Annotated in this window: 103 protein-coding genes, 1 tRNA gene and 1 pseudogene (1 of these 105 running past the window's edge); 56 read left to right on the top strand and 49 right to left on the bottom strand. The window is 70.4% G+C overall.

What is annotated here, in order from left to right; genetic code table 11:
- The 3 genes from AB0H21_RS16070 to AB0H21_RS16080 all read right to left on the bottom strand — a co-directional run.
- Window positions 1-461, bottom strand: a 461-nt coding sequence (locus AB0H21_RS16070; protein WP_358516838.1) for a MarR family transcriptional regulator, incomplete at its 3' end; no start/stop codon positions are given.
- Window positions 462-684: 223 nt separating this feature from the next.
- Complete coding sequence (locus AB0H21_RS16075; protein ID WP_358516840.1) at window positions 685-933, bottom strand: hypothetical protein; 249 nt, start codon at window positions 931-933, stop codon at window positions 685-687.
- A 76-nt stretch (window positions 934-1,009) separates the two neighbouring features.
- A complete protein-coding gene (locus tag AB0H21_RS16080) occupies window positions 1,010-1,582 on the bottom strand; it encodes a MarR family transcriptional regulator (protein WP_358516842.1) in 573 nt (190 codons plus the stop codon).
- Window positions 1,583-1,710: 128 nt separating this feature from the next.
- Here AB0H21_RS16080 and AB0H21_RS16085 point away from each other — a divergent pair, with 128 nt between their 5' ends.
- Window positions 1,711-2,367 (top strand): NAD(P)H-dependent oxidoreductase, encoded by a 657-nt coding sequence (locus AB0H21_RS16085; RefSeq protein ID WP_358516844.1) that lies wholly within the window; start codon window positions 1,711-1,713, stop codon window positions 2,365-2,367.
- Window positions 2,368-2,472: 105 nt separating this feature from the next.
- On the opposite strand, the gene AB0H21_RS16090 is transcribed toward AB0H21_RS16085, so the two are convergent.
- Entirely contained in the window at window positions 2,473-3,033 is a 561-nt protein-coding gene (locus AB0H21_RS16090) for a hypothetical protein (protein ID WP_358516845.1), read from the bottom strand.
- 761 nt (window positions 3,034-3,794) lie between these two features.
- Between AB0H21_RS16090 and AB0H21_RS16095 the strand changes: the two genes are divergently transcribed.
- Window positions 3,795-4,913: an alpha/beta hydrolase gene (locus AB0H21_RS16095; RefSeq protein WP_358516847.1), complete on the top strand. Its 1,119-nt coding sequence runs from the start codon at window positions 3,795-3,797 to the stop codon at window positions 4,911-4,913.
- 202 nt (window positions 4,914-5,115) lie between these two features.
- Here AB0H21_RS16095 and AB0H21_RS16100 read toward each other — a convergent pair whose 3' ends face one another.
- The 4 genes from AB0H21_RS16100 to AB0H21_RS16115 form a co-directional block, all read right to left on the bottom strand.
- Window positions 5,116-6,033: a hypothetical protein gene (locus tag AB0H21_RS16100; protein WP_358516849.1), complete on the bottom strand. Its 918-nt coding sequence runs from the start codon at window positions 6,031-6,033 to the stop codon at window positions 5,116-5,118.
- Between the two features lie 633 nt (window positions 6,034-6,666).
- Window positions 6,667-6,891: a hypothetical protein gene (locus AB0H21_RS16105; RefSeq protein ID WP_358516851.1), complete on the bottom strand. Its 225-nt coding sequence runs from the start codon at window positions 6,889-6,891 to the stop codon at window positions 6,667-6,669.
- 759 nt (window positions 6,892-7,650) lie between these two features.
- Window positions 7,651-8,994 carry an NADP-specific glutamate dehydrogenase gene (gene gdhA / locus AB0H21_RS16110; protein WP_358516853.1) on the bottom strand — a complete coding sequence of 448 codons (1,344 nt, stop codon included), beginning with the start codon at window positions 8,992-8,994 and terminating at the stop codon, window positions 7,651-7,653.
- Window positions 8,995-9,342: 348 nt separating this feature from the next.
- A complete protein-coding gene (locus AB0H21_RS16115) occupies window positions 9,343-10,035 on the bottom strand; it encodes a zinc-binding dehydrogenase (RefSeq protein WP_358516854.1) in 693 nt (230 codons plus the stop codon).
- A 72-nt stretch (window positions 10,036-10,107) separates the two neighbouring features.
- On the opposite strand from AB0H21_RS16115, the gene AB0H21_RS16120 reads away from it, so the two are divergent.
- Window positions 10,108-10,440 carry a hypothetical protein gene (locus AB0H21_RS16120; RefSeq protein WP_358516856.1) on the top strand — a complete coding sequence of 111 codons (333 nt, stop codon included), beginning with the start codon at window positions 10,108-10,110 and terminating at the stop codon, window positions 10,438-10,440.
- Window positions 10,441-10,820: 380 nt separating this feature from the next.
- On the opposite strand, the gene AB0H21_RS16125 is transcribed toward AB0H21_RS16120, so the two are convergent.
- Both AB0H21_RS16125 and AB0H21_RS16130 read right to left on the bottom strand, forming a co-directional pair.
- On the bottom strand, window positions 10,821-12,215 hold the full coding sequence (locus AB0H21_RS16125; protein WP_358516858.1) for a carotenoid oxygenase family protein: 1,395 nt from the start codon (window positions 12,213-12,215) through the stop codon (window positions 10,821-10,823).
- 220 nt (window positions 12,216-12,435) lie between these two features.
- Window positions 12,436-14,244, bottom strand: coding sequence for a CocE/NonD family hydrolase (locus AB0H21_RS16130; RefSeq protein ID WP_358516860.1), 1,809 nt, complete (start codon window positions 14,242-14,244; stop codon window positions 12,436-12,438).
- Between the two features lie 328 nt (window positions 14,245-14,572).
- Here AB0H21_RS16130 and AB0H21_RS16135 point away from each other — a divergent pair, with 328 nt between their 5' ends.
- Window positions 14,573-15,172, top strand: coding sequence for a helix-turn-helix domain-containing protein (locus AB0H21_RS16135; RefSeq protein WP_358516862.1), 600 nt, complete (start codon window positions 14,573-14,575; stop codon window positions 15,170-15,172).
- Window positions 15,173-15,212: 40 nt separating this feature from the next.
- Here AB0H21_RS16135 and AB0H21_RS16140 read toward each other — a convergent pair whose 3' ends face one another.
- Together AB0H21_RS16140 and AB0H21_RS16145 are read right to left on the bottom strand one after the other, a co-directional pair.
- The gene (locus AB0H21_RS16140) at window positions 15,213-16,934 is read right to left on the bottom strand and encodes an AMP-binding protein (protein WP_358516864.1); all 1,722 of its coding nucleotides are present in this window, start codon (window positions 16,932-16,934) and stop codon (window positions 15,213-15,215) included.
- Window positions 16,935-16,968: 34 nt separating this feature from the next.
- On the bottom strand, window positions 16,969-18,474 hold the full coding sequence (locus AB0H21_RS16145) for an aldehyde dehydrogenase family protein (RefSeq protein WP_358516865.1): 1,506 nt from the start codon (window positions 18,472-18,474) through the stop codon (window positions 16,969-16,971).
- A gap of 223 nt (window positions 18,475-18,697) precedes the next feature.
- Here AB0H21_RS16145 and AB0H21_RS16150 point away from each other — a divergent pair, with 223 nt between their 5' ends.
- The 3 genes from AB0H21_RS16150 to AB0H21_RS16160 all read left to right on the top strand — a co-directional run bounded on the left by AB0H21_RS16150 (window position 18,698) and on the right by AB0H21_RS16160 (window position 21,224).
- Window positions 18,698-20,326: a helix-turn-helix domain-containing protein gene (locus tag AB0H21_RS16150; RefSeq protein ID WP_358516867.1), complete on the top strand. Its 1,629-nt coding sequence runs from the start codon at window positions 18,698-18,700 to the stop codon at window positions 20,324-20,326.
- Window positions 20,327-20,483: 157 nt separating this feature from the next.
- A complete protein-coding gene (locus tag AB0H21_RS16155; RefSeq protein ID WP_358516869.1) occupies window positions 20,484-20,987 on the top strand; it encodes a Scr1 family TA system antitoxin-like transcriptional regulator in 504 nt (167 codons plus the stop codon).
- A 27-nt stretch (window positions 20,988-21,014) separates the two neighbouring features.
- A complete protein-coding gene (locus AB0H21_RS16160) occupies window positions 21,015-21,224 on the top strand; it encodes a DUF397 domain-containing protein (RefSeq protein ID WP_358516871.1) in 210 nt (69 codons plus the stop codon).
- Between the two features lie 73 nt (window positions 21,225-21,297).
- Here the strand turns inward: AB0H21_RS16160 and AB0H21_RS16165 are convergent, their stop codons facing one another.
- Window positions 21,298-21,846 (bottom strand): YciI family protein, encoded by a 549-nt coding sequence (locus AB0H21_RS16165; protein ID WP_358516873.1) that lies wholly within the window; start codon window positions 21,844-21,846, stop codon window positions 21,298-21,300.
- Between the two features lie 677 nt (window positions 21,847-22,523).
- On the opposite strand from AB0H21_RS16165, the gene AB0H21_RS16170 reads away from it, so the two are divergent.
- The 15 genes from AB0H21_RS16170 (at window position 22,524) to AB0H21_RS16240 (ending at window position 34,240) form a co-directional block, all read left to right on the top strand.
- Window positions 22,524-22,691 (top strand): hypothetical protein, encoded by a 168-nt coding sequence (locus AB0H21_RS16170; protein ID WP_358516875.1) that lies wholly within the window; start codon window positions 22,524-22,526, stop codon window positions 22,689-22,691.
- Window positions 22,692-23,718: 1,027 nt separating this feature from the next.
- A complete protein-coding gene (locus AB0H21_RS16175) occupies window positions 23,719-24,204 on the top strand; it encodes a hypothetical protein (RefSeq protein WP_358516877.1) in 486 nt (161 codons plus the stop codon).
- A gap of 472 nt (window positions 24,205-24,676) precedes the next feature.
- Window positions 24,677-25,477, top strand: coding sequence for a helix-turn-helix transcriptional regulator (locus AB0H21_RS16180; RefSeq protein ID WP_358516879.1), 801 nt, complete (start codon window positions 24,677-24,679; stop codon window positions 25,475-25,477).
- 105 nt (window positions 25,478-25,582) lie between these two features.
- Entirely contained in the window at window positions 25,583-26,023 is a 441-nt protein-coding gene (locus AB0H21_RS16185) for an ATP-binding protein (RefSeq protein ID WP_358516881.1), read from the top strand.
- A complete protein-coding gene (locus AB0H21_RS16190) occupies window positions 26,016-26,294 on the top strand; it encodes a hypothetical protein (protein ID WP_358516883.1) in 279 nt (92 codons plus the stop codon). Before AB0H21_RS16185 ends, AB0H21_RS16190 begins: the two co-directional genes overlap by 8 nt.
- 171 nt (window positions 26,295-26,465) lie before the next feature.
- Window positions 26,466-27,305: a sigma-70 family RNA polymerase sigma factor gene (locus AB0H21_RS16195; protein WP_358516884.1), complete on the top strand. Its 840-nt coding sequence runs from the start codon at window positions 26,466-26,468 to the stop codon at window positions 27,303-27,305.
- Between the two features lies 1 nt (window position 27,306).
- The gene (locus AB0H21_RS16200; protein ID WP_358516886.1) at window positions 27,307-28,137 is read left to right on the top strand and encodes an integrase; all 831 of its coding nucleotides are present in this window, start codon (window positions 27,307-27,309) and stop codon (window positions 28,135-28,137) included.
- A gap of 135 nt (window positions 28,138-28,272) precedes the next feature.
- Window positions 28,273-28,695: a plasmid replication, integration and excision activator gene (locus tag AB0H21_RS16205; protein ID WP_358516888.1), complete on the top strand. Its 423-nt coding sequence runs from the start codon at window positions 28,273-28,275 to the stop codon at window positions 28,693-28,695.
- Window positions 28,695-28,985: a hypothetical protein gene (locus AB0H21_RS16210; RefSeq protein ID WP_358516890.1), complete on the top strand. Its 291-nt coding sequence runs from the start codon at window positions 28,695-28,697 to the stop codon at window positions 28,983-28,985. The genes AB0H21_RS16205 and AB0H21_RS16210 overlap by 1 nt, the downstream gene beginning before the upstream one ends.
- Entirely contained in the window at window positions 28,982-29,302 is a 321-nt protein-coding gene (locus AB0H21_RS16215; protein ID WP_358516892.1) for a hypothetical protein, read from the top strand. The genes AB0H21_RS16210 and AB0H21_RS16215 overlap by 4 nt, the downstream gene beginning before the upstream one ends.
- A gap of 96 nt (window positions 29,303-29,398) precedes the next feature.
- Window positions 29,399-30,814 (top strand): FtsK/SpoIIIE domain-containing protein, encoded by a 1,416-nt coding sequence (locus AB0H21_RS16220; protein WP_358516893.1) that lies wholly within the window; start codon window positions 29,399-29,401, stop codon window positions 30,812-30,814.
- A gap of 6 nt (window positions 30,815-30,820) precedes the next feature.
- Entirely contained in the window at window positions 30,821-30,979 is a 159-nt protein-coding gene (locus AB0H21_RS16225; RefSeq protein WP_358516895.1) for a hypothetical protein, read from the top strand.
- A gap of 44 nt (window positions 30,980-31,023) precedes the next feature.
- Window positions 31,024-32,667 (top strand): replication initiator, encoded by a 1,644-nt coding sequence (locus AB0H21_RS16230; RefSeq protein WP_358517308.1) that lies wholly within the window; start codon window positions 31,024-31,026, stop codon window positions 32,665-32,667.
- Window positions 32,664-32,855, top strand: a complete 192-nt coding sequence (locus AB0H21_RS16235) for an excisionase (protein ID WP_358516897.1) — start codon at window positions 32,664-32,666, stop codon at window positions 32,853-32,855. Before AB0H21_RS16230 ends, AB0H21_RS16235 begins: the two co-directional genes overlap by 4 nt.
- Window positions 32,852-34,240: a site-specific integrase gene (locus AB0H21_RS16240; RefSeq protein ID WP_358516899.1), complete on the top strand. Its 1,389-nt coding sequence runs from the start codon at window positions 32,852-32,854 to the stop codon at window positions 34,238-34,240. Before AB0H21_RS16235 ends, AB0H21_RS16240 begins: the two co-directional genes overlap by 4 nt.
- A 241-nt stretch (window positions 34,241-34,481) precedes the next feature.
- Here the strand turns inward: AB0H21_RS16240 and AB0H21_RS16245 are convergent.
- Window positions 34,482-34,563, bottom strand: a tRNA-Tyr gene (locus AB0H21_RS16245).
- 284 nt (window positions 34,564-34,847) lie between these two features.
- On the opposite strand from AB0H21_RS16245, the gene AB0H21_RS16250 reads away from it, so the two are divergent.
- The 3 genes from AB0H21_RS16250 to AB0H21_RS16260 all read left to right on the top strand — a co-directional run bounded on the left by AB0H21_RS16250 (window position 34,848) and on the right by AB0H21_RS16260 (window position 37,720).
- Window positions 34,848-35,336 carry a YajQ family cyclic di-GMP-binding protein gene (locus tag AB0H21_RS16250; RefSeq protein ID WP_358516901.1) on the top strand — a complete coding sequence of 163 codons (489 nt, stop codon included), beginning with the start codon at window positions 34,848-34,850 and terminating at the stop codon, window positions 35,334-35,336.
- Between the two features lie 505 nt (window positions 35,337-35,841).
- Window positions 35,842-36,957 (top strand): hypothetical protein, encoded by a 1,116-nt coding sequence (locus AB0H21_RS16255; RefSeq protein ID WP_358516903.1) that lies wholly within the window; start codon window positions 35,842-35,844, stop codon window positions 36,955-36,957.
- Window positions 36,958-37,144: 187 nt separating this feature from the next.
- Complete coding sequence (locus AB0H21_RS16260) at window positions 37,145-37,720, top strand: pyridoxamine 5'-phosphate oxidase family protein (protein ID WP_358516905.1); 576 nt, start codon at window positions 37,145-37,147, stop codon at window positions 37,718-37,720.
- A gap of 318 nt (window positions 37,721-38,038) precedes the next feature.
- Here AB0H21_RS16260 and htpX read toward each other — a convergent pair whose 3' ends face one another.
- From htpX to AB0H21_RS16295, 7 genes and pseudogenes are all read right to left on the bottom strand, one after another.
- Window positions 38,039-38,890, bottom strand: coding sequence for a zinc metalloprotease HtpX (gene htpX / locus AB0H21_RS16265; RefSeq protein ID WP_358516906.1), 852 nt, complete (start codon window positions 38,888-38,890; stop codon window positions 38,039-38,041).
- 83 nt (window positions 38,891-38,973) lie between these two features.
- A complete protein-coding gene (locus AB0H21_RS16270) occupies window positions 38,974-40,752 on the bottom strand; it encodes a proton-conducting transporter membrane subunit (RefSeq protein ID WP_358516908.1) in 1,779 nt (592 codons plus the stop codon).
- The gene (locus AB0H21_RS16275; RefSeq protein WP_358516910.1) at window positions 40,749-42,404 is read right to left on the bottom strand and encodes an NADH-quinone oxidoreductase subunit M; all 1,656 of its coding nucleotides are present in this window, start codon (window positions 42,402-42,404) and stop codon (window positions 40,749-40,751) included. The genes AB0H21_RS16270 and AB0H21_RS16275 overlap by 4 nt, the downstream gene beginning before the upstream one ends.
- Window positions 42,405-42,588: 184 nt before the next feature.
- Window positions 42,589-44,541, bottom strand: a complete 1,953-nt coding sequence (locus AB0H21_RS16280; RefSeq protein ID WP_358516912.1) for an NADH-quinone oxidoreductase subunit L — start codon at window positions 44,539-44,541, stop codon at window positions 42,589-42,591.
- A gap of 128 nt (window positions 44,542-44,669) precedes the next feature.
- A pseudogene (gene nuoK / locus AB0H21_RS16285) lies at window positions 44,670-44,966 on the bottom strand (NADH-quinone oxidoreductase subunit NuoK); the annotation flags it as partial.
- A 1-nt stretch (window position 44,967) separates the two neighbouring features.
- Complete coding sequence (locus AB0H21_RS16290; RefSeq protein WP_358516914.1) at window positions 44,968-45,501, bottom strand: NADH-quinone oxidoreductase subunit J; 534 nt, start codon at window positions 45,499-45,501, stop codon at window positions 44,968-44,970.
- Window positions 45,498-46,298: a 4Fe-4S binding protein gene (locus tag AB0H21_RS16295; protein ID WP_358516916.1), complete on the bottom strand. Its 801-nt coding sequence runs from the start codon at window positions 46,296-46,298 to the stop codon at window positions 45,498-45,500. Before AB0H21_RS16295 ends, AB0H21_RS16290 begins: the two co-directional genes overlap by 4 nt.
- Before the next feature lie 185 nt (window positions 46,299-46,483).
- On the opposite strand from AB0H21_RS16295, the gene AB0H21_RS16300 reads away from it, so the two are divergent.
- The 3 genes from AB0H21_RS16300 to AB0H21_RS16310 all read left to right on the top strand — a co-directional run bounded on the left by AB0H21_RS16300 (window position 46,484) and on the right by AB0H21_RS16310 (window position 50,215).
- On the top strand, window positions 46,484-47,614 hold the full coding sequence (locus AB0H21_RS16300) for a hypothetical protein (protein WP_358516917.1): 1,131 nt from the start codon (window positions 46,484-46,486) through the stop codon (window positions 47,612-47,614).
- Window positions 47,615-47,707: 93 nt separating this feature from the next.
- The gene (locus AB0H21_RS16305) at window positions 47,708-49,306 is read left to right on the top strand and encodes a serine/threonine-protein kinase (protein WP_358516919.1); all 1,599 of its coding nucleotides are present in this window, start codon (window positions 47,708-47,710) and stop codon (window positions 49,304-49,306) included.
- 165 nt (window positions 49,307-49,471) lie between these two features.
- On the top strand, window positions 49,472-50,215 hold the full coding sequence (locus AB0H21_RS16310) for an SDR family oxidoreductase (RefSeq protein WP_358516921.1): 744 nt from the start codon (window positions 49,472-49,474) through the stop codon (window positions 50,213-50,215).
- Between the two features lie 3 nt (window positions 50,216-50,218).
- On the opposite strand, the gene nuoH is transcribed toward AB0H21_RS16310, so the two are convergent.
- From nuoH to ndhC, 4 genes are all read right to left on the bottom strand, one after another.
- Window positions 50,219-51,172, bottom strand: coding sequence for an NADH-quinone oxidoreductase subunit NuoH (nuoH, locus tag AB0H21_RS16315; protein ID WP_358516922.1), 954 nt, complete (start codon window positions 51,170-51,172; stop codon window positions 50,219-50,221).
- Window positions 51,165-51,791 (bottom strand): NADH-quinone oxidoreductase subunit C, encoded by a 627-nt coding sequence (locus AB0H21_RS16320; protein ID WP_358516924.1) that lies wholly within the window; start codon window positions 51,789-51,791, stop codon window positions 51,165-51,167. The genes nuoH and AB0H21_RS16320 overlap by 8 nt, the downstream gene beginning before the upstream one ends.
- Entirely contained in the window at window positions 51,788-52,252 is a 465-nt protein-coding gene (locus AB0H21_RS16325) for an NADH-quinone oxidoreductase subunit B family protein (RefSeq protein WP_358517310.1), read from the bottom strand. Before AB0H21_RS16325 ends, AB0H21_RS16320 begins: the two co-directional genes overlap by 4 nt.
- A 162-nt stretch (window positions 52,253-52,414) precedes the next feature.
- A complete protein-coding gene (gene ndhC / locus AB0H21_RS16330; protein ID WP_358516926.1) occupies window positions 52,415-52,786 on the bottom strand; it encodes an NADH-quinone oxidoreductase subunit A in 372 nt (123 codons plus the stop codon).
- A gap of 353 nt (window positions 52,787-53,139) precedes the next feature.
- Between ndhC and AB0H21_RS16335 the strand changes: the two genes are divergently transcribed.
- From AB0H21_RS16335 to AB0H21_RS16360, 6 genes are all read left to right on the top strand, one after another.
- Window positions 53,140-54,636 (top strand): polysaccharide deacetylase family protein, encoded by a 1,497-nt coding sequence (locus AB0H21_RS16335; RefSeq protein WP_358516928.1) that lies wholly within the window; start codon window positions 53,140-53,142, stop codon window positions 54,634-54,636.
- Between the two features lie 129 nt (window positions 54,637-54,765).
- Window positions 54,766-54,942 carry a putative leader peptide gene (locus AB0H21_RS16340; protein WP_358516930.1) on the top strand — a complete coding sequence of 59 codons (177 nt, stop codon included), beginning with the start codon at window positions 54,766-54,768 and terminating at the stop codon, window positions 54,940-54,942.
- Window positions 54,943-55,160: 218 nt separating this feature from the next.
- Window positions 55,161-57,014: a 2-oxoacid:acceptor oxidoreductase subunit alpha gene (locus AB0H21_RS16345; protein ID WP_358516932.1), complete on the top strand. Its 1,854-nt coding sequence runs from the start codon at window positions 55,161-55,163 to the stop codon at window positions 57,012-57,014.
- The gene (locus tag AB0H21_RS16350) at window positions 57,007-58,080 is read left to right on the top strand and encodes a 2-oxoacid:ferredoxin oxidoreductase subunit beta (RefSeq protein WP_358516933.1); all 1,074 of its coding nucleotides are present in this window, start codon (window positions 57,007-57,009) and stop codon (window positions 58,078-58,080) included. The genes AB0H21_RS16345 and AB0H21_RS16350 overlap by 8 nt, the downstream gene beginning before the upstream one ends.
- Before the next feature lie 105 nt (window positions 58,081-58,185).
- Window positions 58,186-58,629 (top strand): Rrf2 family transcriptional regulator, encoded by a 444-nt coding sequence (locus AB0H21_RS16355; protein WP_358516935.1) that lies wholly within the window; start codon window positions 58,186-58,188, stop codon window positions 58,627-58,629.
- 71 nt (window positions 58,630-58,700) lie between these two features.
- Window positions 58,701-59,948 (top strand): globin domain-containing protein, encoded by a 1,248-nt coding sequence (locus AB0H21_RS16360; protein ID WP_358516936.1) that lies wholly within the window; start codon window positions 58,701-58,703, stop codon window positions 59,946-59,948.
- Window positions 59,949-60,029: 81 nt separating this feature from the next.
- Here AB0H21_RS16360 and AB0H21_RS16365 read toward each other — a convergent pair whose 3' ends face one another.
- Both AB0H21_RS16365 and rfbC read right to left on the bottom strand, forming a co-directional pair.
- Window positions 60,030-61,856: a DUF4082 domain-containing protein gene (locus AB0H21_RS16365; protein WP_358516938.1), complete on the bottom strand. Its 1,827-nt coding sequence runs from the start codon at window positions 61,854-61,856 to the stop codon at window positions 60,030-60,032.
- 339 nt (window positions 61,857-62,195) lie between these two features.
- Window positions 62,196-62,807, bottom strand: a complete 612-nt coding sequence (gene rfbC / locus AB0H21_RS16370; RefSeq protein WP_358516940.1) for a dTDP-4-dehydrorhamnose 3,5-epimerase — start codon at window positions 62,805-62,807, stop codon at window positions 62,196-62,198.
- 207 nt (window positions 62,808-63,014) lie between these two features.
- Between rfbC and AB0H21_RS16375 the strand changes: the two genes are divergently transcribed.
- The 10 genes from AB0H21_RS16375 (at window position 63,015) to AB0H21_RS16420 (ending at window position 76,771) form a co-directional block, all read left to right on the top strand.
- Window positions 63,015-63,674: a hypothetical protein gene (locus AB0H21_RS16375; RefSeq protein WP_358516941.1), complete on the top strand. Its 660-nt coding sequence runs from the start codon at window positions 63,015-63,017 to the stop codon at window positions 63,672-63,674.
- Between the two features lie 309 nt (window positions 63,675-63,983).
- Window positions 63,984-67,871, top strand: a complete 3,888-nt coding sequence (locus tag AB0H21_RS16380; protein WP_358516943.1) for a DUF4082 domain-containing protein — start codon at window positions 63,984-63,986, stop codon at window positions 67,869-67,871.
- An 82-nt stretch (window positions 67,872-67,953) separates the two neighbouring features.
- On the top strand, window positions 67,954-68,991 hold the full coding sequence (locus AB0H21_RS16385; protein ID WP_358516945.1) for a Gfo/Idh/MocA family oxidoreductase: 1,038 nt from the start codon (window positions 67,954-67,956) through the stop codon (window positions 68,989-68,991).
- Complete coding sequence (locus tag AB0H21_RS16390; RefSeq protein ID WP_358516947.1) at window positions 68,988-69,956, top strand: NAD-dependent epimerase/dehydratase family protein; 969 nt, start codon at window positions 68,988-68,990, stop codon at window positions 69,954-69,956. The genes AB0H21_RS16385 and AB0H21_RS16390 overlap by 4 nt, the downstream gene beginning before the upstream one ends.
- Window positions 69,953-71,107, top strand: coding sequence for a glycosyltransferase (locus AB0H21_RS16395; protein ID WP_358516949.1), 1,155 nt, complete (start codon window positions 69,953-69,955; stop codon window positions 71,105-71,107). Before AB0H21_RS16390 ends, AB0H21_RS16395 begins: the two co-directional genes overlap by 4 nt.
- Window positions 71,104-72,225, top strand: coding sequence for a DegT/DnrJ/EryC1/StrS family aminotransferase (locus AB0H21_RS16400; protein ID WP_358516951.1), 1,122 nt, complete (start codon window positions 71,104-71,106; stop codon window positions 72,223-72,225). Before AB0H21_RS16395 ends, AB0H21_RS16400 begins: the two co-directional genes overlap by 4 nt.
- Before the next feature lie 2 nt (window positions 72,226-72,227).
- Complete coding sequence (locus AB0H21_RS16405) at window positions 72,228-73,439, top strand: glycosyltransferase (RefSeq protein WP_358516953.1); 1,212 nt, start codon at window positions 72,228-72,230, stop codon at window positions 73,437-73,439.
- Entirely contained in the window at window positions 73,436-74,908 is a 1,473-nt protein-coding gene (locus AB0H21_RS16410) for an oligosaccharide flippase family protein (RefSeq protein ID WP_358516954.1), read from the top strand. The genes AB0H21_RS16405 and AB0H21_RS16410 overlap by 4 nt, the downstream gene beginning before the upstream one ends.
- Window positions 74,909-75,005: 97 nt before the next feature.
- Window positions 75,006-75,677 (top strand): acetyltransferase, encoded by a 672-nt coding sequence (locus tag AB0H21_RS16415; RefSeq protein ID WP_358516956.1) that lies wholly within the window; start codon window positions 75,006-75,008, stop codon window positions 75,675-75,677.
- On the top strand, window positions 75,674-76,771 hold the full coding sequence (locus tag AB0H21_RS16420) for a DegT/DnrJ/EryC1/StrS family aminotransferase (protein WP_358516958.1): 1,098 nt from the start codon (window positions 75,674-75,676) through the stop codon (window positions 76,769-76,771). Before AB0H21_RS16415 ends, AB0H21_RS16420 begins: the two co-directional genes overlap by 4 nt.
- 96 nt (window positions 76,772-76,867) lie before the next feature.
- Here AB0H21_RS16420 and AB0H21_RS16425 read toward each other — a convergent pair whose 3' ends face one another.
- The 6 genes from AB0H21_RS16425 to AB0H21_RS16450 form a co-directional block, all read right to left on the bottom strand.
- Entirely contained in the window at window positions 76,868-77,242 is a 375-nt protein-coding gene (locus AB0H21_RS16425) for a hypothetical protein (RefSeq protein ID WP_358516960.1), read from the bottom strand.
- A 183-nt stretch (window positions 77,243-77,425) separates the two neighbouring features.
- Complete coding sequence (katG, locus tag AB0H21_RS16430) at window positions 77,426-79,657, bottom strand: catalase/peroxidase HPI (protein WP_358516962.1); 2,232 nt, start codon at window positions 79,655-79,657, stop codon at window positions 77,426-77,428.
- 29 nt (window positions 79,658-79,686) lie between these two features.
- Complete coding sequence (locus AB0H21_RS16435; RefSeq protein WP_358516964.1) at window positions 79,687-80,124, bottom strand: Fur family transcriptional regulator; 438 nt, start codon at window positions 80,122-80,124, stop codon at window positions 79,687-79,689.
- A gap of 191 nt (window positions 80,125-80,315) precedes the next feature.
- Complete coding sequence (locus AB0H21_RS16440; RefSeq protein ID WP_358516966.1) at window positions 80,316-80,876, bottom strand: isochorismatase family protein; 561 nt, start codon at window positions 80,874-80,876, stop codon at window positions 80,316-80,318.
- A gap of 167 nt (window positions 80,877-81,043) precedes the next feature.
- Entirely contained in the window at window positions 81,044-82,390 is a 1,347-nt protein-coding gene (locus AB0H21_RS16445; RefSeq protein ID WP_358516968.1) for an O-antigen ligase family protein, read from the bottom strand.
- Entirely contained in the window at window positions 82,387-83,577 is a 1,191-nt protein-coding gene (locus AB0H21_RS16450) for a hypothetical protein (RefSeq protein WP_358516970.1), read from the bottom strand. The genes AB0H21_RS16445 and AB0H21_RS16450 overlap by 4 nt, the downstream gene beginning before the upstream one ends.
- 178 nt (window positions 83,578-83,755) lie before the next feature.
- On the opposite strand from AB0H21_RS16450, the gene AB0H21_RS16455 reads away from it, so the two are divergent.
- Window positions 83,756-84,427 (top strand): hypothetical protein, encoded by a 672-nt coding sequence (locus AB0H21_RS16455; protein WP_358516972.1) that lies wholly within the window; start codon window positions 83,756-83,758, stop codon window positions 84,425-84,427.
- Window positions 84,428-84,503: 76 nt separating this feature from the next.
- Window positions 84,504-85,493, top strand: coding sequence for a hypothetical protein (locus tag AB0H21_RS16460; protein ID WP_358516973.1), 990 nt, complete (start codon window positions 84,504-84,506; stop codon window positions 85,491-85,493).
- A 158-nt stretch (window positions 85,494-85,651) separates the two neighbouring features.
- Here the strand turns inward: AB0H21_RS16460 and AB0H21_RS16465 are convergent, their stop codons facing one another.
- Both AB0H21_RS16465 and AB0H21_RS16470 read right to left on the bottom strand, forming a co-directional pair.
- Window positions 85,652-86,668 (bottom strand): hypothetical protein, encoded by a 1,017-nt coding sequence (locus AB0H21_RS16465; protein WP_358516975.1) that lies wholly within the window; start codon window positions 86,666-86,668, stop codon window positions 85,652-85,654.
- Window positions 86,665-87,306 carry an acyltransferase gene (locus AB0H21_RS16470; protein WP_358516977.1) on the bottom strand — a complete coding sequence of 214 codons (642 nt, stop codon included), beginning with the start codon at window positions 87,304-87,306 and terminating at the stop codon, window positions 86,665-86,667. The genes AB0H21_RS16465 and AB0H21_RS16470 overlap by 4 nt, the downstream gene beginning before the upstream one ends.
- A gap of 35 nt (window positions 87,307-87,341) precedes the next feature.
- Here AB0H21_RS16470 and AB0H21_RS16475 point away from each other — a divergent pair, with 35 nt between their 5' ends.
- Entirely contained in the window at window positions 87,342-88,184 is an 843-nt protein-coding gene (locus AB0H21_RS16475) for a glycosyltransferase (RefSeq protein WP_358516979.1), read from the top strand.
- A 4-nt stretch (window positions 88,185-88,188) separates the two neighbouring features.
- On the opposite strand, the gene AB0H21_RS16480 is transcribed toward AB0H21_RS16475, so the two are convergent.
- The 8 genes from AB0H21_RS16480 to AB0H21_RS16515 are packed head-to-tail and all read right to left on the bottom strand — an operon-like array spanning window position 88,189 to window position 96,780.
- Window positions 88,189-88,956: a WecB/TagA/CpsF family glycosyltransferase gene (locus tag AB0H21_RS16480; RefSeq protein WP_358516981.1), complete on the bottom strand. Its 768-nt coding sequence runs from the start codon at window positions 88,954-88,956 to the stop codon at window positions 88,189-88,191.
- A complete protein-coding gene (locus AB0H21_RS16485) occupies window positions 88,953-90,131 on the bottom strand; it encodes a hypothetical protein (protein ID WP_358516982.1) in 1,179 nt (392 codons plus the stop codon). Before AB0H21_RS16485 ends, AB0H21_RS16480 begins: the two co-directional genes overlap by 4 nt.
- Window positions 90,132-90,188: 57 nt before the next feature.
- Window positions 90,189-91,133, bottom strand: a complete 945-nt coding sequence (locus AB0H21_RS16490) for a glycosyltransferase family 2 protein (RefSeq protein ID WP_358516984.1) — start codon at window positions 91,131-91,133, stop codon at window positions 90,189-90,191.
- Window positions 91,130-92,446, bottom strand: a complete 1,317-nt coding sequence (locus AB0H21_RS16495; protein ID WP_358516986.1) for an MFS transporter — start codon at window positions 92,444-92,446, stop codon at window positions 91,130-91,132. Before AB0H21_RS16495 ends, AB0H21_RS16490 begins: the two co-directional genes overlap by 4 nt.
- The gene (gene rfbD / locus AB0H21_RS16500) at window positions 92,392-93,288 is read right to left on the bottom strand and encodes a dTDP-4-dehydrorhamnose reductase (protein ID WP_358516987.1); all 897 of its coding nucleotides are present in this window, start codon (window positions 93,286-93,288) and stop codon (window positions 92,392-92,394) included. Before rfbD ends, AB0H21_RS16495 begins: the two co-directional genes overlap by 55 nt.
- Window positions 93,285-94,253: a dTDP-glucose 4,6-dehydratase gene (rfbB, locus tag AB0H21_RS16505; RefSeq protein WP_358516989.1), complete on the bottom strand. Its 969-nt coding sequence runs from the start codon at window positions 94,251-94,253 to the stop codon at window positions 93,285-93,287. The genes rfbD and rfbB overlap by 4 nt, the downstream gene beginning before the upstream one ends.
- Window positions 94,250-95,317, bottom strand: a complete 1,068-nt coding sequence (locus AB0H21_RS16510; protein ID WP_358516991.1) for a glucose-1-phosphate thymidylyltransferase — start codon at window positions 95,315-95,317, stop codon at window positions 94,250-94,252. The genes rfbB and AB0H21_RS16510 overlap by 4 nt, the downstream gene beginning before the upstream one ends.
- A complete protein-coding gene (locus AB0H21_RS16515; RefSeq protein WP_358516993.1) occupies window positions 95,317-96,780 on the bottom strand; it encodes a sugar transferase in 1,464 nt (487 codons plus the stop codon). The genes AB0H21_RS16510 and AB0H21_RS16515 overlap by 1 nt, the downstream gene beginning before the upstream one ends.
- Before the next feature lie 240 nt (window positions 96,781-97,020).
- Here AB0H21_RS16515 and AB0H21_RS16520 point away from each other — a divergent pair, with 240 nt between their 5' ends.
- Window positions 97,021-97,773, top strand: coding sequence for a crotonase/enoyl-CoA hydratase family protein (locus tag AB0H21_RS16520; protein WP_358516994.1), 753 nt, complete (start codon window positions 97,021-97,023; stop codon window positions 97,771-97,773).
- A 27-nt stretch (window positions 97,774-97,800) separates the two neighbouring features.
- On the opposite strand, the gene AB0H21_RS16525 is transcribed toward AB0H21_RS16520, so the two are convergent.
- Genes AB0H21_RS16525 through AB0H21_RS16535 form a run of 3 tightly spaced genes read right to left on the bottom strand, consistent with a single transcriptional unit; the run spans window position 97,801 to window position 99,834 of the window.
- A complete protein-coding gene (locus AB0H21_RS16525; RefSeq protein WP_358516996.1) occupies window positions 97,801-98,214 on the bottom strand; it encodes a hypothetical protein in 414 nt (137 codons plus the stop codon).
- 46 nt (window positions 98,215-98,260) lie between these two features.
- Window positions 98,261-98,878 (bottom strand): GntR family transcriptional regulator, encoded by a 618-nt coding sequence (locus AB0H21_RS16530; protein WP_358516998.1) that lies wholly within the window; start codon window positions 98,876-98,878, stop codon window positions 98,261-98,263.
- Window positions 98,875-99,834, bottom strand: a complete 960-nt coding sequence (locus AB0H21_RS16535; protein WP_358516999.1) for an EamA family transporter — start codon at window positions 99,832-99,834, stop codon at window positions 98,875-98,877. Before AB0H21_RS16535 ends, AB0H21_RS16530 begins: the two co-directional genes overlap by 4 nt.
- 167 nt (window positions 99,835-100,001) lie before the next feature.
- Here AB0H21_RS16535 and AB0H21_RS16540 point away from each other — a divergent pair, with 167 nt between their 5' ends.
- Window positions 100,002-102,299: a nitrate- and nitrite sensing domain-containing protein gene (locus tag AB0H21_RS16540; RefSeq protein WP_358517000.1), complete on the top strand. Its 2,298-nt coding sequence runs from the start codon at window positions 100,002-100,004 to the stop codon at window positions 102,297-102,299.
- Window positions 102,296-102,667 (top strand): DUF742 domain-containing protein, encoded by a 372-nt coding sequence (locus tag AB0H21_RS16545; RefSeq protein WP_358517002.1) that lies wholly within the window; start codon window positions 102,296-102,298, stop codon window positions 102,665-102,667. Before AB0H21_RS16540 ends, AB0H21_RS16545 begins: the two co-directional genes overlap by 4 nt.
- Before the next feature lie 86 nt (window positions 102,668-102,753).
- On the opposite strand, the gene AB0H21_RS16550 is transcribed toward AB0H21_RS16545, so the two are convergent.
- Complete coding sequence (locus tag AB0H21_RS16550) at window positions 102,754-103,620, bottom strand: chitosanase (RefSeq protein WP_358517004.1); 867 nt, start codon at window positions 103,618-103,620, stop codon at window positions 102,754-102,756.
- A gap of 415 nt (window positions 103,621-104,035) precedes the next feature.
- Between AB0H21_RS16550 and AB0H21_RS16555 the strand changes: the two genes are divergently transcribed.
- From AB0H21_RS16555 to AB0H21_RS16565, 3 genes are read left to right on the top strand one after another with little or no spacing between them, the layout of a single operon-like run.
- The gene (locus tag AB0H21_RS16555) at window positions 104,036-104,248 is read left to right on the top strand and encodes a DUF5999 family protein (protein ID WP_358517005.1); all 213 of its coding nucleotides are present in this window, start codon (window positions 104,036-104,038) and stop codon (window positions 104,246-104,248) included.
- A 14-nt stretch (window positions 104,249-104,262) separates the two neighbouring features.
- Window positions 104,263-104,763 carry an ATP-binding protein gene (locus AB0H21_RS16560; RefSeq protein ID WP_358517006.1) on the top strand — a complete coding sequence of 167 codons (501 nt, stop codon included), beginning with the start codon at window positions 104,263-104,265 and terminating at the stop codon, window positions 104,761-104,763.
- A gap of 42 nt (window positions 104,764-104,805) precedes the next feature.
- Window positions 104,806-104,970, top strand: a complete 165-nt coding sequence (locus AB0H21_RS16565; RefSeq protein WP_358517008.1) for a hypothetical protein — start codon at window positions 104,806-104,808, stop codon at window positions 104,968-104,970.
- Between the two features lie 156 nt (window positions 104,971-105,126).
- On the opposite strand, the gene AB0H21_RS16570 is transcribed toward AB0H21_RS16565, so the two are convergent.
- Window positions 105,127-107,541, bottom strand: a complete 2,415-nt coding sequence (locus AB0H21_RS16570; RefSeq protein WP_358517009.1) for a LuxR C-terminal-related transcriptional regulator — start codon at window positions 107,539-107,541, stop codon at window positions 105,127-105,129.
- Between the two features lie 180 nt (window positions 107,542-107,721).
- Between AB0H21_RS16570 and AB0H21_RS16575 the strand changes: the two genes are divergently transcribed.
- Window positions 107,722-108,705 carry an SDR family oxidoreductase gene (locus tag AB0H21_RS16575; protein ID WP_358517010.1) on the top strand — a complete coding sequence of 328 codons (984 nt, stop codon included), beginning with the start codon at window positions 107,722-107,724 and terminating at the stop codon, window positions 108,703-108,705.
- A 78-nt stretch (window positions 108,706-108,783) separates the two neighbouring features.
- Here AB0H21_RS16575 and AB0H21_RS16580 read toward each other — a convergent pair whose 3' ends face one another.
- Window positions 108,784-109,821 carry a YafY family protein gene (locus AB0H21_RS16580; protein WP_358517012.1) on the bottom strand — a complete coding sequence of 346 codons (1,038 nt, stop codon included), beginning with the start codon at window positions 109,819-109,821 and terminating at the stop codon, window positions 108,784-108,786.
- Window positions 109,822-110,606: 785 nt separating this feature from the next.
- Between AB0H21_RS16580 and AB0H21_RS16585 the strand changes: the two genes are divergently transcribed.
- A complete protein-coding gene (locus AB0H21_RS16585) occupies window positions 110,607-111,992 on the top strand; it encodes a diaminobutyrate--2-oxoglutarate transaminase family protein (RefSeq protein ID WP_358517014.1) in 1,386 nt (461 codons plus the stop codon).
- 45 nt (window positions 111,993-112,037) lie between these two features.
- A protein-coding gene (locus AB0H21_RS16590) for a Pls/PosA family non-ribosomal peptide synthetase (RefSeq protein ID WP_358517015.1) crosses the window boundary here: on the top strand, window positions 112,038-115,343 show its 5' portion. Its footprint extends 765 nt past the window's final position; the window shows 3,306 of its 4,071 coding nt (coding positions 1-3,306); its start codon is at window positions 112,038-112,040; the stop codon falls past the right edge of the window.

A 115,343-nucleotide genomic window follows, 5' to 3' on the forward strand; every position in this document is an offset into this window, starting at 1 on the left:
TGGGCCGTGCGGGGGAGCCGCGTGGCACGCGCCCGGTGCGCGTCGAAGCTTGAGCGAAGACGGCCGATCAGGACGGAGAGCTCGGCGACCTCGTCGTCGGTCCAGTCCTCCAGGGTCGCGGCGAGCAGGCGGCGGACGCGGGCGAGGTTGTCCTTGGCCACGCGCGTGCCGTCCGGCGTGAGCCGCACGTACCAGGAGCGCCCGTCGTGGGGGTTCGGGACGCGTTCGATCCAGCCGCGGTCCCTGAGGTCCGCGACATGCCTGCTCATCACTGACAGGTCGACCTCGAACAGGCCGGCGAGGTCGCCGATGCGCTGTTCGCCGCATCGATGCAGCGTCGCGAGCAGCGCGAGTCCGGCGTGGGGGCCGGTGAACGGCAGGTCACGCTTGATCGCCTTGATCACCGCGCCCATGTCGCTCAGGCGGGCGAGCAGTTCGCCGCAGCCCTCTTCTGACGCCATGACCGCCTCCATCTAGTTGCCTTAGGCAAATATATATCATTGCCCTAGGCAACCTTCAGAGGGGTATGTCTATTCCTGTCCGATCCGTCCTCTAGGGGTCGGCGGCGGGAAACCCACGTGACACGGGCGTCGAGCGGGTCGCATGGACGCTCGACGCGACCTGAACGGACGCCGCGCACCACGACCGCGTCCCTACCGCACCGGATCGAGCGACCGGCGCTCGTCACGTCCGGGTGCGGATGAAGGTCACCCGGCGCTCGCCGAAGTCGGGCCGGGCGGCGTACCCGGCGTCCAGCCAAACCGCCTGCGTGTGGCCAGGATCGCTGCTCCACCAGGCGCGCCGGGTGAACGCGCTGGGTGGCAGGTCGTTGCCGATGATCACGGCGGCCTCCGCGAAGGTCATCCCGATCCGATCGTCTCCGACCCTTTCCAGATGCCGGGCCAGGCGCTCGTACTGCGCTCGGGTGACCATGCGGCCAGTGTGCGCGGCGACGCCGGAGCTTGTCGCCACACCACCTGAACTGTCCTGATCTGGCCTCGGACGCGCGTTACGAACCGACGCGGCGCAGCTCGGCGGCGTCCTGCGCGTCGATCTCCTCGACGACCTGGCACGCGTTGAGCGTCGGGTCCAGTTGGTCGGCGTGCGCGGCGGCCCGTTGCAGCAGGTCACGGAACGCGCCGACGTCGACCCCGAGGCCAGAGAGGACGTGGTCCTCGACCCGGCACAGCTCGGCGCTTCGTTCCTCCCAGAGGGCCCGGCCGCGGTCGGTGGCGACCACGCGGCGGCTGCGCCGGTCAAGCGGATCGGGCCGGCGCTGGACCAGACCGGCGGCCTCCAGGTCGTCCAGCAGGTAGGTGAGCACCGTGCGGTCGATGCCGAGCTGGGTGGCCATCACGCCCTGATTGCCCGCGAGCTCCTGGACGGCCGACGCGAGCACCTGGTAACCCCGGGGACCTCCGGGAATGCCGTTGAAGACCTCCCCGGCGGCGCGTCGGTACGTACGCAGCAGCACGCCCAGCGCCCAGCCGAGATCGCCTTTCAGCGCGTCGGCCGAGGGACGCGGAGATGCCGAAGCGGCGCTCTGCTCCGGCACGGACGGCGATTTCGGCGAGGGGCCCACTCGTACACGGTACCCGCCCGACCTCTTGATCGGCTACCCAACTATTCTTACCCACAACTCGTCTGCTTGACATACGTTCTGCGTTGAATAACATCTGCTGCGCAGAGCAAACCGAGAGAGGCAATGCGATGATCTTGTTTCGTCTTGACGCCAGCATCCGCGAAGGCATGTCCGTCAGCCGGAAGGTGGCCGACACCGCCCAGGCGGCTTGGCAGAGCGCCCAGCCCGACGGCCAGGTGATCCACCGGGACCTCTTCCAGACCCCGGTCCCGGCCGACGCCTGGGCACTCGCGGTCTCAGCGGGCGCGGTCCCCGAGGAACAGCGCACCGACGCCCAGCGCCGCGCGGTCGCGCTCGCGGCCGAGATCGCCGACGAGGTGGCCGCGGCCGACGCCTACCTGCTGGCCGTCCCCCTGTACAACTACGGCGTCTCCCAGCACGTGAAGACCTGGATGGACCTGCTGCTCACCGACCCCCGCTTCGCCCCGGGAACCGAACCGCTCGCGGCCGGACGCCACGCCGCGCTGGTGATCACGCGCGGCGGCGGCTACGGCGAGGGGACGCCCCGCTTCGGCTGGGACCACGCCACGCCGTGGTACCGGCGGATGTTCGGCGACGTCATGGGCATGGAGCTGCACGTCAGCGAGGTCGAGCTGACCCTGGCCGAGGTGTACGAGTCCATGGCGCCGCTCCGGCCCCTCGCCGCGGAGTCGCTGCGCACCGGGCACGAGTCGGCCGACAAGAACGGCCGTGTCATCGCCGAACGCGCTCTCAACGCCGTCTGACGTCCGGGATCGGGAGAACGGCCGAGGCCCTGACCGCCCGGCCGGCCGCCCGCAAGGCTCACGAACGCCTGTTTCGCCCCATTCGCCTTATGCGCCTATTTGGCCTTACTTGGCCTGGACGCCCTTGGCGATGGGCTCCAGGTCGTCGGCCGCGAGCTCGGAGACGGTCACCCGGACGAGCACCCCCTTCTTGGCCAGCCACAGCATGTCCGTGCCGTCCTGGGAGACGACCGGATCGCCGTCCTTCCGTGGCTCCACGGGGGACTTCATGATGTTCAGCGCGAGGATGTCCTGGGAGTTGTTCACCTTGCGCGGGTGGAAGACGGACACCGTCACCGTCCGGCTGCCCTCCTTGTCCTGCCAGCGAAGCGCCTTGCCCTTCAGGTCTCCGGCCTTCGCCGCCACGGCCTTCCCCTGGCCGACGATGTACTCCGGCAGGTAGCGCACCTCCACCCCGTCGACCGTGGCGAGGGCCTTCTCTGCGGCTACAGGGGTGGTGTCGGCGTCAAGGAAGGCGGGCCGGGACGAGATGGCGTACGCCGAGGCCACCGCGATCACCACGACCAGGGTCGTGAGCAGCACGATCAGCTTGGTGCGGCTCCTGCCGCGCCGAACCGTGACCGGGGCGGTGTCCTCCGACATCACAAAGGGCTCGATCCGCGACATCCCCGTCCTCCCTCGCAAGTGGATCAACCCTAACCAAACCCCGGCCGCTGCGGCAGTTACATCTCACACTCCAAACGTCCCGTCCGCGCGCGGCGAGATCACGGCCGGATAGCCGGTGGACGATCCGAAGATCCTCGGGCCCGCTGCGCGAGGCCGGACCTCGCCTGCGTTCCTTCCGGACGCACGTTCTCGGCGATCCCACGACGATTCCCGCGCTCGACCCGCTGATTCCGTCGATCGTCCGGGCCGTCGCCCAGCGTCCGACGAACTCAACGAGCGCGGCGACGCGGAACTCACCGCCCTGCTCCGGCCGTACGTGGACCCGCTCTCGATCTGGGGCGACCGCCGAAGCGGCGCCCTCCTGCTCCCCGAGCCGCGCCCGGACCACCGCCGCCCGGCGTAGCCGGACATCATGGCGCATCTCCCACCCGCAGTCGCCCGCGTCCCCCTGGGGCACATCCAGACGAATACCGCCACCCCAGGATCCGTGGGCGCCCCCACCACGCCCACCCCAACGACCAAACCCGCCACCCCAGCGGTCAACGGCAACGTGATAACCCCCTCGTTATCGTTAGCCCCACCAGGCACTCGACATTTTGGAACGGTCTTTCTGGACGGCCGTATCGAGCCATCCCTGAATACCGTCCCGCGCCGTGCGGGCCCAAAGTCCGGGCGGCAGGTGTCGGCCATGCGGAAAACGGGGGTCCCGCATGCGAGGAGCCGGATCGTTTCGTCATTCCCGATATCTGAAGGGAGTCGACATGCAGCTCGACCGAGGGCCCGATTTCGTCACCACAGGAAAACGAGGACCGATGCCGCGCACCGCGAAGTGGGCATGGAAGGTCCTCACCGCCGCCGTCGCCATCGTCGTCCTGTCGTTCGGCACGGCCGCCGGCGCCGGAGCGGGCACTGCGAGCAAGCCAGGACCCGGCGCCCCGTTATCGGCACAGACGTCGGCACAAACGTCGGCACAGTCATCGGCGCAGGCGAAGTGGCTCGCCGGCGCCACCTTCCGCCACGGCTTCGTCCCGGTCGACGGCGGCATCCTGCACTACGTGCGCGGTGGGTCCGGGCCGCTGCTCGTGCTGCTGCACGGCTGGCCGCAGACCTGGTGGGAGTGGCACAAGGTCATGCCCGCCCTCGCCCGCACGCACACGGTGATCGCGTTCGACCTACCGGGGCTGGGCGACTCCACCGTGCCGCCCGGCGGCTTCGACGCGGCGACCACCGCGCGCCGCATCCGCCAGGGCGTCCAGCGCCTCGGCTTCCAGAACCAGAAGGTGAAGATCCTCGCCCATGACGACGGCGCCCTGGTCGCCTACCCCTACGCCCGCGACTACCCCTCCGAGGTGAGCCGGCTCGCCGTCCTGGAGCTCCCGCTCAACGGCTACGGCCTGGAGGACGCCTACAGGCTGAGCTGGCACTTCCTCTTCAACGCCGCGCCGAAGCCCCTCGCCGAGCGCATCATCAGCACCCAGGACGACGTCCAGACCTACCTGGGCAGCCTCTTCAACGGAGCCCAGCACCCCGACGCGATCGACCAGGCGGAGTACTTCCGCGCCTACTCCCGGCCGGCCACCCGCAGCGCCGCGTACGAGTACTACCGCGCGTTCGCCGCGAACGCCGCCAATAACCAGGCCAACGCCTCCAAGAAGCTGACCATGCCGGTCCTGGCGATGGGCTCGCAGTACGTTTTCGGCCCCGTGGTGGCCGCGTCCTTCCGCCAGGTCGCCAACGACGTCCGCCAGGTCGTGGCCCCGGACGCCGGCCACTGGATCCCTGAAGAGAACCCCGCCTTCCTGATCAACTGCGCGAACCTCTTCTTCGGCCCCTCGACCGGAACCCCCTCCTCACCCGACCTCGCGGGCTGCGCCCCGTAGACCCGTCGTCGAAATCCACACGCGAAAGGCCCGACGCCGACCGCGACGGGCCTTTCCGCGAAACCCCGCACCGGGATCCTCCACTGCGGGCAGACCATCGCTCTCCAAGCCACCGGCTGGAGAAATTCCGCCACAGCACGTCCACCCCGGTCTCCTGCGAGCAGTCGACGCCGGCCGGGGACACCGAGCCAGAACAGTCGGCTCAGAGCAGCCAGTCGAGCAGGCCGCCGTTCCGGGTCTGCGTCGGGCTCGGAGCCGGCGGAGGCGCCTCTGTGGTCGGCGGCGGTGTCGGGGACGGCTTCGGGTCGTCCTCGGGCTGCGGGTTCTGGTGCCGCTCGGGGCGGCCGCTGGGTCTCGGCGCCGGCTCGGGCGACTGGGCGCGGGTACGCGTCGGTGTCGGCCGGGACGTGGGCTGGTGGGTCTTCCGTGCCTCGGACACCGTCGGCGCGGGTGCGGGCGTCCCGGTGGGCGGCGCCGTCGTCTCGTCAGGCCTCGCGCTGGGCTCGGTGGCCGGGTCGCCGCCGCTGGGGGCCGCCGTCGGGCCCTCAGTCAGCGCCGGGTCCTGCCGCCCTGCCGGGGCACAGTCACTGGAGGGAGAGCACGCCGCCTCCTGCTTGGACCCCACCGAGGACGACACGATCCAGCCGCCCGCGACCGCGAGCACGACGACCGCGACCATGGCGAGGACGAGCCGCTTGTTCCGGCCGCCCTTCTCCTCCTCCGCGTCACTCTCGGAGGTCCACCCCAGGTCGATGTAACCCCGGTCCCCTTCCCGATCGGGGTCCCAGTTCTCACCGTCCGTCGGCGGCGCGTCGCCCCCGGCCCGCTCGTCGTCGTGCGACGCCTCACGCCCCTCAGGGCGGTAGAGATACTCGTAGACTTCGGGGATTTCCGAGTCCTCGGCCTCTTCGTGGTGGTCCTCGGCACGCTCGCGGTCCCGGGGGGCGGGCTCCGGCGAGTCGTCGCTCTGGGCGTGATCGGGTTCGTGTCCGGGCGTCCACCCGTCGGACAGCACGTCGCCGACCGGGCGCTCCGATTCGCTGTTCCGCTGGATGCCTGAGGGATCGACCTGCTTGAGAGGATCTTCGTCGCGGGAACTCGGGTGGCCGTCGCGGTCCATGCCGAACCTCTCTGCTCAGATTTCTGGCCGCACAACTTCTTAGCAGTTCCGACAGCGAGCTGTCGGGAAACTCCACATCTCCCCCGAAAACACAATCTTCCCACTGGTCCCGCCTGTCACAGACCCATGCGTGATGGCGAAGCGACAACGATTGGGCGGCGAACCTGAGACTCCGCTGGGCCCCCGCCATGAGCGCGAGGCCTGCCGCGACCGACGAGGCACGCCCATCGTCCCGGCCTTTGAACTGGGAAAACTTTTGCTCCCGTCAGAGTCGGCCAGAGACCCCGGCAGCGCTACCCGCGACGGCGCAGCATCGTCACGACAAGCCAGACGATGACGGGCAGGAGAACCAGCGGCACCGGTTGCCGCCGCACGCCCTCCTGAACCCGATTCTCGGCAAGGTTGCAGGTATTCGACTCAAGTGGCTCCTCGGCCGCGAGTAGCAACCAGGCCAATTCTTCGGCAGGACATCACTGAAAGCGAATTCCCGATCTTCAAAGGCCGGCTTTCCGTACCCCTCAATACTCCTCAACAATCCTCAATCCGATGCGCTCCTCCATGCGCGGGGCAGCCCGCGACGCGGTGCGTCGCGGGCTGCCGTTGCCCGTCGGGGCTAGTCGCCGATGCGGCCGCTCAGGACTCGCCCTCGCAATACTGCTTATCCCACCTTGCGGTTCTGTAGTCGTAGCAGTAATAGCAACCGTCGTCTCTCCACTTGCACAGGTTGGGGTTGGGCTGGGCGTGCCGGGCCGAAGCACAGGCGCTCGGACCCGAGGCCTGCGCGGCGCCTGTGACGGTTCCGGCGACCACGAGCGTGGACGCCGCCAGCGCGATGGCGAAGAGCAAACGCTTGAGCATCAGAGATCACTCCCTGAGGTGAGGACCGGACCCGGATTGACGGGGATGACGAACGCCGGTTCCGAGTCTCGGGATACGCCGATGCGGCGCCGAACATCACCCAGACTAATCGCACCACCAGACGAAATCTCCCACCCAGACGCAAAACATTACTTCAGGCACATACCCCCATAAATACGATCATCCCCACCCACTGGAAAAACGAGGCGTTGCACCGAACCAGCCACTGCGAGCCCGCGCGCGTCCAATTCGTCCCGTCGACGCAAGCCGGGACGGCGCTTCCCCACCGATATCAATGTGACGCCATGGGGACGAAAAATGACAGGCAATAAAGTTCGGACACCGACGCCGGAATCTCCATCAGCTCAAATGGCGCGAACGGCGCCCTGCCCACCGATTCGCTCCATGAAATCGCTGTTTCAGCAGTCATCCCGGCTCAGCGGGCGACGAAGGGGTGGCCGGGAAGATCTCCGGCCACCCTGCAGCACGTAGAGGCCAGGTGGGCCGCCGATCTCCTGCGTGCGCAGCATCGAGGTGAACCCCCGGCGGCCCAGCAGCAAGTCCCCGCACTCCCACGCCGAGCGGTGAGCGTGTACCGTGCGGGCCGAATGCACCGACCGCATGCTGATCTACAGCGAACGGCACCTGCGCTCGGTGCCGGCCGGGTACGCCGATCACTACAACGGGCATCGGCCTACCTGGCGGTGACCGCCGAGAAGGCGGGAAGCCCCGCGACGGCCGGTCGCCTTGATGCCCGACTCAGATCAAACCCAGGGCCAGCATCGCATCGGCGACCCGCCGGAAGCCGCCGATGTTCGCGCCGGCCACGTAGTCGCCCGGCATGCCGTACTCGTCGGCGGTTTGCAGGCAACGGGCGTGGATGTCCTGCATGATCTCCCGCAGCCGTTGCTCGGAGAACTCGAACGTCCACGAATCACGGCTGGCGTTCTGCTGCATCTCCAGCGCGCTGGTCGCCACGCCGCCCGCGTTGGCCGCCTTGCCCGGTCCGAACGCGACGCCGGCCTCCAGGAACACCTTGATGCCCTCCGGCGTGGTCGGCATGTTGGCCCCTTCGCCGACCGCGATGCAGCCGTTGTCCACCAAGAAGGCGGCGTCACGGCCGGTGATCTCGTTCTGCGTGGCGGACGGCATCGCCACCTCGCAGGGCACCTCCCACACGTTGCGACCCGGCACGAAGGTGACGTGCTCGCCGCGACGTTCCGCGTACGCCTGCAGCCTGCCGCGCTCGACCTGCTTGACCTGCTTGAGCAGATCCAGGTCGATGCCCTTCTCGTCGAGCACGTAGCCGGAGGAGTCGGAGCAGGCCACGACCACGCCGCCGAGCTGCTTGACCTTCTCGATGGTGTAGATCGCCACGTTGCCGGAGCCGGACACCACGACCCGCTTGCCGTCGAACGACGTGTCCCGCGCCTTCAGCATCTCCTCGACGAAGAACGTGCACCCGTAACCGGTGGCCTCGGTGCGCACCTGGGCGCCGCCGTACACGAGTCCCTTGCCGGTGATCACCCCGGACTCGTAGCGGTTCGTGATGCGCTTGTACTGGCCGAACAGGTAGCCGACCTCCCGCCCGCCGACGCCGATGTCGCCGGCCGGCACGTCGGTGTACTCGCCGATGTGCCGGTACAGCTCGGTCATGAAGCTCTGGCTGAAGCTCATCACCTCGCGGTCAGAGCGGCCCTTCGGGTCGAAGTCCGATCCGCCCTTGCCGCCGCCGATCGGCAGGCCCGTCAGGCCGTTCTTGAAAATCTGCTCGAAGCCCAGGAACTTGACGATCCCGAGGTAGACCGACGGGTGAAAGCGCAGCCCGCCCTTGTACGGCCCCAGCGCGCTGTTGAACTCCACCCGGAAGCCGCGGTTGATCTGCACCTCGCCTCGGTCGTCGATCCACGGCACCCGAAAGATGATCTGCCGCTCGGGCTCGCAGATACGCTCAATGATCTTCGACTCGGCGTACTCGGGATGCTTGCCTAGAACAGGGCCGATGCTCACCAGCACCTCACGCACCGCCTGGTGGAACTCGATTTCCCCAGGGTTCCGGCGGAGGACATTGTCGTAGATCGACGACAGTTTCTCATGCAACACATAAGCTCCAAGGTCACTGATACAAGCCTCCTCACTTTACGGGTCGCCCCGTTGTGAACAGGATGTGCCCTCCCAATTTCTTCGGCGCGGTGCTGGAGGCCTTCCGCGGCGCTGGCCCGCGTTCCGCGTAATTCAGCGGGCTAGAGATGCGAATCTGGGCTTTGAGCTGGACTGACACGGCCGGCTCGCACGCCCTGCCGGGCGTGCGGCGTGGGCGCCGGTCCCGGCCGGCGGCGGGAACGCGGGCCGCCCGCCGTACGCAGCGCCCGCCGCTCCAAACCTCACCCGCCGACCGAGGACGCGCCGCCGCCCAACCGCTCTAGTCACGGCCAAGTGCAGAAGTCATTGCTACCGGTCCTCGTCGGGCGTGATGATCAGTTTGCCGCGCTTGGCCGTCCCGTTTTGTTCAAGTTCGGTAAGCGCTGGGATGGCTTGCGAGAGCGGAACGCTGCGGGCGATCGGCAGCCGCAGCGTTCCCCGGCCGGCCGCTCGCGCGACCTCTTCGAGGTCTGCGGTGATCGGGCGGGCGATCAGGACCTGGAACGGCCCGGGCAAGGCGGTTCTTGCGAAGTTCGCAGGGGTGGGGTGGATGCCGATGATGCGGCCGCCCGGCTTGAGCATCGTCCGCGCGGATTTGACCGGGAGGGTGTCGGCGGCGGCGACGACGAGGTCGAACCGCCCCGCGAGCGGTGCGGGGTCGAAGTCGAATTCGACGATCGGGTCGATGCCGAGCTCGCGTGCTTCGGACTTGGAGGTATCGCGGCAGCTGCCGGCGACCGTGGCGCCATGGTCCAGGGCGATCTGGACGGCGCAGCGGCCGACCCCGCCGAGGCAGCTGTGAACGAACACGGCCTGGCCCGGCTTCAGCTTCCCCTTCGTGATCAGGGCCTGCTGGGCGGTGATCCCGACCGTCGGGAGCGCGGCGGCATCCTCGAAAGACAGGCCCGCGGGCTTGCGCACGACGAGCATTGGCGACGACTTCGGCCAGATCGCGCGACAAGCGCTCGACGAGATGCAAGCAGTGATGACATCGGATGTCATCGGCGTGCTAGAGTGATGACATCCAATGACGTCACCCTGGAGGCATCGAGTGGCAACGCCAAGGCGCGTCCCATGACGACCGAATCGCTGCCGGGCCCGCCGCCTCAGGTCGCGATCATTGGCGCGGGGCTGGACACGGCATCGCCCAGGTTTTCCTGCTCGCCGGATCGGCGGTCCGGGTGTGGGATCCCGATGAGAAGGTGCTGGCAGGCGTCCCGGCGCGGATCGACGAACACCGAGCAGCAGGCCCCGGGCCTCGTCCGTGAACTGTGCGAGCAGGGCGAATTCGGCGCGAAGAGCGGACGCGGCATCTTCCCGTGGCCGGGCCGGACACGAGACGACGTCGAGGCCCGTCTGCTGGCGCACCTCCTTGAACAGGCCAGGCGGCCTGCGACCGGATCATGAGCGGCGAGCTCCGCACCTCTAGCCGAAGCCGGGGGCGCTCCTAGGCGGCGAACAGTGCGGCCCGCGCCGCGTCCATCCTGGCGACCGGGCGCCGGCGGTAATGGCCGTGGGCTGCCTGGCTTACCGCCGGCATCGGTCACGCAGACCTGTCCGCCGTCATCGGCATCCCTGACGCCGAGCGCGGCGAGGAGGTCTGCGCCGTCGTGTCCGCGACCTCTGCCGGCGAGAATCATCGACCAATACGGGCGTGGTTTCACGGCCCGTGGCGGCGTGGGTCGGGGAGTTCTGGTGGTCTTGCGGGCGTGCTCGCCAGATCCGAGGTCTGTGCAGCGGGCTCGGATCTGGCGAGCGGGTGCCAGATGATCTCCCAGGTGAGGAGATCAGTCAGCGATCCAACTGCCGTGGAAGCCGAATGGCACGCGGGTGGGGAGATGTATCGTCGCGACCGGGTTGGCGAGGTCCTGGGCGTGCCGGATGACCACGTCGCAGCGTTCGGTGGTGGCGTCGTGGACGTAGGCCATGAGCCAGCCGTCGTCTTCCGCGGAACTTCCGGCAGAAGGGACGAAGACGGTCTCCATTGTCAGCATGCCGTGTCCGTAGTCGACGCGCTCGCTCGTTCCGCGCTTGACGTCGTACTTGAGCAGCCCGGTGAAGCCCTTCGGCACGTCGTCGGAGGTGACCGTGTATGAGTACCGGTAGTCCTGTCCGGTCACGCGGTCGTCGTACCGGGGGAATTCCTGCGCGTGGTCGTCAAGCAGCTGTTCGGTTACCTTGCCGGTGGCCGGATCGGCCGTCCACCGGTAGAGGCGGGCCTCATCCTCGAACGCCGAGAGGCTGTTGGTGTAGTACATCGATTCGTAGCGCACCACATCCATGACGACGGTGCCGTCCGCGGCGTCGTAGGCGTTGCCGGTGTGGAACACGAAAGGCGTGCCGGGCAGCTCGCACCAGACGACGTCTTCCGCGGTGCCCTCCCGCGGTAGCAAGCCGACGCGGCAGCCGTGGTCGGGAGTCCACCGGAGCGGCAGCGGGTCGCCGCTCATCGCGGCCAGCTGCGAGAACGTCACTGGCATATCGAGGATGACCGCGTATTTCTGGGTCAGGCACATGTCGTGCACCATTACGTGCCCCGGCAGCGGAACGTCAACGATGCGGCGCACCCGGCCCTCGGTCGTGACGACCTGGTATTGAACCTTTTCCTGCGAGGGCGTGTAGGTGATGGCGTGTGTCTCCCCGGTCAAGGGATCAACGCGCGGGTGCGCGGTGAACGCGTCGCCCATCGTCCCGCCGAAATCGGACCGTGCCTCCGTCATGAGGTCATACGACAAAAGCATCGGAAGGCAGCCGGCCTCGGTGAGCGCGTAGGTGCCCTTGCCGATTTTCAGCACGTGCGTGTTGTTGGCGGCGTCGTACCCCCGCGTCGGCCCGGGCGGCGCCGGCTCGCCCAGCGCCATCTGCACGTCCGTGCCCCGGACAAAGCGATTGCGGTACCATTCGGCCTTGCCGTCCCGCAGGCGGACGCCGTGCAGCATCCCCGCTCCGGTGAGCCAGTTGTGGTTCACGGGATCGTCGACAGGGGCGATCGGATTAGGTCCTACGCGTATCAGACGACCCGACAGCTCAGCCGGGATTTTCCCGTCGACTGAGAGATCATACGCCGTGACTTCCTCGAGGACCGGCGCGTAGTTCCCCGAGAGGTAGAGGCTGCCGTCCCGCGAGAGGTAGAGGCTGTCGTCCCGCCTTGGCTCGGTGGCCTCTGCGTTGTCCAGCGTCATGGGAACTCCTTCGTACTGCTAGTCTCGCGATTTCGCGGGACGCTGTTCTGTTCCAGTGTGGTATCTGTAATGCCGCACAGGTGTTCAAATCCTGGACGCCGGCAGTTCAGTGGCAAGCACCGCTGCGGTGCGCACTGCCGACGATTCAGGACCGGCGCGGCGTGCCTCGGGCGTCGCCGGGCCATCTGCCCGGCGATGCCGGCAAGATGGCGACCCCGGTCTAGCCGTAGGGCCAGAAGTAGGGCGACTCGGGGTCGCTGACAGGTACGACGTTAACCGAGATGCGTGAGGGTGTGCCGCCGCCATCGAGCACCGTCTGGTGTGCGACGGCGACGTCATCCGCTGTGCCGAATTCGGGCACCGCACGGGTGTTGAGGTTGCGGGAGTACTTCGGGAAGCTGCTGCTGGTCACGTGGACACGGATCTGGTGCCCGGGTAGGAACGTGTGCGCTACCGGGTCCATCTCGATCTCGAGCTCGACTGGCTCGCCCGGCGTCAGCCAGGAGTCGTTACGGCCGTCCCGGTACCGGCAGCGAACTATTCCCTCGGAAACGTTCGCCGCGAACCCGTCGGGCTCGACATCGACCAGCCGGACCAGGAAGTCGGTGTCCTCGGCGCTGCTGGAGACCCACACGTTGGCCTTGGGTGACCCGGCGACTCGGACGGCCTCTTCCAAGACCGGGGAGGTGTAAAGAAGGATGTCGTCACGGCCTTCGATTCGGCGCTGGTCGTGTACGCCGTCGTTCGCCATGGAGTCGTCGTATCGCGCGAGGCTCAGCCCGGCGCCGGTCAGCTCGATGGTCACGCCTCCGACGGTCTGGACCGGGTCGGACGGGTCGTAGGTGTAGGTGCGGCTGCCCGAGCCGGCGGGACGGTCGAATGTGAGCGCGGCGCCACTTTGGGTGGAGTCCTCGCTGCTGAGGAACAGCTCGCGGGTGGCACCGGCCGGCGGCCACGCGGGGGTCGTGGTCCACTGATTCTCGCCGGACATGAAGTAATAGACCTTTGACGATCCGGGGGCCGGCTGTTCGGGCACGCCCTTCAACCACCGGTCGAACCACGCTAGCGCGACCGCCTGCCATGCCTTGCCTCCCGGCGCGTGCTGGTGCTGGCGCACGCCGTACGGCAGCTGATATCCGCCGTAGTGACCCCAGGGACCGATGATGAGTTCGTGACCTAGGTCCGAGTTGGAGAGCGCCCTGATCATGCTCCCGGCGAACACATCGAAGACTCCGGTAAAGGCCTTCACCGGAACCTTGATGAGAGAGGGATCCTTGCCCGGCGTACCCTCGTCCTTCTTCCAGTAGGGGTCGGTTGGTTCTGCCGTGAAGGCGTTCCACAGACCGGCGTCGAGCCGTTGGTCCTTCAGGAGCTCGAAGTCGGCGAATAGCGGAAGCGTCATCAGGTCCCGCTGAGTCATGGACATGAACTTGGCGTGCTTCGCGGCCAGTTCAGTCCTTTCGGCCTCATCGATGTCCAGGCGTTGCAGCTTGTGCGGCGCGATGACACCGGCGACGAAGTCCGGAAGGAAGTACAGCTCAGAGGGCACGCCGCCACGCTTGGTCCAGCTCTCCACGTCCGCCCCACCGACGGCGATCCACGCCGTGACCAGCGACGGAGCACCTGACGCAACGGCTTGGAATGCCGTCATTCCAAGGGCGGAGTTCCCGAGGACGCCGACCTTGCCGTTCGACCAGTCCTGCTTCGCGGCCCACTCGATCGAGTCGTAGCCGTCCTCCCGCTCCTGGTAGAAGTACTCCCAGTCGCCCTCGGAGCTGAAACAGCCGCGACAGTCCTGGATGACGAAGACGTAGCCGGAACGTGCGTACGCCAGCGGGCCCGCGTCGTAGTAGTCGGAGGTGACGCCAAGGCCCATGAGCGGCTGGCCGGTCTTGCCGTAGATCGTTCGGGAAAGGATGACAGGGTGCCGCTCGCCGTCGTCGGGTCGGTACACGTCGGCGTAGGTCCGAGTTCCGTCGCGGAGCACGATTTCGACGTCGTGCTCGATGATGATGTTGCTCAGTGTCATTGCTTGCTCACCTTTGTTGGGCCCAGTGTCTGCTGGGCGAGCCGGTACTCGCCGCCGCACGCTTCGGCTACTGCGGGGCCGAACAGGGCGGCCGGCGTGTAGGCGCCGGGTCGGCCTTCGCCTGCCGGCAGGCGGCGGGCCGCCTCTGCGGGTACCGCGCCGGTGAACGCGGTCGCCTCGCCGACCCGCAGCCGGCCCTCGGCGGCGGTGCCGTCAGGCCATCAGCTCCGCTCTCCGAGTGACGACATTGTGTGTCATCACGTTACAGGATGACGGCATGATGTGTCATCACTTCATGCCACGCGATGCCGTCACCTACCATGGCCGCATGAGCAGATGGCAGCCTGACGCGCGCGAGCGGCTGGAGCGCGCCGCCCTCGAGCTGTTCGCCGAGCAGGGGTTCGCGGCGACCACGGTGCCGCAGATAGCCGGGCGGGCCGGCCTGACCACCCGCACCTTCTTCCGGCACTTCGCGGACAAGCGCGAGGTGCTGTTCGGCAGCGACGAGATGTTCCTGCAGGCCGCCGTGCTCATCGCCGAGGCGCCGCCCGACGCCGACCCGGCGGCGCTGATCACCGGCGCCCTGACCGCCTTCGCCGCGACGCACCTGGAGGGAAGGCGGGCCGAGATCCGCCGGCGGCAGGAGATCATCCGGTCCGACGAGGGCCTGCGCGAGCGGAACCTGCGCAAGCGCGACGCCGTCAGCGACGCCGTCCGGGACGCCCTGACCAGGCGCGGGCTCCCGGCCGTCACCGCCGCCATGCTCGCCGGGACCAGCGCCACCCTGTTCTCCGTCGCACTGCAGGAATGGCTCGACTCCGACGACGACCGCACGCTGGCCGGCATCATGCTGGACGGGATGCAGGCGCTGCGCACCGCGCTCGGCTCTGTTCCCGCTCCGGCCCCGGCTGCCACGCAGCGGCCGTAACTCCGTCACGCCGTGGTAGAAGGTGCGCTCTGTCGGCGGCTCAGGATCGGCGCGGCGACGGTTCGGACAGCAAGGGGAAGTCCTCCCATCGCCACTCGCCGGTCGGCCGCCCGCCGTCTTCTCGATCTCCCGGATCACGGTGGCGCAGGTCGACGCGGCGGATCTTTCCGGAGATGGTCTTCGGAAGGTCGAGGAACTCCAGCCGGCGTACCCGCAGGTAGCCGGGAAGACGGTCCGCGGCGAACTTGAGGATGCTCTCGGCCAGCTCGGCCGACGGCTCCTGGCCAGGCGCCAGGGCAATGTACGCCTTCGGGACGGTGAGCCGGATGGGGTCCGGCGCGGGCACGACCGCCGCCTCGGCCACCGCCGGGTGCTCGATGAGGACCGACTCGAGCTCGAACGGGCTGACCTTGTAGTCCGAGGACTTGAAGACATCGTCAGTGCGCCCGATGAAGGTGATGTAGCCGTCCGCGTCGCGGCTCGCGAGGTCCCCGGTGTGGAAGAAGCCGCCCTGCTTGGCCTCCGCGTCCATGGCCGGGTCGTCGTAACGCGTCATGAGCGGCAGCGGCTTGCCGTGTCGCAGGTCGAGGCAGAGTTCGCCCTCGTCGTCTCGCACTTCGCCGCTCACCGGGTCGACCAGCACGACGGGAACTCCTGGCAGAGGCCGGCCCATGGATCCTGCCTTCACCGGCTGGCCGGGCGTGTTGGCGACCGCGGCGGTCATCTCGGTCTGCCCGAAGCCGTCCCGGATCGTCAGGCCCCAGGCATCCTGGATCCGGGCGACGACCTCGGGATTGAGCGGCTCGCCGGCGGCGACGAGCTCCCGCAGCCGGCCGGGCCCGCCCGGGAGATCGGTCGTGATGAGCATGCGCCAGACCGTCGGAGGGGCGCAAAATGTCGTGATCCGCTGCTCATGGAGCCGGGACAGGAGCACCTTGGGATCAAAGCGCGCGTAGTCGAGCACGACGATCGTGGCCTCGGCCAGCCAGGGCGCGAAGAAACTCGACCAGGCATGCTTGGCCCATCCCGGCGAGGAAACGTTGAGATGAACGTCGCCGGGCCGCAGCCCGATCCAGTACATCGTGAGGAGGTGCCCGACGGGGTAGGAGACCTGGGTGTGCGCCACCATCTTGGGCCGGCTGGTAGTGCCCGAGGTGAAGTAGAGCAGCAGCCGGTCCTCCGGCGCAGTGCCCGGATGCCCGATCGGGGCGTCCCCGGCGGGGCGGTCGCGCCGGAACGGGACCCAGCCCGTGACCGGCTCACCGACCACGATCCGCGTGAAGTCGCCGGGAAGGCCGGCGAACTTGGCGGCGTCGGCGGTGCCGCAGATCACCGCGCGGACCTCGCCGCGCTGAATCCGGTCGACCAGGTCGGCGGGCCCGACGGCGGTCGTGACCGGCATCACCACCGCGCCGAGCCGGATCACGCCGAGCATCGACTCCCAGAGTTCGACCTGGTTGCCGAGCATCACCAGCACCGTGTCGCCCGGGCCGATCCCGAGAGAACGCAGATGGCTGGTGACTCCCAGCGAGCGCTCACGGAGCTCGGCGAAGCTGTAGGACTCGCTGCCGCCATCCTCGTGCACGACCACGAGCGCAGGCGAATGATTGCCGTCCGCGATCGAGTCGAACCAGTCGAACGCCCAGTTGAACTGGCCCTCGATCTGCGGCCAGGCGAAATCCCTGGTGGCTGCGGCCCAGTTATCGGCCCGGGCGAGCAGGCTGTCCCTGGCCGCTCGGAGGGCCTCGGTGTTGGTGGGCATCGCGCTCCCTTCAAAGGTCGTCGGCGGACTGGATCTACAGGAGGATGTTCACGGCCTTGACCTGGGTGAACTCCTCGATGGCGGCCGCCCCCAGTTCCCGGCCCCACCCCGACTGCTTGTAGCCGCCGAAAGGGATCGCGCAGTCGAAGGCGTTGTGGCAGTTGATCCAGACGGTGCCGGCCTTGATCTCAGCCGCCGTGCGGTGTGCCTTGGAGATGTCGCGGGTCCATACGCTGGCAGCCAGGCCGTAGGGAGTGTCGTTCGCGGCCGCTCGCACCCCGTCCTTCGCGCTGAAGGGTGAAGCGACCACCACCGGGCCGAAGATCTCCTCGCGGTAGACGCTGAAGGAGGAGTCGACGTCTACCAGGACGGTCGGCTCCACGAAGAAGCCGCGATCGCCGTGACGGTGCCCGCCGGTGAGCGCCCGCGCGCCGTCTCGCAGGCCCTGGCTGATGTATCCGGTGACGCGTTCGAACTGCTCGGCTGAGACCAGCGGGCCCATCTCGGTTGCCGGGTCGAGGCCGGGACCGAGCCTGGTGGACCTGGCCACCTCCGCGACGCCCTGGGTGAACTCATCGAAGATGCGGTCCTCGACCAGGATCCGGGTTCCCGCCGTGCACGTCTGACCCTGGTTGAACAGGAAGCCCGAAGCCGTCCCGGGAATGGCGGCCTCCAGATCGGCGTCGGCGTAGACGACCTGCGGGCTCTTGCCACCAAGCTCGAGGGTCACCTTCTTGAGGTTGCCCTTCGCCGCGTCAACGATCAGCTTGCCGACCTCCGTCGATCCGGTGAACGCGACCTTGTCGACGTCATCGTGGGCGGCGATCGCCGCGCCCGCATCGCCGTACCCGGTGACGACGTTGAAGACACCGTCGGGCAGGCCGGCCTCGGCGAGAACCTCGGCGAGCAGGAGCGCCGTCAACGGGGTCTGCTCAGCAGGCTTGAAGACGACCGTGTTGCCCGTGGCCAGAGCCACAGGCACCTTGAACCCGGCCATCACCAGCGGGAAGTTCCACGGCACGATGGCCCCGACCACGCCGACCGGCTCGCGCAGGGTGTAGGCATGGAAGTTCGCTCCCGGCGCCCACGGGACCGACGGGGTCACGGTTCTGCCCTCGATCTTGGTCGCCCAGCCGGCGTAATAGAGGAACAGCTCCGCGGTCCAGGTGACGTCGACCGCCTGGGCCACCCCCACCGGCTTGCCGTTGTCGAGAGACTCAAGCTGGGCGAATTCCTCGGCCCGCTCGTAAAGCTTCTCCCCGACCCGGAACAGCAGCCGCTGACGCTGCGCGGGCGTCCACCGGCTCCACTCCCCCTCAAACGCGCCGCGGGCCGCGGCAACCGCGCGATCGACATCGGCAGCGCGCCCCCGGGCGACTGTCGTCAGCACCTCACCCGTCGCGGGGTCAAGGGTGTCGAATTCCTCGCCGCCAACCGCGTCCGTCCACTGCCCCCCGATGAAGAGCCGGCGCGGGCGGCTGATGAAGTCCCGCACTCGCGGCAGGAGGGTCACGTCGGGCGGGGTGATGAGGTCGGTCATGGCGACTCCTCCAGATCGGGCGGCGCCTCACGCACCGCATGAAGGGAGTCTGAGCACCGGTCTCGCCGCGCGATGTTCAGTTGCTGGACGTTCTGCGCACGGCGTTCAGCTTCTGGACACAGCGCCGCAAGAAGGTTGTCATCACCACAGCGCCCCAAATACTATGCGGCAAAGGTCACACCGTCGTGATCTCCGTGAGACCCTTTTCCGCGTAGGGGGCGTCATGAGTAGCGCGGCTCGTTCCCCCAGGCAGGCCATCAAGGCGTCCTGGTACCGCTCCGAACTCGCGGGGCTCGATCCCTCACACGCGCTTGAGACGCTCGCGCCTGACGGAGTGGCGGCCCCGAGCCTCCTGCTGGAAGCCTCCGAGCCCGTGCTCCACGAACTCGGAGCGACCCTCCGGGACACCGGGTACGCCACGCTGCTCGTCGATCGCGAGTGCCGGCTGGTGCACCGCACCTGCGGCCGGAAGGCAACGGCCACCGCCTTCGACGGCGTCGGCGTCGACTTGGGCGCCAGCCTGCTCGAAGCCCATATCGGCACCAACGCGCCCGGAACCGCGCTGGAGACCCACCAGCCTGTGGTCATCAACGGTGCGGAGCACTTCGCCGAAGGGCTAAAAGAGTTCAGCTGCTTCGGGTACCCCATCCGTCATCCCCTAACCCGGCGCGTCGAGGGAGTGCTGGACATCTCCTCCCTATCCAGCGACGCGAACCCCCTGTTGCGCCCCGTGGTCGAACACGCCGTCCGGGACATCGAGCGCCGGCTTCACGAACGCAGTCATGCGACGGACGCGCGGCTCATGGCGGCCTACCAGGAGGCGGCGCTACGCACCAGGTCGGCACTGGTCGCCTTCGGCGACGACATGACCGTCTCCAACCGGGCCGCGGAGGATCTTCTCACCTCCGCCGACATCACGCACCTGCGCCTCCTGACGGAGGAACTGCCGCGTTCGACCAGCGCGCCGATCGAACTGCGACTGGCGTCCGGACAACCAGTCCGGGTGCACGCCACGTTGCTCGGCACCCGGCGCCCGGGGGCTCTGCTCAAAGTCGAGCCGCGAGACGAGCGACGGGTGATCTCGCAGCCGGCCTCGGAAGCACCGGGCCACGCGCGCGACAGGACCACTCTTCTGGTCACCGGCGCGCCGGGCTCGGGCCGTACCACCCGGGCCCGTAGCCTCGCCACGGGCTCCCCCGTCACCGTCCTCAACGCCGCTGAGGCACTCCTCGACGGAGACCAAGACTGGGGCCGCCGGTTTCAGCAGCGCATGTCCTCGCCCGCCGGCACCGTGATCCTGGATGGGATCGAACTGCTCTCAGACGTCCTGGTGGATGTCATCACCCAGCAGATCGAAGGGAAGACCGGCCCCCAGATCGTCATGGTCGCCGGGCCACGGGACCTGCTGCCGGATCGCACGGCGGCCCTGGCCGCGCTCGCGACTCGCTACGAGGAGACGCTGCCTCTGCTCGCCCGCCGCGACGAAATCCTGGGATTCGCGCGCCAGATGCTCGATGAGATCGCACCAGGTATGTTCCTGACCCCCGCCGCGGAAAAGGCGCTAGCCAGTCACAACTGGCCAGGGAACCTCCGCGAACTGCGGGCGGCCCTGGCCTTCGCCGTCGGACAGCGGTGCGTGGGCGCGATCTCCGTGCAGCAACTACCCCCCGGCGTCACGTCCGAACCAGCCACGCCGCCCTCCCGACGCCCGCTGGACCAGGCCGAGCGCCACATCATCCTCCACACCTTGCGCACCTTCGACGGCAACAAGGCACGAACCGCCAAGGAACTTGGCATCTCACGCACCACCCTCTACGCGAAGATGCGCGCCCACCGGATCAGCCAATTCTGAGGCACTCCGGCTTCTCCAAGCCCGTCCGTGGCCGTCCGTACAAAACCGACGGCCCCTCACACCACTCCCAGGCCCCGATTCCCGTCCGCTATGCGTCCATGGACACCGCAATATGACGGTCCACAGCACTACAAGTCCCCGCGCTTCCGGTTCTGTCATGCGGAGGGGGGGTGCGACGGCGCGGTGGCGCACCCCGCTCGCTCGGTTCACATGCGCGACTGTGAGTGGCCGTGAAGGTCGTGGTTTTCGCCCCTCGTGTGCCTGGGCGCATTCTCTGCTCGGGGCGGTGAGGGTAGGGCGACGACGGCGTCCGGTGTGGCGTTCTCGGAGGAAAGCGCCAGCGGGCCCATACCGTATTGCCGGTTCCGTCAGGAGTCAGTGTGACGCCGTAGTCGTCGGCCAGCACGACCACGATCGCAAGCCCCCGGCCGTGTACGGCATCGTCGGCAAGGTCCAGCCGACGGGGCGCCGGCCGGGACCGTGGTCGGTGACCCGGACGCAGCCGGATGTCGTCTTGGTGGAAAGTCTCACAAGTGGCCTATACCTTGAGCAAGAGGTAGATACGCGACGATTCGACCAAGCGTTCGACCATCTTCGCGCCTCGGCACTTCCCATAGCCGACTCCATCTCGTTGATCGAGCGTGTGATCGAGGGTCTATAGATGACGTTACGAGAGCCGGAGGGCAGCATGACCGAACCTGACATCTCGCGTGCCGTTTGGCGCAAGAGCAGTCTGAGTGGCAGTGAGAACAACTGTGTCGAAGTCGCGTTCCTCAACGACGACACCGTGGCAGTCCGCAATTCCAAACGCCCCGAGGCCGGGGTGACGATGTTCTCCCCCAATGAATGGCAAGCCTTCATCGGGGGGGTCAAACAGGGCGAGTTCGACATCGCCTGAGCCTGGATCCACCGCGTGATTTGTCGTGATCTTTGGCGCGAGTTCTGCCACCTCGGCGACGGTCAGGCGCTCATTACCGCCGCCCACCGAACTCCCAGTCGTGGACCTCGATGTCGGCGTACCGGTCCAGAGTCAGGACGGCGCGTGCCGCATCCGGGTCCGGCGCCCGGACCAGCAGCGCCGTACCCAGCCAGGTAGTTTCGTCGTCGGACAGCAGCGGCCCATACGCGATCAGTTCGTCCCGGTCGCGCGACGGGACAAGGTCGGCAGCCTGCCCGGAGCCGAGGCCCAACACCAGATACCGGTTGCCGCCGTCTCGGCCGCCAGGGAAATCCCACATGGTGCGCCCAAGCACGTTGCGCCATCGGCGCAACACCACGTCCCGGTACACACCGGCCTGGTAGTTGGGCTCTTCGAAGACGAACGCACGCGCAGTGGAGAGATCTGGCAGGTCGATGATGTGCACGCTGCCGGTAGCCGTGTCACCGCCGCGGCCGAAGGTCGGGCCACGGGCGATCATCTCCGCCGCGTACCGGTCCATGTAGGACCAGTGCTCTTCCACCAGCTCGTCGCGCAGCGCCGCGGAGTCAGGCCGATCGCGATGATAACAGAAGAACTCCATGCCGAGAGTACCTACCATGGACCTCGGCGACAGCTCCATTCTGGTCCGCACGACATACCTTCCGCGTACTTGATCGTCCCGTCGCCGTCGTCCCACCCGAAGGGGAAGCGGGCCAGGGCCAGGTCTGCCCGGCTTGTCCTGGGGCGATGGCGGCAGAACGATCAGGCTTCCTCCTCAGCCACCCCGGACCTCCGGTTTGGAACCGCGATCATCCCGGAGCCGGAGCGCCCCTCGCCGGAGGCAAATCCTTGGACAGCGGCCCTGTACCCGCCGTAGGCTCCCTGTGCCGTCGCGGGCAAAGGCGAATGGGAAAGTTCGTATTAGCTTGCTAACTCCCTTTGAGGGGATGAGCCGGTTCGAGTCCGGTAGCCCGCGGCGGCTTCTACATGCTTGGCGCGAGCACTTGGCCGTGACTAGAGCGGTTGGGCGGCGGCAGGTCCTCGGTCGGCGGCGGGCGCTGCGTACGGCGGGCGGCCCGCGTTCCCGCCGCCGGCCGGAACCGGCGCCCACGCCGCACGCCCGGCCGGTGCCGGCGGACGCGTGTTCATCGGCCCCCGGCATGGGCTGATGACCGACCGGGCTTACCTCAAGGTCTTCCGCGAGGCCAGAGAGAAAGCTTTCGCGGCCGAGGAAGCCGCCTCACCGCGGATGTGCCCTACGCCCTACGGCACGCGGCCGTGTCCACGTGGCTCAACGCCGGCGTTCCGGCGCCCCAGGTGGCCCAGTGGGCGGGGCACAGCGTGAACGTGCTTCTGCGCGTCTACGCCAAGTGCATCGTGGGCCAGGACGCCACCGCGCGGAAGCTCATCAGCGCGGCCCTGAAGCCACCGCAACCGGCCAACTGACGCCGACGCGCATACGACGCGGACACCCGTAGAGCGCCGTAGACGGCCATGAACAGCCGGACATGACGAGAACAGCCCCTGACCGCGTTCGCGCTGGTCAAGGGCCGTTTCTGCTGGTGTGGCAGGTGCAGGACTTGAACCTGCGTAGGCTGAGCCGACGGTTTTACAGGGCGTGCCAGTTGCCGACCCCTCCACCTCTTCGACCAGCATCTTTGCCTCCGGATACGCCTACGTCCCATGGCTACGTTCCGTACCTGTTCCGGATCTTGCTGAACCTCTTCCATGGATCACACTGGCATTGCCAGAGCGAGGGTCCACCTCGTACACAACCCTATGAGTCGCACACCGCCATGCAATCCGACCTGGTTCAGAGCCGAGGCCATGCGTGATGCTGCAACCTCGGCAACTAATCCTGAGCCTCAATCGTCTCACTCATGTGCGCCCCTTCATCTTGCTCGCTCTAATCGTGGTCATCCTGCGCCGCGTAAGGACGTTACGCATTCTCGCGCCCGATGTCGGCACACGGAGTCAGACTTCCTCTCCCAGTCCCAAAAATGACGAGCCCGCCAATAACCCCTCACTTCCCCCTAAGCCTCGAACACATATTTCACGTCGCACAATTCTCGGAATTGTTATGACAATCCTTGCTGCCGCAACTGGCATAGGTAGCTGGATGGCATTCGAGAATGCCACAAGCTTAGCCCCTCTAACGGCACCCCGAGGGAAGGTCACCTTGATAGTGCCAAATATGGGTCTGCGTAATATTCGCATCAATTATCACGTTACCCCAGAGGCGTCCACGCGACCTGCCGACAATAACTTGAGAGCCGTCAGTATCACTATAACGGCAGACCCGTCATCCCCCACGGCCAGGCAATGCGTTCCCTATGTCTTAGCTCTTGAGGATGACGCCACATTAGCCCACCTGCGCGTAACACAATCGGGCCGCCGGACTGCCGAAAAGTGGCGTGCCCCCAGTGCTTCACGATTCGGCGCCGAGCAGATCATCCGAGCAGAGATGTGCTCCATGTACGACATTGCCAAGCATAACTACTTCCTAGGCTACGTAGAGGCCACGACTACAGCCCAGAAGGGACCGCGCGAGAATTCGCGCCAAGAGCTCTACTGGGCGCCAGACGTTGCGGCCAACATGAGCCTCTGGAAGCTACGCGAATTTGAATCACGAACCGTAGAGGACTTCGCAAACAACTACTGGCTCGGCTGGACCGTTGCGACTCGCGAAGGTGTCGTTGTGCCTGACTGTGTCACTGAAATCTCTCCACTACCGGCTAACAAGCGAACAGAAGGTACCGAGCCCAGCGCCAACGGTCCCGGGCTCCGCTGGGAGGCATGCGGGGCTGGACAAAAGACTGCTCTGCTGACTGATACCCAACGTGAACAAGAAGCTAATCGTTCACTATTCATAGCTGGCGCACTGATTGGCGCGTCTGTTTCGCTACTCCTGTTCGCTGCACAAATTTTTGTGGACAGCGCGTCTCATCGCGAAAACTGAGATCGAACAGCTCTCTGCTACCGCATCGGGAAAAGAGCAAGAACGTCTTCGAGATCCCGATTCTCGCTCAATTTGTTACGAGCCAAGCTTCGGAAGTCCGGTGGGCCGGGACTGAGGTACGAAGTCCCGGACCTTCGATCGCCCCCGACCCTGTGTGATGGCCAGCCAAAGCATGGCGATCGTCGTGCTGTATCTGTGCGGCGGCGGCGCGTGCCTGGTCGGCGGGTGAGGCTTGGTACGGCGGGTGCTCGGTGCGGTGGGCGGCCCGCGTTCCCGCCGCCGGCCGGGACCGGCGCCCACGCCGCACGCCCGGCCGGGCGGAGCGGGCGGCGGGCCGTGCGGCGGCGCGGAGCGCTGCCGCCTTGATTCCTAAAAGCACAATTCGGCAAGATCCGCGCTGAGCGTCGGTGCACGTCGGGTGCGTGGTGGTAGAACGCTCGGTGTGGAGGAACGGCGGGGTCGGCTGCGGGAGTTGGGTGAGCTTGTTCGGCGGTTGCGCAGGGATGCGGGGCTGACGGGTAAGGAGCTGGCCCGGCGTGTGGGGGTGGGGCAGCCGACGATCTCGCGGATTGAGACGGGTGGGCTTCTGCCGACTCCGGAGACGGTTGATCGGCTGTCGGCTGCGTTGGGGTTGAGGCCGGCGGATAGGGTCGAGCTGGATGCGCTGGTTGCTCGTCTGCGCGATGAAGTGTCGCGCCTGCGGGGCGGCCTGGCTGGTCGGGAGTCGGCGGATGCGGCGCGGGTGCGCTCCGCTACCGAGATCGTCTGCTTCTCTTCGGCGATGATCCCTGCCCTGCTGCAGACCGCCGAGTATGCCCGGTTGGCGTTGACGGTGGGGCGGGCGGTGGATGAGGAGGATGCGGCCAAGGCTGCGGCCATCCGCGTGCAGGCACAGGCGGTTCTCTTCGAGGACGGGCGGCGGTTCTCCTTCGTGCTCACTGAGGGGGCGGTGCGGACGTGGCCGGGGTCGCCGTCGTTGATGGTGGCGCAGCTTGACCGGTTGATCCAGGTGTCTACTCTGGAGCACGTGCGGCTGGGTGTGGTGCCCTGGTCGGTGGAAGCGCCGGCATTCCCGTTGCACGGGTTCACGATCTTTGATGGGGCGGTGTCGGTCGCTGAGGTGTTCACGGGTGATGCCGTGGTGACCGATCCGGGGGATGTGGCGGCTCATCGGGAAGTGCTGGATGCCTTCGCGGGGGTGGCGGTGTACGGGGATGCGCTGCGGAGCCTGCTGGCAGATATCGGGACGGACTTCCGTAAGTTGACTGCCTAGCCATAGAAGTCACGCATTTATGCGTCGAATTCCTTGAGAGTTCACAAGCCCTGGTCATACGCTTCCGGCGTGGTCGTATAGCCCCCTAGACGACGGAGCGTATCCATGGCGGCATGGCGCATGTCCCGGTCCTTCCTCGGCACTCCCCCATCGGTCACCGAAGCCCGCCGCTTCGTGACCACCTTCCTGGCCGGGTGGCCGCTCGTCGACACGGCCGAACTGATCGTGAGCGAGCTGGCCACCAACGCCATCCGCCACTCGGCGACCAAGCGGTTCGGCGGCCGGTTCCATGTCGAGATCCAGGCCGAGCGTCACCGTGTCTGGCTGGGCGTCACCGACGAGGGCGGCCCGGACGCCCCCGCCATGCATACACCGGGCGGTGAGGAAGAGGGCGGGCGCGGCCTGCTGCTGGTGGCGACGCTGGCCGATTCCTACGGCGTCCGCGGGGACGAGTACGGCCGGACCGTGTGGGCGACGCTGCTCGTCCCCGTCGCCGGCGCCGCGTCTGCGCCCTTCCGTCCGGGCGCGGGGGAGTCGCGTGGATGAGCCGTGTCTCAGTCCTCATCTGCCGATCCCGCAGACCGGGTGCCAGCGGCTGGTCTGGCTGCCGCCTGGGGACTCCTCGCGGGTGCGCGTCCTGGCCTGGACCTGTGATTGCCGGTCGGTGTTCTTCGAGCTGTGTCACGCGGGCGGTATGGCCTTCATCCGGCGCACCGTGCAAAAGCGCAAGGCTCCCGAGGTCACCGAGACGCATCGGATGGGCGTCGCGGAGGGCCGCCAAGTGTGGCAGGCCATCCTTGTCGGCATGGCCCGGTAGCGGGCATGCGCGATGAGTCCCCGGGGTGTGCCCAACCGGCGGTGGAACATGCGAGCGGTCAGCGCTGCCACGGGTGATCAGGTCAAACAGCAACTGTCCAGGGGAATCGACGACATTTCGTCTAGGGGCCTAGACTCGGTTGAGCACCACCGAGAGGACCCTGCCGTGCCCGTGAGCGAGCTTGAGCGCATCGCCGCCATCGAAGACCCCTTCGTCCTGCTCAGGGCGGCCACCGAGCGACTCAATGCGGCTCAGCAGGAGGTCACCGAACTGGCTCGGCTGCGGCGCCGGGTCATCCAAGAACTGCACGCCCAAGGCATGTCATATGCGCAGATCGCCGAGGCGGCCGGGCTCACCCGGGGCCGGATTCACCAGATCCGCCACACCGGCCCGGCCCCCGAGGGCGCGTTCCTGGGAACAGGCACCCTCACGATCGCCACGCCGCTCAAGCAGGACGCGATCAAAGCGCGCCCGGTTGTCGCGATGGAAGACGTCACGGCAGGCAAGCGCCTGGAAGACCTGGCGCGCGGCTTCGGCCTGGCTGTGGAGCTGGAACACGTCCCGCTGGGCGGGGACATCGATCTCAACCGCCCAAACCTAATTGTCATCTGCGGGCCGCGTCTGTCGCCGGTCATGGGCGCGCTGTATGAGTCCGATCCGGTGCTTGAGTGGGTCAAGGCCGATGACGGGCCGTGGACGCTGCGCGACCGGCGTACCGGGAACACCTTCCGTTCGGGGGAGGACAGCGCTCCAGCCACCAACGTGGATTACGCCTACCTCGGGCGGCTGGGCAGACCCGACGGGCAAGGCAACGTGCTGGTGTTCACCGGCATCCACCCGCAAGGCACTCTCGGTGTGGTCAGCCTGATCGTCGGTGAGATCAACACGCTGTGGGGCCAGGTGTCCGACAAGCGGTTCTCCTCGGTGGTGGGGGTGGAGTACGACCCGGCAACCGGGGAACCGGTGAGAGCAGAATTGGCCAGTCCGCTGTATCGGCATGAGGAGTCCTGACGTGCGCGTCACCTTCGCCACCGAGCCCGCTAAGGCGACACGGCCGAACGAGGACTTCATAGCGGCGACCCCCGATGCCGTGGTGCTCCTCGACGGCGCGGGGACTCCGGTCGGTTCGGAATCCGGCTGCTCGCATGGGGTGGCCTGGTACTCCCGAATGCTGGGGTCGACGCTGCTCGCCTCGATGACCCAAAGCGCCGGCACCCTGGCCGAGATCCTCGCCGAGGGCATCAAGGCCGTGACCTCCATGCATGACTTCACCTGCGATCTGTCCCACGCCGGTTCCCCTTCGGCCACGATCGTCATGCTGCGTCACGCTGGTGAGGTGCTGGAATGGCTCGTGCTGGCCGACTCCGTCCTCGTCTTGGACGTCGAGAAGGCGGAGCCGATGGTGATCTGCGACGACCGCGAGGCGCAGATCGGGGCGCACTACCGCGCCCGCATGGACGCTCTGCCCGGCGGCACCCCTGAGCACGAGCAGGCGCATCGCGAGTATGTCGAAGCGCTGCGGCATCACCGCAACCGTGACGGTGGGTTCTGGGTCGCCTCGGTCGACCCCCTCGCCGCGGAACAAGCCCTGACCGGCAGCGTCCCCGCCGCTCGCATCCAGGCGGCTGCCCTCCTCAGCGATGGAGCATCCCGCCTGATCGACCGATTCCACCTGGCCACCTGGCGACACGGCCTCGACGTCCTCGCCCAGCACGGCCCTGCCGACCTCATCCAGCGCATCAGGGACGCTGAACGGTCCGACCTCGACGGCAGCCGCTGGCCTCGGGGCAAGACGTTCGACGACGCCACGGCCGCGTACGCGCTGGTGAACAGCTCGGGCTGAGGCGGCCGGACCGGCTTGTACACCCCCCTAGACAGAACCGGGTCAGTGCACGTACTCTTCTATGCATAGCCCCCTAGACAGTTCCCTTCTACGGATGAGCCGTAGCTGTCTAGGGGAGTAGACAGGAGAGTGACGATGCCAATCCCCCGCGCGTTCCGGGTCGCCTTCGAGGAGGTGTTCCCCTCCGGCTGTTACATGGTGGGCGAGGTCGAGCAGGTCAAGGACTTCGAGGCGTCGACGCCCGGTAAGCCGGTGTGGGCGCGTGACAAGGACACCGGTGAGTTCGTCTGGCAGGTCACGGTGTTGGACTGTGACCCCGACGCGCGTGACAAGACGCTCAAGGTCAAGGTCACCTCGCCGGTTCAGCCGGTTCCCCCGGCGCCGATGCCGGGGCTGCCGTTCATCCCGGTGGAGTTCGACGGCTTGACCGTCACGCCGTGGCAGAACGGGCAGCGGATCGCCTACTCGGTCCGGGCGCGGGAGATGCGCGCTCCCCGGGCGACGGCCGGTGCCCCCTCGGCCCGGACCGCTGCGGCCGGTAAGCAGGACGCTGCCTGATGGGCAGGCCGGTCAACGGGTCCTGGCAGACCACGACCCTTCACGTGGACGGGCGCGGCCGGTCGGCCTGCTTCGTCTACCCGCACCGTACGCCGGTCTTCGAGGTCGCGGCCGGTAACGCGGTCATGAAGGTCACCTTGCACGCCAACCGGGTGGACGACGCCTCGGTGACCTTCGCTCGTGAGCTGGCCGACCAGGCGCGGGCCTTCGCCGAAGAGGTCGAACGCCTGCACCGGGGCCAGATCCGGCGCGAGTCCCGGCGGCAGACCGATCAGGAGGACGCCGCGTGAACGGCTACACCTACACCACGATCAGCATGCACCCCGGCAACCCCGCCCACGTGGGGGTGAACATCTACCCCGACCAGCACGCGAGCGTGCGTCACTACCCGGTGGGCGATGACGCGCGGGTGTTCATGTCCATCGACTTCGATCACACCAGCGTGAGCATCGGTACCGCCTCCGACACCACGGTCACCGACACGCACGTGAAGTTCGCCCGCGACCTCTTCGAGGCGGCGGCGCGGTTCCTGGCCGACTGCGAGCGCCTGCGCGACCAGCACACCCGGCACGCCACCGACAAGGCGACGCCCGGCAAGGCTGCCTGAGCGGTTACAGGTGGGGCCGCTGGAAGCTGCAACTTCCGGCGGCCCCCGGTTCCTCTCCCCACGAAGTCTCACGTCACGAGAAGAGGCGTTCAGTTTATGCTGCGTAAACTCCCCGGGGACTACACCCGGGACATCGTCTCCACCGTCCCCGACTCACTCGTGTTCCGCCCCACGGTGGTCAACACCCCGGCCATTTTCACGATCTTCGCGATCGTGTTCCGCGCGGTCGCGGGGCTGTTCCGGATGGTGTGGCGTCACCCCCTGGCCTGTCTGGCCGTCGTCGCCCCGCTGGTGCTGTGGGCGGTGTACGGCTGGCGCGTCGCTCTGGCGGCCGTCGTCGCGACCGTCTCGGCGCTGCTTGGGTGGCGGCTGGCCGAACCCGTCTCGTTCTCGGCCTGGGCAGGGCTCCGGCTGCGCGCGTGGTGGCGGTGGATGTGGATCTACCGGCGTCACTGGCAACCGGTCATGGTCGTCTCCGGGCTGGCCAAGCACATCGGCGGACGCGAATACCTTCCTCGACTGCTCAAGGTCACCAGTACGCCGACCGCTGACGTGGCCACGGTGCGCATGCTGTCGGGGCAATCGGCTGCCGACTGGCAGGACCGGGCCGACAACCTCGCCCACGGGTTCGCCGGCCACGAATGCCGCATCGCCTCGGCCAAACCCGGCCGCGTGACCCTGGTCTTCCCCCGGCGCGACATACTCGCCGCGCCGATCCCCGCGCTGCCCATCACCGGGGACATGCAGGTATCGGCGGTCCCGGTGGGGTTGCGTGAGGACGGCTCGCCCTACCTGCTCAAGCTGCACGGCACTCACGTCCTGGTCGCCGGTGCCACCGGCGCGGGTAAGGGGTCGTGGCTGTGGTCGGCAATCCGCGGGTTACTCCCCGCACAGCGCGCCGGGCTGGTGGAGATCTGGGCGCTGGACCCCAAGCTCATGGAGTTGTCGTACGGGCGGGCCCTGTTCGGAGACCGGTACGCCGCCGACCCTCCCGCCTGTGCCGACCTGCTCGAAGCGGCGGTCAAGGTCATGCAGGAGCGCGCGGGACGGTTCGCCGGAGTCCAGCGCAACCACACACCCACCGTCGATGACCCGTTCGTCTTGGTCGTGGTGGATGAGGTGGCGTTCCTGACCGCCTACCAGACCGACCGCAAATGCCGCGAACGCATCACGGCGGCCCTGGCCACCCTCACAACACAGGGCCGCGCCGTGGGCGTCGGTGTCCTGGCCGCCTTGCAGGACCCCCGCAAAGAGATCCTGTCCATTCGCAACCTGTTCCCCGACAAGATCGCGTTACGGCTGGACGAACCCTCACAGGTGGATCTCGTCCTCGGCGACGGGGCCCGCGACCGTGGCGCGTTGGCAGACCAGATCTCGACCAACCCGGCCACCGGGGCCGGCGTCGGGTACGTGCGGCTGGAAGCCTCCCCCGAACCGGTCCGCGTCCGCGCGGCGTACGTCTCCGACGCCGATATCCGGGCCATGGTCGCCGAGTTCGCCCGGGGCCGGTGAGGCGGCATGACTCCGCTGGCCGAATGCCTGACGGGGCTTCGCTGCTCGGCGTGCGGCTGCCTGGATGTGCTGTGGCTCGACCCCATGCGGGGCCTGGTCGAGTGCCGCGCGTGTGGACAGACGGCGCTCACCCTGCCCTGTGGGGACGGCGGTGAGGCCCGGTGACCCACCCCGACGACCGTTCCCTACCCCGGGCCGTGCGCGCGGCGATGCCGCTGGCCCTGGACGTGATCGAAGAGGCATGCAAGGTCAACGGCGTCTGTCTGCGTCCGGTGGTGCTCAAGCGCACCGACACCACCACGGGCAAGGTCGAGTACGTCAACGTCCCGTGCGGCGCCACCCTGGCGGCCAAGTGCGAGCCGTGCGCGAACCGGGCAGTGCAGCTCCGTAAGGCGCAGTGTCGGGAGGGCTGGCATCTGGAGGCCGAACCGGTCGCCGAACGCAGCGAACCGACCGACCGTCAACGCTGGCTCGTCGAAGAACGCGCCGACGTCGAAGCGCTGCGAGACCTGGCCGAACAGGACGGTAAGGACCTGGCCGTCTGGGATGAGGTGGCCACGACCCTGGACGATGAGCTAGCCGAATCCGGGGTCCGAGGTCACGTCCTGCCGGGGGAGGGCAAGCCTCGCCGGTCGCGCTCTACCCGTCGCCGTCAGGACGCACCCGACCTGCCCAAGCGCCAGCGGGAGAACCGCACCGTTGGACGCACCTTCACCGCACCGGACGGGCGCGTATACCGGCCGTCGCTGTTCATCACCCTGACCTGCGACAGCTACGGCAAAGTGCGTCAGGACGGCACACCCGTCGATCCCTCGACGTACGACTACGTGCGGGCGGCGCGGGATGCGATCCACTTTCCCAAGCTGGTGGATCGGTTCGTGCAGAACCTTCGCCGCGTGGCGGGGTATGACGTGCAGTACTTCGCCACCGTGGAGCCGCAGAAGCGGCTGGCGCCGCATCTGCACATGGCCGTGCGGGGCACCATGCCACGTGCTGAGGTCAAGGCCGTGGCGGCGGCGACCTATCACCAGGTGTGGTGGCCGTCGTGTGACGTGGTCCGCTTCGAGGGCGAACACCTGCCGGTCTGGGTCGGCGACGAACACGCCACCGACCGCGGTAACGGGCAGGCCGGCGACTACCTCGACCCTGCGACCGGCGAAGTCCTGCCCACCTGGGAACAGGCCCTCGACCAGCTCGACGCCGACCCGGACGCCGAACCTCTGCACGTGGTGCGCCTGGGTCCTCAGATCGACGTCAAGGGCGTCATGGCGGGCTCTCCGGGGGCGGACCTAGGGCTGTTCTACCTGACCAAGTACCTCACCAAATCACTCACTGACTGCCACGAGCCGACCAGCGATGCCCAGCGGGCGCATGTGGAACGGCTCATGGCGGTCCTGCGCTACGAACCGTGCGCGCCCACCTGCCCGAACTGGCTGCGCTACGGCGTGCAGCCCAAGGGAGCCAAACCGGGGATGCGACCCGGGGCCTGCCGGGGCAAGGCGCACAAGCCCGAACACCTCGGCTACGCCGGTCGTCGGGTGCTGGTCTCGCGCAAGTGGTCCGGCAAGACCCTGTCCGAACACAAACAGGACCGGCGGGCCTGGGTGCTGGAACAACTCGCCGAACTCGGCCTTCCAGCAACCAACGACAGCGACCCCCTCGACCCGCACCGCTACATCTGGCGCCCGGTCACCTCGGCCGATCGCGGCGTCCCCCACCGCGCCAAACGGCTGCTAGACGAACTCGCCAAACGCCACCAATGGCGCGCGGCACTCAAACAGGCACAGGCACGCGCAGACGGACAACCCATCGGAGAACTTTCGGTAACTGAGACAGCGGGGAGGGCGGCGTGAAGGGTCACGACAAGTTGATGACGGTTCCGGAGATCTTGGAGGCACTGGGCGGGGTCTCCGAGCGCACGTTCTACCGGTGGCGGGAGATCGGCAAGGCTCCCCGTGGGCTGCGGCTGCCCAACAACGAGTTGCGGCTGTGGCGTAGTGAGTTCGACTCCTGGCTTGAGACGCTGCGGGAGGCGGCGTGAACACCTCCTACAAGGTCAAGTTCTGGGAGATCCGGCCGAACAAGTCGGCCAAGAGCACGAAACCGATCTCCTACACCGTGCGGTGGACCGTCGCGGGGCGTGAGAAGTCCAAGACCTACGAGAAGTCCGCGCAGGCGAAAAACTGGCTGTCCGACCTGCGGCAGGCGGCCAAGAACGGAGAGGCATTCGATATCGACTCGGGCCTTCCGGTGTCGATGGTGAAGGCCAAGGAAGCCCGTACGGTCTTCGACTTCGTCCGGGCGTACGTCGAGATGAAATGGCCGCACGCGGCCCCCAAAAGCCGGGACAGCATGTCTGACTCGCTGGCGACGGTGCTTCCCATTCTGACCAGGGAAACGCCCGGACGTCCCGACGCAGACACGCTGCGGACGGCCCTTCGCAAGTACGCGCTTCTTCCGGAGTCCAAGCGGCCGGTGCCTCCCCCGGACATGGCGCGGGCCATCCGGTGGCTTGAGACGGCCTCGCTTGGCGTGCCCGACCTGAACGAGACCAAGACCGTACGCGCCGCGCTCGATGCACTCGCACTGCTCCTGGACGGCAAGAAAGCCAGTGCCAACACGGTCAAGCGCAAGCGTGCGGTCCTGCACAACGTTCTTGAGTACGCGGTGGAGCTGGAAGAACTGGCCTCCAACCCACTGCATCGCGTCAAGTGGTCGCCTCCAAAGACGACCGAAACGGTAGACCCTCGGGTGGTGGTGAACCCTCGGCAGGCGCGGGAGCTGCTGACCGCACTGACCTACGTCGGCAAAAGGGGCCATGGCCGGCGCGGGCGTGGTCAGCGGTTGATGGCACTGTTCGCCTGCATGTACTTCGCGGCGCTGCGTCCGGGGGAGGCGGTCAGCCTTCGGCAAGACGACTGCCACCTTCCCCGTACTGGCTGGGGACGGCTCACGCTCGATGTCTCGCGACCCGAGGTCAACACACAGTGGACCGACAGCGGGGACGCTCACGAGCTACGCGGCTTGAAGCATCGCGGCGAAGATGACGTGCGGGTGGTTCCTATCCCGCCTGAGCTGGTGAAGATCCTTCGGCAACACATCGAAGAGTTCGGGGTGGCTGCGGACGGGCGGCTGTTCCAAAGCGAGCGGGGCGGGGTCGTGGCCTCGACGGCCTACACCGAGGTGTGGCAGGAAGCCCGCACGCTGGCGCTCACTCCGGCCCAGGTCGCCTCCCCGCTCGCGCGGCGTCCCTACGACCTTCGGCACGCGGCCGTGTCCCTGTGGCTTAACGGGGGCGTACCGGCTCCCGAGGTGGCGGTACGGGCGGGGCATGGGGTGGATGTGCTCTTGCGTGTCTACGCCAAGTGCGTCGATGGCCAAGAGAAGATCGTGAACAGGCGGATCGAGGAAGCCCTTGCGGCCTGAGACTCGCCACATGCGGCACGAAAGGTCTCGGATGATCCCCGGGGCCTTTCGGCGTTTCCAGGGCGGGCGCCGCTCCGCGCACGCTCCGGATCATGGCGGCTCACCTGGGCAAACGGGCCGTGATCCATTCCGCGCATATTCCGGGAGCAGTGACAAACGGCTGCTTTCGGCTGCGTCTGGCTGCATGGGGCCGGAAACCAGAAGAGGCCCCGGAGGGCCTCTGAGCTGGGGTTTCTGCCGGTGGCAGGTGCAGGACTTGAACCTGCGTAGGCTGAGCCGACGGTTTTACAGACCGCTCCCTTTGACCACTCGGGCAACCTGCCTTGTTGGCCGCTCTCACGGCGACAGGTAGAAGAATAGCGGACTTCCGGGGTGGCTGTGACACCGGTTTGTCCCGGCGGGGCCGCGTCGGACGCTCTGCCCAGGCCTGCCGTGGAGGCTGTGGTGTACGCCGCCGCGTGCGGTGCCGAGCGGGGACGGGCTGCAGGGTTGGGTGGGTGGAATGTTTTGTGGGGCCAGAGGTTGTGCGGGAGGGTGTGGGGTGATCCACACGGGATGGCGCGTGGGTCGCTAGGGTCGGGGGGGACGAGAGAGGACACCTATACCGATGGCCGACAGCAGTTTCGACGTGGTTAGCAAGATCGACCGGCAGGAGGTCGACAACGCGCTGAACCAGACGGTCAAGGAAGTCGGGCACCGCTTCGACTTCAAGGGCACGGGGGCGAGCATCGCGTGGTCCGGAGAGGACATCGCGATCAAGGCCAACAGCGAGGAGCGCGCGAACGCCGTGCTCGACGTGTTCAAGGAAAAGATCATCAAGCGGGGTCTGTCCCTGAAGACACTGGACGCCGGCGAGCCGAAGCTCTCCGGTAAGGAGTACCACCTGGTCGTGGGTCTCAAGGAGGGCATCGACCAGGAGCACGCCAAGAAGCTCTCGAAGATCATCCGGGATGAGGGGCCCAAGGGCGTCAAGGCGCAGATCCAGGGTGACGAGCTCCGGGTCAGCTCCAAGAAGAAGGACGAACTCCAGGACGTCATCGCGCTGCTGAAGGGCAAGGACCTGGACATCGCCCTGCAGTTCACGAATTACCGGTGAGCTGATCTTCGTCTCACGACTGGGGCGGCGGGCGGTTGAAGTTTGCCTGCCGTACCTGTTCTGACCTTGTGTTTCGGGTCTGACACTCCTGAGGGGAGCGTGTCCAGGGCACATTGGTTCGCCGTTGTGCCCTGGGTCAGTACCCCAGCGGTACGGCCCTCTGGGTCAAGTGGTGCTGTGTTGAGTCATTGACGCCTCCGTCCTATACGGACGTTGGTGTCCCTACCGCCCGCCGTCCGGATTGGTGTCCTTACCCGCCCGTCTCCGATCACGGCGAAGGCCGCGTCCAGGCGTCGCGGCACTGTGGGGTTGCCCCCGCGCAGGGCGCTGCCTATCCGGTCCCGCCGCCAGTCGTCGATCATGCCCGGAACCTGCCCGGCGGGCCGATCGCGCGATCGACGCGCCGATATCCAACCGATATCCATTCGTGGCCGGGTTCGGTGGGGGCGAGCGCAACTTTTCTGACGTCCACGGCATCTATTGGTGATGTCGAAAGGATCGCGTCATGAAGTACATGCGCACGTTTGCTCCGGTCGCGGTGGCTGCCCTCGCCGTCACCGCGGCCGCGGGTCCCGCGAAGGCGGACGCGGAGGCGAGAACGGGAGCCGCCTCCGCCTCTACGAGCCTCGCCACGTCCGCGACGAAGACGGCGACCATGGCCGCGACGAGCGCAGCGGGCACTGCCGCCACCGTGAAAGCGGCCGCGGCGGGGGCCGCCGCCCGATACGCCTGGGTCGCCGCCTGCCGCAAGCCCAAGGAGGGGTACGACGTTCCGTGCGGAGACTGGAAGCTGACGCTTCGCGACGGGAAGACGGTCAGGGTCAGGAACGCCCAGGTCTTCCCTCGGGGGGCGGACGGGAAGACGGACAAGGAGATCACCGCCCCGTTCACGATCAGCGGGGACGGGACGCGGCTGCTCTTCTTCCGGAAGTCCGACCGGAAGCTGGTCTACAAGAACGTCAACGGGGGCACGCACGTCCTGCCGGGTGCGGCCGCGCGGCTGCCGAAGGGGCTCGGCATGGGCGACGTCTTCCCGACGTTCTCGCCCAGCGGCGACGCGGTGGCGCTCAACTATTCCGACCAGAACGGGAAGATGCCCTCGCTCATCGTCCGTCTGACGGACGGCCACATCGCGCGCATCCCCGGGGACCTCAGCGTGGCCGGTTTCAGCCCGGACGGCCGGCGTGTCCTGACGTCGCGGTTCACCGAGGACAACACGACCGAGTACACGGTCTACGACACGGACGGGGCCGCGGAGGAGAGCCGTGTGGTGCCGCAGGTGGTGGCGAACAACGCGCCGGTGGCCCTCGCCGACGACGGGGTGACGGTGGGACTGGTCATCGTGGCGCCGGAGAATAAGCCGCGCCTGCGGCTCTACGACCTGTCCACCGATTCGGTCTCTCCCGCCGTCGAACTGCCGCTTCGTTCCCACGATTCCCCGAGCCGGATCGCCTGGGACGACTCCGGCAAGCTGACGCTGTGGCACTTCACCTCGGACAAGAAGTGGACGGTCACGCGGGCGACGACCAGCACGGTCGATCCGTCCACGGGAGCGCTCAGGAAGATCGACAGCTTCAAGGCGCCCGCCAAGGCGTGGAACTGGTGGCTGCCCGGGGACTGACGCGCCGATCGTCAGCACGGCGGGCCCGCGCTGATCTACCGGACGGTACAAGGTCGGGGGGCAAAGTCAGGGGGCGCAAGGTCGGACGGCGCAAGGTCGGACGGCGCGAAGTCGGACGGCGCGAGGGTCAATCGGCGCGAGGGTCGAATCAGCGTGCCGTCCGATAAACTCCGGTTCGGGAGGGCACATGGCAAAGGTCCATGAAACGCTCAACGAACGGCTCCGCGCGTTCATCGCCGAACAGCCTGTCTACTTCGTCGCCACGGCGCCCGAGCAGGGCGGGCACGTCAACGTCTCGCCCAAGGGGTACGCGGACACGTTCGCGGTCCTGGACGACACCACGGTCGCGTACCTCGATCTCGACGGAAGCGGCGTGGAGACGATCGCCCACATCCGTGACAACGGGCGCGTCACCATCATGTTCGCCGCGTTCTCCGGCCCTCCGAACATCGTGCGGCTGTACGGGCGCGGTCGGGTGGTGACGCCGGGCGACGAGGAGTTCCCGGGGCTGCTCAAGCTGTTCGGGCCGCACCCGGGGGTGCGATCGGTCATCGTCGTCGAATGTGACCGTATTTCCGACTCCTGCGGCTTCGCCGTGCCGTTCATGAGCTTCGACGAAGACCGGACGCTGCTGGACGAATGGGCCCACCGCAAGGACGTCCAGCAGAAGCGCGCCTACCGGGCCAAGCACAACCGGGAGAGCATCGACGGGCTCCCTGCCCTGAGCGCCGAGGAGACCGACCCGGTCAAGCACCGCTCATAGGCGTTCAGGCTCTCTGATTCGATTAGCGAATCGTAGTTGTGTCGTGGCATGCTGTTACCGGCACGCCCGACGCCCAGGCGACGTCGGGCGCCTTCCCCGGTCGGGCTGTGCACGCCTGACCGGTCAGCGTCCGGAGGGACGTGCTCAGCGGGCCGACGGCTCCAGTTGCCGGCACCAGGGCACGACGACGATCGGTGAATACCGGGCAGCTCGTTGTGCCTTGATTCTGTGTAACGCACGGGATCGCCAAGCCAATCAGAGACGCTGGTTGCCGAGGTAGGGCCGGCCCGGGGTACAGCGGGGTTGTGCGGCGGACGGTCAGCGTGGGTAGCCCGCCATGCGTTCGAGGCGGGCGACGCGGGCTGCGGTCGACGGGTGGGTGGAGAACAGTCTGCCCACCCCGGCGCCGCGGAACGGGTTTGCGATCATCAGGTGGGACGCCGAGGTCAGACGGCTCTCCTCTGGGAGCGGCAACGAGCGCGCCCCCATCTCGATCTTGCGCAGCGCGGACGCGAGGCCGAGCGGGTCGCCGGTGAGCAGGGCGCCGGACTCGTCGGCCTGGAACTCGCGGGAGCGGGAGATCGCCATCTGGATCATTCCGGCGGCGACCGGCCCGAGGATCATCATCAGCAGCGCCCCGATGAAGCCGGGCCCGTCATCGTCTTCCGAGCCGCCGAAGAACACGGCGATGTAGCTGCAGTACGTGATCATGGTGGCTAGGGCCGCGGCGACCGAGCAGATGAGAATGTCCCGGTTGTACACGTGTGACAGCTCGTGTGCCATCACGCCGCGCAGCTCACGTTCGTCGAGGATCTGCAGGATGCCGTACGTCACGCAGATCGACGCGCGACGCGGGCCGCGACCGGTGGCGAAGGCGTTGGGCTGCATGGTCGGCGAGACGTAGAGGCGGGGCATGGGCTGGCGCGCGTCCGTCGAAAGCTCGCGGACGATGCGGTAGAGGGTGGGCTGCTCGACCTCGCTCACCGGCCGGGCCCGCATGGCGGACAGGGCGATGCGGTCGGAGAAGAAGTAGGCGGCCCCGTTGGCCAGCAGGGCGACCAGGACGGCGAGCTGCACACCACGACCGCCGCCCAGCCATGCTCCGCCCACCAGTATCAACGCGGACAGGGCGCCGAGAAGGACGGCGGTACGCAGGCCGTTGTGGTGCACGCTTCCCCCTTCCGGATGTTGCGCTCACCCCTGGCAACGCTCGTGGCCTGGTCGAACGTTCCCGGTGTAACGGGGCGGGGGCGTCAGCCGGCGGCGGAGAGCACGATCTGAGGTGCCACGGAGAAGGCCAGGGACACGACCAGCGCGACCGCGACGGCGATCACGGCCGGGCGTACGGCGCCGCGTCCGGCCGGCTTCGCGCCGGGGGCGACGGCGGGGGTGAAGAGGCGGGCGGTCCAGGCGATGTAGTAGTACAGGCCGATCACGGTGTTGACGGCCATGACCACGGCCAGCAATCCGTCGCCGCCCCGGACGATCTCGCGGAACACCACGACCTTGGCGAAGAGCCCCGCGAGGCCCGGCGGGAGCCCGGCCAAGCAGATCAGGAAGAAGGCCAGGGCCAGGGCCGAGAAGGGCTCGCGGAAGGCCAGACCGCGGTAGTCCTCCAGCTCGTTACGCTCCCCCGCCTGCCCGGCGGCCATGACGACGGCGAAGGCGCCCACGTTCATCGCCGCATAGATCACCAGATAGGCGATGGACGCCGCGGCGGCGGTCTTCCCGGCCACGCTCAGCGCGGCGAGGATGTACCCGGACTGGGCGACCGACGACCAGGCGAGCAGCCGTACGGCGTGCCGCTGCCGCAGGGCCAGCAGGTTGCCGGCGGTCATGGTGAGCGCCGCCAGCACCGCGACGATCGGCGCCCACAGGCCGGACTGACCCGCGAGCGCGATCGTGAGCACGAGGATGAGCCCCGCGAACCCGGCCGCCTTGCTGATCACCGACAGCAAGGCCGCCACGGGGACGGGCGCGCCCTGGTAGACGTCGGCGGCCCAGAAGTGGAACGGCACGGCGGCGACCTTGAAGGCGAACCCGGCGAGGACTAGCACGACCGCGACGGTGAGCACGCCCGCGGGGACGGCCGTCGCCGGAACGGCGGTCGCGGAGAGGGCCGCCGCGGGGAGCGCGGCGGCGGAGGTCGCGTCCATCGTGACGGGGCCCGCGGCGGTCATCGCGGACAGGGGTGCGTTCAGGCTCGCCGCGATGCGCTCCAGGTGTACCGAGCCGGTCAGGCCGTACAGGAGCGAGACGCCGAAGAGCATGATGGCGGTGGAGACCACCGAGACGAGGAACAGCTTCAGCGCCGCCTCGGACGCGCGCGCGTCGTACCGCTTCAGGGCCGTGAGGGCGAAGACGGGCAGGGAGACGAGCTCCAGCGCGACGACCAGCATGATCAGGTCGCGGGAGGCGGGCAGCGTGACGGCCCCGGTCAGCGCGCACAGCAGCAGGAAGTACCACTCACCGGCGGGGATGGGCCTGGTAGCGGCATGGACGGGGCCGGTACCGGCGGGGGTTGGGCCGACACTTGCAGGGATGGGCCTGGCACTCGCGGGCGTGGGGCCGGTACTCGTGGGGGTGGGGCCGCTACTCGCGGAGGTAGAGCCGGTATTCGCGGGGGTGGGGAGGGACGGGTCGAGGGAGGTTCGTACTGCGTCGGGGGCGGGTGTGCGCGCGAGCTGGGTCATCGAGAGGAGGACGATCACGACCGCCGTGGCGAGGATGACGCCCGCGAAGATCAGCGTGAGGTCGTCCACGACGAACGAGCATGCCGCCGGCTCTTCCCTGGGCCTCAGGGGACCGGCCGGCCGGGCGGGGACGCAGAACGTAGCAAGCCGGACACCTTGGACGGCCTGGGCCGCGACCACCGCGAGGGCGGCGAGCACGCCGGCGAGGGTCACGTACCCGAGCACCGCACGGGTGCCGGGACGGCGGGGCAGGAAGACGTCCAGGAGCAGCACCAGCCCGGCCACCAGCGCCAGGATCAGCGGCGGCGCGATGGCCGCGTAGTCGATCGACTGGATCATCGCACCCCCAGGAATGCCTGCACCGCTGGGTCGGTGAGGGACAGGAGCAGCTTGGGCCAGAGGCCGAGGGCCAGGGTGAGGGCGACCAGGGGCGTCCAGGCGGCCAGCTCGTACGGGGTGAGGTCTCGCGGGCGTCCCGACACGACGGGCGGCCCCGGGGGCACGGTGCCCTTCCCCGCCCCGGCAAGCGACACCTCGCGCTCGAGTTCCGAGGGCAGGCCGTACCCGCCGGACGAGGCAGGTTCGGTGGGCAGGGTGCGTTCGGATGAGTCGGGGGCGGGGGGTGGGAGGGGTTCGCGGGGTTGGACGGGCTCGGTGGGGTGGCCGTGGGTTACTCGGGAGAGCATCACGAGGAAGTAGGCCGCCGTCAGGACGGTGCCCAGGCCGCCGATGGCCATGAAGGTGAGGAAGAGGGGGCGGGGCTGCGTCGGGGCGGGGTGGAAGGCTCCGAGGAGGGCCAGCATCTCGCCCCAGAAGCCGGCGAGGCCGGGGACGCCGAGCGAGGCGACGGCGGCGAAGGTGAGCAGGGAGCCGATGTACGGCAGGCGCGTGAGCAGGCCGCCGCCGAGGCGGGACATCTCGGACGTGCCGTACCGCTCCTTGAGCGCGCCGACGACGAAGAACAGCAGACCCGTGATCAGCCCATGGGCGATATTTCCGAACAAAGCGGCATTGATCCCGACCGGCGTGAGCGTCGCCAGCCCCAGCAGCACGAACCCCATGTGCCCGACCGACGAGTACGCGATCATGCGCTTGAGATCGCGCTGCGCCAGACAGGCCAGCGACCCGTACACGATGCCCGCCACCGCGAACGCGCCCAGCCACGGAGCCACGACGGCGGCCCCCTCGGGCAGGACCGGGATCGCGATGCGCGCGAAGCCGTACGTGCCCATCTTGAGCAGCACGGCCGCTAGCAGCACCGACCCGACCGTCGGCGCCTCGGTGTGCGCGGCGGGGAGCCAGGTGTGCAGCGGCCACATCGGCGCCTTGACCGCCAGCCCGAGCCCGACCGCGAGGAACGCGAGCACCTGCGCGGCGCGCGGGATGCCGGACCCGTGGGCCTCGGCCAGGCGGACCATGTCCAGCGTGCCGGTGTGGACCCAGATCAGCAGCAGACCCAGCAGCAGCACGGCCGAGCCGAGCAGCGTGTAGAGGATGAACTTCACGGCCGCCGGACCGCGCCCCGCCCCGCCCCAGATGGCGATCACGAAGTACATCGGGACGAGCACGATCTCGAAGAAGACGAAGAAGAGCAGCAGGTCGAGCGCCAGGAACGTCCCGATCATCCCGACTTCGAGGATCAGCAGCGTGAAGACCAGCGCCCGGAACCGCCCGCCTTCGGGCCTGTGCCGCGTCAGGTAGACGAAGCAGAGGAACGTCAGCAGCGCGGTCAGCAGGACGAGCGGGAGCGAGATCCCGTCCAGCCCGAGGTGGAAGCGCAGCGCGAGCCCGGGGATCCAGGGACGGTCCACCTGGAACTGCGCCCGCCCGGCTCGTCCGGGGTCGAACGCGACGGCCAGCGCGACCGCCGCCGCCAGCGTCAGCCCCGAGACCGCGGCCCCGTACCAGCGCGGCGGCTCGGCGCGCGTGAGCAGCAGGAGGACGGCCCCCGCCAAGGGCACGGCCAGGAGAACGATCAGCACCGCGCTCATTCCCGCACCACCACCCCCGCTGCCCCAGAGACCCCGGCTCCGTACCGGCGCGGCCGCATCGTACTCGGCGGCGGCGACAATTCCCCGGTCAGCGGGACGGCCGTCATCCCCGGGCCGTCCCAGGCGCTGGCACCGTACGGCTGCGTAAGCATGACACGGGGACGAACCCAGGTCTGGATTGTGATCATTTGAGGACCACCGCCGCGACCGTGATGATCAACAGGCCGGTCAGGATGCCGGTGATGTACAACTGTGCGTTGCCCGTCTGGGTGCGGCGCAGGAGTCCGGAGGCGCCGAGGGCGAGGCGCCCCGAGCCGCGGACCGCGCCGTCGACCACCGTGTCGTCCGTACGCGCGACCGCGCCGGCCAGCCACAGGACCGGGGCCACGAACAGCCGGTGGTACACCGCGTCGACGTGGAACGCCCGTTCGCACGGCCCCCGCAGCGGACCGAGGACGCGCGCGGGGTCGGCCGCCGGGTCGGCGCGCCACGCCGCGTACACCACGCCCGCGCCGAGCAGGGCGACGACGACGCTGGTCACGGCCGTGGGCCACTCCAGCAGGCCCGCGCCGGCGAAGCCGAGCAGCAGCGCGGGAACCGACAGCGCTCCGATGGGCCACAGCATGGACGGCGGGGCCTCGCGGCCGTCGTAGACGTGGGCGACGCCCGGCTCCGGCTCCGGCAGTGACACGTTGTGGACGCGGCTCGGGCCGAAGAACGTGCGCAGCCACGCGCGGGCGGCGTACGCGCCGGTCACGGCGACGGTGAGCAGAGCGCAGCCGTACAGCAGCCACGCGGCGGCGTCCGTGAGGTGCTCCCCCGAGCGGGTGGCGTGCTCGACGGCGGCGAGGACGGCGTCCTTGCTGAAGAAGCCGCTGGCGGGCGGCAACCCGGCGAGCGCGGCGAAGCCGATGGTCATGGCGGGGAAGGTGATCGTCATGGAGCGTCGCAGCCCGCCCATGTCGCTCATCAGGTTCGATCCGACGGCGTGGATCACCGCGCCCGCGCACAGGAACAGCAGCGCCTTGAACGCGCCGTGGGTGACCAGATGGAAGATCGCCGCCTGGTCGGATCCGGCGGCGAGCCCCCCGGCCATGTACGCGAGCTGGCTGATCGTCGAGTACGCCAGCACCCGCTTCAGGTCGTCCTGGGCGAGGGCGGCGAGGGCCGCGCCCAGCATGCCCAGCGAGGCCACGATCGCCAGCGTGTCGAGCGTCGGACGGGCCAGCAGGAACGCGGGGAACAGGCGGGCGACGACGAAGATGCCCGCGGCGACCATCGTCGCGGCGTGGATCAGCGCGCTGATCGGCGTCGGGCCCGCCATCGCGTCCGGCAGCCAGGTGTGCAGCGGCACCTGGGCGCTCTTGCCCGCCACGCCGAGCAGGATCAGCATCGTGGCGGTCACCAGCACGGGGGTGGGCATGTACGCGACCTTGGCGAGCACGTCGTCGACGCGGAAGCTGCCCGCGGCGGTGCCGAGCACGAACAGGCCGAACAGGAAGCCGACGTCGCCGAGGCGGGTGACCAGGAACGCCTTGACCGCCGCCCGCGAGTTCGCGCGGTCCTCCCACCAGTGGCCGATCAGCAGGTAGGAGCACAGGCCCATGACCTCCCAGCCCACGTAGAGGACGATCAGGTCCCCGGCGTAGACGACCAGCAGCATGGCGCTGGTGAAGAGGCTGACGAACGCGCTGTAGGACGGGTAACGCGGCTCGTCGCGCATGTACCCGACCGAGTAGATCTGCACGGCGAGCGCCACGACGGTCACCAGGACGGCCAGCAGCGCGGCCAGTACGTCCAGGCGCAGGCCCACCGTGATGGGGATCCCACCGATGTCGATCACCGTGAGGGAGCCGGTGATGAGGCAGCTCCAGCCGCTGTTCCAGAAGGAGTGACCCGCCGCCGGAGGCGCCGGCGGGCTGAGGCTCCAGACGACGGCGAACAGCCAGATCGCCAGCAGCATGGAGATCAAGGTGGGCAGGACCGCGATCATCGCGGCCCTCCAGTACGCGTTGCGGTCCACCGAGCCGGGAGGGGTGGGCCGCCACGGGCGGCGGGTCAGCAGGAGGCCCGCGGCCGCGGCCAGCAAGGGCAGCAGGACGACGACGGCGGCCGCCTCCAGCTCGTGTCCGGTCATGCCGCGCCGCCCCTCGCCCGCGCGCCCCGCGTCCCGCCCGCGTCCGGCGCATCCTGCGGGTCCGAACCGTCCGAACCGTCCGGCGTGTCGGGGCCGCCGGGGCTGGTCCGGTCGTCCTCGGGCTCCGCGAGGTCGTGGAGCCGGTCGACCGCGACCGTCTGCCGGTTGCGGAACACCGCGAGGACGATCGCCAGGCCCACGCCCAGTTCGGCCGCCGCGATCACGATGACGAACAGCGTCAGCACCTGGCCCCCGTGGAGGGCGTCGCGGAGCCACACGTCGAAGGCGACCAGGTTGATGTTCACCGCGTTCAGCATCAGCTCGACGGACATCAGCACGAGGATCGTGTTGCGCCGGGCCAGCACGCCGTACACGCCTGTCGAGAACAGCAGCGCCGCGAGCACGGCGGGATAGACGACGTGCACGTCAGTCCTTTCCGCCGATGTCGGTGCGGGAGATCACGATGGCGCCGATCAGGGCGGCGAGCAGCAGCACCGACAGCGCCTCGAAGGGCAGCACCCAGTTCCTGAAGATGCTGGCCCCGAGCGGCTTGGCGGCTCCCTCCCCCGGCGTGAGCGGCGCGTACGCGAGGCGGAAGCCGTCGATGACGGTGGTGACGAGGACGGCGGCGGTGGCGAGCGCGACGATCGCGGCCATCACCTTGTTGCCGGAGTTCAGGTCGGCGGACGGGCCGATGGGCGCGCGGGTCAGCATGATGCCGAAGAGCAGGAGCACGACCACGGCCCCGACGTAGATCAACACCTGCACCCAGGCGACGAACTCGGCCGTGAGCACCAGGTAGCAGCCCGCGAGCGCGCCGAACGAGACGACCAGCCACAGGGCCGCGTGGACGATCTGGCGCGTGGTGACGACCAGCAGCGCGGACGCGGCGGCGACCACCCCGAGCAGCAGGAAGACGACCTCCTGCGCCGTGGGGGGCCACAGGGCCGTGGCGGTCACGACCGCCTCGCCGGTCCAGCCGACTCCGGAGGCCCCTCCTCACCCCTCGAACGCGAACCTTCCTCCCGTTCACCGGAGGGGGGCTGAGCCGGGTCGGGCTTCTTCGGGAGGGCACCCGGGGGTCGGATCGCCCGTACGGCGGCTCGGGCGGCGGACTCCGAGGCGGGGGCGCCGGAAGCGGGGGCGGGGGTGCCTGTGGTTGGAGTGGAACCGCCTGACGTGGGAGCAGGGGCGCCTGCGGTGGGGGTGGGGGCGCCGGTGCTGGGCGCTTGGGCACCAGTGGGGGTCGAGGTGCCGGGGCCGGGGCTTGGGCGGGTGGGGGTGGTGCGGGTGGAGGCGGCGAGTTCCTTGGGGGGTTCGGCGTTCGGGTCGTGGGGCGGCGGGATGGGGATGGTCTGGACCCACTCGCCGAGCCTGTCCTTCTCATGGAGAAGGTCGCGGATGTCGTGCTCGGCGTACTCGAACTCGGGCGACCAGAACAGCGCGTCGAATGGGCAGACCTCGATGCAGATGCCGCAGTACATGCACAGCGAGAAGTCGATGGCGAACCGGTCGAGCACGTTGTGCGCGCGGGGGCGCCCGCCCTCAGGGGCCGGGGTCGTCTCCTTGTGGGAGTCGATGTAGATGCACCAGTCGGGGCATTCGCGGGCGCAGAGCATGCAGACCGTGCAGTTCTCTTCGACCAGGGCGATGACGCCGCGGCTGCGCGGGGGCAGCTCGGGCCGGACCTCTGGGTACTGCCGCGTCTCCGACTTGCTGAGCATATGGCGCAGGGTGACGGCCAGCCCCTTCGCCAAGCCTTCTCCTGGTATACCTGCCACGGTTCAACATCATGACGCACATGGGCGTTCTCGTGAATGCGGAGCCCCCCATCGGCTCCCAGTTTTCCTCAATCATCACGATTTCGGGGGACTAGTCGGACATAGCGAGTGGTCCTTGTGGCCGATGCGAGACGTACCGGCGACGCCGTATTGTTCGCGTTATGCACCCGACCAACGGCCACGGGGGCCCGGGATCGGGGCCGCCGGAAGCCCTTCCTCCGGACTCCGACGATCCGAACGGCCCGACCGCTCCCCGGCCCCATCTGAAGGGCCGCCCCCTGCCGGGCCGCGAGCCCCGGACGCCCAAGGACCACCCGGGCTCCGATCACGACCCGGACGCCCGCCCCGGCGAGCCGCGCCTGAAGCACGGCCCCCGTCCCGGGTCCGAGCGCCGCACGCCGTACGACGGCCACCCCACCGAGCGCCGCCGCCCGCCCGCGGGCAGGTCCACGCCGCCGGGCCGCTCCTCCTCCGAAACGCCCCGCCCGCGCCCCGAGCGATCTCCGTACGCCTCGCCGGACGCGGGGGCCGACCCCTTTGGGACGTCACACGGCTTCGGCCCCGGCCTGGCCCCGTACAACCCGCCGGTTCCCGGCCCGTACGGCCCCCCGCACGGGCCGCGGCCGGGACAGCCACCCTTCCCGCCGCCTCCCCCAAACAACACTGCCGCCAGCGTGCTCTGGGCCCTCGCGCCCCTGCTGACCTGCGGCGCCGCCACACCGTTCACCATCGGGTACGCGGCGGCCAAGCTGCGCAGCACGCTGCTCGGCATCAGCGCGGCGCTGTACGCGGCCGGCATGGCGACGTTCGTGCTGACCGTCGCCATGGATGACGTCGGCCCGACGCCCATGATCCTGCAGCTCCTCACGATGCTGGGGACGACCGGAAGCTGGCTCGGCGGGACGATCCACTCGCTGATCATCCGCAAGCGCGTCTTCGACCGGTCGGAGTCGCCGAACGATCACGCCGTGGCCGCCGCCCAGCACCGCCGCCGGCTCCGGCAGGAGGCCCGCGAGCTGGCCGAGCGCGACCCGGTCCTGGCCCGCGAGCTGCGTATCGGGCGGCCCGACCTGCCGCGCCACTACGACGACGGCGGGCTCGTGGACGTCAACCATGTGCCGGTCGAGGTGATCGCCGGGCTGCCCGGCATGACCGCCGACCTCGCGCGGCGCGTCGTCGAGGCGAGGGCGGAGGTCGGCGGGTTCGTCTCGGCCGAGGACGTCTCGATCGCGGTGGACCTGCCGCCGCAGCTCACCCCCGACCTGGTCGAGCTGACGATCTACCTGCCCTGACCTGCCGATCGGGCGCGCGGGCGGTGGTCTCGGCTGCATAAACCGTGCCCACAAAACCTGCGCAGCGCCCTCTATCTCCGTATTCTTCGCGATATGCAGCCAGCACGGCCCTCACAGTCCACCCTCGCGATCAGCATCCTCTGGGCCCTGGCTCCCCTCTTCACCTGCGGCCTGGCGACGCCCTTCACGATCGGGTACGCGGCCTACCGCAGGCGCGCCCCGATGCTGGCGGTCGCGGCGCTGCTGTACTTCCTCGGCCTCTTCGTGATGTTCGCGGTCATCGTCGTCTACAACAACGCGCCGTCCTACCCGGACGGGCCGGCCATCCTCGTCGTGGTCGGGCTGTTCACCAACTGGATCGGCGGGCCCATCCACTCCCTGGCGATCCGCTCGACGGTCTTCGCGCCTCGCCCGGCCGGGCACGGGTACGCCCCGCCGCCGCACGCCTACCGGCAGGCGCCGTACGCCGCGCCGTACCCGGCCCCGCCCGCGCCTCCCGCGTACGCGCACCGGCCCCAGCACCAGCACCCGCCCCAGCACCGGCCTCACGACCGGTTCCAGAACGGGCCGCGCGACCAGCCGCCGCAGGGCCAATTACCGCCGCCCAGGCCCGCACACCACCCTGTGGACCGCATGCCCCCGCACCAGCCTGTGGACCGGACGCCCCAGCACCGCCCGGTGGACCGGACGTCCGTCCTGCCCCCGGAGCAGCACGACGGACATGTCCGTCATCCCGTGGACCGGACGCCGCCGGGGCCCGCGCACCGGCCGGCCGACCAGACGCCGAGCATCCCGGGCGGCTCGCGTCTGCGGTACCACCAGGACACCGCGCCGAGCGGCCTGGGCGGCGGCACGCCAGGCGGTCCGGGCCGGGGCTCGACGCTTCCCGTCTCGGCGCCGGGGCCCCTGCCCGCGGGCGAGCCGGACCACGTCGGGCGCTACCGCCTGATCGGCAGCCTCGGCCAGGGCGGCCAGGGGGCCGTCTACCTCGGCGAGACCCCCGAGGGCACGCAGGTCGCGATCAAGGTGCTGCACGCGCGGCTGGCCGCTGAGGCCGGGGCACGGCAGCGGTTCCTGCGCGAGGTCGAGGCGGCCAGGCGTGTCGCGCCGTTCTCCACCGCGCGCGTGATCGACGCGGGCCTGGCGGACGAGCGCCCGTTCATCGTCAGCGAGTACGTCGAGGGCTGCTCGCTGGAGCAGCTCGTACGCGAGCAGGGCCCGCGCGGCCACGACGGGCTGGTACGGCTGGCTCTCGGGACGGCGGGCGCGCTGGCGGCGATCCACAAGGCGGGCATCGTCCACCGGGACTTCAAGCCGAGCAACGTGCTGATCGGGGCGGACGGGCCGCGGGTGGTCGACTTCGGCATCGCCCGCGTGGTCGACCAGGCGACCGCGACCTCCAGCGGCGTGGTGGGCACCCCGGCCTACATGTCGCCGGAGCAGGTGGCGGGCGAGCGGGTCGGGCCGGAGTCCGACGTGTTCAGCTGGGCGGCGACGATGGTCTTCGCCGCGACGGGCCGCCCGGCGTTCGGCGAGGACAACATCGCGGCCGTGCTGAACCGCATCTTCACCGCGCACCCGGACCTGTCCGCGCTGCCCGGCTCGCTGGCGAAGGTGGTGGGCTCGTGCCTGGCGAAGCGGCCGGATGGGCGGCCGTCGGCGTCCGACGTGATGCTCGCCATCGTGCACTGACCACGCGTTCGCCGCGCGGATGGACGCCCACCGGCGCGGCGGCTTGGGCGAGTGACCGGCTGGATCGGAGCCCGGCACGGGCGGCGACAGGCCGGACGAAAATCACACCACTGAAACCCGCTGGGCGGTAAGAATGACGGAAACCGCGATGAAAGGGGTCCGGCAATGGCGCGACGGGTAGTGGTGTCCGGTGGAGGAACCGGCATCGGCCTGGCGACGGCGGCGGCCTTCGCCGCGGACGGCGACCAGGTCGTCATCATCGGCCGCCGCACCGAGGTCCTCAAGGAGGCTGCCGACAAGCTCAACACCGCCCACGGCGCCGACCTGGTCTCCTTCACCACCGCCGACCTGAGCGACGCGGCGCAGGCGCAGGCCGCGGTGGAGTCCGTCGCCCTGCACAGCCCGGTGGACGTCATCGTCACGAACGCGGGCGGGAACGTCGCGTGGGGCGACGACGGCACGCCCGCGGGGGTCGCGGAGGGGTACCGCGCGAACTTCGAGGCCAACGTCATCACGGCCGTGCTGCTCACCGAGGGCCTGCTGCCCTACCTGCGGCGGCCGGGCGGGCGCGTCGTCCACCTGTCGTCGATCGCGGCGGTGCGCGGGCCCGGCTCCTACGGCGGCGCCAAGGCCGCCCTGCACGCCTACACCTACGAGCTGGCCCAGCGCCTCGGCGCCGACGGCGTCACGGTCAACGCCGTGGCCCCGGGGTACGTCGAGGACACCGAGTTCTTCGGCGGGCGCGCGACGCCGGAGTTCGTCAAGTCACGCGTCGACCAGACGCTGGTCGGCAGGCCGGGCACGCCCGCCGAGATCGCGGCCGCGGTCAAGTACCTCGCCTCGCCGGAGGCGGGCTACCTCACCGGGCAGATCCTGCACATCAACGGCGGCGCGATGCTCGGGCGGTGACGCTCAGCCCGCGAGGACCTTCACGACGCCGGTGAGGGCGAGCTGGAACAGCGCCAGCGGCACCAGGCCGACCCAGGCGAGCTTCTGTAGCTGGTCGGCCCGCAGGCGGGGGAAGCTGACGCGGATCCAGATCACCACGAAGGCCAGCGCGAAGATCTTGATCAGCGTCCAGACCGGCCCGGGCAGCAGCGGGCCGTTCCACCCGCCGAGGAACAGGACGGTCGTCAGCGCCGAGACCACCACGATGCCGACGTACTCCGCGAGCATGAACAACGCAAAGCGGATGCCGGTGTACTCGGTCATCGGCCCCATGATGATCTCGGAGTCGGCGATCGGCATGTCGAACGGCGGCCGGCGCAGCTCGGCGAGGCCCGCGACGAAGAACACCACCGCGCCGACTGCCTGCCACGGCAGCCACCACCACCGCCAGGCCTCCACGATGCCCGGCAGCGACAGCGTTCCCGCCGCCATGGCCACCGACGAGGCGGCCAGCACCAGCGGCAGCTCGTACGACATGAGCTGCGCCGCCGCGCGCATGCCGCCGAGCACGGAGTACTTGTTGGCGGACGACCACCCGGCCATGATCGAGCCGAGCACGCCGACGCCCATGACGGCGAGGACGAAGAACAGGCCGACGTCGAGGTCGGCGCCGAACAGGCCCGGCCCGACCGGTATGACGATCATGACGATCAGGTAGGGCAGCAGCCCGACGGCCGGGGCCAGCGCGAACACGCGGCGGTCGGCCGCCGCCGGGATCACGTCCTCCTTCTGGACGAACTTCACGCCGTCGGCGATGAGCTGCGCCCAGCCGTGGAAGCCGCCCGCGTACATCGGGCCGAGGCGGGACTGCATGTGCGCCATGGCCTTGTGCTCGGTCTGCCCGACGATCAGCGGCAGCGTCAGGAACGCGATCACGATCACGACGAGGCGCAGCGCGACGTCGAGCACCTCAGCCATCGGCGTCCCTCCCTGGCTGGTCGCGGCGTACGGCGCGCGGGCCGCGCGTGGGCGGGGGCGTGGGAGGCGTGGAAGGCGTGGCCGCCTGCGGGCCCCAGGCGGCGGGCACGCCCGGCGGCAGCGTCTTGCGGCGGCTCGGCGAGCCCTGCCCGGACTCGCCGGGCTCCTTGGCGCCGGGCCACGGCTTGGCGACCCGCGAGGCGAGGATGAAGTCCTTGCGCAGGGGGTGGCCCTCGAAGCCCTCGGGCAGCAGCAGCGACTCCAGGTGCGGGTGCCCCTCGAAGATCACGCCGAACATCTCGAACGTCTCGCGCTCGTGCCAGTCGGCGCCCCGGTAGACGCCGGTCGCGCTCGGCAGAACGGGGGCCTCGCGGGGGACGCGGGTGCGCAGCAGCAGGTGGGCGTGCCGGACGGGGTCGAAGACGTGGGCGACCACCTCGAAGGAGCCGGGCGGGTCGTCCACGCCGGTCAGCCAGTCGAAGAACGCGCAGCCGAGGTCGTCGCGGGCGAACGTCAGCAGGTCGAGCCAGTCGCCGGGCGCGACGTCGACGGTGATCTCGCCGAAGGACTCGGAGATCTCGGCACGGGCGCCGTAGCGCTCCTCGATGGCGGCCCTCACCCGCGCACGTCCTCGGCCTGGACGGTGTAGCGCTCGCCGAGCGACTCGGCGGCGATCCGCTCCTGGAGCTTCATGATGCCGTGCAACAGGGCCTCGGGCCTCGGCGGGCAGCCGGGCACGTACACGTCGACCGGGATGATCTGGTCCACCCCTTTGGTCACGCAGTAGGAGTCCCAGTACGGGCCGCCGCAGTTGGAGCAGGCGCCGAAGGAGATGACGTACTTGGGGTCGGGCATCTGCTCGTAGAGGCGCTTGACGGCGGGGGCCATCTTGTCGGTGACGGTGCCCGACACGATCATCAGGTCGGCCTGCCGCGGCCCGTTGGCGAAGGGGATCACCCCGAAGCGGATGAAGTCGTGGCGGCTCATCGAGGTCGCGATGAACTCGATGGCGCAGCAGGCCAGCCCGAAGTTGAACACCCACAGCGAGTAGCGCCTCCCCCAGTTGAGGATGAAGCGCATGGGCTTGGGCGCGAGCCGGGACACCGGCCCGACCGTCGGCATGGGGAGATCTCGGGCTGCCATGGCAGGCATTCTCCCTTCTTCCGGCCCTTCCGGCTGCTCTGGGCGGGCTCTCTCTATGCGGGCTCTATGCGGGCTCTGGGCGAGCTCTGTGCGGGCGGTCTACGTCCAGGCGAGGACGCGCTTGCGCCAGGCGTACAGGATGCCGAGCGCGATGAACGCCAGGAAGACGAACATCTCGACCAGTGTGGTCATGCCGAAGCCCGGCGCGGCGAAGACCGTCGCCCAGGGGAACAGGAACACCGCGTCGACGGCGAAGACGACGTAGAGATAGGTGAAGACGTAGTAGCGGATCTGCGACTGCGCCCATCCCTCGCCGACCGGGTCGACCCCGCACTCGTAGGTGGTGAGCTTCTCCGGGGTGGGACGGTGGGGCCGGAGCAGCCGGTTGGCGAGCAGCGCGCCGCCGAAGATGGCGAGGCCGATCGCGAACAGCACGGCGACGACCGCGTAGGAACCGAAATATCCGTCCATGCAGCCTCCTGCCTGGCCACCGCGCCGGCACGCGCCGCCCCGGCGTGATCGGTGACCTCGTGCCGTTGTCGACGCGCTCCCCGGCCTGAGGGCCCGGGATCAGCCCATGCCGTCGGCGCTTCTGTGGCTTCCCGCTTCACCGACCTGGGCCATCGGAGTGGTCTTACCACGTCTCCACGGGCTTGTGAACCTCGCGGCTCCGTTCCCGCCGGTCCGGCGGCACCTGACGTCGATCAACGTACCGGCCGTCGTCGCCATCCGTCACCCTCGGGTTACCCATCGCGGTCAAAGGGCACGCGCCAATCACACCAAATAGCGGTAAATACCCGTATTGCCCGCCTAGTCTGGCAGCCATGTCGCGCTCCCTGCTCGCCGGAGCGACCGCCCTCACCCTGGCCCTTGTCTCCGGTTGCGGCATGTCCCTTTCCCTGCCGTCCAGGGACGGACCCACGACGCTGCCCGCGCAACCCACGACGATCAACTTCGTCGACCCCTCGACGGTCCCCGGGCTCACGATCCGCACGATCTCCGACGACTCGGCGAGGACGAAACGGGCCTTCGCCAGCTATCCCGTGCCCCCCGACGCCCCCGCGCTCGCCGCCAGGCTCCAGAAGCTGACCGACGAGGCCCTGCGCCGGTACGACCGCCGGCCCACCACCCCCTCCCCCGGCCACGTCACCGCGTCCCCGGGCGCCGCGCCCTCGGAGCTCAACATCGGCTGGCAGATCACGGCCGCCTCCGACGGCGTGTTCGGCGTGCGCCTGCGCACGGGCGCGCTGACCGGCGGCGCCTGGCGCAACTCCCTGGACACGGTCTGGTACGACCAGACCACCCGCCGCGTCCACAACTCCTCCGACCTGCTCAAGGACCAGAAGGCCCTGGGCACCCTGGCGGCCCTCGTCAAGAACCGCCTGTGGAAGCTCGGGGCGGGCGTCCGTCCCGACGCGATCGGCCCGGACGGCGCGATGTTCGACTCGATCAACTTCAACCCCCACGGCGATCTCGTGGCCGAGTTCGACGACGACCAGGTCGCGTCAGGGCGCATGGGACGGATCGCGGTCGCCATCCCCATGAACGAGGCCAAGCCGCTCCTGTCCGGGTTCGGCGCCAGGGTCATGCACGCCGTCGACTCCGCCACCCCGGACACTCTGCCCGACACACCGCCCCCGCAGGCCACGCCCACCCCGGGCCTGCAGAGCCCGGAGGGCGCGAGCGCCGACTGCTCCATCACGCGCTGCGTCGCCCTGACCTTCGACGACGGCCCGGGCGGGGCCACCGAGCGGCTGATGGCGATCCTCGCCGAGTACCGCGCCCGCGCCACCTTCTTCACCGTCGGGCAGAACGCCGAGGCCCGTCCCGACCTGCTGCGCCGCCTGTCCGCCGCCGGCCACCTGGTCGCCGGCCATTCCTGGTCCCACCGTGACCTCGACAGCCTGAACATCCGCCAGATCTCCGACGAGCTGGGACGCACGCAGATCGCGATCGGCGCCGCCACCGGCCGCACCCCCGGCCTGATGCGCGCGCCGTACGGCCATGTCACCGACAAGGTGATCATCGCCGCGCGGGCGCTCGGGCTCTCGATCGTCGGCTGGAACGTCGACACCGCCGACGCCCGCGACGACGACCCCGCCGCCGTCACCCGGCGCGCCGTGGACGGGGTGCGGCCGGGCGCGGTCGTCCTCATGCACGAGTGCGGCAGGGCGACCCTGCGGGCCCTGCCGCGGATCCTGAGCGCCCTGGCGGCCCGGGGGTACGCGTTCGTCACGGTCCCGGAGCTGTACGCGTCATCGGGGATGCTGCCGGGACACATCTACACCGAGGGGGCGAAACCGGCGCGCCTGGACGGCTGAGCCCCTGGTGAACACCACACGTAGTGCCCACGACCCTGCGACGAAGTCCGCTCCCGCTCCCGCCACGCGGGGCGGGGGTGACGTACGACACTCCGAGCGATCCGGAGCGGGGACATATAGTTAGTCATCGTGACCCGACACGCTCTCTACTCGCGGCTGCACATTGATCTGTGCCGGCTCGCCTCCGGGCTGTGTACCCGAGAGCGGTTTCCGGTCGTGACCATGCTTTCCGGGCTCACATGGCCTCCGGGGCTCTCCGGCTTCCCGGACCCCCCGGCAGTGGTCACCTGCCGCGTACCGACCTGAGCCGCCCCCGGTTCCGTCTACCGCGCGTCACCGGCCCGACCACCGATGACCTGGGCAACTCCGGTCCCGCCGAGAGATCAGCGCCGTCACAGGGACGCAGGTCACGCCCTGTCCGACGCGCATGCGTAAATAAGCCCGCGCAGCCCCAAGGGATCTAGCATGGAAATGTACACGTGCCACGAGCGACGGCGCCCTGACGCGTCGAGGAGGACCGAGCTGTGACAAAGCAGGTTCAGCAACTCGACCGGGTGATCATCCGCTTCGCGGGCGACTCCGGCGATGGCATGCAGCTGACCGGAGACCGCTTCACGGCGGAGACCGCGCAGTTCGGCAACGACCTGTCGACGCTCCCCAACTTCCCGGCCGAGATCCGCGCCCCCGCGGGCACGCTCCCCGGCGTGTCGAGCTTCCAGCTGCACTTCGCCGACCACGACATCCTCACGCCGGGCGACGCCCCGAACGTCCTGGTCGCGATGAACCCGGCGGCGCTGAAGGCCAACCTCGGCGACCTGCCCCGCGGCGCCGACATCATCGTCAACACCGACGAGTTCACCAAGCGCAACCTGCAGAAGGTCGGGTACGACGGCAGCCCCGTCGAGGACGGCTCGCTCGGCGAGTGGCGCGTGCACGCCGTCCCGCTCACGTCGCTGACGGTCAAGGCCCTCGAAGGCTTCGACATCTCGAAGAAGGACGCCGAGCGGGCGAAGAACATGTTCGCGCTCGGCCTGCTGTCCTGGCTCTACCACCGGCCGACCGAGGCGACGATCAAGTTCCTCGAGGCAAAGTTCGCCAAGAAGCCCGACATCGCCAAGGCGAACATCGCGGCCTTCCAGGCGGGGTGGAACTACGGCGAGACCACCGAGTCGTTCTCGGTGTCGTACGAGATCAAGCCCGCCAAGCTGGCCCCGGGGCTCTACCGCAACATCTCGGGAAACCAGGCCCTCGCCTACGGCCTGATCGCCGCGTCCGTGCAGTCGAAGCTGCCGCTGTTCCTCGGGTCCTACCCGATCACCCCGGCGTCCGACATCCTGCACGAGCTGTCCAAGCACAAGCGGTTCGGCATCCGCACCTTCCAGGCCGAGGACGAGATCGCGGGCGTGGGCGCCGCGCTCGGCGCGTCCTTCGGCGGCGCGCTCGGCGTGACCACCACCTCGGGGCCGGGCGTGGCCCTGAAGGCGGAGACGGTCGGCCTGGCGGTCGCCACCGAACTGCCTCTGCTGGTGATCGACGTCCAGCGCGCCGGCCCGTCCACGGGCATGCCGACCAAGACCGAGCAGACCGACCTGCTGATGGCCATGTACGGCCGCAACGGAGAGTCGCCGCTGCCGATCATCGCGCCCTCCACCCCGTCGGACTGCTTCGACGCCGCGCTGGAGGCCGCCCGCCTCGCGGTGAAGTACCGCACGCCGGTCATGCTCCTGTCCGACGGCTACCTCGCCAACGGCTCCGAGCCGTGGCGGCTGCCCGAGATCAGCGAGCTGCCCGACATCTCGGTCGAGTTCACCACGACGCCGAACGGCGACGACGGCGAGACCTACCTGCCGTTCCGGCGCGACCCGGAGACGCTGGCCCGGCCGTGGGCCGTCCCGGGCACGCCCGGCCTGGAGCACCGCATCGGCGGCATCGAGAAGGCCGACGGCTCGGGCAACATCTCCTACGACCCGAACAACCACGACCGAATGGTCCGGCTCCGCCAGGCGAAGATCGACGGCATCGCGCAGGACATCCCGCCGCTGGAGGTCGACGACCCCGACGGCGACGCGCGTGTGCTGGTCGTCGGCTGGGGATCGACGTACGGCCCCATCGCGGCGGCCGTGCGGCGGGTGCGCAGAACCGGCGCGAAGGTCGCCCAGGCGCACATCCGCCATCTCAACCCTCTTCCGGCCAACACCGGCGAGGTCCTGCGCGCGTACGACAAGGTGCTGCTGCCCGAGATCAACCTCGGCCAGCTCGCGCTGCTGCTGCGTGCGCGGTTCCTGGTCGACATCATCAGTTACAACCGCGTACGCGGTCTTCCCTTCAAGGCCGAGGAGCTGGCCGGAGTGATCCAGGACGTGATCGACAGTGAGTGATATCGCGACCAACGGGCACATCACGGTTCCGAACGGGGGCACCGGGCTCACGCTCATCCCCCGGGCGACCGAGAAGCAGACGATGAAGGACTTCAAGAGCGACCAGGAGGTGCGCTGGTGCCCCGGGTGCGGCGACTACGCCATCCTGGCCGCCGTGCAGAGCTTCCTGCCGGAGCTCGGGCTCAAGCGCGAGAACATCGTGTTCGTCTCGGGCATCGGCTGCTCCTCCCGGTTCCCGTACTACCTGAACACCTACGGCTTCCACTCGATCCACGGCCGGGCCCCGGCGATCGCCACGGGCCTCGCCGCCTCGCGTCCCGACCTGTCGGTGTGGGTGATCACCGGTGACGGCGACGCGCTGTCGATCGGCGGCAACCATCTGATCCACGCGCTGCGCCGCAACGTCAACCTCAACATCCTGCTGTTCAACAACAGGATCTACGGGCTGACGAAGGGCCAATACTCCCCAACGTCCGAGGTCGGCAAGATCACGAAGTCGACGCCGATGGGCTCGCTGGACAAGCCGTTCAACCCGATCTCGCTGGCCCTCGGCGCCGAGGCGAGCTTCGTGGCCCGCACGCTCGACTCCGACCGCAAGCACCTGCAGTCGGTGCTGCGCGAGGCGGCGGCCCACCGGGGCACGAGCCTGGTCGAGATCTACCAGAACTGCAACATCTTCAACGACGGCGCGTTCGACCAGCTCAAGGACCCTGAGGTGCGCGACGACATCACGCTGCGCCTGGAGCACGGGCAGCCGATCGTCTCCGCCTCCAAGGCCGCGCGCCGCGCCCCGGGCGGGGCCATCGAGGTCGTCGACCGCGCCTCGGTGCCCGAGTCGGAGATCCTCGTCCACGACGCGCACGACCCCGACCCGTCGGTGGCCTTCGCGCTGTCCCGGCTGGACGAGCCGGCGTTCGAGCACGTGCCGATCGGGGTCTTCCGCTCGGTCGTCCGGCCCTCCTACGACTCGCTGATGGCCGAGCAGTTGGAGGAGTCCGTCGCCCAGCGCGGCCCCGGCGACCTCGCCGACCTGCTGCGCGGCGGCGACACCTGGGCCGTGAGCTGACCGTTTCCACCTGGACGCCCTCCGCGGATCTTCGCGGGGGGCGTTTCCGTTGGCATGAGCACCCCTGAACAAACATCTGATATGCGTATTTGATACGCTCGGCGCATGCGGCTGACGAAGTTCACCGACCTGGCGTTGCGTGTCACGATGCGGCTGGCGGCCGTCGCGGACGAGACCGCGCCGACCTCCAAGGAGGTCGCCGCGTCGGTGGCCGCCCCGTACACCCACGTCGCGAAGGCGGTGAGCCGGCTGCAGCACCTCGGCGTGCTGGAGGCCAGGCGCGGGCGCGGCGGCGGGCTGGAGATCACCGCCGCGGGCCGGCAGGCCTCCGTCGGCTGGCTGGTGCGCGAGCTCGAGGGCGCGGGTGACGTGGTCGGCTGCGAGGACTCGCCCCCCTGCCCGCTGCGCGGGGCCTGCCGGTTGCGCGCCGCGCTGCGCGACGCCCAGGAGGCGTTCTACGCGGCCCTCGACCCGCTGACCGTGCGGGACCTCGTCGGCGATCCGGCCCGTCCGGGGCTGGTGCGCCTGTTCGTCTCCTCGTCCACCTGACCCGGCCCGGTCCGTCCGGGGCGCGTCACGACCTTAAATACGAATTCAAGATGCAAATTCAGGAGCCTCATATGCTGTCAGAGAAGTCCGCCACCGTCGTCCGCGCGACCCTGCCGGTGCTGGCCGGCACGATCGACCGGATCACCCCGGTCTTCTACGGGAGGATGTTCGCCGCCTCCCCCGGCCTGCTGCGCGACCTGTTCAACCGCGGCAACCAGGCGAACGACACCCAGGCCCGCGCGCTCGGGCGCTCCATCGTCGCCTTCGCCGCCATGCTCACCGACGGGCTCACCGACGGGCTCACCGGCGGGCTCACCGGCGACCCCGGGCAGGGCCCCGAGGAACTCCTCTCCCGCATCGCCCACAAGCACGTCTCGCTGGGCGTCACCCCGGACCAGTACACGATCGTCCACCGGCATCTGTTCGAGGCGATCGCCGAGGTGCTCGGCGACGCGGTCACCGGCGAGGTCGCCGCCGCGTGGGACGAGGTGTACTGGCTGATGGCCGGGGCCCTGATCGCCCAGGAGTCCGCGCTGTACACCCGGGCGGGGATCACCCGCGGCGAGGTCTGGCGGCCCTGGCGGGTGACCGCCCGGATCGAGGAGACCCCCGATGTCGCGACCTTCACGCTGCGCCCCGCCGGCGACGGCGCGCCGCTTCCGTTCCGGCCCGGCCAGTACGTCTCGGTGCGGGTGGAGCTGCCCGACGGCGCGCGGCAGATCCGGCAGTACAGCCTGTCGTGCGCTCCCGGCGGCGACGAGCTGCGGATCTCGGTGAAGCGGGTCGAGGGCACCCCGGACGGCGAGGTGTCGAACCACCTGCACGCCGAGGTCCGCGAGGGCGACGTGCTGGACGTGAGCGTCCCCTGCGGCGAGGTGGTGCTGCACGACGAGGACTCCCCGGTGCTGCTCGCCTCCGCCGGAATCGGCTGCACCCCGATGATCAGCATGCTGGCCCACCTGTCCGCCACGGGCACCACCCGCCCGGTGACGGTCGTCCACGCCGACCGCTCGCAGCGGACCCATCCGCTGCGCGCCGAGCTCGGCCTGCTCACCGCGCGGATCCCGCAGGCGGTCACGCACATCTGGTACGAGACCCCCGAGGGCCCGTGGCCGGCCGAGCGGACCGGGCTCGCCGACCTGTCCGGCATCGACCTCCTCGACGGAACCCGCGCCTACCTGTGCGGGCCGGTGCCGTTCATGCGCGCGGCGCGGGAGCAGCTCCTGCGGCGCGGCGTCCCCGGCTCCCGGGTCCACTACGAGGTGTTCGGCCCCGACCTCGGCCTCGGCGACGAGGCGCGCGCCCCCGAGGCCGCCTGAGCGCACGCCCCCGGACGGCGGCAGGGCGCCACCGGGATGATCGGTGACGCCCTGCCGTGAGCGGTGAAGCGGCCGGATGGATCAGCCCGCGGGCACGACCTTCCCGTCCTCCCAGACGTTGCCGCTCCACTCGTTGCCGGAGCCGTTCTTGTCCCAGTAGGCGACGTGGCCGTTGTAGCCGCCCTTGGGCCAGACGTCCTTGCTGAAGACGTTGTCGATCACCTTGATGTTGGACGAGGTGCCCTTGCTGCCGGCGCCCGCGTAGAGCGAGTAGCCGCCGCCGGCGAGGAAGTTGTGCTCGACCGTCACGTTGCGCACGACGCCGAAGTCCTGGAAGAGGGCGATGGCGCCGGTCTGCTCCAGCGTGTTGATCACCGTGTTGTTGCGGATCACGAGCCTGGTCCCGGACGGCGGGCCCGCCGTGCACATGATCATGTCGGTGTGGTCGCCGGAGAAGTACTTCGGATCGTGCAGGTAGGAGTCCTCGATGAGGCCCTGCTCGGTGAGGATTCCGTTGCTGATGGTGTGGATGTCGACGCGCCGGACCGTCAGGTCGCCGCCCTGGTTGAGGATGGCGAACTGCGTGCGCTGGCTGCCGTTGCCGAAGATCTCGCTGTCCTCGACGGTGAGCCCGCTGTGGCCGTTGCGCTGGATGATCCCCCAGTCGCCGGGCGCGGCGGCCAGGCGGACGTTGCGGATCGTCACGTTGTCGGCCTCGACGTTGATCTCACCGCTGACCTCCAGCCCGTCGATCACCGTGCCGTCCTTGGTGACGGTGATCGACTTGCTCGGCTTGAGGGTGGTCCCGGAGGGCACGCCCGTGTTGGAGGCGCCCGGGAACCCGCCGGTGGGCGGGGGCGTGGGGGTCGACGACCGGGTCGGCGTGGCGCTGGGTTCCTTGGTCGGCTGCCGCGTCGGGTCGGCCGACAGCGACGGCTTGGGCGTCTGCGAGGACCGGCTCGGCGACGGGGTCGGCGTGGCGGTCCTCGTCGGGGACTCGGTCGGCGCGGTGGCGGACTCGGTCGGCGTGGGGCCGGCCTCGCCGCCGCCCGTCTCGGTCGGCGTCGGGCTCACGGTGACCCCGCCGTTCGGCTGCTCCGGCCCGGTGGGCGTGGGGCTCGCCTGCGGCCCGGTGGCGGTCGGCGAGCTCGTGGGGCCGGGCGTGACCGGCGTCTCGTCCGGGGCGAGGGTCGGGCGCTCGCCCGGCCGGTGCTTGCGCCACTCGCGGTGCCGGAAGACCACGTCCACCCAGTAGCTGACCCTCTTCGGGTGCACGCGGAAGGGGTACGACGCGTTGCGGGCGGCCGCGAACACCCCGGCCTGCCCGGTCAGCGGGCCCGCCGTCACCGGGCTGTCGAAGACCCCGGCCGAGGCGACGTACCCGCCGTTGTTGGTGTGGTACGAGACCGTGTACGTGCGGCCGGCGACGACGGGGACGGGCTTGTCGAACATCGCCTGCTGCCAGCCGCTGCGGGTCTCACCCGTGAAGGTGACCTTGGCGAGCAGCTTCTTGTTGGAGTCCCAGAGGCTGCCGCGGTGGGTGCCGCGCTCGGAGGCGGGCTTGTAGAAGCGGATGCCCGCGACCTCGCCGTTGCGGGCGGCCTTGAACCGCGTGCCCAGTTCGAGCGGCGTGTTCTCGGCCTGGTTCTTGCCCTTGACGACCTTCTTGGACTTCCAGAGGCTGGTCTCCAGCGTCACTTCGGTCGACACGGGAACGGTGTTCACGGACGCGGCCGGGGCCTCGTCCTTGTTGATGACGACGACGGTGACGGTCGCGCCGATCACCGCGGCGGCCGCCAGCAACGACACCTTTCCGAGCACGGGGAACCGGGCCCCGCCGGATCGAGGTTCGGCGGACGGGTGCCGGCGCTCCTCGCGCGGCCCGTCCGCATGCCGGGGATTGCTCATTGCCCGAGCCTCCACATCCGGCGCTTTCACGGGCGCCGGGCTCCGATCATGTTTCAGTGCGAGGCCATTGTTGCGGTTGAGAAACGGTGTGACAACCGGAACGCCGTGTTTTACCGGTTAATCCACCTCATTCGGCATGGAAAGCCGGATTCTGGCAACACAATTCGTGGATCGGAGCCGGCCGAATGTGTGGTATGAGCGACCATGCTTGCCAAAGTGAACGACGGGCGGGGTCACGGGGGCGTGAGCGGCCAAGGAGCGATCTTTCCCTGGCCGCCATTGCCAGGTGTCGCGCGGGTGACGAATTGAGAAATTCGCGATAACCGGCGACGCGGTGATTCACCCGGCCTGCCGTCCCCCTCCCCGCAGCCGCGCGTAATACGCCAGGCAGTCGTCGTACACCGGCAGCAGCCCCTTCTCCTGGGCCTCCTCCAGCGTGGGGGCGACGGTGTCCTTCGGGGACAGCAGCGGCTCGATGTCCTCGGGCCAGGCGATGCCGATCCGCGGGTCGAGCGGGTGCACGCCGTGTTCCCGGGACGGGGTGTAGGGCTCGGAGCAGACGTAGACGACGCTCGCCTGCTCGGTGAGCGCCATGAAGGCGTGCCCCAACCCTTCGCTGACGTACACACCCTCGCGCGCGCGGTCGTCGAGCACGACGGACTGCCACTGCCCGAAGGTCGGGGACCCGACGCGGATGTCGACGACCACGTCCAACACCTCGCCGGAGACGCAGGTGACGAACTTGGCCTGGCCGGGCGGCACCTCGGCGAAGTGCACGCCGCGGATGACGCCGCGCTTGGAGATGGACAGGTTGGCCTGGGCGAGGTTCAGATCGTGCCCGACGGTCTCGCGCAGCACGTCCGCGCGGAACCACTCCAGGAACGTTCCTCTGTCGTCTCCGTGGAGGGCGGGGGTGTGGAGATAGGCGCCGCTGATGGTGAGTTCCTTCACGTGGCCAAGACTGACATCTCCGATCTCAGTGCGCTATCGAATGACTCGGGCGTGCGACAGTGATGTAGCCCCTTCTGAGATAGTTGGGCGGTCCGACTTGGAACGTGCCGACGCCGCTCCCGGCGACCCCGGCCGCTTCCGCGACGACCACGCTCTCCCGTCCCCCACTTCGACGCCCACGCTCGAACTCGCCGCATAGGAGAGACCATGAGCCGGCTGAACGCTCTTCGGAGCCGCTTCGTCGACGCCCCCGATTCGCTCGGCGCCAAGGCGCGCACCCGCCGCTGGCACTGGTTCGCCGAGAACTTCCCTGATCTGTCCTCCATGTCGGTGATCGACCTCGGCGGCACGGCCGGGGCCTGGATGCGTGCGCCCGTGCGCCCGGCGCACGTGCACGTCGTCAACCTGGAGAAGCCACCGACGGACCTGCCCGCGTGGCTGCGGGCCGACGTCGCCGACGCCTGCGAACTGCCCCGCGACATCCTCCACACCAAGTACGACCTGGTGTTCTCGAACGCCGTCATCGAGCACGTCGGGGGGCACCTGCGCCGCCAGATGTTCGCCGACTCGGTGCACCGCCTGGCCGGCCTGCACTGGGTGCAGACGCCGTACCGCTACTTCCCCGTCGAGCCGCACTTCCTGTTCCCCGGCTTCCAGTACATGCCGCTCGCGATGCGCACGGCGCTGCTGCGCCGCTGGCCGCTCGTGCACACCCCGACCTCCGACCGCGTGGCCGCGCGCAACATCGTCATGGAGGTCGAACTGCTCAGCATCACCGAGATGCGGCACTACTTCCCGTCCTCGGTCATCCGGTACGAGCGCCTCGGCGGCCTCGTGAAGTCGGTCATCGCGATGAAGACGCGCTGACCGCCGAGGTGCTCGGGGGGTACTCACGTGACTCTTGGGACAGATGTTGGCAGACCACGTAAACCGAGCTCACCGTCCAGACGTCGATTCGTCGGGACCACGCTCCGATGCGTGAGCACCACCGGGGATCATCACCCAGATCACGTGGGAGCTTCATTGAAATCGCGCCATGCCGCGCGCCGGTACAGAGCGGCCATCTCAGCAGCAGTGCTGACCTTGGCCGCGCTGTTGACGGCACCCGCATCGCCCGCACAGGCCATGGGCCCGTGCGACGCGGGTGGGAACAAGATCACTTGTGAGAACGACAACGTGGGGGCCGACCGGTCCGAGTGGGACACCGACCCACGCGGCACGGTCGAGGGTTACGGCGACCAGATGAGCGTCGACCTCGGCCAGACGGTCAACTTCAAGGTGCGGTCCGCGGCTCTCCAGCTGCAGATCAACATCTACCGGATGGGCTACTACCAGGGTAAGGGCGCCCGCCTCATCACCTCGGTGCCCGCCAACACGCTCGTCTCCCGCAACCAGCCGAACTGCCCGGAGAACACCACCACCGGTGAGGTCTCCTGCAACTGGGGGAACGTCGCGAGCTGGACCGTTCCGGCCACGGCGGTCTCTGGCATCTACTTCGCCCACGTGACCCGCACCGACACCGGCGACGACACCCACATCGTCTTCGTCGTGCGCGACGACGCGAGCACCGCGGACGTCCTCTTCCGCACCTCTGACAGCACCTGGCAGGCCTACAACTCCTGGGGCGACATCCCCCAGACCCAGGACAACCCCAACAGGGTCCTGAACAGCCTGTACCGCGGCGACAGCGTCGTGGCGCCGGGCCGCGCGGTCAAGGTCAGCTACAACCGGCCGTTCAACACCCGCGAGTCCACTCCCTGGGGCCGCGACTTCGTGTTCGCCAACGAGTACCCGATGGTCCGCTGGCTCGAGTCCAACGGGTACAACGTGTCGTACCAGTCGTCGCTGGACGCGGGGCGGGCGCCGCAGACGCTGCTGACCCACAAGTCGGTGCTGTCGGTCGGCCACGACGAGTACTGGTCGGGCGAGGAGCGCGCCGCGTTCGAGAACGCCCGCGACAACGGCGTGAACCTGGCCTTCTTCAGCGGCAACGAGGTCTACTGGAAGACCCGCTGGGAGAACGACTACCGCACGCTGGTCTCCTACAAGGAGACGCACGCGAACGCCAAGATCGACCCGACCCCGAACGTGTGGACGGGCACCTGGCGCGACCCGCGGTTCAGCCCGCCGGCCGACGGCGGCAAGCCGGAGAACGCCCTCACCGGCACCCTGTTCACGGTCAACTGCACCTCCTCCAACGACGGCTGCGCGGCGATCCCGCTGACCGTCCCCGCCGCCGACGGCAAGATGCGCTTCTGGCGCGGCACGTCCGTGGCCAACCAGATCTCCGGGTCGCAGAGCGTCCCGGGCGTCGTCGGCTACGAGTGGGACGAGGACATCGACAACGGATTCCGGCCGAAGGGCCTGGTGCCGCTGTCCAGCACGACCGCGACGGCCGAGCAGGTGCTGGCCGACTACGGCACCAACGTCGCCCAGAAGAGCGCCACCCACCGCATGACGCTCTACCGCGCGCCGAGCGGCGCGCTCGTCTTCAGCGCCGGAACGGTGCAGTGGACCTGGGGGCTCGACAACGAGCACGACAGCTACACCGACACCGGCTTCGCCGACACGCGGATCAAGCAGGCCACGGTCAACGTGCTCGCCGACATGGGCGTGCAGCCGAAGTCCCTGGTCGCCGGGCTCAGCCTGGCGAGCGCCTCGTCCGACACCACGGCGCCCACCGCGGTGATCACGGCGCCCGCGGTGAACGCGCACATCATCCACGGCTCGTCCGTCACCGTCAGCGGCACCGCCGCCGACGTCGGCGGCCAGGTCGGCGCGGTGGAGGTCTCCACCGACGGCGGCGCCACGTGGCACCCGGCCACCGGCCGCGGCTCGTGGACGTACTCCTGGAAGGCCTCGGGTGCCGGGACGGTGGCCCTGAAGGTGCGCGCGAGCGACGACAGCGGCAACGTCGGCGCCGAGGTGGCGCGGAACGTCACCGTCGACTGCCCGTGCAGCCTGTTCGGCTCGTCGACCGTTCCGAAGAACCCGGCGGACAGCGACACCGGCCCGATCGAGCTCGGCGTCCGGTTCAGCTCGTCGGCCAACGGCTACGTGACCGCGATCAAGTTCTACAAGGGCTCGGGGAACACCGGCTCCCACATCGGGACCCTGTGGTCGAACACCGGCGAGCAGATCGCCACCGGCACCTTCTCGAACGAGACCGCCACCGGCTGGCAGAAGCTGACCCTCAACTCGCCGGTCTACATCACCGCGGGCACGCAGTACGTCGCCTCGTACTACTCGCCGAACGGGCACTACGCGGCCGACTCGGACTACTTCCGCTACCAGCCCTTGGTCAACGCTCCGCTCACCGCGCCGGCGACGACCGAGGAGGCTCCCAACGGCGTCTACCGGTCCGGGCAGGGCTTCCCGACGCAGACGTTCAACGGCGGCAACTACTACGTCGACATCGAGTTCACGATTAACGACCTGTACCCGCCGGCGGCGATCTCGATCACGCCGACCCCCGGCTCGTCCAGCGTGCCGACGACCGTGCAGCCGAAGATCACCTTCGGTGAGCCGATCCAGGCCGACAGCGCGACGTTCACGCTGAAGGACGCGACGAACGCGGACGTGGCGGGCACCGTCTCGCTGAACGCCACGCGCGAGTCGCTGACCTTCGTCCCGGCAGCGCCGCTGGCGCCGAACGAGAAGTTCACCGTCTCGGTCAGCGGGGCCAAGGACGACGGCGGCAACACGATGGTGAACCCGATCGACTTCTCGTTCACCACCGCCAAGCCGTGGACGGCGGGCGTCTGCCCGTGCACGACCTGGCCCGAGACGACGGTCCCTGCCGAGCTCAGCGTCAACGACAACGGCTCCGTCGAGCTCGGCGTGAAGTTCCAGACCACGACGGACGGCTTCATCGAGGGCGTCCGCTTCTACAAGGGCCCCGGCAACACCGGGACGCACACCGGCACACTGTGGAACGCCGCGGGTCAGGAACTGGCCACGGCGACCTTCACCGACGAGTCGACGCAGGGCTGGCAGGATGTCCGCTTCAACACCCCGGTGCCGGTGGCCAAGGACACGACCTACGTCGCGTCCTACCACGCTCCGAGCGGCCGCTACTCCGCGACGGGAGGCGGCCTGTCCTCGCAGGTCAACGCCACCCCGCTGCGGATACTCGCCAGCTCGGGCAGCGGCGGTAACGGCGTCTACAAGTACGGGAGCCGGGCGTTCCCGACCGAGTCGTGGGGCGCGACCAACTACTGGGTCGACGTGATCTTCACCAAGCTCGCCGACACCACCGCGCCGTACGTCACGGCCAAGTCGCCTGAAGACGGCGGCACGGGCGTGGCGACCGGCACCGCGGTGACGGCGACGTTCAGCGAGCCGATCGTGGAGAACAGCGCCATGATCACGGTCAAGAACGCCGCCGACCAGACGGTCGCGGGCACCACCGCGCTCAACGAGGCCCGCACGATGGTCACGTTCACCCCGAACGCCGCGCTGGCGCAGGGCACGACCTACACCGTGACGGTCAGCGGCGCCAAGGACGAGTCCGACAACACCATGACCGCCGTGTCGTGGTCGTTCACGACCGGCGGCGCGACGAGCTGCCCGTGCTCCATCTGGCCCAGCAACGCCGTCCCTGCCCACCCCGATGTCAACGACACCGAGGCGGTCGAGCTCGGCGTGAAGTTCACGGCCGAGATGGACGGCCAGATCACCGGCGTCCGCTTCTACAAGGGCGCGGGCAACACCGGGACCCACCTCGGCCACCTGTGGAGCGCCACCGGCACCATGCTGACGTCGGGCACCTTCACCAACGAGACGGCCACCGGCTGGCAGACGCTGACCTTCGATACGCCCGTGAACGTCGTCGCCGGCCAGGTGTACGTGGCCTCCTACCTCGCGCCCAACGGGCACTACGCGGGCGACGGCGGCTACTTCAATGCCGGGCCGGTCGACAACTCGCCGCTGCACGCCGTGGCCAACGGCGGGGCGGCCGGCGGAAACGGCGTCTACCGGTACGGATCTGACCCGGGTTTCCCGGCCTCCAGTTACAACGGCGCTAACTACTGGGTGGACGTGCTGTTCACCCCGTCGAGCTAATCACGTCATCCGCGTGCGGTTCGCTCGTCCCTGGCGGGCGGGCCGCACGCGGTGGCCCACGCGAACACGAGAGGAGATCCGCGTGACATCGATCGGCCTTGCCGTCATCGGGGCGGGCTATTGGGGGCCCAACCTGGTGCGCAACGCCATGGCGACCCCCGAGCTGCGCCTGGAGTGGCTGTGCGACCTCGACGAGGAGCGCGCGAAGGCGGTACTCGGCCGTTACACCACGGTGAGGCCGACCTCGTCCGTCGACCAGGTGCTGGCCGACCCGGCGGTGGAGGCCGTGGCCATCGCCACCCCCGCGCGCACGCACTTCGACCTGGTGCGCGCCGCCCTGGACGCCGGCAAGCACGTGCTGGTCGAGAAGCCCCTCACCCCGACCCACGAGGAGGGCGCGAAGCTGGTCGCCCTCGCCGAGGAGCGGAACCGGGTGCTGATGCTCGACCACACCTTCTGCTACACGCCGGTGGTCCGCAAGATCCGCGACCTGGTCGCGTCCGGCGAGCTCGGTGACGTGCAGTTCGTCGACTCCGTCCGCATCAACCTGGGGCTGGTCCAGCCGGACGTGGACGTGCTGTGGGACCTCGCGCCGCACGACCTGTCGATCCTCGACTTCGTGCTGCCCGAGGGCGTGACCCCGGTGGCGGTGGCGGCGCACAGCTCCGACCCGATCGGCGCGGGCAAGCCGTGCCTGGCCTACCTCACCCTGTGGCTGTCCTCGGGCGCCATCGCGCACGTCCACGTGAACTGGCTCAGCCCGACCAAGATCCGCACCACCGTGATCGGCGGCTCGCGCCGCACGATCGTGTGGGACGACGTCAACCCGGCCCAGCGCCTCGCCGTGTACGACCGGGGGGTGGACCTTTCGGCCGTAGGGGAGGACGAGCGACGGGCCGCCCTCATCTCCTATCGAACCGGTGACGTCGTCGTACCCGCCCTGCCCGAGCGTGAGGCGCTGCGCGGGGTGATGAGCGAGTTCGCGGCCTCCATCATCGAAGGCCGCGCCCCGCTGACGGACGGGAGGGCCGGGCTGCGCGTGCTGGCTCTGCTGGAAGCGGCGGGACGAAGCATCCAGAATGACGGCAGACGAATCGACCTGGGGGGATCCGCTCAATGATCAAGGACAGCCGCTGCCTGGTGACCGGGGGCGCGGGCACGATCGGCTCGACGATCGTGGACCAGCTCCTCGCCGCGGGCGCGGGCGAGGTGGTCGTGCTCGACAACTTCGTCCGGGGCCGCCGGGCCAACCTCGCCGCCGCCGAGGCGGTCGCCGAGGGGCGTCTGCGCGTGGTCGAGGGCGACATCCGCGACACCGCCCTCGTCCGGTCGGTGACCGCGGGCATGGACGTGGTGTTCCACCAGGCCGCCATCCGCATCACCCAGTGCGCCGAGGAGCCGCGCCTGGCCCTGGAGGTGCTGGTCGACGGCACCTACGAGGTCGTCGAAGCCGCGGCCGACGCGGGCGTCCGCAAGGTCGTCGCCGCCTCGTCCGCGTCGGTGTACGGCCTGGCCACCGAGTTCCCCACCCGCGAGGACCACCACCCGTACGACAACGACACCCTGTACGGCGCGGCCAAGACGTTCAACGAGGGCCTGCTGCGCAGCTTCAAGGCCATGCGCGGGCTCGACTACGTCGCCCTGCGGTACTTCAACGTGTACGGCCCGCGCATGGACATCCACGGGCTCTACACCGAGGTGCTGATCCGCTGGATGGAGCGCATCGAGAACGGCCAGCCGCCGCTGATCCTCGGCGACGGCCTGCAGACCATGGACTTCGTCTACACCGAGGACATCGCCCGCGCGAACCTGCTCGCCGCCGAGAGCGACGCGACCGACCAGGTGTTCAACATCGCCAACTCCACCGAGACCAGCCTGCGCGGGCTCGCCGAGACGCTGATGTCGGTGATGGGACGCACGGACCTCGGCCTGGAGTTCGGCCCCGCCCGCGCGGTGAACGGCGTCACCCGCCGCCTCGCCGACGTGAGCGCCGCCGCCGACCGGCTCGGCTGGAAGGCCGAGATCGGGCTGGAGGAGGGCCTGCGCCGCCTGGTCGCGTGGTGGCGCGCCGAGAAGGCCCGGTGAACGGTTCGATCGTCTACGCGGGAGGCACGCGTTACGACGGCGTGAGCGGCACCGACCGGCACATGGCCGACCGGCTGAGCGCGTTCACCGACGTCCTGTACGTCGACCCGCCGCGTCCGGTGCGCTCGGGTCTGCGCGACCCGGAGACCGGCGAGGCGGGCCACGTCCTGCGCCACGTCGCGCCGCGCCTGTGGCGGCTGAGCCCGGTGGCTCCGCCCGCCGCCTACCGTCCGGGCGTGGACCGGCTCACCGCGGCCCTCGCCCGGCGGGCCGTCCGCGGCGCCGCGCGCAAGGCGGGCCTGCGCATCGGGGGGGTCGTGGTGGCGGGGACGACCGACCTGCTGGACGTCCGGCCCGGCGCCCGCACCGTCCGGTACGTCACCGACGACCTGGTCGCCGGGGCGTCGCTGATCCGCATGTCCGCGTCCCGGCTGGCCCAGGCGGAGGCGCGCATGACGCGGCGGGCGGACGCGGTCGCCGTCGTCTCCCCCGGCCTGGTGGAGCGGGTGACGCGCCTGGGCCGCGACGCGACGCTCGTCCCCAACGGATGTGACGTGTCCGCGTACGCGTCGATCGACGACGCGCCGCCGCCCGCCGACCTGCCCGCCGGGCTGACCGGTGTGGCCGGATTCATCGGGCACGTCAACGCGCGCATCGACATCGCCCTGCTGGAGGCCGTCGCCGACACCGGCGCGCCGCTGGTGATCGTCGGGCCGAGGGGCGTCGGCTACGAGCCCGAGCGGTGGCCCGCGCTGATCGGCCGGGCGAACGTCCACTGGGTGGGCCGCAAGCCCTACGAGGAGCTGCCGTCCTACCTGCGGCTCATCGACGTCGGGCTCACGCCGTACACCGACACCGCGTTCAACCGGGCGAGCTTCCCGCTGAAGACGCTCGAATACCTGGCGGCCGGGCGGGGTGTCGTTTCCACCGACCTCCCGGCCACCGCGTGGCTGGAGGCGGGCCCGCTGATCCCGGTCGCCCGCACCCCGGCGGAGTTCGCCGCCACCGTCACCGCGCAGCTGCGGATCCCGCGCACGCCGGCGCTCGCCGAACGGCGGCGGGCCTTCGCGGCACGGCACGACTGGAACGAAAGGGTCCGCCTGCTGGCGGACCTCCTCGGATTAGAGATCAGGGAGGTGGCCGGGCGATGATCCCGGTGATGCGGCCGTGGTTCGGCCCGGAGGAAGAAGCGGCCGTCGGCGAGGTCATCGCCTCGGGCTGGGTCGCCCAGGGGCCGCGGGTCGCCGAGTTCGAGCGCCGGTTCGCCGCGAGCGTCCAGGCGGGTCACGGCGTCGCCGCCTCCTCCTGCACGACAGCGCTGCACCTGGCCCTGGTGCTCGCGGGGATCGGCGCCGGAGACGAGGTCGTGGTGCCGTCCCTGTCGTTCATCGCGACCGCCAACGCCGTCAAGTACGTCGGCGCGACCCCGGTGTTCGCCGACATCGACCCGGCGACCGGCAACCTCACCGCCAAGACCATCGAGGCCGCCCGCACCCCGCGCACCCGCGCGGTGATCGTCGTCCACCAGGGCGGCGTGCCGGCGGACGTGGAGGAGATCCGCGCCGCCCACGACGGGCTGGTCCTGGTCGAGGACGCCGCCTGCGCCGCCGGCTCGACCTACCGCGACCGGCCCGTGGGCGCGGGCGCGCACCTGGCCGCCTGGTCGTTCCACCCGCGCAAGCTGCTCACCACCGGCGAGGGCGGCATGCTCACCACCGACGACCCCGAGGTCGCGGCGCGGGCGAGGCGGCTGCGCGAGCACGGCATGAGCGTCAGCGCCGCCGACCGGCACGCCTCCGGGTCCACCGCGCCCGAGCAGTACACCGAGGTCGGCTTCAACTACCGCATGACGGACCTCCAGGCCGCCGTCGGGCTGGTCCAGCTCGGCAGGCTCACCGAGATGGTCGCCCGCCGCAGGGCGCTCGCGGCGCGCTACCTGAACCTGCTGGGCGGAGTCCCGGGCCTGACCATGGTGCGCGACCCCGAGTACGGCACGTCCAACTTCCAGTCGTTCTGGATCGCGCTGCCCGACGACTTCCCCCTGAGCCGGAACGAGCTGCTGGCGTTCCTCGCGGCGCGCGGCGTCTCGGCGCGGCGCGGCATCATGGCCGCCCACCTGGAGCCCGCGTACGCCGGGACCGCCACGGGCGACCTGCCCGCCACCGAGTGGCTGACCGCGAACTCGCTGATCCTGCCGCTGTTCCACACCATGACCGACGCCGAGCACGACCAGGTCGTGGAGGCGATCCACGCCGCCGCGGGAAGCTGACCGTGCGCATCCTGGTGTACCCCCACGCCATGGAGGTCGGCGGCAGCCAGCTCAACGCCGTCGAGCTCGCCGCCGCCGTCCAGGCGCTGGGGCACGAGGTCGCCGTGATCGGCGAGCCGGGGCCGCTCGTCGAGTACGTCACCGGCGCGGGGCTCGAACACCTGCCCCTCGACCCCGCGCGGCGGCGGCCGTCCATGACCACCGTGCGCATGCTGCGCGACCTCGCCGTCCAGCGCGGGCTGGACGTGATCCACGGGTACGAGTGGCCGCCTGGCGTGGAGGCGTTCTACGCGGGCCTGCGCGGGCCGGCCGCCGCCGTGTGCACGATCATGTCGATGTCCGTGGCGCCGTTCCTGCCCGCGTCGCTGCCGCTGGTGGTGGGCACCCGTGAGATCCAGGAGCGGGCCGCGCCCGGCCGCAGGCACGTCCACCTCATCGAGCCGCCCGTCGACGTCGTCGCCAACGCCCCCGGGCACCCGGTGGACGAGTTCCGCCGCGCGCACGACCTGGAGCCGGGGCCGTTCGACCTGGTCGTGGTCAGCCGCCTGGTGGCCGAGCTGAAGCTCGAAGGCATCCTCACCGCGATCGGCGTGGTCGGACGGCTCGCCGCCGAGCTGGACGTCCGGCTCGTCATCGTCGGCGACGGCCCGGCCCGCGCCGAGGTGGAACGGCGGGCCAAGGTCGCCAACGCCGCCGCCGGGCGCCGCGTCGTCGTGGTGACCGGGCAGCTCCTGGACCCCCGGCCCGCCTACGCCGCCGCCACCGTCTGCCTCGCCATGGGCGGCTCGGCGCTGCGGTCGCTCGCGTTCGCCAAGCCGCTCATCGTGCAGGGCGAGCTGGGCTTCTTCGAGCTGCTCACCCCCGAGACCGAGAAGATCTTCCTCGGCCAGGGCTGGTACGGCATCGGCGGCGGCTCCGAGGAAGGCGCGCCGCGCCTGGAGAGCATGCTGCGCGGCCTGCACGCGAGCGCAGGGCTGCGCGCGCAGCTCGGCGCGTACGGCAGGCGGCTGGTCGTCGAGCGGTTCAGCCTCGAACGGGCCGCGCGGGTGCAGCTCGGCATCTACGAACAGGCCGTCAGCGAGCGGCCCGCCGCCATGGACGCGGTCGGCACCGCCGCGGGCGTGCTGGGGTACAAGCTGCGGCGCAAGTACGAACGCCTGCGCGGCACCCACGCCCGCGACGACTTCAACGCGGTAGCCCGGAGCCCCAAATGACCGACCTGGACCCCGGAACCCTCCCGCCGCCGGGTCCCCCGTCCGACGCGGGCTCGCTGCGGGCGCGCGCGGGGAAGGCGCTGGGCTGGAGCTTCCTCAGCACCCTGGCCGCCCGGTTCGGCACGCTGGCCATCGGCATCACGCTCGCCCGCGTCCTCGGCCCGCACGAGTTCGGGACGTTCGCCGTCGCGCTGGTGGCACTGCTCGCCATGCTGAGCATCAACGAACTCGGCGTCAGCCTCGCCATCGTGCGCTGGCCCGACGACCCGCGCACGATCGTCCCGACCGTCGCCACGCTCTCGGCCGCGTTCAGCGTGCTGGTCTGCGGCGCGTTCATGCTGGCCGCGCCCGCGTTCGCCGAGGCCATGGGCAACCCCGCCGCGACCGGGCCCGTCCGGGTGCTCTCGCTCAGCGTCCTCACCAACGGGCTGGTCTCCACGTCGGCGGCGCTGATCCAGCGGCACTTCATGCAGGGCCGCAAGATGATCGCCGACCAGGTGGACAACTGGCTCGGAGCCCTGGTCTCGCTCGGGCTCGCCCTGGCGGGGATGGGCGCGATGAGCCTGGCCATCGGACGGGTCGCCGGGTCGCTCGCGGGCGGCGCGCTGCTGGTCCACTTCGCGCCCGGACGGCTCCGGTTCGGCTTCGACCGGGACGTGGCGCGACGGCTGTTCGCGTTCGGCGTCCCGCTCGCCGGATCCTCCCTGCTGGTGTTCTTCGTCGGGTACGCCGACCAGCTCGTCATCGGACATGTCCTCGGGTCCACGGCGCTGGGCTTCTACGTGCTGGCCGTGAACCTCTCCGGGTGGCCGGTCGCGGTGTTCTCCCAGCCGGTGCGCGCCGTCGCGCCCGCCGCGTTCGCGCGGCTCCAGCACGACCGGCCGACGCTCAACCGGTCGTTCGTGGCGGTGGCCGGGCTGCTCGTCGGGCTCACGCTCCCGATCTGCCTGCTGCTCAGCGGGGCCGCCCCGGCGGTGATCAGGTTCGTGTACGGCGAGGAGTGGGCGCCGGCGGCCGTCGCCCTGGCCGGGCTGGGCGTCCTCGCCGGGCTGCGCATCTTCTTCGAACTGGTCTACGACTATCTGGTGGTCATCGAACGGTCCCGCGCCGTGCTCGCCGTCCAGGCCCTGTGGCTCGTCGTGCTGGTCCCGGCCATGTGGATCGGCGTCAACCGGGACGGGCTGCGCGGCGCCGCCGTCGCGCTGGTCGCGGTGGCCGGGATCGTCGTCCTGCCCACCTACCTGGGCCAGCTCAGGCGGTCCGGGGTCCGGCTCCTCGACCTGGCCGCGAACCTCTGGCAGGCCGTGCTCGCCGCCGTGGCCGTCGCCGCCGTCGCGGTGCTGGCCGTCCGGACGCTGTCCCCGGATCTGCTGGTCCTCGCCGCCGCGGGCACGTTCGCCGTCCTGGTGGTCGGCCTGTACGGCTACCGCCGCCGCGGCGTGCTGCGCACCGTGAAGGAGACTTCATGATCGCGCCGGTGGGCTCGAAGCGGCGGGCCGCGTCCGTGAGTTCGCCGTCCGAGACCTCGCTCATGAAGTCCGAGACCCCGCTCATGAAGGAGTGCCGATGACGCCGCTTCTGATCGTCGGGGCGGGAGGGCTCGCGCGGGAGACCGTCCAGGTCGTCCACGCGATCAACGACGTGTCGCCCACCTGGGACCTGCTCGGCCACCTCGACGACGACCCCGCCAAACACGGCACGGTCGTGGACGGCGTGCCCGTCCTGGCCGGGTCCGACGAGGCGCTCAAGCGCGAGGACGCCAAGATCGTGATCTGCACGGCGAACCCCCGGGACAACGCCGTCCGCTCCCGGATCGCCGCGCGCCTCGGCCTGCCGCCCGAGCGGTACGCCACGCTCGTGCACCCCGCCGCGAGCGTGTCCCGCTCGTCCTCGATCGGCCCGGGGTCGGTCGTGCTGGCCCAGGTCGTGCTGACCGCCGCCGTCACCGTCGGCGCCCACGTCTGCGTGATGCCGCACGTCACCCTCACCCACGACGACGTCGTCGAGGACTTCGTCACGCTCGCGGCGGGATGCCGCCTCGCCGGAGGCGTGCGCGTCGAGAGCGGCGCCTACGTCGGGTCCGGCGCACTCGTCCGCGAGAACCTCACGATCGGCGCCCACGCCCTGGTAGGTATGGGGGCCGTCGTCACCAAGAACGTCCCCGCCCGAGAGGTTTGGGCGGGTGTGCCCGCACGATTCATCCGTCCCGCATCAGTCACCACGGAGCCCGGAAAATGATCCCATTCGTCGATCTGCGGTCTGCCCACGCCGAGGTGGCCGAGGAGGTGCTCCAGGGGTTCGACCGGGTACTCCAGGACACCGCCTTCGTCCAGGGCCCCGACGTCGCCGCCTTCGAGAAGGAATACGCCGAATACTCCGGCGTGCCGCACTGCGTCGGCGTCGGCAACGGCACCGACGCGCTCGAACTGGCCCTGCGCGCCGCCGGGGCCCCCGCGGGGTCGCAGGCCGTGCTGCCCGCCAACACGTTCGTCGCCACCGCCGAGGCCGTGGTCCGCGCCGGGCTGCGTCCCGTGCTCGCCGACTGCGACGACGACCACCTGCTCATCGACCCCGCGTCCGCCGAGGCCGCCGTGGGCCCGGACACCGCGGCGATCCTGCCCGTCCACCTGTACGGCCAGCAGGCGCCCATGGCGGCCGTCCAGGACATCGCCACCCGGCACGGCCTGACCCTCGTCGAGGACGCCGCGCAGTCGCAGGGCTCCGAGCAGCAGGACCGCCCGCCCGTGGGCCTGGCCGCGACCAGCTTCTACCCGGGCAAGAACCTCGGCGCGTACGGCGAGGCGGGCGCCGTCCTCGCCTCCTCACCGGAGCTGGCGCGCGCCGTGCGGCTGCTGACCAACCACGGCAGCGAGGCGAAGTACCGGCACGAGACGCTCGGCTTCAACTCGCGCCTGGACACCCTGCAGGCCGTGGTGCTGCGCGCCAAGCTCAAGCGCCTGGCACGCTGGAACGAGCTGCGCCGCGCCGCCGCCGAGCGGTACGACAAGCTGTTGTCCGGCATCGAGGGCGTCCGCCTCCCGCGCACGGCCCCCGGCAACCTGCACGTCTGGCACCTGTACGTCGTCCGCGTCCCCGCGCGCGACAAGATCATGACCGGGCTGCACGCCGCCGGGATCCAGGCGCAGATCCACTACCCGACCCCCGTGCACCTCCAGCCGGCCTTCCGCGACCTCGGCTACGCCCCCGGCGACTTCCCCGTCGCCGAAAAGGCCGCCACCGAGATCCTCTCCCTCCCGATGCACCCCCACCTGACCCCGTCCCAGCAGGAACGAGTAGCCGAAACCCTCGAATCCCTCCTACGCCACCTCTGACAAGGCCCCTCGGCCTGGGGGCGCGCCATCCAAAGCCCGTCCCCCAGGCCACGCCCCTGAGAGCCGCTGAAGGGCCCGGGCGGAGTCAGGGTCGGATCACATGGTGGTGGACGACCAAGAGGCCAGAGCGCGGACGAAGGGCACCGAGTCTCCCGTCTCCGCTACCGCGAGCAGGAGATCAAGTAGCTCCTGCATGCAGCGATGACGCTCGGATTCAGGCAACAACGGCAACCACGACAGTTCCTCGCCGAGCACCTCCTTGACGAGGTCAGCGTCACGCCGGGCGACGTTCGCCAGAGCACTTACCGTGACGCGCAGGGCGTCCGTGTTGGCTTTGTAGCCTTCGGCCCACATCAGAACGAGGTTCTCGTCATCCTCGCGTTCGAGAACCACAGGGACCTCGCCCAGACCGGACAGCACCTCGGACGGCTCACCGAGGAAAATGTCGTACGGAAGCCGCGTCGTCTTCATAACAGGCATGCCAACGGACTACATCGGATCAGCCCGTAACCGCCACCGATCCCCCACCTGGCACTCCACCTCCGCGCAGCCGCTGTGGACCGGCCTGGTCCACAGCGGCAGACAGAGGGCGCCTCTCGGCCTCGGGCTGAGGACGTCCAGGTCGGCCCTTGGGGGCCGACCTGGACGTCACTATCAGGCCAGGTCGAAGCGGTCCAGGTTCATTACCTTGGTCCACGCGGCGACGAAGTCGTTGACGAACTTCTGCTTCGCGTCGTCGCTCGCGTAGACCTCGGCGAGGGCGCGAAGCTCGGAGTTGGAGCCGAAGACCAGGTCGACACGAGTGCCGGTCCACTTGACCTCGCCCGTGGCGGCGTCGCGGCCCTCGAAGGTGTTCGCGTCCCCGGAGGTCGCCTTCCACGTCGTGCCCAGGTCGAGCAGGTTGACGAAGAAGTCGTTGGTCAGGGCACCGGGGGTCGCGGTGAAGACGCCGAGCGACGACTGCTGGTGGTTCGCGCCGAGGACGCGGAGGCCACCGACCAGGACGGTCAGCTCGGGGGCGCTCAGGGTCAGCAGGTTCGCCCGGTCGAGCAGCAGGTACTCGGCCGGCAGCCGGTTGCCCTTCCCGAGGTAGTTGCGGAACCCGTCGACGGTCGGCTCGAGCGCGGCGAACGACTCGACGTCGGTCTCCTCCTGCGACGCGTCCGCGCGGCCCGGGGTGAAGGGGACCTGGACGTCGACGCCGGCGTCCTTGGCGGCCCGCTCTACGGCCGCGCCGCCGGCGAGCACGATCAGGTCGGCGAGCGAGATCCTCTTGCCGCCGGTCTGGGCGGCGTTGAAGGTCTCCTGGATGCCCTCCAGGCTGTGCAGCACGGTCGCGAGCTGGTCGGGGTCGTTGACCTCCCACCCGCTCTGCGGCTCGAGGCGGACGCGCCCGCCGTTGGCGCCGCCGCGCTTGTCGCTGCCGCGGAAGGACGAGGCCGATGCCCACGCGGTGGACACGAGCTGGGACACCGACAGGCCCGAGGCGAGGACCTGCTCCTTGAGGGAGGCGATGTCCTCGGCGTCGACGAGCTCGTGCGTCACCGCGGGGATCGGGTCCTGCCAGAGCAGCTTCTCGGTCGGGACCTCCGGGCCGAGGTAACGCACGACCGGGCCCATGTCGCGGTGGGTCAGCTTGAACCACGCCCGGGCGAACGCGTCCGCGAACTCGTCGGGGTTCTCGTAGAAGCGCCGCGAGATCTGCTCGTAGACCGGATCGAACCGGAGCGCGAGGTCGGTGGTCAACATCGCCGGCGCATTACGCTTCGACGGGTCGTGGGCGTCGGGCACCGTGCCCTCACCGGCGCCGTGCTTCGGCTTCCACTGCTGCGCGCCGGCCGGGCTCGTGGTCAACTCCCACTCGTAGCCGAACAGGTTCCAGAAGAAGTTGCTGGACCACTTCGTCGGCGTCGTGGTCCAGGTGACCTCCAGACCACTGCCGATCGCGTCCGCGCCCTTGCCGGTGCCGTAGGTGCTCTTCCAGCCCAGGCCCTGCTGCTCGATCGGGGCGGCCTCGGGGGCGGCGCCGACGTGGTCCGCCGGGCCCGCGCCGTGGGTCTTGCCGAAGGTGTGACCGCCGGCGATCAGGGCGACCGTCTCCTCGTCGTTCATCGCCATCCGGCGGAACGTCTCACGGATGTCGCGGGCCGCGGCGAGCGGGTCCGGGTTGCCGTTCGGGCCCTCCGGGTTGACGTAGATGAGGCCCATCTGGACGGCGGCGAGGGGGTTCTCCAGCTCGCGGTCGCCGGTGTAGCGCTCGTCGCCGAGCCAGGTGGACTCGGGGCCCCAGTAGACGTCCTCCTCGGGCTCCCAGACGTCCGCGCGACCGCCGGCGAAGCCGAAGGTCTTGAAGCCCATCGACTCCAGGGCGACGTTGCCGGCGAGGATCATGAGGTCGGCCCACGACAGCGCCTGGCCGTACTTCTTCTTGACCGGCCACAGCAGGCGGCGGGCCTTGTCGAGGTTCACGTTGTCCGGCCAGCTGTTGAGCGGGGCGAAACGCTGCTGGCCGGCCCCGGCGCCGCCGCGGCCGTCGCTGATCCGGTAGGTGCCCGCGCTGTGCCACGCCATCCGGATCATGAAGGGGCCGTAGTGGCCGAAGTCGGCCGGCCACCAGTCCTGCGAGGTGGTCAGCACCTCGACGATGTCCCGCTTCACGGCTGGGAGGTCAAGGCTCTTGAACGCCTCGGCGTAGTCGAACTCTTCACCGAGGGGGTTGGCCACGGCGGGGTTCTTGGCAAGGATCTTCAGGTTGAGCCGGTCCGGCCACCACTGCTGGTTGCCGCCGCCCTGAGCGGGGTGCAGGGCGCGCCCGTGCGCGACCGGGCAGCCCCCTTCGCCCTCCGGCTTCGGGTCTGTGACGATCGCATCATTGTTCTCAGACATGGGAATCCTTCCGGACGGAATGACGGTGCTCAGGAACTGCGGGCGGTGGAACAGCCGGGGCACAGGCCCCAGTAGATGACCTCGGCCTCGTCGATCGCGAAGCCGTGGTCGTCGGACGCGTCGAGGCACGGCGCCGCGCCGGTCGCGCAGTCGACGTCGCCGATGACACCGCACGACCTGCAGACGACGTGGTGGTGGTTGTCCCCGACGCGACCCTCGAACCGGGCGGGGCTGCCGGCCGGTTCGATGCGGCGTACGAGCCCGGCCGTGGTGAGCGCCTGGAGGGCCTCGTACACGGCTTGAAGGGAGATGTGACCCAAGCGGTCGCGCACCCTGGAGGCGATCGCCTCGACTCCGAGGTGGTCACCGCCCCGGACGGTTTCGAGCAGCGCGACACGCGCGGCCGTCACCCGCAGGCCTGCCCCGCGCAGCTCCTCGGCGGTGGTCGGAGTCTTGGGTGCGCTCATGGCACCAAACCTATCGCCATAAACACGAATCATTCAAGAGAGCGAATAACCCAAGTTTGGTGTGTCGTGCCAGGCGACGTCCGCCCGTTGTGGTGTGACGCGCCGTCCGGAAGGAAGTAAGTGGGAGCGCGTCACGGCCAAGCCGTCTCAGGCACCGCCCCCGCCGTGCCTCGATGTCGTGCCGCCGAAGCTCAGGGCTTGGTGGTGAAGTCGACGTTCTCGGTCTCCACCGTGCCGGCCGTGCGCCCCGGGGCCGTGTGGTAGGTCCAGTACAGGTTCGTGTGAGCGATGACCTGGGCGGGCGGGGGCGCGCCCCAGGCCGTCAGGTCCTCGGTGGTGTGGGCGTCACTGACGAGGGTGGCGTCGTACCCCCGCACGAGCGCGCCGTGGAGCGTCGAGCGGATGCACGCGTCGGTCTGGGCGCCGGTCACGACGACGCGCCCGACACCGAGGCCCGACAGGACGGCCTCCAGGGTGGTGTCCTCGAAGGAGTCGGGGTAGCTCTTCTCGACGAGCGGCTCGGCGTCGGCACGGGTGAGTTCGGGGACGATGCGCCACTCTTCACCGCCCCGCACGAGCTGCTCGTCGGAGTGCTGGACCCAGACGACGGGGACCTGCTCGCGCCGCGCCTTCTCGACGAGACCGGCGATGTTCGCGACCACCGTGTCGCGCTGGTGAGCCCCGTCGACATTGCCGTTCTGCACGTCGATGACGAGAAGTGCGGTGTTCGGCCGGTTCTGGAGTGCGGTCATGGTCTTCCCTTACTCACGCTTGCCTCGTGTGCCGACCCACGCTAGCCCGCGCCACCGACAAACCCAGACCCCCCGAAAGGCCCCCGGGGGCCGCGTCGTCTTCGCGTCACGCGCGCGACATCGCGCCGGCGGGAGTGGGCGTCTGCCGGGGCCGTACGGGTAGGCGGTCAGGCGTGCGCGCGGGGCTGGGTCTGGAGGCGCCAGAGCGCGCCGCAGCAGCCCAGGATCAGGAACATCACGTTGGTGATCATGGGGAAGCTGAAGGCGTCGAAGGTGCCGAACCCGAAGATGGCGACGGCGGAGGACGCCGCGAAGCACTGGGCGAGGTGACGGGTCTCGGAGTCGACCGCGGCGCGGCGGGCGCGGCGGGCCAGCACCCAGCCCGCCAGCAGGAAGACGATCAGCGCGAGCAGGCCCACCAGCCCCGTCTCCAGGGACGACATCAGGTACTGGTTGTCGATGACGCGGTACATGCGCGGCAGATAGGTCGCGAAGCCCTGCCCGAACCAGGGGCGTTGCGAGACGGCCACCACGACGGCGTCGTAGTCGCCGGTGCGCGTGGTGGAGTTCTCGTCCGAGCCGATGACCGACACCAGGTTGAGCACCGTGCCGATCAGGCCGGGGATGAGCAGGCGCATCAGGATGGACGACGCGCCGAAGATCAGGACCGCCCGGAGCCGCCACTCCGACGGCCAGGTCGGCAGCAGCACGAGCATCACGACGAACAGGCCCAGGATCGCCGAGCGCGACACGCTCATCGGCAGCGCGGCGGCGATGAGCGCGACCATGATCCATCGCTTGCGCCGCTGCTCGGGGACGCGGCAGTAGAGCGCGCCATGCAGCGCCAGCGGCAGGACGGCGGCGAGCACGACGCCGAGCTCGATGGGGTGGGTGGCGGTGCCGGCCGGGCGGAAGAAGCCCTCGCGCTCGAACAGCACGGCCGAGCCCTTCTCGGCCAGGCCAGGTAGCGCGAGGTACCGGGTGACCTCGATGCCGGTGAAGAACTGCACCATCGCGACGAGCGCGGGGAAGCTCGCCCCCATGACGATGCGCTGCCGCAGCACCTCCAGCCGGTCCATGCTGGTGATGCCGTCGGCGGTGACCAGCGCGATGCCCGCCCACCCGGCGACCAGCACGAGCCCGAGATCGGCGGCGTTCAGCTCGTCGCCGGACAGGGGGCGGGTGTTGGCGGCGACGTAGCTGGCGAGGACGGCGAGGGCGAAGAAGAGGATGACCGCGCGGACGGGCTGGCGTCCCCGGATCGGCGTCCACCGAGGGGACAAGGTGGACATCAAATACCAGACCAGCAGCAGCACGGCCACGATCGAGGACGGCGAACCGGCGCCGCCGAGGGGGCCGACGACGTACCGTGCGGGCATGACGAACAGGACGACCAGGAAGAACGACATGATCGTCACCGGGTCCACGCGTGCCTTCTTCGGCAGCCTGGAGCGGCGCTCCTGAGGCCGCCGAGCGGGGGCGTGGGTCCGCTCGACCGAAGGGGTGCTCGTCACCGCCCGGGCCTGGTGGGGTCGAACACGATGTACGGCTCACCATCGGAGTCGCCGTCGGGGCCCTGACGCTTCGCGGGAGCGGGAGCGGGAGCGGGAGCGGACGCGGGGCCCGGACCCGGCGCCGGGCGGCGGGCGCGGCGGCCCTGGACGGGGAACTTGTCGGTCGCCGCGGCGGAGGGGCGGGAGTCCGGGGCCGGGGACATGCCCCGGGACGGACGGGCGCCGTTGCCCCTGCCGTCGGAGGCGGCCGGGCCGCGCCGGTCACCGTCGGCGTAGAGGTCCTTCTCGGCCTTGGCGGGGGCCGTGGGGGTGTGGCCCTCCTCCGGGCGCTTCTGGCCGGCCCACGGGTCCCGGGGCTCGGGGCCCGGCGGCCTGCCCGGGGAGGCGAGGCGGCGGTCGTAAACCCGCGGCTCGGCGGGCGGCTCGATGGGCCTCGGCGAGCGCGCGGGGGGACGGCTGCGCGGCACCGTGGGGCCGCCGGGGCGCGGCGCGGAGGTGGAGCGGGGCATGCGCTGCTGATGCGTCGGGACGACTGGTAACGGGCCCGTCATGGACGCCCTCGGGTCGCCGCCCTGGCTCACCCGGCGGCGCTTCTGCGCCATCGACTCCAGGAAGAGCGGCACGCCGACGGTCAGCAGCATGCCACCGGCGAAGATGATGACCAGCATGCGGATCTTCTTCTCCGGGGTGAGCTGGGCCTCCTCGGTGGAGGTGACGAGCTCGGCCCGGATCGTCGCGTCCGGCAGGATCGACGACTTCTGCTGGACCTCGGTCAGGCGCGCCAGGCTCAGATCGGCGAGCGTCTCCATGGTGGCCTGGGCGATCTTCGGGTCGGGCCCGGTGGCGGTGATGTCGAGGAGGGGTCCCCGCGAGTCCTGGGCCAGGCCGACGGTGAACTCGGCGGTCTTGCCCTCGTCCTTGAGCTTCTGCAGGGTGCGCTCGTCGCTCATGCCGCGGGAGATGACCTCGGCCGTGATCGTCAGCGACCCGTCGAAGGCCAGCCAGGGGTTGCCGCCCACCGGCTGGGACCCCTTCCTGGAGGAGAGGAACACGACGGTGGCCTTGGATTCGTACTGCCAAGGGATCGCGAAGAACGCTCCGATGGTCGCCGCGAGCGTGACGGCCAGCAACGTCGCCGTCACCGGCCACCGTCTCAGCAGCGCACGCAACGAATCAAGCAGGTCCATAGTGTCCCTTCACCCCCGCCCGGCGGGCCACTTCCGTGCGGTCCCACTCCGCCGAGCCGCCGAGGTAGGACGCCCGAGCACCTCGGAACGTTGTCATATCCCCCTCAAGTGTTTCCTGCGCGTGCTTTCTTCGCCAGGCCCGGCGCGAAACTGCTCGGGCCTGTGTCACGATGTGTCGGTGCGTAGGCGAGTGGTCATCAGGTACTCCTGCCTGGCACTGGTCTTCCTGCTCGCCGGTTTCGCGGTGTGGTGGGTGAGATACAAGTCCCCTCTTTACCAGAGTGTGGTGACCGTCGCGTTCATCACGAAGACGAATCACTTCGCGGGCGAGGTGTACGACCACTTCACCGACAACCACATCTTCATGGCGCTCGCCACCGCCCGGTACTTCGACAACCCCGGCACGCAGGAGCGGCTGCGCGCCATGGGCGGCACGGCCGACTTCTCGTACAAGGTCGCCCACTGGGGCAACGAGGAGCTCCCTGTGTACGGCCAGCCGTACGCGACGCTGCAGTCGCTGTCGGACGACCCCAAGGAGTCGATCGACACCCTGAACCTGGCGCTCAAGCTTCTCACGCAGAAGGTGGAAAAGCTTCAGACCTCCTCGGGGGCCAGCGGCCGCGTGATGATCAAGTGGGAGACGATCGGGTCCATCTTCGGGCCGCAGCGCCAGCCGCTCCAGAAGAGCCGCGCCACCGTCGGCATCGGGCTGATCGCCGTACTGGCGTCGGCCGCGGTCATGTCGATGACCCGTGACCGCAGCAAGCGCGACTCCGGCAGCCCCCCCGATCACCTCATGATGACCACCGTGCGGCGGCCGAAACCGCCGCATCCCGGTACGACCACGTAGAAGCCCGACCCCGTAGGTGACCCGCGCTCCGGCGAGACCGCTGTGGAGCGTTCCCATACGAGCCCTGGAGCCCTTGGTGACCTCTTCGCCACCACGCCCACGCCGCTTAGCCATCGAGTCCACCGGCTCCCCGGGCCTCAGAGGGCCGGCCAGGCTCTCGGTGCTCGTCCTCGCCGCGGTCACGGCCCTGGCGGCGTGCGGCGGTTCCGGGACGCGGGACGGCGCCCGCGACCCCCTCCCCGGACGCACGCCCTCCGCCGAGACCGGGCCCTCCAGTCCCTCCGCCACGAGCGACGCCATCGGCGGCGGCTTCCCGTCCGCCCAGACGACCGGCCTGCGCCCCGGCAGTGTGCTGAAGAAGGTCGGGGAGGTCACGGTCCTGAAGAAGGGGGCCGTGGTCGAGAACCTGGAGGTTCACGGCAAGCTCAACATCAAGGCCGACGACGTCACCGTGCGCAACGTGCGGGTGATCGGCGAGGGCGACTGGTCGGTCATCCAGGCGGAGGGGGCGTCGGGCGCGGTCATCGAGGACTGCGAGATCTCCGGGAACGGCACCGTCAAGGCGCAGTGGGGGGTGCTGAACCAGGGCGGGCAGATCACCGTGCGCCGGGCGAACATCCACACCGTGTCGAATTCCGTGGGCACCGACCACGGCCTCATCGAGGACTCCTACATGCACGACTTCAAGGAGTTCCCCGGCGACCACATCACCGGGCCGCAGATCAACGGCTCCCCGCAGGACGGGCTGACGCTGACGATCCGCCACAACACGATCTTCAACCAGCTCTCGCAGACCTCGGCCATCTCGATCTACCAGGACTTCAGCCGGGCGCACGACGTGCTGATCGAGAACAACCTGCTGGGCGGCGGGGGCTACACGATCTACGGCGGGGCCGGAAAGTTTGGCACGCCGACCGACATCCGCATCCTGAACAACGTGTTCACCCGCCGCCTGTTCCCGAAGGGCGGCTTCTGGGGTTCCGTCACCTACTTCGACACCAAGGGCAAGGGCAACCGCTTCGAGGGCAACGTGTGGGAGGACACCCGCGAAGCCGTCGAGGGCTGAGTTCGGGGCGCGGCGGTGTTCTGAACGAACCCTTCCGAGTGACGATGGAAGAACGCCGCCTGAAGTGCGCCCCGAACCCGCCGTTCCGGAGGCGCGGCAGTAGGCACAGTTCGGGGCGTTTAAAGAGGCGCCCCGAACCCGCCGTACCGAAGGCGCGATCACGTGGCTGCGGGTGAGAAGGCGTCGCGGGCCAGCAGTTCCGGGCGTCCCGATCCGTCGGCCATCACCGCCCACACGTCCGAACTGTCGCCGCGCAGCTTGCTGTACATGACCGTGTGGTCGTCGAACCACGCCGCCTGGTCGTCCACGTTGGCGGGCTCGGCGAGCCTGGTCTCCCGGCCGCTCGCGAGGTCCAGCGTGTAGAGCCGCCAGGGGTCGCTCGTGCCCCCCACGCGCTTCTTGTAGGCGAGCCGCGTGCCGTCCGGGGACAGCGAGGGGCATTCGGCGTTCTCCCGCAGGACGCGCATCTTCCGCGCCGCGAAGTCGCCCTGGACGAGGTACGTCCTGCCGCCGGTGGAGACGGTCGCGTAGAAGCGGTTGTCGTCGGAGGCGAACGTCACCCCCCAGTAGTTCAGGTCGACCGCGGAGTGGACGCGGCCGTCCTTGTCCAGCGTGAAGTCCTCCAGGCTCTTGACCAGCGTGCCGGTGCGGGTGTCGAGGATGCCGGCGCGGGTGGAGAAGCCGACGCTGAGGTAGGAGTCGCCGGAGACGAAGAACGTCCAGGCCACCATGCGCCCGCTCGCCGAGACCCGCGCCCTGCTGGGGATGCCCGCGAGCGCGACGCGCCGTACCTCGCGCAGATGGTCGTCCAGGACGATGGCCTCCGAGCCGATGGTGAGGGTCTCGCCGACGCGCAGGCACACGCCGGTGCCGGCGGCGGCGTAGAACCGCTTGCAGCGCAGGCCGGTGGTGCGGGCGGGGCCCTCCCCCTTGCCGGGCGCGACGCGCACCATGCCGCTGTCGGACGCGGGCCCGGCGCCGACCGTCATCAGCGCGCCCGGCTCCAGGGCCGTCGCGCTCGGCGCGGGCGTCGCGCCGGGGGTGAGCCGGGGGGCGGCGGCGGGCGTCTCGGCGCGGGCGCGCAGGACGTACACCGTGCCCGCGGCGGCGAGGACCACGACGGCGGCGACCAGGACGGCCACCCGCGCCCGCGTGGACAGGCCGGAGACGTTCACGCCGGCGCTTCCCCCGGCTCGGTGCCGGACGCGCCGGGGAGCGTGGCGTACGGCCCGCTGAGGACGCCGTCGTGCTCGGCGTACAGCTCGCCGGTGGAGGGGCAGCGCCAGCCGCCGAAGGCCTCCTCCAGCGTCACGCCCGCGCGCCCGACCCAGCCGATGCGCCGCGCGGGCACGCCCGCCACGAGCGCGAAGTCCGGCACGTCCTTGGTGACGACCGCGCCGGCCGCGACCAGCGCGTGGCGTCCGATCGTCCGCCCGGCGACGACGACGGCCCGCGCGCCGACGGAGGCGCCCTCGCGGACGACGACGCCCTCGGCGGTCCAGTCGCCGTCGCGCTTGAGCGCGCCGTCCACGTCGGTGGAGCGCGGGTACACGTCGTTGGTGAGCACGGCGGCGGGTCCGACGAACACGCCGTCCTCCAGCACGGCCGGTTCGTACACCAGCGCGTAGTTCTGGAGCTTGACGCGGTCCCCGATCCGGACGCCGGGGCCGACGTAGGCGCCGCGGCCGAGGATGCACCCCTCGCCGAGGACGGCGCCCTCACGTACCTGGGCTAAATGCCAGACCGCGCTGTCCGCACCGATCTTGGCGCTCGGGTCCACGTCGGCGGTGGGTGCGATTCGCGGTTCTGTCATCAGACATTCCCCTTCAGGGTGGATACTTCGGAGCTATGCCAAGCGCGAGCGTAATCATCCCGGCACACAACGAAGCCCGGGTAATCGGCCGACTCCTGACGAGCCTGCTCGCGGAGGCGAAGGACGGCGAGTTCGACGTCATCGTGGTGGCCAACGGCTGCGACGACGACACGGCGGGCGTGGCCCGCGGGTACGAGGGCGTCCGCGTGGTCGAGACCGAGATCCCCTCCAAGCGGGAGGCGCTGCGCCTCGGCGACGAGGCCGCGGACAGCCACCCGCGCGTCTACGTGGACGCGGACGTGCAGGTGGGCACGGCGGACGTGCGGGCCCTGCGCGACGCCCTCACCGCGCCCGGCGGCCCGCTCGCGGCGGCTCCGGAGCGGGCGCTGGCGCTGCGCGACCGTCCCTGGCCGGTGCGGGCGTACTACGCCGTGTGGACGCGGCTGCCGGCCGTCCGGGAGGGCCTGTTCGGGCGGGGCGTGATCGCGGTGTCGGAGGAGGGAAACCGCCGCCTCATGGACCTGCCGCCGGTCATGGGCGACGACCTCGCCGCGTCGCTCGCGTTCGCCCCCGGCGAGCGGCGGGTGGTGCGCACGGCCCGCGCCGTCATCCACCCGCCCCGCACGCTGGGCGACCTGATGCGCCGCCGGGTGCGCGCGGTGACGGTGGTGGCCGAGATCGAGCAGGGCCCGATGCAGGGCCAGGAGGCGCGGACGGGCCTGCGCGACCTCGCGGGCATCGCGGGCCGCGCGCCGTGGCTCGTCCCCCACCTCGCGGTGTTCCTCGCCGTCACGCTGGTCGCGCGGGCGCGGGCGCGCCGCGCGGTGAAGTCCAAGGACTACACCACGTGGCTGCGGGACGAGAGCAGCAGGACCTGAGGGATCACCCCCGGCGCCCGCGCCCGAGGCCCTGGACGTACTCCTTCACCACCATCCAGGCGAACTTGGTGTTGGTGGACATGTAGCGCGGGCCGAGCCGCATCGGCTCCTGCAGGAAGCGGTACAGCCATTCCATGCCGAGCCTCTGCCACAGGGCGGGGGCCCGGCGGACCTTCCCGGCGAACACGTCGAACGACCCGCCGACGCCGTGGACGACGCCCGCCTTGATGTCGTCGGCGAACCGCGCGCAGAAGATCTCCTTCTTGGGCGAGGTCATGCCGAGGAACAGCAGGTCGGGCCGGGACGCGCCGATCTCGGCGGCGACGAACGGCGCCTCGTCGTCGGTGAAGTACCCATGACGGGCGCCCGCGACGACCAGGCCCGGGTAGGTCGCGCGCACCCGTTCGACGACACGCTCCAGCACCTCCGGCCGCGCCCCGAGGAAGTACGCGCGGTGCCCGCGCCGCGCGCCCTCCTCCATGAGCGAGGTGAACAGGTCGATGCCCGCCACCCGCTCGGGCAGCGGCCTGCCGAGGATGCGCGACGCCCACACGACGGCCTGCCCGTCGGCGACGACCAGGTCGCAGGAGACGACCGAGTCGCGCAGCGCGGCGTCCTCGCGCATGCGGACGGCCTTGGCCGCGTTGACCACGCCGATGGTGAGGTTCTCGCGGTTCTCGACCGCCAGGACGCACCGGGCGATGGTCTGTTCCATGGTGAGCGCGTCCAGCGACATGCCGAGGATCGCCGAGCGCGGGGCCGTGGCGGTCACCGGGCGCCGCCGGTCACGTCGCGGGGCAGCGAGAACAGCCACGCGTACAGCAGCCAGCCCAGTTCGTACGGGCGGCACTCGCGGTCGACGGCGAGCGGCGGGTAGATGCGGTCGAGCACGCCGAGCCTGGACCCCTGGTTGATCGCGGTGGCCACGGCGCGCACGCCGCGCACGATCTTCTTGGGGTCGTCCCTGGCGGCCTTGCGCCAGGTCAGGTCCAGCTCCTCGATGATCAGCTCGTCGTCGATCTCCGGCCGCGAGGTCATCCAGTGCAGGCCGAGGGCGATCTCCTTCATATAAGAGGTGCCGCCCGCGTCGGCGAGGTCGAGCAGCGCCATCGGCGCCATGGAGAGCTGGTGGACGCTGTACACCGGGTAGCCCTCGACGACGCCGCCGGTGCGGGCGTCGTAGTGCCACCACCACTGGCCGTGCTCGCCCTGGGCCGCGCAGATGCCCCCGGCGACGCGCTCGGCCGCGCGCAGGGCCGCCTGGTCGCCGGTGTGGGCGTGCAGGCGGGCGAGGGCCTGCAACGGGTACACCTGGTCGGCGAAGCAGCCGACGTGGGCGCGATACCAGGACGCGGGGCCGATGACGTGCCGGTACAGCCGGTCGTCGCCGAGCCCGGTCAGCAGCCTCTCTCGGGCGCGCGCCATGCGCTTCTCCAGCTCGGCGCCCGGCCGCACGCGGTGCGCGGCGACCAGCGCGGCCAGCGCCCACGCCGCCTCGACCGTGTACACCGGCTCGCCGTCGCGCAGCCCCGCCTCCAGCTCGGCCAGCCGCACGAGGCCCTGCTCCAGCCCCTCGTGCCCGGCCTCGGCGGCCGCCCAGGTGATCAGGGCGACGTCGCCGAGGTTGGTGACCCCCGGGAGCCCGCGGACCAGGTTGCCCACCAGGTCGCCCACGAGGTCGCCGGCCAGCGCGGCGCGCTGCGCTTCCCGCGGCAGCGGGGCCACGCCGAGGGCGACGATCGCGCTGTAGCGCACGCTGCGGCCCTCGGGGACGGCCGTCCAGCGCCCGTCGGCGCCGAGCTTTCCCCGCCTGGTGAAGACGAACTCACCATTGGCGTAACCGGGAGGAAGCCCGCGGACCGAAAGCGCGACCATACGGTCGACCAGCTCCGCCGCGGACGCGTCGACCTCGGCGAGCGCGCCGAGACGACCCTCATGGCGAGTCATCGCTCACCACCCCAACCCTTCGATCTCATGTGACTACTTGATGGTGAAACGTGAATGTCAGGCGCCGCGGGCATCCCAGCCCCCGGACCACTTGGCGCGAAGCGCCCACAGTTCGGCCCAGTCGCCGCCGCGCGCCGTCGGGCGTCCCTGCCGGTCGGCGTCCGGGGACGACACCCGGCGGCTCAGCGTGCCGCGCAGCCAGACCCCGAACAGCAGCAGGAACACCCCGGCGGCGCGCAGGCCGCGCGGGAAGTGGCGGCGCACCACGGTGGCCTTTCCGGTGAACAGCAGGACGAGCTTGTTCAGGCTGGAGGACGACAGGCCGCCGGGGTGCACGAACACGGCCCGGTCGGTCACCATCGGCCGGTAGCCGGCGGCCCGCGCCCGCAGGCACAGGTCGGCGTCCTCGCCGTACATGAAGATGCGCGTGTCGAACCCGCCCACCTGGTCCCACAGCCGCCGGTCGACGAGCATCAGCGCGCCGGTGACGATCGGCACGCGCCGCTCGCCGGTCCACGTCACCGGGGACTCCGGGTCGAACAGCGCGTTGCCGGGGAAGGCGGTGGACAGGCCGGTGGCGAAGCACAGCGCCGACCACGGCGTCGGCCGTCCCCACCAGGAGCGGGGGTCGTTGTCGCCGGCCTCGGTGACGCAGCGCCCGCCGACGATGCCGGCGCGCGGGTGGCGCGCGGCGCAGGCGAGCAACTCGGCGAACGCGTCCGGCCGGACCTCGGCGTCGGGGTTGACGAAGACGAGGTGCCGTCCCCGCGCGACCTCGGCCCCGGCCGTGCAGCCCTCGGCGAAGCCCCCGTTCTCGGTCCGGGCGACCACGCGGGCCCAGGGCGCGGCGGCCTCGACGACCTCGACGGTGTCGTCGGGCGAGTTGTTGTCGACGACGATCACCTCGGCGTCCACGGCCTTGGCGGCGCACTCGACGGCCGCGAGGCAGCGGGCGATGTAGCCGGCGCTGCGGTACGTCACGATGATCACGGACAGGTTCACGCGCGTGCCTTCCTGAGCAGGGGGACGGCGACGGCCAGGGCGAGACACAGGGCGGCGGCCATCACCGTGACGGCGGTACGCGACCCGAGGGCCGTCCACAGCACGCCGAAGGCCCAGGAGGCGGCCATCGCGCCGAGCGCCTGCCCGGTCTGGACGACCGCGAGGCCGGTGGCCCGGCGCTCCTCGGGCAGCAGCGGCCCGGCGAGCGCGCTGACCACGCCGTCGGTCGCCGCGTACGACAGGCCGCGCAGCACGAGGACCGCGACCAGCACCGCCGGGCCCTGCGGCAGCAGGAGCAGCGCGTAGCAGGCCAGCAGGGCGGCGTACCCGCCGACCACGACGGTGGAGCGGCCCACCCGGTCGGCGAGGCGGCCGAACGGCACGGCGGCGAGCAGGTAGGCCGCCGAGACGGCGACGGGCAGCAGCGGCAACCAGCCCGCGTCGAGACCGGCCCCGCGCTGCACCACCAGATAGAGGAACGAGTCGCTGACGGTGGCGATCGACAGCGGCACCATGGCGGTCAGCACGCGCCGGTACGGCCGGTCCCGCAGCAGCGTGACGGTGTCGCGCAGCGTGACCTTGGGACGTTCCCGCGCCGGGCCGCCGGGCTCGCGGACGAACAGCACGAGCACCAGCACGCCGAGCAGGGCGACGCAGAAGCTGACCACGAACACCGCGTCGTAGGCGCTGCCGACGGCCGCGACCACGCCGAACGCCACGAGCGGCCCCATGAGCGCGCCCACGGTGTCCATGGCCCGGTGCAGCCCGAACGCCCGGCCCTGCGCCTCCGGCGGCGCGCTCAGCGAGATCATCGCGTCCCGGGGCGCGGTGCGCAGGCCCTTCCCGGTGCGGTCCAGGCCGATCATCAGGCCGATGAGCGGCACGGAGCGCCCGGCGGCGAGGTACCCGAGCTTGACCACCGCCGACAGGCCGTACCCGGCGCCCGCCACCAGCTTGCGGCGGCGGAACCGGTCGGCGACGTGCCCGCCCACCAGGCGCAGCACGGCGGTCGCGCCGGTGTAGAGGCCGTCCAGCAGGCCGAACTGCGCCGGGTTAAGGCTGAGCTGGTAGAAGAGGTACAGGGGCAGGATCGCCGTCACCATCTCCGAGGAGACGTCGGTGAGCAGGCTGACCACCCCGAGCGCGACCACGTTCCCCGCGAGCACGCGCGTGGTCGCCGTACGGCCGGACGTCGGCTCTCCCTCGGCGTCGGCCGCCTTCGCGTGGGAGTCGGACCGGCGCGACTCGGACAGGTACATCAGACGGCCGCCGCGATCATGGACGGCCAGGCGGCGCGCAGCGCGGCGCGCCAATCGCGCAGGGGCGGCATCCCGGCCTCGGCCCAGCGGCCGTGGCCGAGCACGCTGTAGGCGGGACGGGCGGCCGGGCGGGGGAAGCTCGCGCTCCCGGTGGGCAGCACCCGGCCGGGGTCGGCGCCGAGCAGGGTGAACACCTCGCGCGCCAGGTCGTACCACGTCGCCTCTCCGGAGGCGGTGCCGTGGTACACCCCGGGCGGGGCGTCGGCGCGGGCCAGCTCGGCGAGCCGGACGGCCAGGTCGCCGGTCCAGGTGGGCTGGCCGACCTGGTCGTCGACGGCCTTCACGGTGTCGTGCGCGCGTTCCAGGCCGATCATCGTGCGGACGAAGCTGCGCCCGCCCGCGCCGTACAGCCACGCGGTGCGCACGACGTACCCGGCCTCGGGAAGCACCTCCAGCACGGCGCGCTCCCCGGCGAGCTTGGTGCGGCCGTAGGCGCTGACGGGCCCGGTCGGCGCGTCCTCGCCGTAGGGCGTGCCGGCCCTGCCGTCGAAGACGTAGTCGGTCGAGACGTGGACCAGCCGCGCGCCGGCCTCCGCGCACGCCTCGGCCAGGGCCCGCACGCCGCTGCCGTTGACCGCGAGCGCGTCGATCTCGCGGGTCTCGGCGTCGTCCACGGCGGTCCAGGCGGCGCAGTTGATCACGATGTCCGGCTTCTCGCGCCGGACGGTGTCGCGGACGCCGTCGAGGTAGCGCAGATCCAGCCGGTCGCGACCGTAGGCCAGCACGTCGGGGCCGTCCGCGCCCCGCGCGAGCTCGGCCGCCACGGCGGTGCCGAGCATGCCGGCGGCCCCGGTGACCAGCACGCGGTTCACCGCGCCCCCAGAGATCGGGTTCACCGCGCGCCCTTGAGCGGCTTCCACCACGAGGGATTGTCGGTGTACCACTGGACGGTCTCGGTGATGCCCTTGTCGAAGGACGTGCCGGGCGCGTACCCCATGGCGCGCAGCTTGGAGTCGTCCAGGGAGTAGCGGCGGTCGTGCCCCTTGCGGTCGTGCACGCGCTCGACGACGCTCCAGTCGGCGTCCAGCTCGTCGAGGATGCGCTGGACCAGCTCCAGGTTGGTGAGCTCGGCGGTGCCCGCGATGTTGTAGACCTCGCCCGGTTCGCCGCGCTCGGCCACGAGCTGGATGCCCCGGCAGTGGTCGTCGACGTGCACCCAGTCGCGGACGTTCAGGCCGTCCCCGTACAGCGGGATCTTCCCGCTCTCCAGGAGGTTGGTGACGAACAGCGGGATCGCCTTCTCCGGGTACTGGTACGGCCCGTAGTTGTTGCCGCACCGCGTGATCGACACCGGCAGCCCGTACGTCACCGCGTACGCGCGGGCGAGCAGGTCCCCGCCCGCCTTGGCCGCGGAGTACGGCGAGCGCGGCTGGAGCGGGGCGTCCTCGGCCCAGGAGCCCTCGTCCACCGACCCGTACACCTCGTCGGTCGACACCTGGACGACCTTCGCGACGCCCGCATCCAGGCACGCCTGGAGCACGGTCTGGGTGCCGAGCACGTTGGTGCGCACGAACGCCGACGGCCCGTCGATCGACCGGTCGACGTGCGACTCGGCGGCGAAGTTGACCACCAGGTCGTGGCCGGGGACGACGTCGGCCATCAGCGCCGCGTCGCAGACGTCGCCGTGCACGAACTCGAACCCGCCCTGGACGGGCTCCAGGTTCGCGAGGTTGCCCGCGTAGGTGAGCGCGTCGAGGACGGTGACCTTCGCGCCCTCCAGCGCCGGGTAGCCGCCGGTGAGCATCGTGCGGACATAGTGCGACCCGATGAAACCGGCGCCGCCGGTTACCAGAACCCTCATGAGCTAATCTGCACCTTGCTGTGATCGCCGAGCACCAGCCGATGGGCTCTGGGAGTGTTGGGAGCGGGCGTGACCTCCACGTCGCGCCCGATCAGGGAGGCCTCGATCCGGCGCACCCCGTGGATCGACGCGCGGCGCAGCAGGATGGAGTACTCGATCTCGCTGTCCACGACCTGGCAGTCCTCGGCGACCGAGGTGAACGGGCCGACGTAGGAGTCCCGCACCACGGCGCCCCGCCCGATGATCACCGGGCCGACGATGCGCGAGCGGGTGATCTCGGCCCCGTCCTCGACCACGACCCGGCCGATGATCTCGGAGGCGTCGTCCACCACGCCGTCGAGGCGCTGCTGGAGATCCTCCAGCAGCAGCCGGTTGACCTCCAGCATGTCGGTGACGTTGCCGGTGTCCTTCCAGTAGCCGGAGATGATCGTGGACGAGACCTGGTGGCCCTCGTCGATCAGCCACTGGATCGCGTCGGTGATCTCCAGCTCCCCGCGCCACGAGGGCTTCAGCGCGGCCACGCCCTCGTGGACCGCCGGGGTGAACAGGTAGACGCCGACGAGGGCGAAGTCGCTCTTCGGGTCGGCCGGCTTCTCCTCCAGCCCGACGACCCGCCCGGAGGTGTCCAGCTCGGCGACGCCGAACTGCCGGGGGTCGGCGACGCGGGTCAGCATGATCTGCGCGGCCGGGCGTTCGTCGTGGAACCGTCTCACCAGCGGCTCGATGCCGCCGACGATGAAGTTGTCGCCGAGGTACATGACGAAGTCGTCGTCGCCGAGGTACTCCCGGGCGATCATCACCGCGTGGGCCAGGCCCAGCGGCGCGGTCTGCCGCAGGTAGGTCACCTCCAGCCCGAACGCCGACCCGTCGCCGACGGCCCCCTCGATCTCCTCGTGGGTGTCGCCGACGATCATCCCGACCTCGCGGATGCCCGCCGCGGCGATCGCCTCCAGCCCGTAGAACAGCACGGGCTTGTTGGCGACGGGGACGAGCTGTTTGGCGGACGTGTGAGTGATCGGCCGGAGGCGTGTGCCTGAGCCTCCGGCGAGCACGAGCGCCTTCACTAGTAAGCCCCTCCACCACGGGTGACGGCAGACCATGTCTTCCACAGGATCTGCAGATCGAGGATCAACGACCAGTTCTCCACGTACCGGAGGTCGAGCCGCACGGACTCCTCCCAGGACAGGTCGGAGCGCCCGCTGACCTGCCAGAGGCCCGTCATGCCGGGCTTGACGACGAGCCGACGGCGGACGTCGGTGCCGTACTGCGCCACCTCCTCGGGAAGCGGCGGGCGCGGCCCCACCAGCGACATCTCGCCGCGCACGACGTTGAAGAGCTGCGGCAGCTCGTCCAGGGAGTACCTGCGCAGGAAGCCGCCCACGCGGGTGATCCTTGGATCGTTCCGCATCTTGAACAGCACTCCGTCGAACTCGTTGCTGTCAAGAAGGTCCATCTTCAGCTTCTCGGCGTCGCGCACCATCGTGCGGAACTTGAAGACCCGGAACTCGCGGCCGTCGCGGCCGACCCGGGTCTGCCGGAACAGCGCCGGTCCCGGGCTGGTCGACCTGATCAGGAACGCGATCACCAGCATCGGCAGCGCCAGGACGGTGAGCACGGCGGTCGCCAGGAGCTTGTCGAACAGGCTCTTGACGATCTGCCGCCCGCCGTCGAACTCCGGGTGCTCCACGTGCAGCAGGGGCATCCCGGCGACCGGGCGGATGCTCGTGCGCGGCCCGGCGACGTCCATCAGCGCCGGGGCGACGAACAGCTCGGTGCCCTTGGTCTCGATGCTCCAGGCCAGGCGGCGCAGCGCGGCACCGTCCAGCTCGGGGCAGGCGAGGACGGCCACGGCGTCGGCCGACACCTTGTCGGCGACGGTGGCGACGTCGGCGAAGTCGCCGTACACGGGCACGCCGTCGATGTCGAGCCCGTTGCCCGGGTACTGCCCGGGCGGCAGGCACGCCGCGACGACCCGCATGCCGTGGTACGGCTGCCGCCGGAACTGCATGACCAGATCGAGAACGGCCGTGCGGTGGCCGACGGCCACCACGCGCCGCAGATATTCACCTTCGGCCCGGCGCCGGTGCAACCGCTTGCGCATGCGGTGGCGGAACGCCAGCGTGAGCACCGTCGCGAGCGGCAGCATCGCCATCACGTAGCTGCGCGCGATCATCGTCTGGGTGGCGTAGGCGCCGATGGCGACGGCCGCCGTCAGCCCCACACCTCCGTCGAAGACCCCGCGGAACTCCTCGCTGCCCTCTCCGTGACTCTTCTCGCGGTAGACGCCGGCCAGTGCCATGGCACCGGGCCAGGCCAGCGCGAGACCGAACCCGAACAACAACTCCGACCAGGGGATGAAGGCGCCCACCCAGAGCCTGAATCCCATCACCAGTTCGCAGGCGATCATGGCGCATGCCATGTCACCTGCGAGAAGAGCCCGCATATAGGAGCGCGTCCAGATGCTCGACGACGTCAGCGGGCCCGTGTCGAGAAGCGCGACAGAGCGCTCCTGCAACCCCACCCTCATGCTTAACCCCTGCCCTGCTCCTGTCAGACCTAGATAGCAGACGGCCATCGCGTCGCTTTGGTTGACACATGGCTCCGAAACATCAGGAGCGTGGGTACCCCGTTCAAATACTAAAGATCGTCTCTAACAAGCGATATAGCCGGGCATTGGCCACAATCGGCCTCCTCCCGGTACACGGCAGTCCCTTGACGGAACGGTCCAAACCCGTGTAGATGACGGAGCCCAGCTAGATTTCAGCACATGTCTGACATCCAGGTGGTGAGATCCGGCCCGGTGATGACCGTGGTGCTGTCGCGGCCCGAGGTGCGCAACGCGGTGGACGGCCCGACCGCCGCCGCGCTCGCCGAGGCGTTCCGCGACTTCGAGGAGTCCGACGCGGCCGTCGCCGTGCTGTGGGGAGAGGGCGGGACCTTCTGCTCCGGCGCGGACCTGCACGCGATCGGCACCGAGCGCGGCAACCGGGTGAGCGAGGACGGCGACGGACCCATGGGCCCCACGCGCATGCGCCTGTCCAAGCCCGTGATCGCCGCCGTCGAGGGGTACGCGGTGGCGGGCGGCCTGGAGCTGGCGATCTGGTGCGACCTGCGGGTGGCCGCCGAGGACGCCGTCTTCGGGGTGTTCTGCCGCCGCTGGGGCGTACCTCTTGTAGATGGTGGCACCGTGCGGCTGCCGCGGCTGATCGGCACGGGCCGGGCGATGGACCTGATCCTCACCGGACGGGCCGTGGGCGCCGCCGAGGCGCTGGACATGGGCCTGGTCACCCGGGTCGTCCCGCCGGGAACGGCGCGGCGGCACGCCGAGGAGCTGGCCCGCGAGCTCGCCGCCCTGCCCCAGGAGTGCATGCGGCGCGATCGCCTGTCCCTGCTGGAGCAGGAAGGGCTGCCGGAGGAGGAGGCGCTGCGCGGCGAGTTCCGCCATGGGCTGGTCTCGCTCCGGAGCGCCGCCGGCGGTGTCGGCCGGTTCCGCTCGGGCGCCGGCCGCCACGGAACCTGACGCGGCCCGGCCGGTGATCGCCCGCGGCTAGTCGTACTCCAGATCCGGCAATGACGACGGCGGATCCGGGCTTCGCCACACGACCACGTATTCGGAATACCGGGAGTACCCGGAGTGGCCCGCGTGCCCCGCAGCGCCGGCGTTGCCTCCGGAGGCGGCGTGCGCGGACGTCGCCGCGTCGCTCAGCCGCTCCAGGTCGAACTCCGGCAGATACCGCAGCCGCGCCAGGAAGGTCGCGTCGGTGGCGGAGCGCGGCACCACGCACCCCTGGCCGTCGCGGTCGAGCAGGACGATCAGCATGTCGGACTCGGTGACGCCGCCGACGCGGACCTCGACCACGTCCTCCCACGCGAGGGCCTCGACACTGCCGTCGGCGTAGTGACGGGTGACGCCCTCTTCGGTGACGTACACGTAAGAGTCCGGCACTGAGTTGCCGTGCATGGGCGCGATTGTGACGACTTCCGAGGCGTCCTCGCAAGAGAAGCGGCTAATCAGCACCCCAGGCGTGCACGAGGTGAGCGGCCGTCGCGCGGCGCGCGGCCTCGGCCGGACCTGCGGTGATGGCGTCCAGCAGCGCGCGGTGCTCGTCCACGAGTCTCGCCCTGTCGTGATATATCGCACGAAGGCGGACGAGCCCGAGCCGGGTTTCGGCCGCCAGCGCGGCGTACAGCCGTTCCAGGCGCGGGCTGCCCACGGCGAGGATCAGCTCCTCGTGGAACGCCATGTGCTCGGCGACGACGTCGGCCCACGGCGCGTCAGCCGCGAGGGCCGCCATGCGCGTCAGCGCGGCGTCCGCCCGCGGCACCGGCCGGCCCGCCAGCGCGGCCGCCATGAGATCCTCCAGGGGACGCCGGACGTACATCAGATCGTCCAGGTCGGCGAGCGTGACGTCGGGCACGTACGCGCTGCGGTTGCGCTCGCGGCGGAGCAGCCCCTCGTGGACCAGGACGGCGAGGGCCTCGCGGACGGTCGGGCGCGCCACACCGTACAGGGCCGACAGCTCCTGCTCGGGCAGCGCGGTGCCGGGGGCTATCTCACCGGAGAGCACGCGCCGGCGCAGGGCGTCCGCGAGCGCGTCGACGGTCGAGACGGGGCGCAGTTTCACGCCGACGATTGTGCCGTCACGGCCGGCTCGGCGGGGACCGGCCCGGATGGTTCGGGCCGGGCCGGGTCGGGCCGGGCGACCACGACCAGGGCCGCCCCGAGCAGGGCGAGCCCCGCCCAGGAGACCGCGGTGAGCCGCTCGTGCAGGACGGCGAGGCCGAGCAGGGCCGCCACGGCGGGCTCGGCCAGGGTGAGCGTGGCGGCGCGGGCGACCGGCGTGGCGCGCAGGCCGCGCCCGTAGAGGAAGGCGGCCAGCGCCGTCGTGACGCAGCCGAGGTAGACGGCGGCGAGCAGCGCGTGCGGCTCGCCGAGCCACGCGATGCCCCTCCAGAGGAGGATCGGCAGCATCACCACCGCCGCGCCGCCGAACATGACCGCCATCACGGCGTTGGACGGCGCCCCGGCCGCGATGGCGCGCGAGGCGGCCACCGCGTAGAAGGCGTACAGCAGTCCCCCGGCCAGCGCCAGCAGGACGCCCAGCGGGTCGACGCCGACCGCCTCGCCGCCCGACACCAGCGCGGCGCACCCGGCGACGGCGGCGGCGGTCGCGAGGGCCCAGCGGCGGCCGGGGCGCCTGCGGTCGTAGGCCCAGGAGAGAAGGCCGGTGAAGACGGGGCCGCTGCCGATCGCGACGACGGTGCCGACGGCGACGCCGGTGCGGGTGACGGCGCCGAAGAAGCAGAGCTGGTACGCGGCGGCGGCCGCGGCGGCGAGGGCCAGCGGCAGCGTACGGCCCCGGGCGAGCAGGCGCCGGGCGGGACGGACGGAGACGGCGGCGAGGACCGTTCCGCCGATGACCAGCCGGGCGGCCGCGAGCGCGATCGGGTCGGCCGGTCCGGCGAGCGCGAGCGTCCCCGCCGTGCCCGCGGTCCCCCAGAGGACGGCGGCGGCGATCACGCCCGCGGGACCGGCGGCGGCGCCACGGAAGGGGCCGCGCTTGGCGGGGATGGACACCATGCGGATATTGTCTGACAACTAGACATCTGCCGCAACGGAGGAGTGGGTTTCGGTCGGAAATAACGCATGATTCGTTGTTTAAGGACCCTGTCTCCCTCACACCCACGTTGGTACTGTTTCGCCACCAATCACCCGCGTGTAACGATGCGGCTCCCCAGCGAGGTCTCATGGGTGGGCGTACGAGATCCATCAAGTTCAAGATCCTGACCCTGGCGCTGGTGCCAATGATCTCCCTGGTCGGGGTCTGGGCCTTCGCGGCGACGATCACCGTGCAGAGCGGGCTCGACCTCCTTCAGGTACAGACGATCTACACCCGCGTGATCATCCCGGCGGAGAACCTGTCGACGCAGCTCTACCGCGAGCGCTACGAGTCGCTGGCCTACCTGGGATCGCGCTCCGGCGACCGCACCGCCCTGGAAGCCCAGCGGGCCAGGACCGACCAGGCCCGTGCCATGCTTGAACACGACGCGCTCCCGGGCGGCGTTCAGGACGCGCCGGACATGCCGATCTACCGGCGGGCGATCGAGCTGATCACCGTCACCGGCCGGCTGCCCGACATCCGCGCCCGCGTCGACGCCAGGAGCTTCACGCCGCTGCTCACGCTGGACGCCTACGACGTGTTCGCCGACGCCGTCGCCCGCGTCTACGGCAGCGTGCGCCTCGCGGGCGACCCCGAGCTGGGCGCCCTGACGCGGGCCGTCATGCTCATCGACCGCAGCCGCGACCTCATGTGGCAGCAGGCGGCCCTGGTCGTGGCCACCGTGGGCACAGGGACGATGAGCGCCGACGAACGGACCGCGTTCGCCGCGATGGTCACCAAGCGCCGCCTTCTGTACGACATGGGGTTCGAACTCCTGGACGACGAGCTGCGCCAGCCGTACCTGGTGCTGCAGAACTCCCACGCCTACACGAAGTTCTCCTCCATCGAGGACCAGATCAGCCAGGACGTCACCCCCGGCAGGGCGCTGCCCGCCGCCTCGGCGAACTGGGCCGAGAACGTCCAGGCCATCACGGGGCTCTTCGAGCGGCAGAACAGGGTCGCGGCGAGTCAGATCATCGACCGCGCCAAGCCGATCGCGATGGGCATCCTGTGGCGGATCGGCGTCGCCGCCGCGCTCGGCCTGATCGGCATCGGCTTCTCGCTGTGGGTATGCGTCCGCTTCGGCCGGCGCATCACCGCCGAGCTGGTGATCCTGCAGAGCGTCGCGCTGGAGCTGGCCAACCGCAGGCTCCCCTCGGTCGTGCGGAGGCTGCGGCGGGGCGAGGACGTCGACGTCGCCGCGGAGACCCCGCCGATCGCCACGGGCACCACCCAGGAGATCGTCATCGTGGGGCAGGCGTTCACGTCCGTGCAGACGACCGCGGTCGAGGCCGCCGTCGGGCAGGCGCAGATCCGCAAGGGCGTCGGCAAGGTGTTCCTCAACCTCGCGCGCCGCAACCAGTCGCTGCTGCACCGCCAGCTCTCGATGCTGGACGCCCTCGAACACAAGGTCACCGACCCCGACCTGCTGGACGAGCTGTTCGGCATCGACCACCTGACCACGCGCATGCGCCGGCACGCCGAGGGCCTGATCATCCTGTCCGGTGCGGTCCCCGGGCGCGGATGGCGCACTCCGGTGCCGATGTTCGACGTCGTCCGCGCGGCGGTCGAAGAGGTGGAAGACTATCTGCGCGTGCACGTCGCCGTGCCCGAGGACATGGCGCTGAGCGGCAACGCCGCCACCGACGTCATCCACCTGCTCGCCGAGCTCGTGGAGAACGCCACGATCTTCTCGCCGCCGCACACCCACGTCGAGGTGCGCGGCGAGGCCGTGGCCCGAGGGTTCGCGATCGAGGTCGAGGACAGGGGGCTCGGGCTGAGCCCGGAGGAGATGGACGAGATCAACGCGAGACTCGCCGATCCGCCCGAGTTCGACCTCGCCGACAGCGACCGGCTGGGCCTGTTCGTCGTGGGCCGCCTGGCCGCGCGGCGCGACATCCGCGTCTCGCTGCGCGTCTCGCCGTACGGCGGCACGACGGCGATCGTCCTCATCCCGGAGGACCTGGTCACCCCGGCCGAGTCCGTCCCCCGGGAGCACTACTCGGTGGAGCGGATCGCGGCCATCGAGGCCGGCACGGGCCACGCCCGCCAGCCCGGGGGCAGGACGCCCGGCGGCCTCGCGGTCGCGGGCGGCTCAGGCGACCGGGAAAACGACGGGGAAGACGGGGAAGCGGCGGCGCGGAACACCACGGACGGGAACGGCGGGCGCGCGGCGAACGGGCGTCCCAAGGGCACCGCGGGCCTCCCCCACCGCGTGCGGCAGGCGAACCTCGCCCCGCAGCTGCGCGACGCCGCCACGCCGCAGCCCGGCGGCGCGGCGGAAGGCCCCGGCGGCGGGGAGCACCTTGAGCCGACCCCCGACATGTTCTCCTCGTTCCGGGCAGGCTGGCAGCGCGCGCGCGACGGAGAGGAGGACCGGACGTGAACGACGGCGGTGAGCGCTGGCTCGACCAGGACGCCGGCCCCATCATCCGCCCCTACACCGTCACGCGGGGCCGCACCCGCCCCACGGGGCCCGCGTTCGACATGGTGGCGATCGTACGAGCCGTCCCCGGCGGGCGGCCCCAGCCGGGGCTCGGCCCCGAGCACCTGCGCGTCCTGCGCATGTGCGCGGCGCCGACGTCGGTGGTCGACCTGGCCTCCGAGAGCGGCCTGTCGCTCGGCGTGGTCCGCGTCCTGCTGGGCGATCTACGCGACCAGCAGCTCGTCACCGTACGCGCCCCGGCGAACGTGTCGCAGCTTCCGGAGGAACACATCCTGCGCGAGGTGATCCAGGGCCTGCGGGCCTTGTGACCCCTACGTCCGGGCGGGCGATCCGCACGGGCTCGTCATGGATCACGGGTCCCCTCCCTGCCCGGAGGGAACCCGTGCCATGTCCGCTAGCTCTTGATCGTGTAGCTGTCGCCGTAGACCTTCCAGGTCAGCGGCGGGTTGAGGTCGAGGTTGCCGGCCTTGAGGAAGACCCGCTGCTCGGTGTCGACCCGGCTGGTGTCGCTGTGGGCCTCCTCGGTCTTCATGGCGGCCTTGCGGGCGTCCAGGAAGGCGTTGAGGTAGGTCGTCTCGTTGCCGCCCTGGGCGGGGGTCTTGGCCTTCTTCATGGCCGTCTTGCGGATGCCGCCGAAGCTGACGCTGTCGTTGCCCGGCCCGTGCATGACGATGGCGTCGTAGTAGATGAACTGGCCGAGGGCCCGCAGGCCGTCCGCTTTGGCCTGCTGGACCGCCGGGTTGAAGTAGACCCGGTCGCGCTCGTCGTTCTGCGCCTTCTGGAAGACCGAGTCCTTGGCGGCGGTCGCCCAGTCCTTGGTGAAGTTGGGGTCAAGGCCGCTGTGGGAGTCGCTGCCGTTGACCCTGCGCAGCGCCGGGAGGTACTTGGCGAGGACGTTGCCCGGCTTGCGCTGCGTGTAGAGCTCGACGAGGTCGAGCATGTCGCCGGTGCCGGAGCAGAAGCCGATGATCCCGGCCGTGTAGCCGCGGCCGTCGTCGATGTCCTCGATGTACTTGTACTGCGCCTTCCAGTCGAGCGAGGAGTTCTCCGCGCTCGACACCAGCTGCATGGCGATGTCCTTCTTGTGGGGGTCGGTGAGGTCCACGGCCGCCGCACGCGCGGGGGCGGACATCACCGAGGCGGCCGCGTGTGCGGTGCCGCCGATCCCAACCGCGCCGACGACGGCCGGGACGAGCGCCGCGGCCAGCACGGGCGCGAGCAACGCGGCCCTGCGGGGGGTGGTTTGCGGGGGGATGCGCACCTGTCTCTCCGTTTCGCCGCTCCTGACGAGGGTGTGCGCGAGCCGGGTACGGCCGTCTCGCGCCGCCGGGAGGCTGTGGCGGTCTGGCCGGAGACGGGGGCGCCTCCGGCGAAGTTAGGAAAGTTACCTAACAAATGGAAGCACTAGGACCACATATGTGTCAACGGCCCCGTGCGTTCACATCGGAGGCGACCCGCGGCCCGGACGTCCCAGCGGGCGAGCGCTTTCCCAACCACGCGCCCGGGTCATGCGGACCCCCATGAGGGAGGCCTCAACGTAAAGAAACGGTACCTATTTGGGCGGAATGGGTAGCGATGTGGGTAGATGTCCCGTTACTAGGTATGGGGTCGTCGGGAGATGCTCGACGTGTTGGCAAAGAACGCCACGAAGAGACCAATCGGATCAGGTGCCAGCCATGTGTCAACACCAACCTCAGTGCCCGCCGGCGGATGCCGTCGATCACGAAGCCGCCTGCCTGGTGGCGTTCCACCCCGAGCAGGGGTGGGGCCTGCTGTGCAACGGCGTGGTGGTCTTCGACGACACAGGCGAACTCCTGCCGGACGGTCGCAGCGTTCCTCCACTCCACCAGGTCCCCTACGGGCGCGAAGCGTACGAACGGGCGGCATGACGATGACAATGACGATGACCGAGAGAGCACCCGCGATGGACACCTTGCGCCGTTTCGGCCCGGTGCTCCACATCCGCCCGGCCCGCCCCCGCGGCAGGCAGGCGACGTGGGTCCTGCTCCCCGAGCCGGCCACCGTGCCGCAGACCCGCAGGCGGGTTCGCCACCTGCTGGCCGCCTGGGGCATCGGGGAGCAGGGCGACCAGGCCGGCATCATCGAGCTGCTCGTCAGCGAGGTCGTCACCAACGCCATGCGCCACGCGTGGGCGGCCGTCATGACCGTGACCATGGTCGACGGCGTGCTCCGGTGCGAGGTGCAGGACACCAACCCCGCGTTCCCGCGGGTGTGCGAAGCCCACGACGGCGACGAGGGCGGTCGCGGGATGTACCTCATGGAAGCGCTTTCCGGTTCCTGGGGCACCTACCGCGTCCCCACCGGCAAGGTCGTCTGGTTCGAACTGCCCGTCACCGAGGAATCCGCGGCCCGCACGGCCGAGGACGCCGAGCGGACCGCGTGAGGCCGTGCCGCGTGAGGCCGTACAAGGAACGGTGATGCAGACATGAGAGAGACGCGAAGACCGGACGACCAGGGCGTGGACCCGCCGAACGCCGCCGGGAGGCTACACGCCCACCGGCGCGTCCGCGTCCGCAGGCAGCGCGCCCGCGCCGCCGCGGAGGACATGCCCGACCTGCGGACCCCGTCCGGACGCGTCCTTCCTTACTGAGACCGTACGGCAAAGGCTTACCGCCCCGGCTCGGAATGGGCCGGTCTCCCCTCGATCCCCTGGCTTCCCCCACCGCACCGGGGCTGAGACGGACCGCCCACACCACTCAGCCCCGGTGCCCCCTTCTCAGGCCTCAGGGCCTCGGGCTCTCGGGTTTCAGGACTCGGGCGAGGCGCCGCGCCGCCGGGACGCGGTGCCGTCCCAGGCCCGTCTCTGCTCGGCCACCCACACCGCGATCTGCGCCCGCGAGTGGAACCCGAGCTTGCCCAGGATGTGCTCGATGTGCCCCTCCGCCGTGCGCTGGGCGATGACCAGCCGCGCGGCGATCTCCTTGTTGCTCAGCCCCTCGGCGACGAGCCGGGAGATCTCGGTCTCCCTGCGCGTCAGCGGCGAGGGGGCCGCCTCGGGCGCGCCCACGGACTCCAGCCCGGGCGCGGGCTCCTCCATCGCGTACGCGAGCACCTCGTCCAGGGACAGCCGGGCGCCCTGCGCGGCCGAGGCGCGGTACGCCGGTTCGCCGAGCGCGTCCCGCGTCCGCGTCATGGACTCGTCGTGGTACCGCGTCAGGTACCTGAAGACCGACAGCCGGTGGCCCACGGCCTGCCAGATGCCGTCCAGCGCCCCGAACAGCCGGGCCGCCCGCTCATGGTCACCCTCGCCCGAGGCCGTCCACGCCAGCGCCTCCAGGCAGACCCCCACGCCGATCCAGTCGTCGATCGAGCCGTTGACGCGCAGCCCCTGCTTCACCATGACCGAGGCGCGCGCGCTGTCCCCCTGGCGCCAGACCTCGATGCCGAGCGCCATCAGCGCGTACGCCTTGTGCCAGAGCTCGCCGCGGGCCTCGCAGATCTCCAGCGCCTCCTGGCCGCAGCTCAACGCCCGCGCGGAGTCTTCCTCCAAGGAGTACGCCAGGCACAGCCGGGTCAGCGCCACCACTTCGCCCACCTCGTCGTGGGCGGCGCGGTGGGACGCCAGGGCCTCCTCGAACATCTTGATCGCCGGGCCGGTGTGGCCCTGGTAGAGCGACGCCACCCCCGAGAAGAGCGTGGCGTAGGCGAGCACCTGGTCCAGACCCAGCCGCTCGCCGATCCGGCGGCTCTCCATCAGCATCGGGACGGCCACGGCATCGTCCCCCTGCATCAGCGCGAGCCAGGCGTCCGCCCACAGTGCCCGCGCCCGCAGCTCGTCCTGCTCGACGACCGCGAGGAGTCCGCGGTCCAGCCAGTGCCGCCCCTCCCGGACCTGCCGGCTGGCCTTCCAGTGGAACACCAGGTCCGCGGCCATCTCCAGGCCCTCCCGCGCCTCCTCGTGCCCTCCCTGCTCGAAGCAGTACGCCAGCGCGCCGCGCAGGTTGGCGTTGTCGAGCCGCAGCCAGGCCAGCCACTCCACCTGGTCCGCGGTGAACACGTGCGCCCGCGCCCGCCCGGCCAGCTCGCGGTAGTAGGCGCTGTGCCGCCGCCGCAGCGCGTCCTCGGCGCCGGCCTCGGTGAGCCGGTCCCTGCCGTACTGCCTGATCGTCTCCAGCAGCCGGTACCTGACCCCCGACGGCGCCTCCTCGCGCAGCAGCACGGAATTCTCCACCAGCCCGCTGACCAGGTCGACGACGTCCTCGCGCGCGATGCCGTCGCCGGAGCACACCGCCTCGGCGGCCTCCAGGTCGAGCCCGCCGAAGAAGACCGAGACGCGGGCCCACATCAGCTGTTCCGGCTCGGTGCACAGGTCGTAGCTCCACTCGACGAGCGCCCGCAGCGTCTGGTGCCGGGGCGGCACCGCGCGGGACCCCGAAACGAGCAGCCGGAACCGGTCGTCCAGCCGGTCCAGGAGCTGCCGGACCGACAGCGCGCGCAGCCGCACGGCGGCGAGCTCGATCGCCAGCGGGATGCCGTCCAGGCACCGGCAGATGCGTTCCACGGCGTCCCGGTTGGCGTCCGTGACCGCGAACTCGGGAAGCACGGCCTCGGCCCGATCGACGAACAGCCGTACGGAGTCCACCTGGGTGAGCGAGTCGACGGACATCCTCCGGCCGCCCTCCTCGGGTAGCGGCAGCGGGAGCACCGCCAGCGTCCGCTCGCCGCCGACGTGCAGCGGCCGCCTGCTGGTGGCGATCACGCGCAGTTCGGGCGCGCAGGCGAGCAGTTCCTCGATGAGGACCGCGCAGTCGTGCGCGAGGTGCTCGCAGTTGTCGAGGATCAGCAGCGCCTTCTTGCCGGACAGGTGTTCGGTGAGCCGGTCCAGGCACGGCAGGCCGCCCTCCTCGGGCATGCCCAGCACGTCCTCGACGGCCAGCGGGAGCAGTTCGGGGTCGCCGAGACTGCTCAGGTCGGTGAACCACACACCGTCGGGGAAGGCCCGCCCGACCTCGGCGGCGATGCGGCAGGCCAGCCGGGACTTGCCGACCCCGCCCACGCCGGTGAGGGTGACCAGCCGGGACTTCGACAGCAGCGACCTGGTCTCGGCGAGCTCGCGCCGACGTCCGACGAAGCTCGTGACCTCGGCCGGGAGCCCGTGCGTCCGCCGGGACCTCGTGGTGCTCACCGCCATCGCGCCCATCCCGATCTTTTCGTGCCTCACCCGCCGACCCGTATCCGCCAAAGCACGCAAGTCGGCATAAGTCAGGTTATGTCCGGCGTCGATCGCTACGCACGTATACGACGCACCGATACCCCCAGCGGTTCGCAAAGCTTTGATGTACCCGGGTAGCCCCGGAAAACCCGACAAGAGGTGTCGTATATCGCTGGGAGCATCCCCTTCATGACATCGACACACGAACCGGTGGCAGGGCCACCACAGGGGCCACCGCAGCGGCCACCGCAAGGGCCGCCGGAGCGGCCGCTCGACGGCAGGGTCGCCCTTGTGGCGGGGGCCACGCGCGGCGCCGGCCGGGGCATCGCCCGGGAACTCGGCGCGGCGGGCGCGACGGTGTACGTCACCGGCCGCTCCACGCGCGCGTCCCGCTCGGAGATGAACCGGCCGGAGACGATCGAGGAGACCGCGGAGCTGATCAACGAGGCCGGGGGCACCGCCATCGCCGTCCGCGTCGACCACCTCGAACCGGACCAGGTACGGGCGCTCGCCGAGCGCGTGGACGGCGAGCGGGGCCGCCTCGACATCCTCGTCAACGACATCTGGGGCGGGGACGCCCTGTTCGAGTGGCAGAGCAAGCTGTGGGAGCACGACCTGGACGCCGGGCTGCGCCTGCTGAGGCTCGCCGTGGACACCCACCTGATCACCGGCCACTACCTGCTGCCGCTGCTGATCAGGCGGCCGGGCGGGCTGCTCGTGGAGGTCACCGACGGCACCGCCGAGTACAACGCCGCCAACTACAGGCTGTCGGCGTTCTACGACCTCGCCAAGTCCTCGGTGATCAGGCTCGCGTACGGCCAGGGCGAGGAGCTGAGGCCGTACGGCTGCACCGCCGTGGCGCTCACCCCCGGCTGGCTGCGCTCGGAGAACATGCTCGACATCTACGGGGTCACCGAGGAGACCTGGCGGGACCACGTCGCCCGCGACCCGCACTTCGGCATCTCCGAGACGCCCGCCTACGTCGGGCGGGCCGTGGCCGCGCTCGCCGCCGACCCCGATGTGGCCCGCTGGAACGGGCGGTCCCTGTCCAGCGCCGGGCTCGCCCAGGTGTACGGCTTCACCGACCTGGACGGCAGCCGCCCGGACGCGTGGGCCTACATCACCGAGGTCGTCGACGGGGGCAAGGTGGCGAGCGCCGACTCCTACCGCTGACCTACGCGACCCTCCGCCGGCCGGGGCCCGCGCGATCGTCGCCGCCGGAGCCCGGCGCCGCTCGCCACGCCAGGAGGCTCAGGGCCGCTCGGCGCCGGGGCCGTACAGCGCGGCCATGCGCCGTGCGGCCTCGGCGACCTGGGCGCGCAGCCCGGGCGGGTCCAGGACCTCAGCCTCGGGGCCGAGCCGCAGCAGCATCCCGTAGGCGACCTCCAGCGACTCGACCGGCAGGCGGGTGACCACGCGGCCCAGTTCGTCGGGCTCACCCGCCGCGTCCAGGGCGATCCGCCCGGCCGGCGGCGCGACGGCGTTCGGCAGCGCCCGGATCCCGAGGGGCGTGAGGCGGACGGTGACGTGGTCGGTGAGCAGCGAGGCCAGGAAGTCCGACACCCCGGCCGTCCAGAACGCCAGCAGGTCGAACGCGTCGTCGCGCGCGAAGTGCTCGCCGGTCGGCGTGACCGCCGCGACCCGGTCCGCGCGGTAGGTCCGGCAGCGGTCGGCCGTCACGCCCTCGGGGCTCCCCGGGAGGCTCGCGGGGCCACCGGAGGGGCTCTCGGGCACGTGGGCGACCAGGTACCAGACGCCGTTCTTGAGCACGAGCCCGTACGGGCGGACCACGCGGGTCACCTCCCGGCCGCGCCGGTAGCGCAGCTCGACCACCTCGTCCCGCCACACCGCCCGGGCGAGCGCGGCGAGCAGCGGCGGCGGCTCGGCCTCGGTGAACCAGCCCGGTGCGTCGAGGTGGAACCGCTGGCCGGCCCGCGCGGAGGCGTCCCGCAGGTCCGGCGGGAGCGCGGCGAGCACCTTCAGCCGGGCTGCGGACACCGCGTCGGCGAGCCCCATGTCCTGGACCGGCCCGGTGAGCCCGGACAGGAACAGTGCCTCGGCCTCCGGCCTGCTGAGGCCCGTCAGCCGCGTGCGGTACCCGCCGATCAGCCGGTACCCGCCCCGGCGCCCCCGGTCGGCGTACACCGGCACGCCCGCGGCCGACAGCGCCATCACGTCGCGGGCGATCGTGCGCGGGGAGACCTCCAGCTCGCGGGCCAGTTCGGCGGCCGTCATCGTCTCGCGCGACTGCAGCAGCAGGAGAACGGAGATCAACCGCGAGGCGCGCATGCTCCCATCCTGGCCGCTCCGCGCTGATGTGCGGGACCGCGCGTGTGACGCGTGGGCAGCGAATCTACGAAGACCACACCAAAGATCATGGGAACTGGCCGCGCGATCAACGATTGGCCCCGAGATCGGCCGCGCGCCCCCCGTCCCGGCGCCGATCGGCATGGAATGGCACAGAGGGCGGTCATCGGACGGGAAACGCGGTTTCACGCGGGGCCCGCCGGGAGAGGCGATCGTGAATACGCCGCGAATTCCGGAGAACATGGGAACGCGGACCGCCGGACCGCCTGACCGCGATTTGATGAACCGCTTGGCGGACGCGAGGCGCGACGCCGTGAACGCTCTTTTACCCGGCCGCCTTCACTCGCGGGTTTTCTTTTGCCCACCGCCCGGCGGGATGCCCGTCACGGCGCGATTCCGATGCCGACGCCGGGACGTCCCCCGTGTTCGCGTGGACGCCGGGCCTGCTCGCCGCCGACCCTTTGACGGATACCCTACAGCCACTGACCTGGGCGAACGATCGACCAGGCGGCCCAGGCATGAGCCTCGCTTTACCGCCGCGCGACTTTATCGCGGCGGGTTCCCCCGGCCGCGCCGCCGTCCGCCGTACCCGCGAATTCGCCCGCCTTGATCACGGCCGCGACGCCCGGGTTCGCCCCCTCTACCCCGACCCGGTCCCCCGGGCGGGACTTCCGAAATGCCCGGTTAATCTGTAATCGTGGAGCAGGACGACCCGGACACCTTTTGAAAGGAACGAGCACGCCGGCACCCTTGGGAGGAGAGCCTCGATGAGTCTCGCCGAGCGCAGCGCCAAAGACGACCTATTCCTGCAGCCCAATGTTGACAGCGAACTCCCCGGCCCGCGCTCCGCGGAACTGCTCGCCCGGCAGGCCGTACGCGAGTCCGACGCCCGGACCTACCCGCGCCGCCTGCCCATCGCGGTCGCGGACGCCCACGGCAGCTTTCTGCGCGACCTCGACGGCAACACCTTCATCGACTTCCTGACCGGCGCGGGCGTGCTGTCCCTCGGCCACAACCACCCCGAGCTGGTGCGCGTGGTGACGACGCAGGTCTCCCGGCTCACCCACGGCCTCGACTTCCCCACCCCCGCCAAGGACGCGTTCACCGAGGCCCAGGTGTCGATGCTGCCCGAACCGATGCGCGACCGCATGAAGCTGCACTTCTGCGGCCCCACGGGAGGCGACGCCGTCGACGCCGCCGTCAAGCTGTGCAAGATCGCGACCGGGCGGGGCGACGTCGTCGCCTTCCAGGGCGGCTTCCACGGCAGCGGCCACGCGGCGATGGCGCTCAGCGGGCTGGTCCGGCAGAAGGCGCCGGTCGCCAACGGCGTGCCGGGCGTCCACTTCTTTCCGTACTCCTACTGCGCCCGATGCCCGCTGGACCTGGCCCCCGACACGTGCGCCACCAACTGCGTGACCTACCTCGAACGCGCGCTGAAGGACCCCAACGGCGGCGTGGCCCGGCCGGCCGCGGTCATCATGGAGATGGTCCAGGGCGAGGGAGGGGTCGTCCCCGCCCGGGAGGAGTTCGTGCGGCGCGTCCGCGACCTGACCCGCGAGCTGGACATCCCACTCATCGTGGACGAGGTACAGACCGGCTGCGGGCGCACCGGCACGTGGTTCGCCTTCGAGCGGTACGGCATCGAGCCGGACGTGATCGTCGCCTCGAAGGCCCTGAGCGGCATCGGCCTGCCGGTGGCGGTGATCTTCTACGACCGGCGGCTGGACGTCTGGGAGCCCGGCGCCCACATCGGCACCTTCCGCGGCAACCAGCTCGCGTTCGCCGCCGGGGCGGAGGCCGTGCGGATCATCCGCCGCGACGACGTGCTCGGCAACGTGCGCAGGCGCGGCGAGCAGGTCGCCGGGCGGCTCGCCCCGCTGGCCGAGAAGAACCCGTGGGTGCGCGAGGTACGCGGCCTCGGCCTGATGTGGGGGGTCGAGCTCGCCGACCCGCGCGACGGCCGCCCCGCCACCGAGACGGCGCGCCGCGTCCAGGCGGCGGCGCTGCGCCGGGGGCTGGTCATGGAGGTCGGCGGGCGCGACGACAGCGTCATGCGGATCCTCCCGCCGCTCAACGTGACCGCCGGCGTCGTCGACACCGCCTGCTCCATCCTCATCGACGCCATCGAGGAGTGCTGCCTGGTGGCGGCCTGAGGGGTTCGGCGACGACGCGCACCTGTGGGGGTTGACGGAGGCAGCATGATCAGACAGGCCAATGTCCAGGACGTCCGGCGCGCCAGGCCGGAATCCGGGCCCGCATCGGCGCCGGAGCCGGGCGGGGGCCGGCTCGGCGTCCTCTTCGAGGAGCAGTGCGACCGGCTGCGGGCCACGGGCCGCGCGGACGCCGCCGCGGTGGACGCCGGGGGCGTCGTGCTGACCTACGACGAGCTGGACGCGCGGGCCAACCGGCTGGCCCGCCATCTGATCCGGCGCGGGGCCCGCCCGGGCGACCGGATCGCGCTGCTGTCGGACCACGCCGTCCACGCCTACGTCGGCATGCTCGCCGTGCTCAAGATCAACGCCGCGTACGTGCCGCTGGACGCGGGCTTCCCGCCCGACCGCCTCGCCTACATCCTGCGCGACGCCGCCGTGCGGATGGTGCTCACCCTCGGCCACCTGCGCGACCGCGTGCCGGGCGCCGCCCTGCTGTGCCTGGACGAGGCCGAGGACGCGATCGCCGCCGAGGACGCCCGCCGCCTGACCCGCGAGGAGCACGGCGATCCGGCCGACGACCTCTGCTACATCATCTACACCTCCGGCTCCACCGGCCGTCCCAAGGGCGTCGCGGTCGAGCACGCCTCGATCTGCAACTTCGTCCGCGTCGCCGCCGCGACGTACGGGCTGCGGGCGGACGACCGCGTGTACCAGGGCATGACGATCGCCTTCGACTTCTCGGTGGAGGAGATCTGGGTGCCCTGGATGTGCGGGGCCACGCTCGTGCCGCGGCCCCCAGGCGCGAGCCTGATCGGCCGTGAGCTGGGCGAATACCTGCGCGACAACCGCGTCACCGCCCTGTGCTGTGTCCCGACCCTGCTGTCCACCCTGGACGAGGACGTCCCCGGCCTGCGCTTCCTGCTGGTCTCCGGGGAGGCCTGCCCGGCCGATCTCGTCCGGCGGTGGCACCGGCCCGGCCGCAGGTTCCTCAACGTGTACGGCCCCACCGAGGCGACGGTCAGCGCGACCTGGACGACGCTGCGCCCCGGCAGGCCGGTGACGCTCGGCGTCCCGCTGCCCACGTACTCCGTGGTGATCCTCGACCCGGACAGGCCGGAGGAGGTGCCGCCGGGCGAGCCGGGCGAGATCGGCATCGCGGGCATCGGCCTGGCCCGGGGGTACGTCAACCGGGACGACCTGACCGCGCGGGCCTTCGTCCCCGACTTCGTCGGCCTGCCGGGCAACCCGTCGGGCCGCATCTACCGGACCGGCGACCTCGGCCGGATCAACGACGACGGCGAGATCGAGTACCACGGCCGCATCGACGACCAGGTCCAGATCAACGGGTTCCGCGTGGAGCTGGCGGAGATCGGGTCCGTGCTGCTGGAGGTGCCCGGCGTAGCCCAGGCGGTCGCCGGCACCCACGAGCCGGAACCGGGCGTGGTCGAGCTGGTCGCCTACTACAGCACCCGTGACGACGCCCCGGACCTGGACCGGGAGGAGATCTACGCGCACCTGCGCCGCCGCCTCCCCCGGTACATGATCCCGGCGTACCTGGAGCCGCTGGCCGCCGTCCCGATGCTCCCGAGCGACAAGGCCGACCGCGCGCGCCTCCCCGCGCCCGCCGGGCCCCGGGGGACGGCGGGCGGGCAGGCGTACGAGGCGCCGGTGACGGTCACGGAGAAGATCCTCGCCGAGACCCTGGGCCGCGTCGCCGGGCTGGACCAGGTGTCGGTCGGCAGCCACTTCTTCGACGAGCTCGGGGCGAACTCGATGCTCCTGGCGCGATTCTGCGCCCGCGTCCGCGAGGAGGGCGGCCTGCCCCCGGTGTCGATGAAGGACGTCTACCTGCACCCCACCGTCCGGGACCTGGCCGCCGCGCTGACCGAGGCCGCGCCCATCACGGAGCCGACCACGGAGCCCGCCACGGAGCCCGCCGCCGAGCCGCCCGTCGCACCCCAGGCCGTCCCGCGCCGCGCGGGGAGCACGGCGAGGTACGTCCTGTGCGGGGCGCTGCAACTGCTGCTGTTCTTCGGCTACGCCTACTGCGGCGGGCTGGCGCTGGTCGGCGCGTACGAGTGGCTCTCGGACGCCGCCGGGCCCGCCGAGTTCTACCTGCGGGCGCTGGCGTGCGGCGGCGCGACGTTCGCGGGCCTCGCCGCCGTCCCCGTGCTGGCCAAGTGGACGCTGGTCGGCCGGTGGAAGCCGGGCGCGATCCCCGTCTGGGGCCTCGCCTACCTGCGGTTCTGGACGGTGAAGACCCTCGTGCGGCACAGCCCGATGGTCCTGTTCGCCGGGTCGCCCCTGTACCTGATGTACCTGCGGGCGCTCGGGGCGAGGATCGGGCCGGGCGCGGTCATCCTGTCGCGCCGCGTCCCGGTCTGCACCGACCTGCTCACCGTCGGGGCGGGCACGGTGATCCGCAAGGACGCGTACTTCAGCTGCTACCGGGCCCGCGCGGGCATGATCGAGACCGGGCCAGTGACCCTCGGCAGGGACGTGGTGGTCGGCGAATTCACCGTGATCGACATCGGGACGCGGATGGGCGACGGCGCGCAACTCGGCCACACGTCCTCCCTGCAGACCGGCCAGCGGGTGCCGGACGGCGAGCGCTGGCACGGCTCGCCCGCCCAGCCTGCGGACACCGACTACCGGCTCGTCGAGCCCACCGCCTGCGGCACCGCGCGCCGGCTGTGTTACGGCGCCCTGCAACTGCTCGGCACGCTGCTGGTGGTCATGCCGCTGACGATCGGCGGCGCCTACGCGCTCGGCACGTTCGTCCTGGAGCCCGCCGGGCTCGCCGGGGAGGACGCCGGCGGGTGGGGGCTGGTGGGCGAGGCGCTGGCGGCGTCGGCGCTGCTGTTCTTCGGCGTCGTGGCGGCCGGGCTGGCGCTGGTCACCACCGTGCCGCGGCTGCTGAACCTCGCGCTCACGCCCGGCAGGGTCTACCCGCTCTACGGCTTCCACTACTGGGCGCACCGCGCCGTCGCGCGGTTCACGAACTCGGCGTTCCTCAACCGCCTGTTCGGCGACAGCTCCTCCATCGTCCACTTCCTGCGCCGCCTCGGGTACGACCTGTCGGCGGTGGACCAGACGGGGTCCAACTTCGGCCTGGAGCTCAAGCACGAGACGCCGTACCTGGCCACCGTGGGCAGCGGCACGATGGTCTCCGACGGCCTGTCGATCATCAACGCGGACTACTCCAGCACCTCGTTCCGCCTCTCGCGCGCCGCGATCGGGGCGCGGACGTTCCTCGGCAACGACATCGCCTACCCCGCGCAAAGCCGGGCGGGCGACAACTGCCTGCTCGCGACCAAGGTCATGATCCCGATCGACGGCCCCGAGCGGCGT

Source organism: Sphaerisporangium sp. NPDC051011 (genome assembly GCF_040653595.1).
Lineage (GTDB): Bacteria > Actinomycetota > Actinomycetes > Streptosporangiales > Streptosporangiaceae > Sphaerisporangium.

Coding starts and splice junctions, on each gene's coding strand:
- AB0H21_RS16090 (WP_358516845.1), bottom strand. CDS start 3,033: ATGTCGCGGATCGAGCCCTTTGTGATGTCGGAGGACACCGCCCCGGTC.
- AB0H21_RS16555 (WP_358517005.1), top strand. CDS start 104,036: ATGTGTCAACACCAACCTCAGTGCCCGCCGGCGGATGCCGTCGATCAC.
- AB0H21_RS16130 (WP_358516860.1), bottom strand. CDS start 14,244: ATGACACTGAGCAACATCATCATCGAGCACGACGTCGAAATCGTGCTC.
- AB0H21_RS16135 (WP_358516862.1), top strand. CDS start 14,573: ATGAGCAGATGGCAGCCTGACGCGCGCGAGCGGCTGGAGCGCGCCGCC.
- AB0H21_RS16225 (WP_358516895.1), top strand. CDS start 30,821: ATGACTCCGCTGGCCGAATGCCTGACGGGGCTTCGCTGCTCGGCGTGC.
- AB0H21_RS16250 (WP_358516901.1), top strand. CDS start 34,848: ATGGCCGACAGCAGTTTCGACGTGGTTAGCAAGATCGACCGGCAGGAG.
- AB0H21_RS16150 (WP_358516867.1), top strand. CDS start 18,698: ATGAGTAGCGCGGCTCGTTCCCCCAGGCAGGCCATCAAGGCGTCCTGG.
- AB0H21_RS16440 (WP_358516966.1), bottom strand. CDS start 80,876: ATGACCGCACTCCAGAACCGGCCGAACACCGCACTTCTCGTCATCGAC.
- AB0H21_RS16260 (WP_358516905.1), top strand. CDS start 37,145: ATGGCAAAGGTCCATGAAACGCTCAACGAACGGCTCCGCGCGTTCATC.
- AB0H21_RS16310 (WP_358516921.1), top strand. CDS start 49,472: ATGGCGCGACGGGTAGTGGTGTCCGGTGGAGGAACCGGCATCGGCCTG.
- AB0H21_RS16565 (WP_358517008.1), top strand. CDS start 104,806: ATGAGAGAGACGCGAAGACCGGACGACCAGGGCGTGGACCCGCCGAAC.
- AB0H21_RS16100 (WP_358516849.1), bottom strand. CDS start 6,033: ATGGACCGCGACGGCCACCCGAGTTCCCGCGACGAAGATCCTCTCAAG.
- AB0H21_RS16160 (WP_358516871.1), top strand. CDS start 21,015: ATGACCGAACCTGACATCTCGCGTGCCGTTTGGCGCAAGAGCAGTCTG.
- AB0H21_RS16525 (WP_358516996.1), bottom strand. CDS start 98,214: ATGCACGGCAACTCAGTGCCGGACTCTTACGTGTACGTCACCGAAGAG.
- AB0H21_RS16230 (WP_358517308.1), top strand. CDS start 31,024: ATGCCGCTGGCCCTGGACGTGATCGAAGAGGCATGCAAGGTCAACGGC.
- AB0H21_RS16335 (WP_358516928.1), top strand. CDS start 53,140: ATGTCGCGCTCCCTGCTCGCCGGAGCGACCGCCCTCACCCTGGCCCTT.
- AB0H21_RS16585 (WP_358517014.1), top strand. CDS start 110,607: ATGAGTCTCGCCGAGCGCAGCGCCAAAGACGACCTATTCCTGCAGCCC.
- AB0H21_RS16280 (WP_358516912.1), bottom strand. CDS start 44,541: ATGACCGGACACGAGCTGGAGGCGGCCGCCGTCGTCGTCCTGCTGCCC.
- AB0H21_RS16275 (WP_358516910.1), bottom strand. CDS start 42,404: ATGAGCGCGGTGCTGATCGTTCTCCTGGCCGTGCCCTTGGCGGGGGCC.
- AB0H21_RS16145 (WP_358516865.1), bottom strand. CDS start 18,474: ATGACCGACCTCATCACCCCGCCCGACGTGACCCTCCTGCCGCGAGTG.
- AB0H21_RS16470 (WP_358516977.1), bottom strand. CDS start 87,306: ATGACAGAACCGCGAATCGCACCCACCGCCGACGTGGACCCGAGCGCC.
- AB0H21_RS16410 (WP_358516954.1), top strand. CDS start 73,436: ATGACCGACCTGGACCCCGGAACCCTCCCGCCGCCGGGTCCCCCGTCC.
- AB0H21_RS16580 (WP_358517012.1), bottom strand. CDS start 109,821: ATGCGCGCCTCGCGGTTGATCTCCGTTCTCCTGCTGCTGCAGTCGCGC.
- AB0H21_RS16325 (WP_358517310.1), bottom strand. CDS start 52,252: ATGCGCTTCATCCTCAACTGGGGGAGGCGCTACTCGCTGTGGGTGTTC.
- AB0H21_RS16205 (WP_358516888.1), top strand. CDS start 28,273: ATGCCAATCCCCCGCGCGTTCCGGGTCGCCTTCGAGGAGGTGTTCCCC.
- AB0H21_RS16560 (WP_358517006.1), top strand. CDS start 104,263: ATGACCGAGAGAGCACCCGCGATGGACACCTTGCGCCGTTTCGGCCCG.
- AB0H21_RS16435 (WP_358516964.1), bottom strand. CDS start 80,124: ATGAGCGCACCCAAGACTCCGACCACCGCCGAGGAGCTGCGCGGGGCA.
- AB0H21_RS16270 (WP_358516908.1), bottom strand. CDS start 40,752: ATGATCCAGTCGATCGACTACGCGGCCATCGCGCCGCCGCTGATCCTG.
- AB0H21_RS16400 (WP_358516951.1), top strand. CDS start 71,104: ATGATCCCGGTGATGCGGCCGTGGTTCGGCCCGGAGGAAGAAGCGGCC.
- AB0H21_RS16210 (WP_358516890.1), top strand. CDS start 28,695: ATGGGCAGGCCGGTCAACGGGTCCTGGCAGACCACGACCCTTCACGTG.
- AB0H21_RS16420 (WP_358516958.1), top strand. CDS start 75,674: ATGATCCCATTCGTCGATCTGCGGTCTGCCCACGCCGAGGTGGCCGAG.
- AB0H21_RS16300 (WP_358516917.1), top strand. CDS start 46,484: ATGCACCCGACCAACGGCCACGGGGGCCCGGGATCGGGGCCGCCGGAA.
- AB0H21_RS16140 (WP_358516864.1), bottom strand. CDS start 16,934: ATGCCCACCAACACCGAGGCCCTCCGAGCGGCCAGGGACAGCCTGCTC.
- AB0H21_RS16390 (WP_358516947.1), top strand. CDS start 68,988: ATGATCAAGGACAGCCGCTGCCTGGTGACCGGGGGCGCGGGCACGATC.
- AB0H21_RS16520 (WP_358516994.1), top strand. CDS start 97,021: ATGTCTGACATCCAGGTGGTGAGATCCGGCCCGGTGATGACCGTGGTG.
- AB0H21_RS16535 (WP_358516999.1), bottom strand. CDS start 99,834: ATGGTGTCCATCCCCGCCAAGCGCGGCCCCTTCCGTGGCGCCGCCGCC.
- AB0H21_RS16360 (WP_358516936.1), top strand. CDS start 58,701: ATGCTGTCAGAGAAGTCCGCCACCGTCGTCCGCGCGACCCTGCCGGTG.
- AB0H21_RS16165 (WP_358516873.1), bottom strand. CDS start 21,846: ATGGAGTTCTTCTGTTATCATCGCGATCGGCCTGACTCCGCGGCGCTG.
- AB0H21_RS16175 (WP_358516877.1), top strand. CDS start 23,719: ATGTACGACATTGCCAAGCATAACTACTTCCTAGGCTACGTAGAGGCC.
- AB0H21_RS16115 (WP_358516854.1), bottom strand. CDS start 10,035: ATGACATCCGATGTCATCACTGCTTGCATCTCGTCGAGCGCTTGTCGC.
- AB0H21_RS16575 (WP_358517010.1), top strand. CDS start 107,722: ATGACATCGACACACGAACCGGTGGCAGGGCCACCACAGGGGCCACCG.
- AB0H21_RS16515 (WP_358516993.1), bottom strand. CDS start 96,780: ATGAGGGTGGGGTTGCAGGAGCGCTCTGTCGCGCTTCTCGACACGGGC.
- katG (WP_358516962.1), bottom strand. CDS start 79,657: ATGTCTGAGAACAATGATGCGATCGTCACAGACCCGAAGCCGGAGGGC.
- AB0H21_RS16220 (WP_358516893.1), top strand. CDS start 29,399: ATGCTGCGTAAACTCCCCGGGGACTACACCCGGGACATCGTCTCCACC.
- AB0H21_RS16425 (WP_358516960.1), bottom strand. CDS start 77,242: ATGAAGACGACGCGGCTTCCGTACGACATTTTCCTCGGTGAGCCGTCC.
- AB0H21_RS16305 (WP_358516919.1), top strand. CDS start 47,708: ATGCAGCCAGCACGGCCCTCACAGTCCACCCTCGCGATCAGCATCCTC.
- AB0H21_RS16255 (WP_358516903.1), top strand. CDS start 35,842: ATGAAGTACATGCGCACGTTTGCTCCGGTCGCGGTGGCTGCCCTCGCC.
- AB0H21_RS16415 (WP_358516956.1), top strand. CDS start 75,006: ATGACGCCGCTTCTGATCGTCGGGGCGGGAGGGCTCGCGCGGGAGACC.
- nuoH (WP_358516922.1), bottom strand. CDS start 51,172: ATGGCTGAGGTGCTCGACGTCGCGCTGCGCCTCGTCGTGATCGTGATC.
- AB0H21_RS16085 (WP_358516844.1), top strand. CDS start 1,711: ATGATCTTGTTTCGTCTTGACGCCAGCATCCGCGAAGGCATGTCCGTC.
- rfbB (WP_358516989.1), bottom strand. CDS start 94,253: ATGAGGGTTCTGGTAACCGGCGGCGCCGGTTTCATCGGGTCGCACTAT.
- AB0H21_RS16155 (WP_358516869.1), top strand. CDS start 20,484: ATGCGGAGGGGGGGTGCGACGGCGCGGTGGCGCACCCCGCTCGCTCGG.
- AB0H21_RS16095 (WP_358516847.1), top strand. CDS start 3,795: ATGCAGCTCGACCGAGGGCCCGATTTCGTCACCACAGGAAAACGAGGA.
- AB0H21_RS16365 (WP_358516938.1), bottom strand. CDS start 61,856: ATGAGCAATCCCCGGCATGCGGACGGGCCGCGCGAGGAGCGCCGGCAC.
- AB0H21_RS16075 (WP_358516840.1), bottom strand. CDS start 933: ATGGTCACCCGAGCGCAGTACGAGCGCCTGGCCCGGCATCTGGAAAGG.
- AB0H21_RS16540 (WP_358517000.1), top strand. CDS start 100,002: ATGGGTGGGCGTACGAGATCCATCAAGTTCAAGATCCTGACCCTGGCG.
- AB0H21_RS16105 (WP_358516851.1), bottom strand. CDS start 6,891: ATGCTCAAGCGTTTGCTCTTCGCCATCGCGCTGGCGGCGTCCACGCTC.
- AB0H21_RS16185 (WP_358516881.1), top strand. CDS start 25,583: ATGGCGGCATGGCGCATGTCCCGGTCCTTCCTCGGCACTCCCCCATCG.
- AB0H21_RS16485 (WP_358516982.1), bottom strand. CDS start 90,131: ATGACTCGCCATGAGGGTCGTCTCGGCGCGCTCGCCGAGGTCGACGCG.
- AB0H21_RS16375 (WP_358516941.1), top strand. CDS start 63,015: ATGAGCCGGCTGAACGCTCTTCGGAGCCGCTTCGTCGACGCCCCCGAT.
- ndhC (WP_358516926.1), bottom strand. CDS start 52,786: ATGGACGGATATTTCGGTTCCTACGCGGTCGTCGCCGTGCTGTTCGCG.
- AB0H21_RS16120 (WP_358516856.1), top strand. CDS start 10,108: ATGACGACCGAATCGCTGCCGGGCCCGCCGCCTCAGGTCGCGATCATT.
- AB0H21_RS16355 (WP_358516935.1), top strand. CDS start 58,186: ATGCGGCTGACGAAGTTCACCGACCTGGCGTTGCGTGTCACGATGCGG.
- AB0H21_RS16475 (WP_358516979.1), top strand. CDS start 87,342: ATGCCAAGCGCGAGCGTAATCATCCCGGCACACAACGAAGCCCGGGTA.
- AB0H21_RS16125 (WP_358516858.1), bottom strand. CDS start 12,215: ATGACGCTGGACAACGCAGAGGCCACCGAGCCAAGGCGGGACGACAGC.
- AB0H21_RS16450 (WP_358516970.1), bottom strand. CDS start 83,577: ATGGACCTGCTTGATTCGTTGCGTGCGCTGCTGAGACGGTGGCCGGTG.